116 protein-coding genes and 1 tRNA gene (2 of these 117 running past the window's edge) are annotated in these 114607 nt (G+C 48.9%); 46 read left to right on the plus strand and 71 right to left on the minus strand.

Annotation, left to right across the window (positions count from 1 at the left end; genetic code table 11):
• Positions 1-446, plus strand: partial view of an MFS transporter gene (locus tag LDL70_RS06875; protein ID WP_225687983.1) — the 3' end only. The gene continues 1021 nt to the left of window position 1, outside the view; 446 of the gene's 1467 nt are visible here — the last part of the coding sequence; its start codon lies beyond the left edge, outside the window; its stop codon occupies positions 444-446.
• A gap of 3 nt (positions 447-449) precedes the next feature.
• Positions 450-863, plus strand: coding sequence for a DoxX family protein (locus LDL70_RS06880; protein ID WP_151159148.1), 414 nt, complete (start codon positions 450-452; stop codon positions 861-863).
• A 64-nt stretch (positions 864-927) separates the two neighbouring features.
• Here the strand turns inward: LDL70_RS06880 and LDL70_RS06885 are convergent, their stop codons facing one another.
• Positions 928-1143: a hypothetical protein gene (locus LDL70_RS06885; protein ID WP_151159149.1), complete on the minus strand. Its 216-nt coding sequence runs from the start codon at positions 1141-1143 to the stop codon at positions 928-930.
• Between the two features lie 262 nt (positions 1144-1405).
• On the opposite strand from LDL70_RS06885, the gene LDL70_RS06890 reads away from it, so the two are divergent.
• Complete coding sequence (locus LDL70_RS06890; protein WP_139316367.1) at positions 1406-1723, plus strand: WYL domain-containing protein; 318 nt, start codon at positions 1406-1408, stop codon at positions 1721-1723.
• A gap of 61 nt (positions 1724-1784) precedes the next feature.
• On the opposite strand, the gene LDL70_RS06895 is transcribed toward LDL70_RS06890, so the two are convergent.
• The 3 genes from LDL70_RS06895 to cml form a co-directional block, all read right to left on the minus strand.
• The gene (locus LDL70_RS06895) at positions 1785-2480 is read right to left on the minus strand and encodes a glutathione S-transferase family protein (RefSeq protein WP_225687985.1); all 696 of its coding nucleotides are present in this window, start codon (positions 2478-2480) and stop codon (positions 1785-1787) included.
• 110 nt (positions 2481-2590) lie between these two features.
• Entirely contained in the window at positions 2591-2986 is a 396-nt protein-coding gene (locus LDL70_RS06900) for a cytochrome c family protein (RefSeq protein ID WP_225687987.1), read from the minus strand.
• A gap of 108 nt (positions 2987-3094) precedes the next feature.
• Positions 3095-4312: a CmlA/FloR family chloramphenicol efflux MFS transporter gene (gene cml / locus LDL70_RS06905; RefSeq protein WP_225687989.1), complete on the minus strand. Its 1218-nt coding sequence runs from the start codon at positions 4310-4312 to the stop codon at positions 3095-3097.
• Positions 4313-4623: 311 nt separating this feature from the next.
• Here cml and LDL70_RS06910 point away from each other — a divergent pair, with 311 nt between their 5' ends.
• The 6 genes from LDL70_RS06910 to LDL70_RS06935 all read left to right on the plus strand — a co-directional run bounded on the left by LDL70_RS06910 (position 4624) and on the right by LDL70_RS06935 (position 13544).
• On the plus strand, positions 4624-4869 hold the full coding sequence (locus tag LDL70_RS06910) for a hypothetical protein (protein ID WP_225687991.1): 246 nt from the start codon (positions 4624-4626) through the stop codon (positions 4867-4869).
• Between the two features lie 318 nt (positions 4870-5187).
• Positions 5188-5856: a protein-L-isoaspartate O-methyltransferase gene (locus tag LDL70_RS06915; RefSeq protein WP_022711750.1), complete on the plus strand. Its 669-nt coding sequence runs from the start codon at positions 5188-5190 to the stop codon at positions 5854-5856.
• A gap of 380 nt (positions 5857-6236) precedes the next feature.
• Positions 6237-7529: a TolC family outer membrane protein gene (locus tag LDL70_RS06920; protein ID WP_022711751.1), complete on the plus strand. Its 1293-nt coding sequence runs from the start codon at positions 6237-6239 to the stop codon at positions 7527-7529.
• A 306-nt stretch (positions 7530-7835) separates the two neighbouring features.
• Positions 7836-8714 (plus strand): PopZ family protein, encoded by an 879-nt coding sequence (locus LDL70_RS06925; protein WP_225687993.1) that lies wholly within the window; start codon positions 7836-7838, stop codon positions 8712-8714.
• Between the two features lie 276 nt (positions 8715-8990).
• Complete coding sequence (locus LDL70_RS06930; RefSeq protein WP_225688002.1) at positions 8991-11723, plus strand: valine--tRNA ligase; 2733 nt, start codon at positions 8991-8993, stop codon at positions 11721-11723.
• Between the two features lie 846 nt (positions 11724-12569).
• Positions 12570-13544 carry an OmpP1/FadL family transporter gene (locus tag LDL70_RS06935; protein ID WP_370637816.1) on the plus strand — a complete coding sequence of 325 codons (975 nt, stop codon included), beginning with the start codon at positions 12570-12572 and terminating at the stop codon, positions 13542-13544.
• Positions 13545-13626: 82 nt separating this feature from the next.
• Here the strand turns inward: LDL70_RS06935 and LDL70_RS06940 are convergent, their stop codons facing one another.
• Both LDL70_RS06940 and LDL70_RS06945 read right to left on the minus strand, forming a co-directional pair.
• Positions 13627-14496 (minus strand): NAD(P)-dependent oxidoreductase, encoded by an 870-nt coding sequence (locus LDL70_RS06940; RefSeq protein ID WP_225688006.1) that lies wholly within the window; start codon positions 14494-14496, stop codon positions 13627-13629.
• A gap of 65 nt (positions 14497-14561) precedes the next feature.
• Positions 14562-15491 (minus strand): LysR substrate-binding domain-containing protein, encoded by a 930-nt coding sequence (locus LDL70_RS06945; RefSeq protein WP_022711759.1) that lies wholly within the window; start codon positions 15489-15491, stop codon positions 14562-14564.
• A 177-nt stretch (positions 15492-15668) separates the two neighbouring features.
• On the opposite strand from LDL70_RS06945, the gene LDL70_RS06950 reads away from it, so the two are divergent.
• The 4 genes from LDL70_RS06950 to LDL70_RS06965 all read left to right on the plus strand — a co-directional run bounded on the left by LDL70_RS06950 (position 15669) and on the right by LDL70_RS06965 (position 20384).
• On the plus strand, positions 15669-18116 hold the full coding sequence (locus tag LDL70_RS06950) for an FAD-dependent oxidoreductase (RefSeq protein WP_225688008.1): 2448 nt from the start codon (positions 15669-15671) through the stop codon (positions 18114-18116).
• 39 nt (positions 18117-18155) lie between these two features.
• On the plus strand, positions 18156-18905 hold the full coding sequence (locus tag LDL70_RS06955; RefSeq protein WP_022711761.1) for an electron transfer flavoprotein subunit beta/FixA family protein: 750 nt from the start codon (positions 18156-18158) through the stop codon (positions 18903-18905).
• Between the two features lie 15 nt (positions 18906-18920).
• On the plus strand, positions 18921-19853 hold the full coding sequence (locus LDL70_RS06960) for an electron transfer flavoprotein subunit alpha/FixB family protein (protein WP_225688010.1): 933 nt from the start codon (positions 18921-18923) through the stop codon (positions 19851-19853).
• Between the two features lie 99 nt (positions 19854-19952).
• Positions 19953-20384, plus strand: coding sequence for a GFA family protein (locus LDL70_RS06965; protein WP_225688011.1), 432 nt, complete (start codon positions 19953-19955; stop codon positions 20382-20384).
• A 2-nt stretch (positions 20385-20386) separates the two neighbouring features.
• Here the strand turns inward: LDL70_RS06965 and LDL70_RS06970 are convergent, their stop codons facing one another.
• On the minus strand, positions 20387-20884 hold the full coding sequence (locus LDL70_RS06970) for a GNAT family N-acetyltransferase (protein ID WP_225688013.1): 498 nt from the start codon (positions 20882-20884) through the stop codon (positions 20387-20389).
• Positions 20885-21045: 161 nt separating this feature from the next.
• Here LDL70_RS06970 and LDL70_RS06975 point away from each other — a divergent pair, with 161 nt between their 5' ends.
• The 4 genes from LDL70_RS06975 to LDL70_RS06990 all read left to right on the plus strand — a co-directional run bounded on the left by LDL70_RS06975 (position 21046) and on the right by LDL70_RS06990 (position 24517).
• Positions 21046-22626 carry a sensor histidine kinase gene (locus tag LDL70_RS06975; protein ID WP_225688015.1) on the plus strand — a complete coding sequence of 527 codons (1581 nt, stop codon included), beginning with the start codon at positions 21046-21048 and terminating at the stop codon, positions 22624-22626.
• Complete coding sequence (locus tag LDL70_RS06980) at positions 22623-23228, plus strand: response regulator transcription factor (protein WP_225688017.1); 606 nt, start codon at positions 22623-22625, stop codon at positions 23226-23228. The genes LDL70_RS06975 and LDL70_RS06980 overlap by 4 nt, the downstream gene beginning before the upstream one ends.
• Positions 23229-23334: 106 nt before the next feature.
• A complete protein-coding gene (locus LDL70_RS06985; protein ID WP_225688019.1) occupies positions 23335-23763 on the plus strand; it encodes a heme-binding protein in 429 nt (142 codons plus the stop codon).
• Between the two features lie 157 nt (positions 23764-23920).
• On the plus strand, positions 23921-24517 hold the full coding sequence (locus tag LDL70_RS06990) for an ankyrin repeat domain-containing protein (RefSeq protein WP_225688022.1): 597 nt from the start codon (positions 23921-23923) through the stop codon (positions 24515-24517).
• A gap of 3 nt (positions 24518-24520) precedes the next feature.
• On the opposite strand, the gene LDL70_RS06995 is transcribed toward LDL70_RS06990, so the two are convergent.
• The 4 genes from LDL70_RS06995 to proV form a co-directional block, all read right to left on the minus strand.
• Entirely contained in the window at positions 24521-25165 is a 645-nt protein-coding gene (locus LDL70_RS06995) for a pentapeptide repeat-containing protein (RefSeq protein WP_225688024.1), read from the minus strand.
• Positions 25166-25425: 260 nt separating this feature from the next.
• Positions 25426-26292, minus strand: a complete 867-nt coding sequence (locus tag LDL70_RS07000) for a glycine betaine ABC transporter substrate-binding protein (RefSeq protein ID WP_075655156.1) — start codon at positions 26290-26292, stop codon at positions 25426-25428.
• A gap of 30 nt (positions 26293-26322) precedes the next feature.
• Positions 26323-27240: a proline/glycine betaine ABC transporter permease gene (locus LDL70_RS07005; RefSeq protein ID WP_225688026.1), complete on the minus strand. Its 918-nt coding sequence runs from the start codon at positions 27238-27240 to the stop codon at positions 26323-26325.
• A gap of 20 nt (positions 27241-27260) precedes the next feature.
• The gene (proV, locus tag LDL70_RS07010; RefSeq protein ID WP_028233844.1) at positions 27261-28466 is read right to left on the minus strand and encodes a glycine betaine/L-proline ABC transporter ATP-binding protein ProV; all 1206 of its coding nucleotides are present in this window, start codon (positions 28464-28466) and stop codon (positions 27261-27263) included.
• Positions 28467-28983: 517 nt separating this feature from the next.
• Between proV and LDL70_RS07015 the strand changes: the two genes are divergently transcribed.
• On the plus strand, positions 28984-29301 hold the full coding sequence (locus LDL70_RS07015) for a DUF982 domain-containing protein (protein WP_225688028.1): 318 nt from the start codon (positions 28984-28986) through the stop codon (positions 29299-29301).
• Between the two features lie 11 nt (positions 29302-29312).
• Here LDL70_RS07015 and LDL70_RS07020 read toward each other — a convergent pair whose 3' ends face one another.
• Positions 29313-30761, minus strand: a complete 1449-nt coding sequence (locus tag LDL70_RS07020; protein WP_225688030.1) for a GGDEF domain-containing protein — start codon at positions 30759-30761, stop codon at positions 29313-29315.
• A 398-nt stretch (positions 30762-31159) separates the two neighbouring features.
• Between LDL70_RS07020 and LDL70_RS07025 the strand changes: the two genes are divergently transcribed.
• Both LDL70_RS07025 and LDL70_RS07030 read left to right on the plus strand, forming a co-directional pair.
• Positions 31160-31768 carry a TetR/AcrR family transcriptional regulator gene (locus tag LDL70_RS07025; protein ID WP_225688032.1) on the plus strand — a complete coding sequence of 203 codons (609 nt, stop codon included), beginning with the start codon at positions 31160-31162 and terminating at the stop codon, positions 31766-31768.
• The gene (locus tag LDL70_RS07030) at positions 31765-32697 is read left to right on the plus strand and encodes a DMT family transporter (RefSeq protein WP_225688034.1); all 933 of its coding nucleotides are present in this window, start codon (positions 31765-31767) and stop codon (positions 32695-32697) included. The genes LDL70_RS07025 and LDL70_RS07030 overlap by 4 nt, the downstream gene beginning before the upstream one ends.
• A 5-nt stretch (positions 32698-32702) precedes the next feature.
• On the opposite strand, the gene LDL70_RS07035 is transcribed toward LDL70_RS07030, so the two are convergent.
• On the minus strand, positions 32703-33383 hold the full coding sequence (locus tag LDL70_RS07035; RefSeq protein ID WP_225688036.1) for a YafY family protein: 681 nt from the start codon (positions 33381-33383) through the stop codon (positions 32703-32705).
• Positions 33384-33463: 80 nt separating this feature from the next.
• Here LDL70_RS07035 and LDL70_RS07040 point away from each other — a divergent pair, with 80 nt between their 5' ends.
• Positions 33464-33787, plus strand: coding sequence for a hypothetical protein (locus LDL70_RS07040; protein WP_225688044.1), 324 nt, complete (start codon positions 33464-33466; stop codon positions 33785-33787).
• Positions 33788-33822: 35 nt separating this feature from the next.
• On the opposite strand, the gene LDL70_RS07045 is transcribed toward LDL70_RS07040, so the two are convergent.
• Genes LDL70_RS07045 through LDL70_RS07055 form a run of 3 tightly spaced genes read right to left on the minus strand, consistent with a single transcriptional unit; the run spans position 33823 to position 35666 of the window.
• Positions 33823-34041, minus strand: coding sequence for a DUF2283 domain-containing protein (locus tag LDL70_RS07045; RefSeq protein ID WP_225688046.1), 219 nt, complete (start codon positions 34039-34041; stop codon positions 33823-33825).
• A gap of 43 nt (positions 34042-34084) precedes the next feature.
• Positions 34085-34543 (minus strand): GFA family protein, encoded by a 459-nt coding sequence (locus tag LDL70_RS07050; RefSeq protein WP_225688048.1) that lies wholly within the window; start codon positions 34541-34543, stop codon positions 34085-34087.
• Between the two features lie 55 nt (positions 34544-34598).
• Entirely contained in the window at positions 34599-35666 is a 1068-nt protein-coding gene (locus LDL70_RS07055) for a D-alanine--D-alanine ligase family protein (RefSeq protein ID WP_225688443.1), read from the minus strand.
• 186 nt (positions 35667-35852) lie between these two features.
• Between LDL70_RS07055 and LDL70_RS07060 the strand changes: the two genes are divergently transcribed.
• The gene (locus LDL70_RS07060; RefSeq protein WP_022711782.1) at positions 35853-36206 is read left to right on the plus strand and encodes a cupin domain-containing protein; all 354 of its coding nucleotides are present in this window, start codon (positions 35853-35855) and stop codon (positions 36204-36206) included.
• Positions 36207-36346: 140 nt separating this feature from the next.
• Here LDL70_RS07060 and LDL70_RS07065 read toward each other — a convergent pair whose 3' ends face one another.
• The gene (locus tag LDL70_RS07065; protein ID WP_122095004.1) at positions 36347-37171 is read right to left on the minus strand and encodes a methyltransferase; all 825 of its coding nucleotides are present in this window, start codon (positions 37169-37171) and stop codon (positions 36347-36349) included.
• A gap of 113 nt (positions 37172-37284) precedes the next feature.
• Here LDL70_RS07065 and LDL70_RS07070 point away from each other — a divergent pair, with 113 nt between their 5' ends.
• Complete coding sequence (locus LDL70_RS07070) at positions 37285-37476, plus strand: CsbD family protein (protein WP_075655140.1); 192 nt, start codon at positions 37285-37287, stop codon at positions 37474-37476.
• Between the two features lie 75 nt (positions 37477-37551).
• Here LDL70_RS07070 and LDL70_RS07075 read toward each other — a convergent pair whose 3' ends face one another.
• Both LDL70_RS07075 and galE read right to left on the minus strand, forming a co-directional pair.
• Complete coding sequence (locus LDL70_RS07075) at positions 37552-38541, minus strand: bile acid:sodium symporter family protein (RefSeq protein WP_225688051.1); 990 nt, start codon at positions 38539-38541, stop codon at positions 37552-37554.
• Between the two features lie 146 nt (positions 38542-38687).
• A complete protein-coding gene (gene galE / locus LDL70_RS07080; RefSeq protein ID WP_022711787.1) occupies positions 38688-39698 on the minus strand; it encodes a UDP-glucose 4-epimerase GalE in 1011 nt (336 codons plus the stop codon).
• Positions 39699-39821: 123 nt separating this feature from the next.
• Between galE and mazG the strand changes: the two genes are divergently transcribed.
• The gene (gene mazG / locus LDL70_RS07085; protein WP_116089411.1) at positions 39822-40646 is read left to right on the plus strand and encodes a nucleoside triphosphate pyrophosphohydrolase; all 825 of its coding nucleotides are present in this window, start codon (positions 39822-39824) and stop codon (positions 40644-40646) included.
• A gap of 41 nt (positions 40647-40687) precedes the next feature.
• Here mazG and LDL70_RS07090 read toward each other — a convergent pair whose 3' ends face one another.
• Both LDL70_RS07090 and LDL70_RS07095 read right to left on the minus strand, forming a co-directional pair.
• The gene (locus LDL70_RS07090; protein ID WP_225688445.1) at positions 40688-41293 is read right to left on the minus strand and encodes a flavin reductase family protein; all 606 of its coding nucleotides are present in this window, start codon (positions 41291-41293) and stop codon (positions 40688-40690) included.
• Positions 41294-41328: 35 nt separating this feature from the next.
• A complete protein-coding gene (locus LDL70_RS07095; protein ID WP_022711790.1) occupies positions 41329-41922 on the minus strand; it encodes a nitroreductase in 594 nt (197 codons plus the stop codon).
• A gap of 371 nt (positions 41923-42293) precedes the next feature.
• Between LDL70_RS07095 and LDL70_RS07100 the strand changes: the two genes are divergently transcribed.
• Entirely contained in the window at positions 42294-43262 is a 969-nt protein-coding gene (locus LDL70_RS07100) for a hypothetical protein (protein ID WP_370637818.1), read from the plus strand.
• 150 nt (positions 43263-43412) lie between these two features.
• On the opposite strand, the gene LDL70_RS07105 is transcribed toward LDL70_RS07100, so the two are convergent.
• The 3 genes from LDL70_RS07105 to LDL70_RS07115 form a co-directional block, all read right to left on the minus strand.
• Positions 43413-44189, minus strand: a complete 777-nt coding sequence (locus tag LDL70_RS07105) for an amino acid ABC transporter ATP-binding protein (RefSeq protein WP_028233848.1) — start codon at positions 44187-44189, stop codon at positions 43413-43415.
• Positions 44189-44869 carry an amino acid ABC transporter permease gene (locus LDL70_RS07110; RefSeq protein WP_116089416.1) on the minus strand — a complete coding sequence of 227 codons (681 nt, stop codon included), beginning with the start codon at positions 44867-44869 and terminating at the stop codon, positions 44189-44191. The genes LDL70_RS07105 and LDL70_RS07110 overlap by 1 nt, the downstream gene beginning before the upstream one ends.
• 134 nt (positions 44870-45003) lie before the next feature.
• Positions 45004-45795: an amino acid ABC transporter substrate-binding protein gene (locus tag LDL70_RS07115; RefSeq protein WP_225688055.1), complete on the minus strand. Its 792-nt coding sequence runs from the start codon at positions 45793-45795 to the stop codon at positions 45004-45006.
• Between the two features lie 443 nt (positions 45796-46238).
• Here LDL70_RS07115 and LDL70_RS07120 point away from each other — a divergent pair, with 443 nt between their 5' ends.
• Complete coding sequence (locus LDL70_RS07120; RefSeq protein ID WP_075655130.1) at positions 46239-46673, plus strand: NUDIX domain-containing protein; 435 nt, start codon at positions 46239-46241, stop codon at positions 46671-46673.
• Positions 46674-46756: 83 nt separating this feature from the next.
• Positions 46757-47518 (plus strand): SIMPL domain-containing protein, encoded by a 762-nt coding sequence (locus LDL70_RS07125; RefSeq protein WP_022711796.1) that lies wholly within the window; start codon positions 46757-46759, stop codon positions 47516-47518.
• An 87-nt stretch (positions 47519-47605) separates the two neighbouring features.
• Here the strand turns inward: LDL70_RS07125 and LDL70_RS07130 are convergent, their stop codons facing one another.
• Both LDL70_RS07130 and LDL70_RS07135 read right to left on the minus strand, forming a co-directional pair.
• Positions 47606-47902: a putative quinol monooxygenase gene (locus LDL70_RS07130; protein ID WP_225688057.1), complete on the minus strand. Its 297-nt coding sequence runs from the start codon at positions 47900-47902 to the stop codon at positions 47606-47608.
• Positions 47903-48007: 105 nt separating this feature from the next.
• Positions 48008-48649, minus strand: a complete 642-nt coding sequence (locus LDL70_RS07135) for a hydrolase (protein WP_116089418.1) — start codon at positions 48647-48649, stop codon at positions 48008-48010.
• Between the two features lie 242 nt (positions 48650-48891).
• Between LDL70_RS07135 and LDL70_RS07140 the strand changes: the two genes are divergently transcribed.
• On the plus strand, positions 48892-49824 hold the full coding sequence (locus LDL70_RS07140; RefSeq protein WP_225688447.1) for a LysR substrate-binding domain-containing protein: 933 nt from the start codon (positions 48892-48894) through the stop codon (positions 49822-49824).
• Between the two features lie 7 nt (positions 49825-49831).
• Here the strand turns inward: LDL70_RS07140 and LDL70_RS07145 are convergent, their stop codons facing one another.
• The 3 genes from LDL70_RS07145 to LDL70_RS07155 all read right to left on the minus strand — a co-directional run bounded on the left by LDL70_RS07145 (position 49832) and on the right by LDL70_RS07155 (position 51745).
• A complete protein-coding gene (locus tag LDL70_RS07145; RefSeq protein WP_225688058.1) occupies positions 49832-50302 on the minus strand; it encodes a PliI family lysozyme inhibitor of I-type lysozyme in 471 nt (156 codons plus the stop codon).
• A gap of 79 nt (positions 50303-50381) precedes the next feature.
• Positions 50382-51206, minus strand: a complete 825-nt coding sequence (locus tag LDL70_RS07150; RefSeq protein WP_225688060.1) for an anti-sigma factor — start codon at positions 51204-51206, stop codon at positions 50382-50384.
• Positions 51203-51745: an RNA polymerase sigma factor gene (locus LDL70_RS07155; protein ID WP_022711802.1), complete on the minus strand. Its 543-nt coding sequence runs from the start codon at positions 51743-51745 to the stop codon at positions 51203-51205. Before LDL70_RS07155 ends, LDL70_RS07150 begins: the two co-directional genes overlap by 4 nt.
• A gap of 102 nt (positions 51746-51847) precedes the next feature.
• On the opposite strand from LDL70_RS07155, the gene LDL70_RS07160 reads away from it, so the two are divergent.
• The gene (locus LDL70_RS07160) at positions 51848-53293 is read left to right on the plus strand and encodes a S8 family serine peptidase (RefSeq protein ID WP_225688062.1); all 1446 of its coding nucleotides are present in this window, start codon (positions 51848-51850) and stop codon (positions 53291-53293) included.
• Between the two features lie 58 nt (positions 53294-53351).
• On the opposite strand, the gene LDL70_RS07165 is transcribed toward LDL70_RS07160, so the two are convergent.
• The 3 genes from LDL70_RS07165 to LDL70_RS07175 form a co-directional block, all read right to left on the minus strand.
• Complete coding sequence (locus LDL70_RS07165) at positions 53352-54536, minus strand: glycerate kinase (RefSeq protein ID WP_225688064.1); 1185 nt, start codon at positions 54534-54536, stop codon at positions 53352-53354.
• Positions 54537-54680: 144 nt separating this feature from the next.
• Entirely contained in the window at positions 54681-56171 is a 1491-nt protein-coding gene (locus tag LDL70_RS07170) for an SLC13 family permease (RefSeq protein ID WP_225688066.1), read from the minus strand.
• Positions 56172-56353: 182 nt separating this feature from the next.
• Entirely contained in the window at positions 56354-56599 is a 246-nt protein-coding gene (locus LDL70_RS07175) for a hypothetical protein (RefSeq protein ID WP_225688068.1), read from the minus strand.
• 387 nt (positions 56600-56986) lie between these two features.
• On the opposite strand from LDL70_RS07175, the gene LDL70_RS07180 reads away from it, so the two are divergent.
• Together LDL70_RS07180 and LDL70_RS07185 are read left to right on the plus strand one after the other, a co-directional pair.
• On the plus strand, positions 56987-57973 hold the full coding sequence (locus tag LDL70_RS07180; RefSeq protein ID WP_225688070.1) for a site-specific integrase: 987 nt from the start codon (positions 56987-56989) through the stop codon (positions 57971-57973).
• Between the two features lie 543 nt (positions 57974-58516).
• Positions 58517-59533 (plus strand): hypothetical protein, encoded by a 1017-nt coding sequence (locus LDL70_RS07185; RefSeq protein ID WP_225688072.1) that lies wholly within the window; start codon positions 58517-58519, stop codon positions 59531-59533.
• Between the two features lie 584 nt (positions 59534-60117).
• Here the strand turns inward: LDL70_RS07185 and LDL70_RS07190 are convergent.
• A complete protein-coding gene (locus LDL70_RS07190) occupies positions 60118-60678 on the minus strand; it encodes a recombinase family protein (protein WP_225688074.1) in 561 nt (186 codons plus the stop codon).
• A 229-nt stretch (positions 60679-60907) separates the two neighbouring features.
• Between LDL70_RS07190 and LDL70_RS07195 the strand changes: the two genes are divergently transcribed.
• Entirely contained in the window at positions 60908-61333 is a 426-nt protein-coding gene (locus LDL70_RS07195; RefSeq protein ID WP_225688076.1) for a hypothetical protein, read from the plus strand.
• 20 nt (positions 61334-61353) lie between these two features.
• Here LDL70_RS07195 and LDL70_RS07200 read toward each other — a convergent pair whose 3' ends face one another.
• Positions 61354-61848, minus strand: a complete 495-nt coding sequence (locus tag LDL70_RS07200; RefSeq protein WP_225688078.1) for a hypothetical protein — start codon at positions 61846-61848, stop codon at positions 61354-61356.
• 201 nt (positions 61849-62049) lie between these two features.
• Entirely contained in the window at positions 62050-63156 is a 1107-nt protein-coding gene (locus tag LDL70_RS07205) for a hypothetical protein (RefSeq protein WP_225688080.1), read from the minus strand.
• Between the two features lie 311 nt (positions 63157-63467).
• On the opposite strand from LDL70_RS07205, the gene LDL70_RS07210 reads away from it, so the two are divergent.
• Positions 63468-63544 (plus strand) — tRNA-Arg (locus tag LDL70_RS07210).
• A 105-nt stretch (positions 63545-63649) separates the two neighbouring features.
• On the opposite strand, the gene LDL70_RS07215 is transcribed toward LDL70_RS07210, so the two are convergent.
• Both LDL70_RS07215 and LDL70_RS07220 read right to left on the minus strand, forming a co-directional pair.
• The gene (locus LDL70_RS07215; RefSeq protein ID WP_225688082.1) at positions 63650-64372 is read right to left on the minus strand and encodes a hypothetical protein; all 723 of its coding nucleotides are present in this window, start codon (positions 64370-64372) and stop codon (positions 63650-63652) included.
• Between the two features lie 230 nt (positions 64373-64602).
• Positions 64603-65661, minus strand: a complete 1059-nt coding sequence (locus tag LDL70_RS07220) for a GNAT family N-acetyltransferase (protein ID WP_075655114.1) — start codon at positions 65659-65661, stop codon at positions 64603-64605.
• A 357-nt stretch (positions 65662-66018) separates the two neighbouring features.
• On the opposite strand from LDL70_RS07220, the gene LDL70_RS07225 reads away from it, so the two are divergent.
• Both LDL70_RS07225 and LDL70_RS07230 read left to right on the plus strand, forming a co-directional pair.
• Positions 66019-66411 (plus strand): GFA family protein, encoded by a 393-nt coding sequence (locus LDL70_RS07225; RefSeq protein ID WP_225688084.1) that lies wholly within the window; start codon positions 66019-66021, stop codon positions 66409-66411.
• A gap of 65 nt (positions 66412-66476) precedes the next feature.
• A complete protein-coding gene (locus LDL70_RS07230) occupies positions 66477-66923 on the plus strand; it encodes a pyridoxamine 5'-phosphate oxidase family protein (protein ID WP_225688086.1) in 447 nt (148 codons plus the stop codon).
• 11 nt (positions 66924-66934) lie between these two features.
• Here the strand turns inward: LDL70_RS07230 and LDL70_RS07235 are convergent, their stop codons facing one another.
• Together LDL70_RS07235 and LDL70_RS07240 are read right to left on the minus strand one after the other, a co-directional pair.
• A complete protein-coding gene (locus LDL70_RS07235) occupies positions 66935-67372 on the minus strand; it encodes a PACE efflux transporter (protein WP_225688088.1) in 438 nt (145 codons plus the stop codon).
• A 335-nt stretch (positions 67373-67707) separates the two neighbouring features.
• On the minus strand, positions 67708-68556 hold the full coding sequence (locus LDL70_RS07240; protein WP_022711822.1) for a mechanosensitive ion channel family protein: 849 nt from the start codon (positions 68554-68556) through the stop codon (positions 67708-67710).
• A 247-nt stretch (positions 68557-68803) separates the two neighbouring features.
• On the opposite strand from LDL70_RS07240, the gene LDL70_RS07245 reads away from it, so the two are divergent.
• Complete coding sequence (locus LDL70_RS07245) at positions 68804-70000, plus strand: winged helix-turn-helix domain-containing protein (protein WP_225688089.1); 1197 nt, start codon at positions 68804-68806, stop codon at positions 69998-70000.
• Between the two features lie 7 nt (positions 70001-70007).
• Here the strand turns inward: LDL70_RS07245 and LDL70_RS07250 are convergent, their stop codons facing one another.
• From LDL70_RS07250 to LDL70_RS07275, 6 genes are read right to left on the minus strand one after another with little or no spacing between them, the layout of a single operon-like run.
• A complete protein-coding gene (locus tag LDL70_RS07250; RefSeq protein WP_304651007.1) occupies positions 70008-70919 on the minus strand; it encodes a hydroxymethylglutaryl-CoA lyase in 912 nt (303 codons plus the stop codon).
• On the minus strand, positions 70894-72627 hold the full coding sequence (locus tag LDL70_RS07255) for an AMP-binding protein (RefSeq protein ID WP_370637788.1): 1734 nt from the start codon (positions 72625-72627) through the stop codon (positions 70894-70896). Before LDL70_RS07255 ends, LDL70_RS07250 begins: the two co-directional genes overlap by 26 nt.
• A 2-nt stretch (positions 72628-72629) precedes the next feature.
• Positions 72630-74648, minus strand: coding sequence for an acetyl/propionyl/methylcrotonyl-CoA carboxylase subunit alpha (locus LDL70_RS07260; protein ID WP_225688451.1), 2019 nt, complete (start codon positions 74646-74648; stop codon positions 72630-72632).
• Positions 74641-75444 carry an enoyl-CoA hydratase/isomerase family protein gene (locus tag LDL70_RS07265; RefSeq protein WP_255618311.1) on the minus strand — a complete coding sequence of 268 codons (804 nt, stop codon included), beginning with the start codon at positions 75442-75444 and terminating at the stop codon, positions 74641-74643. The genes LDL70_RS07260 and LDL70_RS07265 overlap by 8 nt, the downstream gene beginning before the upstream one ends.
• Positions 75445-75452: 8 nt before the next feature.
• Positions 75453-77063: a carboxyl transferase domain-containing protein gene (locus LDL70_RS07270; RefSeq protein WP_370637789.1), complete on the minus strand. Its 1611-nt coding sequence runs from the start codon at positions 77061-77063 to the stop codon at positions 75453-75455.
• Between the two features lie 7 nt (positions 77064-77070).
• Complete coding sequence (locus LDL70_RS07275; protein ID WP_304651008.1) at positions 77071-78240, minus strand: isovaleryl-CoA dehydrogenase; 1170 nt, start codon at positions 78238-78240, stop codon at positions 77071-77073.
• Between the two features lie 126 nt (positions 78241-78366).
• On the opposite strand from LDL70_RS07275, the gene LDL70_RS07280 reads away from it, so the two are divergent.
• The gene (locus LDL70_RS07280; protein WP_225688095.1) at positions 78367-79398 is read left to right on the plus strand and encodes an AraC family transcriptional regulator; all 1032 of its coding nucleotides are present in this window, start codon (positions 78367-78369) and stop codon (positions 79396-79398) included.
• Here LDL70_RS07280 and LDL70_RS07285 read toward each other — a convergent pair.
• Positions 79395-81392: an acetoacetate--CoA ligase gene (locus LDL70_RS07285; protein WP_225688097.1), complete on the minus strand. Its 1998-nt coding sequence runs from the start codon at positions 81390-81392 to the stop codon at positions 79395-79397. The two genes, LDL70_RS07280 and LDL70_RS07285, sit on opposite strands and share 4 nt — an antisense overlap.
• A gap of 355 nt (positions 81393-81747) precedes the next feature.
• On the opposite strand from LDL70_RS07285, the gene dcm reads away from it, so the two are divergent.
• The 7 genes from dcm to LDL70_RS07320 all read left to right on the plus strand — a co-directional run bounded on the left by dcm (position 81748) and on the right by LDL70_RS07320 (position 92474).
• On the plus strand, positions 81748-82989 hold the full coding sequence (dcm, locus tag LDL70_RS07290; RefSeq protein ID WP_225688099.1) for a DNA (cytosine-5-)-methyltransferase: 1242 nt from the start codon (positions 81748-81750) through the stop codon (positions 82987-82989).
• 66 nt (positions 82990-83055) lie between these two features.
• Entirely contained in the window at positions 83056-84618 is a 1563-nt protein-coding gene (locus LDL70_RS07295; protein WP_225688101.1) for an McrB family protein, read from the plus strand.
• A 22-nt stretch (positions 84619-84640) separates the two neighbouring features.
• Positions 84641-85891, plus strand: coding sequence for an LlaJI family restriction endonuclease (locus LDL70_RS07300; protein WP_225688103.1), 1251 nt, complete (start codon positions 84641-84643; stop codon positions 85889-85891).
• 263 nt (positions 85892-86154) lie between these two features.
• Entirely contained in the window at positions 86155-86874 is a 720-nt protein-coding gene (locus LDL70_RS07305) for a hypothetical protein (protein ID WP_225688105.1), read from the plus strand.
• Between the two features lie 64 nt (positions 86875-86938).
• Positions 86939-87358 (plus strand): very short patch repair endonuclease, encoded by a 420-nt coding sequence (locus LDL70_RS07310; protein ID WP_370637790.1) that lies wholly within the window; start codon positions 86939-86941, stop codon positions 87356-87358.
• A 213-nt stretch (positions 87359-87571) separates the two neighbouring features.
• Entirely contained in the window at positions 87572-90802 is a 3231-nt protein-coding gene (locus LDL70_RS07315) for an ATP-binding protein (RefSeq protein ID WP_225688109.1), read from the plus strand.
• Positions 90789-92474, plus strand: coding sequence for a response regulator receiver domain (locus LDL70_RS07320; RefSeq protein WP_225688111.1), 1686 nt, complete (start codon positions 90789-90791; stop codon positions 92472-92474). Before LDL70_RS07315 ends, LDL70_RS07320 begins: the two co-directional genes overlap by 14 nt.
• Before the next feature lies 1 nt (position 92475).
• Here the strand turns inward: LDL70_RS07320 and LDL70_RS07325 are convergent, their stop codons facing one another.
• The gene (locus LDL70_RS07325; RefSeq protein WP_225688457.1) at positions 92476-93531 is read right to left on the minus strand and encodes a DNA cytosine methyltransferase; all 1056 of its coding nucleotides are present in this window, start codon (positions 93529-93531) and stop codon (positions 92476-92478) included.
• Positions 93532-93712: 181 nt separating this feature from the next.
• On the opposite strand from LDL70_RS07325, the gene LDL70_RS07330 reads away from it, so the two are divergent.
• Positions 93713-94438: a UPF0489 family protein gene (locus LDL70_RS07330; RefSeq protein ID WP_225688113.1), complete on the plus strand. Its 726-nt coding sequence runs from the start codon at positions 93713-93715 to the stop codon at positions 94436-94438.
• Between the two features lie 91 nt (positions 94439-94529).
• Here the strand turns inward: LDL70_RS07330 and LDL70_RS07335 are convergent, their stop codons facing one another.
• From LDL70_RS07335 to LDL70_RS07420, 18 genes are all read right to left on the minus strand, one after another.
• Positions 94530-94754: a hypothetical protein gene (locus tag LDL70_RS07335; RefSeq protein WP_225688115.1), complete on the minus strand. Its 225-nt coding sequence runs from the start codon at positions 94752-94754 to the stop codon at positions 94530-94532.
• A 96-nt stretch (positions 94755-94850) separates the two neighbouring features.
• Positions 94851-95006 carry a hypothetical protein gene (locus tag LDL70_RS07340; protein WP_225688117.1) on the minus strand — a complete coding sequence of 52 codons (156 nt, stop codon included), beginning with the start codon at positions 95004-95006 and terminating at the stop codon, positions 94851-94853.
• A 105-nt stretch (positions 95007-95111) separates the two neighbouring features.
• A complete protein-coding gene (locus LDL70_RS07345; protein ID WP_225688119.1) occupies positions 95112-95834 on the minus strand; it encodes a glycoside hydrolase family 19 protein in 723 nt (240 codons plus the stop codon).
• A gap of 285 nt (positions 95835-96119) precedes the next feature.
• Positions 96120-97229 carry a hypothetical protein gene (locus LDL70_RS07350; protein ID WP_225688121.1) on the minus strand — a complete coding sequence of 370 codons (1110 nt, stop codon included), beginning with the start codon at positions 97227-97229 and terminating at the stop codon, positions 96120-96122.
• A complete protein-coding gene (locus LDL70_RS07355; RefSeq protein WP_225688123.1) occupies positions 97226-98323 on the minus strand; it encodes a hypothetical protein in 1098 nt (365 codons plus the stop codon). Before LDL70_RS07355 ends, LDL70_RS07350 begins: the two co-directional genes overlap by 4 nt.
• A 12-nt stretch (positions 98324-98335) precedes the next feature.
• A complete protein-coding gene (locus LDL70_RS07360) occupies positions 98336-100525 on the minus strand; it encodes a hypothetical protein (protein ID WP_225688125.1) in 2190 nt (729 codons plus the stop codon).
• Positions 100522-101346: a hypothetical protein gene (locus tag LDL70_RS07365; protein WP_225688128.1), complete on the minus strand. Its 825-nt coding sequence runs from the start codon at positions 101344-101346 to the stop codon at positions 100522-100524. Before LDL70_RS07365 ends, LDL70_RS07360 begins: the two co-directional genes overlap by 4 nt.
• On the minus strand, positions 101346-103280 hold the full coding sequence (locus LDL70_RS07370; RefSeq protein ID WP_225688130.1) for a tape measure protein: 1935 nt from the start codon (positions 103278-103280) through the stop codon (positions 101346-101348). The genes LDL70_RS07365 and LDL70_RS07370 overlap by 1 nt, the downstream gene beginning before the upstream one ends.
• Entirely contained in the window at positions 103273-103647 is a 375-nt protein-coding gene (locus LDL70_RS07375; protein ID WP_225688132.1) for a hypothetical protein, read from the minus strand. Before LDL70_RS07375 ends, LDL70_RS07370 begins: the two co-directional genes overlap by 8 nt.
• A complete protein-coding gene (locus LDL70_RS07380) occupies positions 103637-103897 on the minus strand; it encodes a hypothetical protein (RefSeq protein ID WP_225688134.1) in 261 nt (86 codons plus the stop codon). Before LDL70_RS07380 ends, LDL70_RS07375 begins: the two co-directional genes overlap by 11 nt.
• A gap of 119 nt (positions 103898-104016) precedes the next feature.
• Positions 104017-104403, minus strand: coding sequence for a hypothetical protein (locus tag LDL70_RS07385; protein WP_225688136.1), 387 nt, complete (start codon positions 104401-104403; stop codon positions 104017-104019).
• 116 nt (positions 104404-104519) lie between these two features.
• Positions 104520-106403 carry a hypothetical protein gene (locus tag LDL70_RS07390; RefSeq protein WP_225688138.1) on the minus strand — a complete coding sequence of 628 codons (1884 nt, stop codon included), beginning with the start codon at positions 106401-106403 and terminating at the stop codon, positions 104520-104522.
• A complete protein-coding gene (locus LDL70_RS07395; protein ID WP_225688140.1) occupies positions 106400-106903 on the minus strand; it encodes an ABC-three component system middle component 2 in 504 nt (167 codons plus the stop codon). The genes LDL70_RS07390 and LDL70_RS07395 overlap by 4 nt, the downstream gene beginning before the upstream one ends.
• Positions 106891-107895 (minus strand): ABC-three component system protein, encoded by a 1005-nt coding sequence (locus LDL70_RS07400; RefSeq protein WP_225688142.1) that lies wholly within the window; start codon positions 107893-107895, stop codon positions 106891-106893. Before LDL70_RS07400 ends, LDL70_RS07395 begins: the two co-directional genes overlap by 13 nt.
• Positions 107896-108236: 341 nt before the next feature.
• A complete protein-coding gene (locus LDL70_RS07405; RefSeq protein WP_225688144.1) occupies positions 108237-108707 on the minus strand; it encodes a hypothetical protein in 471 nt (156 codons plus the stop codon).
• 14 nt (positions 108708-108721) lie between these two features.
• Positions 108722-109138: a phage tail terminator-like protein gene (locus LDL70_RS07410; RefSeq protein WP_225688146.1), complete on the minus strand. Its 417-nt coding sequence runs from the start codon at positions 109136-109138 to the stop codon at positions 108722-108724.
• A complete protein-coding gene (locus tag LDL70_RS07415; protein WP_225688148.1) occupies positions 109135-109563 on the minus strand; it encodes an HK97 gp10 family phage protein in 429 nt (142 codons plus the stop codon). Before LDL70_RS07415 ends, LDL70_RS07410 begins: the two co-directional genes overlap by 4 nt.
• Positions 109563-110609, minus strand: a complete 1047-nt coding sequence (locus LDL70_RS07420) for a phage minor head protein (RefSeq protein WP_225688150.1) — start codon at positions 110607-110609, stop codon at positions 109563-109565. Before LDL70_RS07420 ends, LDL70_RS07415 begins: the two co-directional genes overlap by 1 nt.
• A gap of 67 nt (positions 110610-110676) precedes the next feature.
• On the opposite strand from LDL70_RS07420, the gene LDL70_RS07425 reads away from it, so the two are divergent.
• A complete protein-coding gene (locus LDL70_RS07425; RefSeq protein WP_225688152.1) occupies positions 110677-111048 on the plus strand; it encodes a hypothetical protein in 372 nt (123 codons plus the stop codon).
• Positions 111049-111066: 18 nt separating this feature from the next.
• Here the strand turns inward: LDL70_RS07425 and LDL70_RS07430 are convergent, their stop codons facing one another.
• The 6 genes in view from LDL70_RS07430 to LDL70_RS07455 are tightly spaced (at most 48 nt apart) and all read right to left on the minus strand, a layout consistent with a single transcriptional unit that may run on beyond the window.
• The gene (locus tag LDL70_RS07430; RefSeq protein WP_225688154.1) at positions 111067-111432 is read right to left on the minus strand and encodes a hypothetical protein; all 366 of its coding nucleotides are present in this window, start codon (positions 111430-111432) and stop codon (positions 111067-111069) included.
• A 1-nt stretch (position 111433) separates the two neighbouring features.
• Positions 111434-111922, minus strand: a complete 489-nt coding sequence (locus tag LDL70_RS07435; protein ID WP_225688156.1) for a DnaT-like ssDNA-binding protein — start codon at positions 111920-111922, stop codon at positions 111434-111436.
• A 5-nt stretch (positions 111923-111927) separates the two neighbouring features.
• Positions 111928-112185: a hypothetical protein gene (locus tag LDL70_RS07440; RefSeq protein WP_225688158.1), complete on the minus strand. Its 258-nt coding sequence runs from the start codon at positions 112183-112185 to the stop codon at positions 111928-111930.
• A 48-nt stretch (positions 112186-112233) separates the two neighbouring features.
• Positions 112234-113277: a major capsid protein gene (locus LDL70_RS07445; RefSeq protein WP_225688160.1), complete on the minus strand. Its 1044-nt coding sequence runs from the start codon at positions 113275-113277 to the stop codon at positions 112234-112236.
• Between the two features lie 12 nt (positions 113278-113289).
• A complete protein-coding gene (locus LDL70_RS07450) occupies positions 113290-113745 on the minus strand; it encodes a hypothetical protein (protein WP_225688162.1) in 456 nt (151 codons plus the stop codon).
• A 2-nt stretch (positions 113746-113747) separates the two neighbouring features.
• Positions 113748-114607: the 3' portion of a hypothetical protein gene (locus LDL70_RS07455; protein WP_225688164.1), read on the minus strand. The gene runs 253 nt beyond the window's last position; 860 of the gene's 1113 nt are visible here — the last part of the coding sequence; the start codon falls outside the window, past its right edge; it ends in the stop codon at positions 113748-113750.

Genomic DNA, 114607 nt, shown 5'->3' on the forward strand with positions numbered 1-114607 from the left:
GCTCACGTTGGCAAAAGAGCGGTGGTTTTCTGATTTTCTCAGGTCCCGTCATGGTACTGGCGGGGCTGATCCTGCTTGCCATTTTCATGCCGGTTCATGGTGGCGGAGACTGGAGATATTTGCTGCCTCTCTGCATCGGGCTGGTTCTGATCGGCTTTGGCATTGGTCTGGCATGGCCAGGTCTGGTCACGCGGGTTTATCAGAGTGCACCGGCAACTGAACAGGATCTTGCTTCAGGAGGCATGACCACAGTGCAATTATTCGCCATTGCATTCGGAACAGCCTGCGCCGGTATGATTGCCAATTTTGCCGGTATATCGGATGCGGGTGATATTGCCGGTGCGTCCAATGCCTCGCTATGGCTGGCGGGTCTTTTTGCAGCGGCTCCGGTTCTGGCTATATTTGTGGCGATGAAAGTCGTGCGCCTCACCGGAGGCAAAGGATAAGCCATGCCGGATATCATCGAAAAAATACTGGATTCCTATTGGTTTGATATTCTGGCGAGAGTTCTGCTCACACTGGTTTTCTGGACAAGCGGTCTGGCAAAATTATTCGACTTCACTGCCAATGCGGGGATTATGGATGATTTCGGTCTGCAACCGGGCTGGGCTTATAATCTCGTGACACTGATCCTGCAAATCGGTGCTTCGCTGATGATTATCTGTAACAAAGGCGTCTGGCTGGCAACCGGCGCACTGGCGGTCTTTACGGTGCTGACGATACCAGTTGCGCACCCGTTCTGGGCGAAGGAAGGAGAAGAGGCATTCCGCGATATGACTGTCGCTCTGGAACATGCCTCAGTTATTGGCGGCCTGGCAGTATTTGCCCTCTATTCCCGCTACAGAGCCCGCAATTGCTGGTGAGCAATATGCAACAAACAGTCACTCCTTTTAAGCGGAGTGACTGTATCTGAAATACCTGATGCAATCAGATATAGGCCGCAACCATATTGGTGAAGAACAGAATAATGCTGAAAATAACGATCAGGGAAATAACCCAGACACCGAAAGCTTTGATTTCTGCATATTGAGAGCCGGATTTTGCCTCAAGATATTTTCTTTCAGCAAAGGCTGCGATGACAACCGACAGCGGCAGCCCGATAAACAGAAGAGAAACAATGAGCGTGGTTGCCTTAAAAATCATCTCATACTCCTGATTTTCCATTTCTGTTTAATAACAAGAGCTTCAATCTATAGGCCTTTGCATCAATTGCAATAATGAATCATGATATCCGCCTATGTTGCTGAATATATTTCATATATTAAACATTCAATATTAGGCATTAATTATATTACTTATATTGATATTCGATTTTATTTGCGACTATAGTCTATATTCGTGTGGTTTTTATTGAAATTGTCCCCGACTTCTGTCATTGCACGCCCAAACGCGGGAGGGGTACCGCATGCTGGCATTTCCAATACTCTGCGACGCAATCCGGCAGAGAAGACAAGTTCGTTTTATTTATAAATCATTTCGTTGGATCATCGAGCCATATTTGCTCGGCTATTCCGCACAGGGAAATATGGTTCTGAATGGCTGGGTTATCGCGCATCGCAGCGAGGCCGGCTGGCAGCAGTTTCATGTTCCGCTGATCTCGAATGTGGCGCTGTCCCAAAAACGCTTTCTGCGGGCAAGGGCGGATTATAATCCCTATGATGAATCCGTTGCTCAGGTAGTCTGGCGTTTTGAGAGCTTCAACACCTCGATTGATACGGATTAAGATCAATTGAAACCATCTCCATACAGCGATCCTGCGTGACCGCTGTATGGGGCGATCTTCTTTATCCGGCTGCTCTGAGATCCTGCAGCCATGGCCCTGCATTGCGCGCTTCAACCTCATGCGCTTCATCGCGCCAGACCTCAGCGAGACTTGCAGCATACCAGTCCTGCATCACTGGCAGTTCACGCAAATGGGCAGCATAGGCTGCGGCTTTATCGCTGAGCCTGATACCATAGGTCTGGAAGCGGAAAGCAACCGGCGCAAAGAATGCATCAACAGCACTGAATTCAGCACCCGCCAGAAATGGTCCGCCAAAATCATCCAACCCTTCATTCCAGAGCTGGTCAATGCGGCTGATATCTTTCTGCAGGGCAGGTGTTGTCTGCGCACTGACATCAATCCGCAATCCGATATTATTGGTGCATATTGAGCGCAGAGAGTGAAAACCGGAATGCATTTCTGCTGTCGCACAACGTGCCCAGGCTCTGGCTTTCTTATCCTGCGGCCAGATTTGCGGATGATTATCCGCCAGATATTCGGTGATGCCGAGCGAATCCCAGACTGAGATAAAGCTGCCGTCAGCCTGCTTTTCCGAGAGGCAGGGAACCTGCCCTGTCGGAGACGGGTTTTTATCCCAGTCTGGGCTGCCAAAAGGGATCAGAATTTCTTCAAACGGAATGTCCAGCTGCTTCATCAGAAGCCATGGCCGGAGTGACCATGAGGAATAGTTTTTATTCGCAATATAGAGCGTGTACATGAAATATCCGTCCTGATGCTGATGCAACAGTCATTCCATGAAATTTCTGTCCGGTACAGAGGAACAGCACATATTTCCGCTATTCAGGACAAAAGAAACAGTTCCGTCAACTATGGCTTAGATGCAGCTTCCGCTTGCGCATTAAGATAGGCCAGCAAATCGTCAATCTGCCCCTCCCACAGCCCCCAGAAACGCATTGTTGTGCCGGGGATCATGGTTTTAGGCGCTGTCAGGAATTCTTTGAGTGTCGCATCATTCCAAATCAGACCGTTTTCACCGGCCTGTTTCATGGCGGCAGAATATTGAAAACCTTCAATCGTGCCTGCTTTGCGCCCCTGCAACTGCATCAGATGCGGCCCCATGCGATTAGCCGGCTGATTGAGAATATGGCAGAAGCGGCATTTCTGGTAAATTTTCTCGCCGTTCTTGATGTCGCCTTCTGCCAATGCTGTCGCCGGTGCCGACAGACAAAAAGCAAGAAGTGAAATTTTAAACAGGCGGAGCATGTCAGATACCAGTCAGTCTTTAATCCGTTTTCGCTGATCTACGCCGGATTACAGCCTGCCGCAATATGGCACCGGTCAACAAATGGTGCCGGTGCCATATCCTGATATTTATGCGCTGATGGTTTTTGTCAGCACCAGAGTAAGGAGTGCAGATGTAATGGTGAAAACAACCAGAGGCATAATTGTATTGCCGCCAAGCAGCACGACCACAAGTGTTCCGGCAATGCTGACGATCAGGCTTTCAATGCAGTAATAAATGGCCGTAGCCGTGCCTGCATAGTCACCGAAGCTCTTCAGCGCTCCGTTCGCTGTTACCGAGCAGGTGAGGGCAATGCCCGCCGCGACCACCCACATGGCGACCATGAAGGCTGGCACAGACAATTGCATAACTCCGCCGAAGAGCAACAACAGCCCGCCACCGCACATAATCAGAAGCATACCGCGTCTTAATGTGCCGCGCAGTCCCCACCATTGCGTATAAAATCCGGCAAAACGGGCGAAAACCACCATAACAATGGCGATACTGGCAAAACACAGGCTGAATGTGACCGAAGACAGACCAAGCCCGTTGACCAGCAAGAGCGGCGCAGTAGAGAAGAAAACAAAGAACGAGCCCATTGCGGCACTAAAGCCGGTTGTATAGGTCCAGAACGGCTTGCTTCCGAGTATGGAACGCAGCTTTCCCTGCGGTTTTGTCAGGCTTGGCACGCGGGTTTCCGGCCAGCGCCATGCGGCATGCAAACCCGCAAAAGCACCAAGCGCTGCCAGCACCCAGAAAATACTGCGCCAGCCAAACTGAATATCCAGCAAAGCGCCGAGCAGCGGTGCAAGTGCAGGTACAAAAGCCAGCATGGAGCTGAACAGGCTGTAGATGACCGCACTTTCCGCACGTTGCGCATAAACATCGCGCACCGTAGCAAAAGTTGCCACCAGCATTGCCGCAGCCCCTGCGGATTGCAGCAGACGCAATGCCAGAAAGGCCGGCGCAGAACCGGTGATTGCCAGTCCGGCAGAGGCACAGGTAAAGATCAGCGCGCCACCCAGCAAAACCGGTTTGCGCCCGATTTTATCCGAGAGCGGGCCGAAGATAAGCTGACCTGTACCCAGTACGCCCAGATAGAGGCTGAGTGTCAGCTGCACCATTTCAGGGCTGGTCTGCAGCGCTTCCGACATATGCGGAATAACGGGCAGATAAATATCCATTCCCATAGATGCCAGAAGATCAAACGGCGCCATGAGAACCAGTGCCGCTGCAAGACTAAAATTCCATTGCACCGGCAGAATGCCCTCTGCGGGTTGCAAAGACTTGTTTTTATAGAAAGACATATGTCGAATCCACGCTGTGAGGCGTGCATACAAAAGCAATCATGCAGCGGTGCTTAAGCGACCGGCAGAGCGTGGCTTCTGAATGTTACGCCGTAAATTTTCTTCAGATGATGAAATTTACGGCTGAGCGGGTTGCGGATTCGACTGTACTCATGATGCGCATTGTTTAGATATTTGTCAGCATATTGTCAAAGTACTGTCTCTGTTCTGCCTGAAACCAAGTATCAGTTTGCCGCTCCCGATCCCTGTATATAAATTGCACTTGCTTGATTACCTGCCGGATATGGCAGGCGAAAATGAGAGGGTTTGTAATGGCAAAGCTGATTATTGAAAAATATACCGAAGGTCAGCTCGGGAAGAAGACGAATGTTCCGCTTCCGCTGGTGCGGATAGCTGCACGTATTTTGCCGGATGCAGCGCTAAGCCAGCTAAAAGCAAAAGGGTTTGATCTTCCGGCAGTCTGTGCTGCCAGCCGTATCGGCCAGCCTTATGAGACGGTTCTGGATATTCGTGAAAAGCGCCAAAACAAAAAAGTCGTGATCTCTTTGCAGCACTGACGCACTATAATTTTACAAGATAAATTTCTGTATCTTGCCGCTGATAAACGCAAATGTGAGCGGTTTATCAGCCATGCGGCACTATGAGCGCGGTAGGAATGTCGGTCTTTGATTGACTGCGCGGTGTATTTTTGCCAAATCAGCGAAAATGATTTTCATGGAAGTGCAGGTTTCTGCCTGTATAATGCTTCTGTGTTTATTGCAGAATGTTGCAGCAAATTTTAAATCCCGATCAGGCATTGCTGCCGCGGTCAGGTAAGCTGCAATGTGAGATTGAGATTATTACGTGCGTCAAACGCACAGGAAAGGTTTAGGGCTATGACAGCCGATTTCCGCGAGCTTCGTGTTAATATGGTTGATACGCAGATCCGCACGACGGATGTGACGGATCTTGCTGTTCTGGATGCTTTTCTGGCAGTTCCGCGTGAAGAATTTGTACCGGCGCACCGTCGTGAGCTGGCCTATATTGATGAAGATCAGCTGCTGGCAGAAACACCGGAAGGCGCGCGCTATCTGATGGAACCATCACCGGCAGCCCGTCTGGTGCAGCTCGCATCGGTCAAAAAACAGGATGTGGTTCTCGATATCGGTTGCGGCACAGGCTATCTGGCAGCGGTTCTGTCGCAGCTTGCAAGCTCGGTGATCGCTCTTGAAAGCAATGCGGATTTCGCTGCCACGGCTTCGGAAAAACTGCAGGCATTGGGTTGCGACAATGTTGTGGTTGTCAGTGGTGAGCTGACTGCCGGCTACCCTAAAGAAGCCCCGTTTGATGTCATCATCATTGAAGGCGCGGTTGATTTTGTTCCTGAAGCTCTGCAGGCACAGCTTAGAGACGGCGGCCGTCTGGTTGCTATCGAAGGGCAGGGCAATATGGGCGTTGCGCATATTTATGTGAAAGAAGACGGTATCGTATCCCGTCGCGGCGTATTTAATGCTGCGGTGAAACTGCTGCCGGGCTTCCGTCATGCGGCCGAATTCGTATTCTGATACGCAATAAATTCTTTTCAGAAAGCCTGTCACGGATCTCCGCGGCAGGCTTTTTGTTTATTACCGATATTTAAGCTTAAAATCTCTGTGTAACCTGATATTGTCACACTCGTTGAAAACCACTATTTTTAGCTCGCCGCTTACAAAAGGGTAAAAATTGTGGCAGACCAGAAATTGTTGTTTTGGCAACAATAACAATTTGTTTATTAATGAATTAAGCTGATGGGTGGAAAATCCGATTTTTACCCGTTATTAGCAAATGCCCGAATGAGTTTGGGAAATTTGATTCGAATTGTATGGGGTAAACCGTGGTCAATTTACGCAAACAGGTTTTAGCTGTTGCACTATTAGCGAGCACGGTACTCGCACCGGCTCCTGTCATGGCGGAAACGCTGTTCGGAGCAATGCAAAAAGCATATCACAATAATGCTTCGCTCAATTCATCCCGCGCCGGTCTGCGCGCAGTTGATGAAGATGTGGCAATTGCCAAATCAGGCTACCGCCCGACATTGAGCGGCACATATAAATATGGCCGCAGCCGTAACGGCACGACTGATATGTATTCGACAACAGGCGAGGTCGGCATTCAGCTGAACCAGACACTGTTCGATGGTTTCCAAACAAAAAACAGCGTGGCGGCGGCCGAAAGTAACGTATACGCCCAGCGCGAAAATCTTCGCAATGACGAGCAGAACCGTCTGTTCGAAGCTGTTCAGGCCTATATGGATGTTTATCAGAACCGCCAGATCGCTTCTCTGCGCCAGAAAAATCTGGCCGCATTGAACGAACAGGTTCGTGCAGCCAAAGCCCGTCTGGATGTTGGTGAAGGCACCCGTACTGACGTAGCGCAGGCCGATGCGCAGCGCTCCGCTGCTGTTGCGCAGCTCAACGCTGCTCTTGCCAATGTTAAATCGGCAGAAGCAGTCTACCGTCAGGTAACCGGCTCTGCTCCGGATAAATTGCAGGCCGCCAAGCCTGCCGGTAAATCGCTGCCAAAGAGCATTGCTCAGGCCTATGCGATTGCTGAAGCCGGTCACCCTGGTGTTAAGGCAATGCAATTTGCCATGGATGCTGCCGGTCATAATGTGAAAGCTAAAGAAGGTGCATTGCTGCCGACTGTCGGCGTAACAGCTTCCGCTTCGCATTCATCGGTTTATTCCGGCCTGCCAATGGCAGGTAACGGCAATTCCGCTTCGATCGGTGTCGGCGTTACTGTTCCGATTTATTCGGGCGGCAAAACATCTGCAACTGTTCGTAAGTCGAAAGAACAGCTTGGTCAGGCGCGTATTCAGATTGATGTTGTGCAGGATCAGGTGCGTGCTGCCGTGGCCTCATCATGGTCGCAGCTTGAAGCCGCAAAAGCATCTCTCTCTGCTTATCGCGACGGTATCTCCGCAGCACGTCTTGCATTGGACGGCGTGATTGAGGAGCGCAATGTTGGTCAGCGTACAACTCTTGATGTTTTGAACGCCCAGAATGATCTGGTCGATGTTCAGATCCAGCAGGTTCAGGCTGAACGCGATGTTGTTGTGGCAAGCTATGCCGTGCTTTCATCGGTTGGCCGCCTTACAGCACGCCAGATCGGTCTGCAGGTTGCAGAATATAAGCCTGAACAGCATTATGATGCTGTGAAAGATAAGTGGATCGGTCTGCGTACGCCGGACGGCCGCTAATCAGGATTAGATTCAAGCTTTTAAAAAGCGGCGCATAATGCGCCGCTTTTTTATTTTCAGCTGACATTTCCGCGAGCGTTACGCGGCCACAATGACAGCAATAGTTAAAAATCACTTAAGAAATCTGTGTTTTACGCCGCAGCGGGGTCTGCAGGGATTCTCAAATCAGCATTGGTTCTGTACTTTAGAGCTAAGATTCGTTGAATTTTCAGACTGAAGAATTTTACGCATTATTCTGCCGGAGAAAACCTAAGGCTAAACAAGCCGTTTCCGCAGATAAGCGACAGCCAAAGGATGCTGCACGATATGGCTCAGACTTCCAGCGCAACACGTGAACCGTCCATGGAAGAAATTCTGGCTTCCATTCGCAGAATTATTGAAGACAGCGATGTCACAAAACAGGCAACAGCTGATCTGACATCAGCTCCGGCTGCAAAAGCACAGCCTGAAAACCGCGCTGAAACAGTTAAGATTTCAGAACCGCCTGCAGAAGAAAAACGCGGGGAGGTTGCCCAGTTTCCCCGTGCTGTTTCTTCGGAAACAGTACAAGCAAACAACCACGCTGTTTCTTCGGAAACAGCGCCAACTAGTAATGCTGCTGTTTCGTCAGAAATCACAGCTGCTGAAACTCAGCCAGCGCCTTCATTCACGCTGGATGCGATCTTGCGTGGCAGCATTCAGGAACAGGCATCACCAGCACAAAAGCAGGAACTGACACGGGCTGAAATGCATGAGCGCAATGTTGCTCATGTGCGTATTGCGACGGTCAATCCGCCGGCACCTCCGGTTGTTGTTGCTGCGGCCGAACAACCTAAGAGTGATGCCATAAAAATGTCAGAGGCACTTCTTATGCAGGTTGCAGAAAAGCGGGTTGTGTCGATGACCCAGCCAGCCGCAAAAGAAGAGGTTGCCCCTGTGTCTGAAAAAGCATTTGAAACCGCTCCGCAAACTGTATCCGCTCCTGTACAGGACAAGTCTCTGATTTCAGAAGCAGCGGAAAAGCAGGTTGCAGCATCTTTCGGCAGTCTCAGTCAGGCTCTTATCGAAGAGCAGAAGCGTCTGCTCAATGAGAAAATGGAAGCTATGCTGCGCCCGATGTTGCAGGAATGGCTTGATACCAATCTGCCGCCGCTTGTCGAACGACTGGTGCGTGAGGAAATCGAGCGTGTCGTCCGCCGCGGCTGACGGAAAGAATGCTCAATTGCGGATTTACAGCCCCTTTACCACTGTAAACGGGGCTGTTTTTATGTTTAAAGCCATCCTATATAGAATACGGAAATACCGTGATTTGCAGTGTGAGGCACGCAGTTTTCCTTGATTCTTTGTTTCAAACTTGCTTTGAAACATATCACTGAGACTTGTTTGTACCGGATAGGTGGTCGGATCTGCTGCTGTTAAGGCAGGATTGAACGATCACTGCTTTCGTTGCGCCTGCCTTCATATAAAGAGACAGAGTTTTTTATGTTAGAGAAAACCTACGATTCCGCGGCTACCGAGCCAAAAATTGCTGATATTTGGGAAAAAGCGCAGGCTTTTAAAGCCGGTGCAGGTTCCAAGCCGGGTGCGGATCCGTTTGCTGTGGTGATCCCGCCGCCGAATGTCACCGGTTCTCTGCATATGGGCCATGCCCTCAATAATACCATTCAGGATATTATGGTGCGCTTTGAGCGCATGCGCGGCAAAAACGTGCTGTGGCAGCCGGGCATGGATCATGCCGGCATTGCAACGCAGATGGTTGTTGAGCGCCAGCTGATGGAACGGCAGGAGCCGAACCGTCATGAGATGGGGCGTGAGAAATTCGTTGAGCGCATCTGGCAGTGGAAAGAAGAATCCGGCGGCCTGATTTTCAATCAGCTGCGTCGCCTTGGTGCGTCCTGTGACTGGTCGCGCGAACGCTTCACGATGGACGAAGGTCTGTCCAAAGCCGTTCTGGAAGTCTTCGTCACGCTCTACAAAGAAGGCCTGATTTATAAAGACAAACGTCTGGTCAATTGGGATCCGAAATTGCAGACAGCAATCTCGGATATCGAAGTTGAACAGCGTGAAATCAAAGGTCATTTGTGGCACTTCCGCTATCCGCTGGAAGGCGTGGCTTTTGATGCGGAAAATCCGGACACTTATATTGTTGTTGCAACAACCCGTCCTGAAACAATGTTGGGCGATAGCGGTATTGCGGTTAATCCGGAAGATCCGCGCTATCAGTCCCGTATCGGCAAAAATGCCGTACTGCCATTGGTTGGCCGTGCGCTGCCGATCGTTGGTGACGATTATGCTGATCCGGAATCCGGTTCCGGTGCGGTTAAAATTACGCCTGCGCATGACTTTAATGATGCGGAAGTCGGAAAACGTAATAACTTACGTAAAATCAACATCATGTCACCTGTTGCTACCATTTTGCTTCAGGACAATGAGGACTTTGCGGAAGGCCTGACACCATCTGCTGAGCTGGATGCGCTGATTGAACGCTTCCACGATCAGGATCGCTTCAAGGCGCGTAAAGCCATTGTTGAGATGATGGAAGAAGGTGGCTATCTCGAGAAAATCGAAGACCACACCCACATGGTGCCGCATGGCGACCGCGGCGGTGTGCCGATTGAACCATTGCTGACTGACCAGTGGTATGTAAATGCTGCGGAAATGGCCAAGCCGGCCATTGCGTCTGTTCGCGAAGGCCGCACAGCGATTGTACCGAAAACATGGGAAAAGACCTATTATGACTGGATGGAAAACATTCAGCCATGGTGTATTTCCCGCCAGTTGTGGTGGGGTCATCAGATCCCTGCATGGTATGGTCCGGATGGTACAATTTTCGTAGAAAAGAGCGAAGCAGAAGCTCTGACTGCGGCTCAGAAACATTATGGTGAACCGACATCGCTGACCCGCGATTGTGACGTGCTGGATACATGGTTTTCCTCAGCGCTGTGGCCTTTCTCGACCCTTGGCTGGCCGGATAAGACACCGGAACTCGACACCTATTATCAGACAGATGTGCTGGTAACAGGTTTTGACATCATCTTCTTCTGGGTTGCCCGTATGATGATGATGGGTCTGCACTTCATGAAAGAAGAGCCGTTCCACACCGTTTATGTTCACGCTCTGGTTCGTGACAAGAACGGCGCGAAAATGTCGAAGTCCAAAGGCAATGTTATCAATCCGCTTGATCTGATTGATGAATATGGTGCCGATGCGCTGCGTTTCTCGCTGGCAATCATGGCCGCGCAGGGACGCGACGTGAAGCTCGATCCGGCACGTATTGCCGGTTACCGCAACTTCGGCACCAAGCTGTGGAATGCGACACGCTTTGCGCAGATGAACGGTGTGAGCCGCCAGCCGGACTTCAAGCCGGAAGATGCGAAACTGGCGGTTAACCGCTGGATTCTGACCGAGCTGACACGCGCGACGAGAGCCATTACTGAGGGCATCACAACTTACCGCTATAATGATGCGGCAAGTTCTGCCTATCGTTTTGTCTGGAACCAGTTCTGTGACTGGTATCTGGAACTTCTCAAGCCGATTTTCATGGGCGATGATGAAGATGCAAAGCGTGAAGCGCAGGCCTGTGCAGCATATTGTCTGGATGAAATCTACAAGCTGCTGCATCCGTTCATGCCGTTTATGACGGAAGAACTTTGGAGCCTGACAGCCGGTGAGGGCCAGAGCCGCGATACGCTGCTTGCCCATGCACCATGGCCTGATTTGTCCTTCGAAGATGCATCCGCAGCTGATGATATCAACTGGCTGATCGAACTGGTCAGCGGTATCCGCTCCGTTCGCTCGGAAATGAATGTTCCGCCGTCAGCACAGGCACCGCTTGCGGTTCTTGAAGCCAATGAGCTGACCAAAGAACGTCTGGTGCATCATGATGCGGCGATCAAACGTCTGTCCCGTGTTGCTGATATCAGCCTGTCTGATGCAGCGCCAAAGGGCTCTGCACAGCTGGTTGTCGGCGAGGCGACCTATTGCATGCCGCTTGGCAGCCTGATTGATCTTGGTGCGGAAATGCTGCGTCTTGAAAAAGAAAGCGGCAAGCTCACAGCCGAAATGGAGAAAATTGACAAGAAGCTCTCAAATGAGAAATTCGTTGCCAATGCCAAGCCGGAAGTTGTGGAAGCAGACCGTGCCCGTTTCGCTGAATTGCAGGAAGCACAGGGCAAAATTGCAATTGCCATGCAGCGCCTGAAAGATGCCGAATAAACCGGACTTTTAGAGACGTCTAAAGAACAAAAGCGCCCTCAAATCACACTGATTTGAGGGCGCTTTCTTTTGATGCCTCATTCAAACAGTAACCGGCAAATCAGACTGCGGGTTAATCAGATTGATTCTGTGGTTTATTCATAAATTTTACAACCATTTGATTTATTTATGTTTATTGAGTTTTGAAGTGAAATTCTGTAATGCGAATGCAGCCTTTTTACAAACAATGATGCTGAAACTGATCTGCTGCATCACGTTTGAAATGCGCAGAACCGGTGGCGCGGTATAGGTTTCAAGAGGTGAAAAACGATTGTCTTTTTTGCGTGACATATTTGGCACAGCGCACATTTTGAAGGCAAAATCAGGTCAAAACTGACGTTTTGGATGTGAATTTATACGACAACTCACAAAAAAACTGAGTAAGACGATCAAAAATCGGATTTTCGGTCGACTCTGTGACGAACCGGTGGTTCGTTTTCAACTTTCTTGTACTTGCAGAACCCATTCGGCATGTTACGCTCACGTCAAAATTAAGTATAAAAATTGAGGGACAATATGCTTAAAACTGCCTTGAAATTATCTGCCGTGTCGCTGGCATTGTCGGGGGGAATTTTGACCGCGCATGCCGGTGGTCTGGAGCGCAGTTCTCAGGATTTCGATATTTTATTTGAAGAAGGCAATGTGGTGGAAACCGGTGCGACTTTTGTTGCGCCGCAGCGTAAGCTGAAGAACATTCGCGGCAGTGTTTTTCCTGCCAATCCTGTTCCAAATCAGAATTTCGGCAAACCTTTCGACACAGAAGTTGACGAAGGTAAGACCTATTGGGTTCCGAAGCTTTCGGCAAAAATCCAGCTGACTGATGAACTGGGCTGTGCGGTTCAGTATCGTGAACCATGGGGTATTGATACAGATTCAGGCATCAACAATGCCCGTATGTTCAGCGCTATTGAGCAGGAAATTTCTTCGCGCGATTATGGTCTGAACTGCGCTTATCGTTTCTCTGCCGGTGAAAAAGGCTTTTTCCGTATTCTCGGTGGCGTAAGCTATCAGGAGCTGAAAGGCCGGCAGACAAAAATCTCCGGCGTACCGCTGGATCCAAACAATCCAAGAAACCTGACTTTCGCAAATAGTACACTGGATGTTGACGACAGTGCATTTGGCTGGCGCTTGGGTGCAGCTTATGAAATTCCTGAAATCGCTCTGCGCGCCAGTTTGGTTTATCAGTCCAAGGTCAATTATGATCTGGATGGCACCGTTGGCGTGTCTCTGATCGGTGCGCCTCTGAGCTTTATTACACCGGTCAACGGTAGTGTAGCCACACCGCAATCTGTTGAATTCAAATTCCAGACCGGTATTGCTCCGGATTGGCTGGCGCTTGCTTCCATCAAATGGACAGACTGGAAGAGCATTACCAAAATCGGTTTCGAAAACAGCGGTACAGGGCCGTTCCTCGGCCGTTTCCCTGTAGGTGCCGAAGTAACGTCTCTTGATCTTTACTACAAAGACGGCTGGACCGTTATGGGTGGTATCGGTCACAAATTTAACGATAAGTGGTCGGGTGCGGCAACTGTTACCTGGGATCGTGGTACAACAACTGGTCTGACCTCACAGACCGATGTTTGGCTGCTGGGTCTCGGTGCGAATTACAAGGCAACACAACATTTGGAATTCCGCCTTGCAGGTGCTGTCGGTATCTTGACCTCCGGTACTCTGGATAACACAACAAGTGCCCCTAATGGTGGCAGCCCGACTGGTTCCAAGGCTGATTTTGGCACCGATGTTGTCGGCGGTATGACACTTTCGGCCAAATACCGTTTCTGATCGCATGATCGGATAAAGAAAAGGCGCTGCGATTGTGGTGATCGCAGCGCCTTTTTATATGTGAAAGCAGGATTTTAGCGGTTTATTTTTCAAGGCGCGCGAGCAGGGATGATGTATCCCAGCGACCGCCGCCAAGTTTCTGCACATCCTTGTAATATTGATCCACGAGGGCAGTCAGAGCGAGCGTGGCACCATTGCGATCCGCTTCTTCAAGGCAGATTTTCAGGTCTTTTCGCATCCAGTCAGCAGCAAAGCCGAATTCATATTCGCCTTTAATCATTGTCGGCGTGCGGTTTTCCATCTGCCATGAACCGGCAGCACCTTTGGACAGCACATCAATCACGGTCTGAATATCCAATCCGGCACATTTACCGAAATGAATGGCCTCAGCCAGTCCCTGAACAATACCGGCAATACAAATCTGGTTCATCATTTTGGCCAGCTGACCATTGCCAACAGCGCCCATCAAACCAACCGAACGGGCATAGGCAGAAATAACCGGCTTGGCTTTTTCAAAAACAGCTTCATCAGCGCCGCACATCACAGTGAGAACGCCATTCACAGCACCGGCCTGTCCGCCGGATACCGGCGCATCGATGAAATGGAAACCACGCTGGCGGGCTTCTTTGTCGAGTTCACGGGCAACCTCAGCAGAGGCTGTGGTATTGTCGATGAAGATAGTGTCTTTGCCCATGCTCTGAAATGCACCGTCTTCGCCAAGGGTGACTGAACGCAGATCATCGTCATTGCCGACACAGCAGAACACAAAATCCTGACCACGGGCAGCTTCGGCCGGTGTTGTAGCAAAACTGCCTTTAAACTCCTGCGCCCAGGCCTGTGCCTTAGCCGTGGTGCGGTTATAGACGGTTACTTCATGTTCGCCGCGTGTTTTGAGATGGCCAGCCATCGGATAGCCCATAACACCGAGGCCGATAAACGCAACTTTAGCCATAGTAACTCCCATTTAATCAATGCTCTAAAGATGTTGGATAAAGTAATTTCTAAAAGAGAAACCCGCTATGGATTGTTAAGCGGCAACTCCCGATGCATTTGCTCCAAAATCCAGTCACGGAATTTCTCAGTGCCGGACTTGATCTGGCGTGATGCCGGAGCCACCAGAAAAATGCTCTTTCCGGCTTTGTAGGAATTCTCCAGCGGTATAACCAGTTTGCCGCTTTCCAGATAGCTGCCAATCAGATGCCGCCAGCCGAGCGAAATACCCTGACCGTGAATTGCCGCCTGCATTGAAGCGAGATTATCGCTGAACACCACATCATGAGGCAGTTTGGCACTGGAAACACCCTGATATTCAAGCCACTCACGCCAGCCGATACGGGAGCGATGTTTTTCTTCAAAATGCAGCAGGCGGTGGTTAAGTAAATCGGCCGGCGCATGAATAGGACCATGAGCAGCCAGATATTCCGGACTGCACACACAGACCGTTTCTTCCAGACACAGCTGCCATGAACGCAAGCCCTGCCATTCGCCATTACCAAGACGGGCGGAGAGGTCGATATCCTCTTCGCCGAGATCAATATAATCTTTCGGGCTTTCCTCAATATGCAGCGCGATTTCCGGATAGCGGTTTTTGAAATCTGCAAGGCGCGGCAAGAGCCATAGCGAGATAAACACCGCCGAGAATGAGGCGCGCACAATATCCTTTTGGTATTTTCGCTGCAGGGACGAAATCACCATATGCAGATGATCAAAGGAGGCCTGCACTTCCTGATAGAGCCGCTGTCCTTCCGGCGTCAGTTCCAGCCGCGCACTCTCACGGCGAAACAGTTTCAATCCAGTCGATTCTTCAAGTAACCGTATGGTTTTGCTCACCGCTGGCTGGCTGACATTCAGCTCTTTGGCCGCAGCAGTGAAGCTTAAACGCCGTGCTGCCGCCTCAAAGGCAAACAGGTAATTGGCGGAAGGAATGAGATTACGGAGTCTGTGCATAATCTGAAGTTATACCTCGGACTATTTTTTTACAAGATCACAAAGCATCTGCCGCATCCTATTGTGAGATCAAAATCAGCCGTAATTTTGCGCGCTGAGAAAACATGAAAACAGTCTGAGATCATTGCACTAAGGAGAGGTGCACCGGTCTTTCATAAAAATAAATCGGGTGGAATTATGCAAACTTATGCGCGGGTTGTGGTTGTCGGCGGCGGTTGTGTCGGGGTTTCCGTTCTCTATGCACTGGCCAAACGCGGCTGGACAGATTGTGCGCTGCTGGAACGCACATCGCTGACAGCAGGCTCAACATGGCATGCGGCAGGGCTTATTCCCTCTTATGCGCGCAGCAATAATGTCGGCCGTATGATTGCGAAAACCATTGAGATTTATGAAGGACTGGAAGCCGAAACCGGTCAGAATGTTGGCTGGCATAAATGCGGTCAGCTGCGTATTGCCAATACGCGCGACCGGATGGATGAATATAAGAGCTATATGGATGTGGCCGAGGCGCAGGGCACCAATGCCCGTCTGGTTTCGCCAAAAGAGGCTATGGAACTCTGGCCGCTGCTGGAAAACAACAAGCATATGATCGGCGCACTCTATCATCCGGATGACGGACATATCGCACCGGCTGACGTGACCATGGCGATGGCCAAAGGTGCCCGTGATATGGGGCAGAAAATCTATCAGAATACGCAGGTCAACAGTTTTGAGCGCCTGCCAAACGGCGAGTGGAAAGTCTCAACCAATAACGGCGATATTATCTGCGAACATATTGTTTCCGCGACTGGCAATTATGCCCGCCAGACCGGCGCATTGCTCGGTATTGATATTCCGGCGATCCCGATCCTGCATCAATACTGGATCACCGATGCGGTACCGGAAATTATTGAGCGTAAAAAACAGGGTCTGCCGGAAATGCCGATCCTGCGTGATGAAGGCTTTGCCGGATACTTGCGCGAGGAGGGTGACGGATTGATGTTCGGCCCTTATGAGCGCACAGAGCATCTGAAACTCTTTGCCGTGGACGGTGTGCCGGAATGGTTCGGCGCTGATCTGGTGGAAGAGGATTTCGATGCGGTTGAATGGAACTGGGAAGTAGCCACAGATTATGTGCCTGCACTTGCCCGCACCGGCATTAAAGCCAATGTGCGCGGGCCATTCCAGATGACTGCTGATGAATTGCCGCTGGCGGGCCCAGCATGGGATCTGCCAAATGTATGGCTTGCGGAAGGTGTGCCGGGAGGCATTCTCTGGGGCGGCACACTGGGCTTCCATCTGGCCGAATGGATTATCGATGGTGCGCCGTCCAAAGATATGTCGGAACTCGACCCGCGTCGTTTCTCTAACTATGCCAACAAAACCTGGACGCGCCACAAGGTGCAGGAAACATGGGGCACACACGCGGATATTAAATTTCCGGGTCAGACCATGCCTGCATCCCGTCCGCAGAAAACCGCGCCTTCCTATGACCGCCTCACCGAAATGGGCGCTGTATGGGATGTGCTGAACGGCTGGGAAATGCCGCAATGGTTTGCGCCAAGCAAAGAGGAAGCTATTCCTGATCTGAGCTTCCGCCACACTCAGCGCGCGGCAAAATATATCCGTGAAGAAGTCACAGCGGTGCGTGAAGGCGTTGGCCTGATCGAAATGACACCGATGACCAAATTTGAGGTTTCGGGGCCGGGGGCTGAAAGCTGGCTGGACGGCATTCTCGCCAATAAGCTACCGAAGCTCGGACGTATCGGTCTTTGTCATCACCTGAATAAAAACGGCGGCGTGGTCAGTGAATATACGGTTATCCGCTTCAAACCGGATGCATTTTATCTGATCTCCACACCGCGTGGCGAACGGCTGAATTTTGATGAATTGTCAAAGATCCTGCCGGATGACCGCAGCGTTACACTGACCAATGTCACCATGGAACGCGGTGCTTTCACACTTGTGGGGCCAAAGGCGCGTGATGTTTTGCAAAAGATCACCGAGGTTGATCTGAGCAATGCGGCTTTCCCTTGGATGAGCATGCAGACCGGCACCATTGGTCTTGCCAGTGATGTGCGGATGCTGCGCGTAACATATGAAGGCGAGCTTGGCTGGGAACTCTATCATCCGATCGGTTATCAGCGTCATCTGCTGGATGAAATTCTGAAAGCCGGTGAGGAATTTGGCATCCGCATGGTCGGTCTGGCCGCATTGGAATGCTGCCGTCTCGATAAATCCTACCGCGCGATGTATCGCGATATGAATGCCGAACTGACGGCTCTGGAAAGCAGTCTCGACCGTTTCATCAAATTCGATAAAGGCGACTTTATCGGCCGCGATGCTCTCATCCGCCAGCGCGAAGAGGGGCTGAAGCGTCGTATTTGCACCATCACCATCGCCACAGATGGTGCCAGTGTGCAGATGAATGAGGGCGTTTATCACAATGGCAAACTGGTTGGTCGCATTACCTCCGGCGGTTATTCCTGCCATTTCAGCCATGATATCGCCCTTGCTCTGCTGCCGCCGGAATTAGGCAATCAGACCGGGCTGGAACTGGAAGTTCAGGTGCTGGGTGAATGGCGTAAGGCAAAAGTGGTTGAAGAGTCGCTCTACGACCCGACCAATTTGCGTTGCAAAATGTAGTTTTAGCAATCCAATAAATTGAATTTACAGGATAAAATCATGAAAGTTCTGGTCGCAGTTAAACGGGTTGTTGATTACAACGTTAAAATCCGCGTTAAGGCCGATGGCAGTGGTGTTGACCTTGCCAATGTTAAAATGGCGATGAACCCGTTTGATGAAATTGCCGTGGAGGAGGCGCTGCGCCTCAAAGAAGCGGGCAAGGTTTCGGAAGTGATTGTGGCTTCTGTTGGCCCTACCCAGGCGCAGGAAACGCTGCGCACAGCACTGGCAATGGGCGCTGATCGCGGCATTCTGGTGAAAGTTGATGATGCTGTTGAGCCGCTTGCTGTTGCTAAAATCCTGAAAAAACTGGTTGAGGAAGAACAACCGCAACTGGTGATTGTCGGCAAACAGGCGATTGATGATGATGCCAACCAGACCGGCCAGATGCTCTCGGCACTGCTGGGCTGGTCGCAGGCGACCTTTGCATCCGAACTGGAACTTGGTGAAGGCAAAGCCGGTGTGACCCGTGAGGTTGACGGTGGTTTACAGGCGATTGAAGTGAAACTGCCTGCAGTGGTGACTGTTGATCTGCGTCTCAACCAGCCGCGCTATGCATCGCTGCCAAATATCATGAAAGCCAAGAAAAAGCCGCTTGATGAGAAGAGCGCGGCAGAACTTGGTGTTGATACTGGATTGCGTCTCAAAGTTCTGAAAACCGAAGAACCGGAAAGCCGTCAGGCAGGTATTAAAGTGGCCAATGTGCAGGAACTGGTTGCGAAACTGAAAAATGAAGCCGGGCTGATTTGATAGGGAAATAAGATCATGGCAATTTTACTTTTAGCGGAACATGACAATCAGACCCTGTCAGAACAGACAGCAAAGGCGCTGACCGCAGCACTTACAATTGGCTGTGATGTGGATGTGCTGGTTGCAGGGCAGAATGCCAAATCTGCGGCTGATGCAGCAGCAAGCCTCAAAGGTGTACGCAAAGTGTTGCTGGCAGAAAATGCAGCACTGGAAAACCAGCTCGCAGAACCACTGGCTGATCTCATTCAGACATTGAGCGCGGATTATGATGTGATTATCGCTGCGGCCACAACAACAGGTAAAAATGTGCTCCCGCGTGTAGCCGCATTGCTTGATGTGATGCAGGTGTCGGACATTATCGAGGTAATCTCGGCGGATACATTCAAGCGCCCGATTTATGCCGGCAATGCCTTGCAAACCGTTCAGGCACTGGATGCGAAAAAGGTGATTACTGTGCGTACTGCCGGTTTTGTCGCGGCAGAAAAGGGCGGGACGGCTGCGGTTGAAAATATCGCTTATGCCAATGACCCGCAATTGTCGAAATTTGTTGAAGCAAAACTTTCCGGCGGAGACCGTCCGGAACTAACTTCGGCAAAGATCATTGTATCCGGTGGCCGTGCGCTTGGCTCCGCAGAGAAATTTCAGGAAGTCATGCTGCCGGTGGCGGATAAGCTCGGCGCTGCCGTTGGTGCAAGCCGCGCAGCAGTGGATGCCGGTTATGCGCCGAATGACTGGCAGGTCGGACAAACCGGTAAGGTGGTCGCGCCTGATCTTTACATCGCTGCCGGTATTTCCGGTGCTATCCAGCATCTGGCAGGGATGAAGGATTCCAAAGTAATCGTGGCAATCAATAAAGACGAAGAAGCACCGATCTTTCAGGTTGCCGACTACGGACTCGTTGGCGATCTGTTTGAAATCATTCCTGAACTGGAAAAAGCACTCGGCTAATTTTTCCATCAAAATTTATTGAAATGAAAAGGCATTCACCTGTTCAGGTGGATGCCTTTTTGCTTTAACCTGACATGAGATTTATGGGAGAACTGAGCGATGAGCGAGACAAATGAAACAGTCAACGGTGCCTGTCATTGCGGGACAGTGCGGTTTCGGGTGAAACTGTCCGACGGACTGAACACCGCGCGCCGTTGCACATGCTCCTATTGCCGGATGCGTGGAGCTGTAGCTGTCTCAGCGCAACTTGGCGGGTTGGAGATTATCAACGGCGAAGATGCGCTGACGCTCTATCAGTTCAATACCAAGGCGGCGAAACATTATTTCTGCTCAATTTGCGGGATTTATACCCATCATCAGCGCCGTTCCAATCCGCAGCAATATGGCATTAATGCCGCTTGTCTTGAGGGCGTCAGTCCGTTTGATTTTGATGAGGTTCTTGTCACCGATGGCATTAATCATCCGTCTGATGACAAATCAGCAAACAGGCCGCCCTATGTCGGTGTATTGAAATATATCCGCTGCGAATAATGCTACTGATCGTTGATAATCGCCCAGCGTTCATGGTCACGCCAGTCGCCATTGATAAACAAATAGCGCGGTGAAAAGCCTTCTTTGTGAAAGCCCGCACGTTCGACAAGGGCGAGGGAGCGTAGATTGTCCGGCTGGATATTAGCTTCAATCCGGTGCAGGCCGATTTCCCTGAAGCCATAAGCCACCGCCTGCTTCAGGCCTTCGGTCATTAATCCGCGACCGGCCAGATGCACCATGCTGTAATAGCTCAAATAGGCACTGCAAAACGCCTTCATGAATATCTGGCTGAAGGTGAAAACACCGGCAATCTTGCCGCTCTCCGTATCGCGCACAACAAGTGCCTGTGATGCGCTGCTTTGCAGATTGCCGAACCAGTCTTCAAAACCGGCGAGATCAGTAAAATTGCGCATCCATGGATGATGATGGTTGCGGCTCGCAAGATTGCCCGCGATCAGTTCGGTTGCATCTGTTCTTCTGACGGGTTGCAAATTAATCATTTCATCCTCCGGCCGGATGCGTTTTATGCCGTTTAGTACAGCGCGCTGACAAGCCCAAACCTGTATGAAGAAGAAGTTTTTCGGCCTGTGCATTGCGTGTTGCACTATATTATGTCAGCGATATTCAAGCGTAATTACAATATTGTGTATGGGGGAAGCGTTTGACGGGCAATAAGCAGATTTGGAAATCCTATCTGACAATATCGGTTATCTGGCTGATATTGCTATTGCTGTTTATTGCTTTCACTGCCCGCCAGAGCATTAATCAGGCGCGTGACGAGGTGAAGCAAACCGGCACAGCGCTGCATCGTGTTCTGTCGCAACGTGCTGCACAGCATGATGCTCACCTCACCAGTTTGAACGCACTGATCCTCTCTGCCAGTCCGGCGCCGGTGGATGCTTTGCGGCAGGTATCGCGCAATATTATCCGCTTTTACCCGCGCATCAGCGTAATCGATGTCATGCTGCTGAACCGCACCGGCTCCAAGGTTAATGCTGAGCCTGTGCTGATGGTTGATGAGACTGAGCATGATAATCTCGCCGTTGATTTTGCCGCGCAGGTCGCAGAACAAAAACCGGGCGAGGTGCGCACTTATCTGTCAGATAAGCTGGCAGACCGTTATTATCTGGGCAAAAAATCTGACAATGCCAATCCCGGTTATGCGATTTTCATGGCTATCAATCCGGCTCTGATGATTGAACCGAATGAGCGGCCGGATTGGGCAGATCTGACCCTGTCCATCAATGATAAGATTATTCTTGAACAACAATCCGGTCTGCAAACAGTGGCATCGCACTTTCTGGAGCAGCCGGTCTTTTCGCAGAAAATCGACAGTCAGAACCAGCCGCTTTTGCTGCGTCTCAGCCGTCCGATGGCGCTGTCAGATGTGATTGATCCGCTGCGCACAATATTATTCGCGGTTTTGTCATTAATTGCTTTGACCGGTGCTTATGCGCTCTGGCGTTTTCAAAAAGCGACCAGAGAGGCCGAGCAGAAAGCACAGTTGTCGGAACATGAAACGCGGCTTGCTCATGCGGCGCGGGTGAATTCTATGGGCGAGCTGGCCTCCGGCATCGCTCATGAACTGACACAACCGCTGACAGCCTTGCTGAGCCAAAGTCAGGCCGCATTACGCCTTGAAGCATCCGGTGAGCGTCCTGAATTATTAAAACAGGCTTTGGCGGCCAATGTGCGGGAAGCATCGCGTGCCGGTGAGATTTTACAGCGTATGCGCAATTATATGAGCAATCATGAACCACAGCGTAAATCTGTAGAAATAAACCAGATTATCCGCGATGTGGCGGAATTACTGCGCACGGATCTGGCGCAACGCAATATCAGCCTGCATCAGCAAACCGAGAAAATATCGCCGTTGATTACTGCTGATCCGGTTGAGATGGAGCAGGTGCTGTATAACCTGATCCGCAACGCTGCCGATAGTCTGAGCCAGAGCGAGATCAGCGATAAACGCATTACTGTGACAGCTGAAGCCAGAGACGGGCAGCTCGTTCTGAGTATTGCCGATAATGGCGGCGGCATTGCCGATGATATTCTGCCGCGTTTATTCGAGCCGTTTTTCACCACCCGTGAAGCGGGTATGGGGCTGGGGCTTTCGCTCTGCGCAACACTGATTGAGCGGATTGACGGGGAAATATCAGCAGAAAATGCACCATCCGGCGGTGCAATCTTTACAATTACCATTCCGATGGCTGAGCCTGAGCTTTCAAAGGCAGCAGAATGAAAAATCTCAAAATTTATCTGATTGATGATGATGAAGCCGTGCGCGAGGCATTGTCGCTGCTGTTGCAGACCTATGGCATGCATGTGGAGACATTTCGTGATCCGGCGACATTTCTGGCGCATGTTGATCCGCAAAAGCCCGGTTGCCTGCTACTCGATTTGCGTATGCCGATGATAAGCGGCTTGCAGTTGCAGCAAAAACTGCTGGAACGCGGGATCGACTGGCCAGCCATCATGATTACCGGTCACGGGGACATCAATGCCTGCCGCCGCGCATTCAAGGCAGGTATTCTCGACTTTCTGTCCAAGCCCGTGGATGAGCAGGTTTTGCTGGAGGCACTGGAGACAGCTTCTCAGGAGCTGGATAAAATTCTGGAACGGGCGGAAGCGCAAAAACTGATTGCCAGACTGACTGACCGCGAGCATGAGATTTTCGATCTGATCTGCAAAGGTTTCGGCAGCAAAGAGATTGCTGCTGCACTGAATATTTCCGTGCGCACCATTGATGCACATCGCGCCAATATTGCCGAAAAGCTGGAAACCAGTTCGGTGGTGGATTTTGTGCGGCTGCAATTATCCGGCAGCAGTGCAGGGCATCCGTAATTCTACCTAGAGCTTTCAGCGGTATCGCGGATTCACGCAAAATGAGTGTTTCACTAGATTGAGTGTCAGAAAGCCGGTTGCTTTCATCAACACTCAGGAGACGATCATGAAACGCATTTTGTTTGCCGGTGCTGCGGCACTTGTACTGACCTCAGCTGCTTCCGCGCAGGTTTTGCAGGAAAAGAACATGCCGCTCAATCTTGCGGTAAACATTGCCAATGAAACAATCGCTGCCTGCTCTGCCAAAGGCTATAATGTAGCCGTAGCTGTTACACCAGCGGCAGCGACCGCCAAGGCTTTCACCTCGGCCTCTTCGCGCACTCCAACCGGTGTCATGGCTGAAAATATCCAGAAAAATCCGGCAGCGGCAGAACTGGCTAACATTCCGGGCTTCCTCGTACTGGCTGGTGGTGTGCCGGTTAAAGTTGGCGATGCAACCATCGGCGCAATCGGCGTCGGCGGCGCACCGGGCGGCCATCTGGACGAAGCCTGTGCAGTTGAAGCACTCGATAAGGTCAAAGACCAGCTTAAATAATTGATCCGGACCGCCGCACTGTTGTCTCAGTGTGGCGGTTCACGCATGATGTATTTTCAATGAGGAGAGAGACATGACAAATTTATTGTCCCTGCGGAATATTTTCAGAAGCACTCTGCTTATTGCCGGTTTTATTTTGACAATCACAGGAGTTGCCATGTCCGCCTCAGCCAGCAAAGAACGCAAATTACTGGATGCTGCTGCCACCGGTGATGTCGCAACCATTCAGAGCCTGCTGAATGATGGTGTGAAAGCCGATACACGCAACGACCACCGCCAGACTGCTCTGCTGGTTGCAACCCATAATAATCAGGTTGAAGCGGCTAAAGTTCTGATTAATTCCGGTGCCGATGTGAATGCCAAAGACATGATACAGGACAGCCCGTATCTCTATGCCGGAGCACGCGGCCATCTGGAAATTCTGAAAATGACGCTCTCGCATGGTGCCGATCTGAAAAGCACCAATCGCTTTGGCGGTACGGCACTTATTCCGGCATCCGAGCGCGGTCATGTGGAAACGGTACGCACGCTGATTGAGGCCGGTGTTGATGTCGATCACGTCAATCGTCTCGGCTGGACAGCGCTGATTGAAGCCGTAATCCTGAGCGATGGCGGGCCTGCTCACGTAGAAATTGTAAAGCTTTTGAAAGCCGCCGGTGCCGATCTTTCTATCCCTGATAATGAAGGTGTAACAGCACTTCAGCATGCTAAAAAGCGCGGCTTTGCTGAAATTGTTGCTGTGCTTGAGAAATAGTCTTTACAGAACCAGCAGACCGATGCCACTGAGAATATCCGTTGCCTGACTTTTTGAGATGATGGCACCTTTGAGCACAGCGGCATCGTGAAATGTCAGGCTGCCCAGATCGCAACCACGCAGATCAGCGCCCTTGAATTTGCTCAGCCGTAAAGTGGCGCCGCGCATCCGGCAATCGTGAAAGACCGTATCGCGGAAATCACATTCTCTGAGATCAGCTTCGCTGAAATCCATATTTGTCAGAGTTTTATTGCGAAATGACGCGCGCGGCAGAAAAGCTGCAATCAGCAAACATTCTTCAAAATCAGTGCCGATCAGGCTGCAATCAGTGAAATCCGCACCGGTAAGTTTGGAGCGTGAATATTTCACGCCATTGAGATTGGATCGGCTCCAGAATGTATTGGAGAGATCGCAATCGTAAAATTGTGCGCTATTGCCATCAATATTGGACAGGTTCGCACCACTGAGACGGCATTTATTGAATTGCGTTTCAGTAAGGATTGCGGCTTTGAAATTACAATTTGTAAATATGCATTCTGTGAAAACACAGTCAGATAAATCCTGACCGGATAAATCAGCCCCGTCACATATTAAGCCGCTGAAATTGCGGGTGCCGTCACTCATTTGCTGTAAGAATGCGACTGGCACAGGGCTGTTCTCAGCGTTTGCGGTTCAGGACAACATAGGCAACGCAACCGGCCAGACCGAAAGCGATAATACCCTGAATAAGAAATACCCACTGTATCATACTCATAACATCACCTTTTCATTGCAGGAAAAATATGATCTGCGCAGTGCTTTATCACTCCCCCGTGGTGATGTCAGCATTTTTAAACAGGAATATTATAAGCAAAAATTGAAAAACGGCGACGCTTGCGCACCGCCGCTTTATGCTCTTCAGGCTGAAATTATTCAGCCAGCCATTCTTTGATACGATCAGGATTGTCGGCAATATATTTATCAACGGCCTTATCGTATGATGTTTCCTGCGCCTCAAACATCGCTTTTTCGAGGTCTTCCAGCGGGATATTCATCTTTTCCAGCAGAGAGGCGACCTTCGGATTATCTTCCTTAAAGCCTTTGCGGGCGAGGGCATTCACATGTTCTGCGGCACCAAGCGCACCTTCAGGGTCTTCCAGATAGCGCAGCTTATATTTGCCGAACATCCAGTGCGGGCTCCACGCGGTCGCCACAAACCAGCCGTCCGAGCGGGTTGCACGGTCAACAGTGGTCAGCATCGCTGCCTCACTGGAAATCTGCAATTTGTAATTCAGGCCATATTTCTTGATCGCTTCTTCTGAAAGGCGGGTCAGACCGGCACCCGGATCAATACCCTGAATCTGACCTTTCAGCTTCTCGTGAATATCGGCTTTCTTCAGGTCTTCAATCGACTTGATATCGCTCTCGGGCACGGAGGCGGGCACAACCCAGCCAAGTTTTGCACCTTCATAGAGCGGGCCCAGATCTTCAACCTTGCCTTCAACACGCTTGTAATAATCCGCATGTGTTGCAGGCAGCCAAGCCATCATCATCGCATCAAGATCACCACGGCTCACGCCCTGATAAAGCGGTGCAACATCTGTCTGCACCAGTTCAACTTTCTGATCCAGATTATCCTGAATAAGTTTAGCCGCGAGTTTGGTTACAAACTCGGCATCGGACCAGGGTGCCCAGCCAAGTTTGACCACTTTGGCATCGCCTGCAGCCAATGCTGAAGTTGCCATGGTTCCCGCCAGCAATGCCGCCAGGCTTAGACGTGTCAGTTTCCCGAACATATCTTCTCCTTTAAGGTTTCTATAGGTGAATTAAGCTTCCTGCTTGCGCAGGGATGTTGTTTTCTTGGTTCCGGTTTCCGCTTCCGGCTGTTTGCGCAGCGCTGCAAAGCGCTTAAACAGGCCTGGTTGCGGTTTCCCGAAACTCTGAGTGATCCGGTCAAGCACAACGGCCAGAATGACCACGGCAAGTCCACCCTCAAAACCGGTGCCGACATCAAGACGCTGAATACCGGTGAGCACTGTATTCCCCAGACCACCCGCACCGATCATCGAGGCAATCACCACCATCGACAGCGACAGCATAATGGTCTGGTTGATACCAGCCATAATGGAGGGCAGGGCATTGGGAAGCTGCACTTTGAACAGCAGCTGTTTTGCCGTGCAGCCGAAGGCCAGACCGGCTTCAACGAACTCTCCATGCACCTGCCGGATACCGAGATTGGTAAGGCGCACAACCGGCGGCATGGCAAAAATCACAGTCGCGATTGTACCGGGCACGGCGCCAAGACCAAAGAACATGGCCGCCGGAATGAGATACACAAAGGCAGGCATAGTCTGCATCAGGTCGAGCACAGGGCGGATGAAAGATGCCAGCAACTCGCTGCGCGCCATGGCAATACCCAGCGGAATACCAATGACAATGGCAATGATTGTTGCGGCCAACACCAGTGACAGGCTCTCCATCGTGCCCGACCACAGTCCCATATGATGGACGAGTGCCAGTGCGAGAGCAGTGAAGATTGCAAACTTCCAGCCGACACGCCACAGCGACAGCAATGTCAGAATGGCAATACCGGCAACAGCCGGAGTTGCCAGCAATCCGCCCTGAATACCGCCGGTAACAAAGCCGATAACCGCAGCAATCATATCCAGCGCCGGTGTGAAATGGTCGAGAATGTAATTCACAGTGATATCGGCACCTTTGCCGATACTAAAATTCATATCCATTTATATCCGTCCGTTTCAGCTCAACCGGCGCGGTCGAGCGTTTCCAGAAGTGCCGATTTGGAAATCGCACCGACATATCTGTTTTTTTCATCAACAACCGGAACCGGCCAGCGGCTTTCAGCAACGCGGCCAAGCACGTTGGAAAGCGGTTCGCTTGCTTCAATAGGAGTGATATCGCTTAAGAACGCTTCCCTGTACGGATGCGGGGATTTGGCTTTGACCTTCTCAATCAGGCCGTCCTGACTGATCATGCCGTGATAGCTGCGGTCACGGCCGACAATAACGGCAACGTCACGCCCCGTAGTTTCCATCTGCTCCAATGCGGAAGCGGCAGAAACACCCTGACGATCAAAGATCGTCAGCAAGGTTTTCCTCGCCACATCACCGGCAGAAAACACATGAGACACATCCACATTCTTGAAGAAGGAGCGCACATAATCATTTGCTGGCGCGGAAACAATCTCATCCGGTGTGCCGACCTGTACGACCTTGCCGTGCTGCATGATGCAGATGCGGTCGCCGATGCGCATGGCTTCGTCCAGATCGTGGCTCACGAAGATAATCGTGCGGCTGTTCTCCGATTGCAGGCGGATCAGCTCATCCTGCATTTCCGTGCGGATGAGGGGATCAAGCGCGGAAAACGCCTCATCCATCAGCAGGATTGTCGGCTCATTGGCCAGAGCGCGGGCAAGGCCGACACGCTGTTTCATACCACCGGAAAGCTGGTCGGGCATGCTCTGGGCATAGGGCTCCAGACCGACGGCCGTGAGCGCTTGCATTGCGCGCTCATGGCGCTCGGCCTCAGCCATGCCGGCAACTTCAAGGCCGAAGGCAGCATTGTTGAGAACAGTACGGTTTGGCAGCAATGCGAAAGACTGGAAAACCATGCTCATATCACGGCGGCGCAGATCGATCAGCTCGCCTTTGGACATTTTGGTAATGTCACGCCCATCAACGGCAATGGTGCCGGAGGTCGGCTCAATCAGCCGGTTCAGCAGGCGCAGAAGTGTGGATTTGCCGGAGCCGGACAATCCCATAATGACGAAGATCTCGCCATCCATAATTTCAAAGCTCGCACCGTCAACGCCGATAGTGCAGCCCGTATCCTTGTGGATCTCTGTTTTGCTTTTTCCGGAACGCAATTGGCTCATTGCTTTTTCCGGCTTTTCACCAAAGACTTTAAAAACATCTTTTAAAGATAGTTTTACAGACTTTGGCTCATTCATACTCTCATTAATTGTATAAACAGCCATATAATAAGTTAACCCTGCCATAATGGCAGACCTATTCTCCTTTTTTATTTAAATAAGAGAAATATCTGCGAAATTAATGCAAAGATTATGCTTTAAATTTCATTTAGAAATTGCAGATAAATCTAAACTGATATTCAACAATATATAGAAATATCGAAAAAAGTCCACCCGACATATGGGAATTGCTGCAAAACCCTATGTTTTCAGGGCGCAGCGCATAATCAGAAAAAGGTAGCGCAGCTATAAAACAAGCCCCCATGAGCCTATGAAACTGCATTTGATGCAGAGGAGATTCTCACCATATCCATGATACAAAAGCAGATGAAAAATCTGCAATATTGATTGAGTATGAAGTAAAAGATCAAAAATTTCGCAAAACAGATGAAATTTTTATTGTTAAATATTCAATATTAAATTTTATAAATATACGCTTTAATATTTGAAAAAATGAAGTATCATCATGCATATCGCAATCTTCGATGGATAATACATGGAGAAAGACTGGAACTTCTTTATTATTGTCGAGCCGGTGCAAGGGCAGATATTTAAAATATCCTGCTGGACCGATTTGTCTGTGTTTTTGCTGTGCCACTGGCCGGTAAAATACGGAACATCCTATACTGTGGCAGTATGTACCCTGTCACAGAATTATTACAAGAAATCCAATATTGAACTCATCATTAAACATTTCATTGCTGCACTCAATGAAGCAAAAATTCCCTATTACTTCAAAACAGACAAGCATATAGCTGATGCAATAGTACCGGCAATCCCGACAGGTATATCAGCCACCGCCATTAGCGAGTAAACCTCCACTCATCAAGACAGAGGAATAGCAACTTCCGTGCGGTTTCTGCCGTTTTGTTTAGCCTGATACAGTGCCTGATCTGCGGTTTTAATCAAATGGCTGAAGTCAGGATGACCATTGAATGTGGAAACACCAATCGACAGCGTAATATTTTGCGACCCGCCATCCGGCAGTGAGAATTGCTGACCGGCAATTTTCAGTCGTAGTTTTTCAGCCGTTTCCAAAGCAGTCTTTGCACTTGCTTCAATCAGCACCACAAGAAACTCTTCGCCGCCATAACGGAAGACAAAATCGCTGGCACGGGAATGCGTGAAAATGCTTTCTGCCACCTGCTGGAGAATATGATCCCCGCCACCATGGCCGTAAGTGTCATTGATACGTTTGAAATTATCGATATCGACCATCATGACACTCAGATCCATCCGGTTTTGTGAAGCCATTTTAACCTCACGCGACAGAATGGAAGGCAGAAAACGCCTGTTCAAGGTGCGTGTCAGCGGATCGCGACCGGTTTCCATCGCAGCGGCGGCCTGAAAGAGTTCTGCCAGCAGAAACTTGATCTCTCCGGTTTTATTCTTAAAGGATTCAATCAGTTCTGTTAGATTTTGATCCGCATCGGCACTGGCAATGGCCGGCAGCAAAACGGTGTCGATATATTTCATATCTGCACGAATATTTTCCAGAACCGGCGAACCATGAAAAATCATATCGCCTTTATGATGCAGCCACAGGCCAAAATCAGAACTGGAGAGCAGGGGCAGCACAGCTTCGCGTCTGTTACCATAGAGACTGAACAGAACCGACTGGCTCCACTCCATGAGGCTGGCACGCTGGATTTCACGTTCCAGTGTCACATCCTGACTGAGTGCGAAAGCGCGATAGGCTTCATCCGTTTGTGCATCGCTTTTGGTATTGCTGACAAAAGCCTGACTCATAAACTCAATAGCAATATTAATGGCATTGCCGACATAATCGGCCATGACAGCAAAGTCACCAAGACTGATTGTCTGACTTTGCAGCTGACAAACAATCTCATTTTTCAGCAGGCGCGCGCCCTGCATAACCACATGAATAGGCACCTGAATACGCGCATGAACCTCGCCGATCTTGCGCTGTTCAGCCACAAAAACCGCAACATCCATGGTTCGCTCAACAAAAAGGCGGCGCAGCCAGCCGCGCATCGAATGCTGCAAACGGTCGTGAACCACATCCTGAGAGAGAAACGGACTTGCATCCGGATTTTGCAGCAGCCTGTCGTAGAAAACACCAACCAGACGGTCTTTATCCGCCTCAATCAGACAGGCAAGCTGCTTTGCAAGATTATCAGGCAGACTATGAATGAGCTGAACCCATTCGCTCTCGGAAGGCGTCAGGCAGATATGAGGATTACGGATATCATCACCGGACATCTCTGTAGGCAGAGCAGGGACATTCATAACCGTCATAGCTTCATCACTCATATGCTGGAGCGCGTATTAAAAATCCGAAACTTTTGATCTGTTTCCGGCTTTAAGAATGCGCATAATTTCAAAAACCAAAGCAATTCCAATAAGTTCCCCTAACTGAAAATGCCTTAAACTCTGTTAAAGAGCATGCCCGATAATGGTATCAAACCGTTCATTCCGGCAGATGCAAATCTCCCTGCAACGCGCAGATTGCACGCTGTTTGCTGTCAGTCAGAGATCATAATTATACCGGCTTAAGCCCCGCCAAGTGTTCTCATTATTATGTCTTGTTGATGAATGATACGCTTAAATAGCTGTTTTTAAATGAATACTCCGTTCACAAATATATTACCGCTTGTCTGATGAAAATTAATTATGTAGACTGACCTACCTAATGATTGAAAAGAGAAATTATGTCTGCCTCTGCAAAGCCATCCAAAGCTCAATCTGTGCGTGATCGTCTGCTCGATGCGGCGGGTATCCTGTTTTATAATTACGGGATCAACGCAACCGGCATTGATATGATTACCGCAAAAGCAGGCGTGGCCAAAATGAGCCTGTATAATAATTTCGCATCAAAATCAGAGCTGGTCGCCGCCTTTATTGAGCTGAGGCATCAGGAGTGGCTTGATTTATATGCTGTGCGTTTAGCACCTGCCGCCAGCCCGAAAGAGCGGGTTATGGCCGTGTTTGATGCCTACAGAGACCATGCTGAATATGATTATGAGAACGGTTTTCGCGGCTGTGGCTTGTTGAATGCCGCGGCTGAACTCACCGTAGGCGATAAGGGCAGGGAGGCTGTGCGTCGCCATAAGGAAGAAGTAGAGCATTTCCTTATTCAGCATCTGCAGGAATGGCGCACTCAAACAGGTGAAGCATTGACAGCGGAGCAGGTGGAAATGACCGCAGAACATCTGGCATTTCTGCTGGAAGGCTCATTCTCCCGCGCCGGTCTTGAAGGCGATAGTAAGCGTGTTCAACATGCAAGACGTCTTGCAGAAAGTATTTTGGCCGGTTTATGAGCAATGTATCAGTTATCAAAACGGATAGTGCAGGGCTTGGCATTGTCTGCGTTTTAATCGCGTCCTTTCTGTGGGGCACAACCGGCACTGCTGCAACTTTTGCACCCGAAGTCGGGCCCATGGCCATCGGCGCGGTTGCCATGGGAGTAGGCGGGCTTTTGCAAGCCCTGCTCGCTTTGCGGGCATTGAAACGCGATTACAGCAAGTTACAGCAACAATGGCTTCTCGTCTTGTTCGGCGCGGTTTCTGTGGCTGTCTATCCGCTGGCCTTTTATTCGTCGATGTATCTGGCGGGTGTCACAGTCGGCACGGTTGTCACAATCGGTTCCGCACCTTTATTTTCCGCGCTGATTGAATGGGTGATTGATCGTAAAACCCTGAGCAAGCAATGGATACTCGGCGCGGCTCTCGGGCTTTCCGGCATTGTTCTGCTTTGCTTTTTCGGTGGCGGCGACCATCAATCAACATCTGTTACATTTTCTGCGGGAGCGACTGCGGCAGGCGTATTGCTGGGACTTGTTGGCGGACTGACCTATGCCCTTTATGCATGGGCAGCACACCGGCTGATGTGTAAAGGCATTTCCTCAAAAGCAGCGATGGGGTCAATTTTCGGAGCAGGTGGCCTGTTGCTGATGCCGGTATTGCTGCTGACCGGCGGGGCATTACTGACCTCATGGAATAATGCACTTGTCGGCGCCTATATGGCCGTCATACCGATGTTTACCGGCTATGTCTTATTTGGCTATGCGCTGGCGCGTATTTCCGTCAGTACCGCAACAACAATAACACTAACAGAGCCTGTGATTGCCGCTTTGCTGGCTGTTGTGATCGTTGGTGAAAATCTGTCGCTGCTCGGATGGCTTGGCGCTTTGCTGGTAATATCCTGTCTTGTTATTCTCTCTGCTCCGAAGAAAGAGCAGGCGCGGTAAATTCGTCAGGCAAGCGTTTTGAGATAGTCTTCAAAACGCTTGCCTTTTTCATCCCGGAATACTCTGCCTGCAAGCTGAATGGCTTCAATACGATCAGCGCGCAGATTACGGAAATCCATGCGGTTCTCACACCAGACAGTCAGAAGCCAGACTTGCTCAAACATCGTGAGGCCAAGCGGGCGAACGCTTCGCTGACTGCGTTTATTCTCCAAATCGCAATAGGTAATATTTAATACGGCTTTATCGCGTAAAGCAGTGCGCAGGACTGTAAGATGTCCGGATGCCTTGTCACTCTCAGAACTTTGTCTTGCAACAGCACGTAATGGCAGGCGCGTATAGGCTTCACCTTTATCGCAACCAATAGCAGCACTGATTTTGGCCGAGACACGTCGGGCAGCCGCAGCCAGTGCTTCATCACCGCGGGAAGCGATCAGGCGGGTTCCGAGCATCAAAGCATCCAGTTCATCAGGATCGAAATGAAGAGGGGGCAGAAAATACCCCTTTTCCAGCTGATAGCCAATGCCGGCCTCACCGCGCAAGGGCGCTCCCTTAGCCTGCAAAGTCACCATATCGCGATAGATTGTGCGAACTGAAACCTGCAGTTCCTGTGCCAGCATTTCTGCTGAAACCGGCTCTGTTCGGCCACGCAAATGATCGAGGAGAGCAAAAAGGCGAAGTGTACGCATGGAGTGTCTATACAGCATCCTGACAGAAACTGTCAGGAGAATTATTGTATGCAACGCTCCTCAAACAAGGAGTTAATGCAATGCAATCAGTTAAAAACCAGACATCCCCTCAGGCAAAAATATCCGGTCTCGAATTAGGGCGTTTTCGTCTTAAAAACGGTGTCAATGAAGCGGATATGCACACTGCCTATGAATTGATGATTGCAAGCCATTTGTCCAAACAGAATGGCTGGTGCAACCAGCATCTGGTAAAGCTGGGCGATGGTGCTTTTCTTGATATTGCTTTTGCGCTGACTGAGGATCATGCAAAGGCAATTTGTGCAAGCTGGCGCAATCAACCGGTCTGCGATGCTTTTCTGGCACTGATTGAGCCTGAGAGTATGGAGTTCGGAACAATTCTATAAAACTTTTCCGGTTTCAACGATTTCCGGTGAACAGATCAGGATTGCGATAATGCAAGCAAATATGCAGGTAATTTCTTACTGGCCTGCAATATCTCAATCCCGGTCAACCGCCCGTCGCTATTGAAATCCAGATTGATTTCCCCGTCCGTTTCGCGCGGATCACAGCAATAGGTAAAGCCGAAGGCAGTTTCGTCTTCATCTGATTTGAACTGAATATAAACGGCATCAGCGGCCGCATCGTAAGTCAACTTCATGATCGCATCCTGATGGGATAAAATTTCAGACAAACGGGCAGTTTCACTCCATTTGCCGTGCAAATTCACCCATCAGCTTTTCATAGTCTTCTAAAGGCGGAAAAGCTTCATAATGATAAAGTGCCGGTGTCTGTGCCCAGGACAGCTTCTCCTTTGTCATGGTCTCCACGAAAGGTACAAACCAGCTATGGTCATCAAACAGCGATGGCCGGACATTGACGAAAGCATCAACGCCTTCAATGCGCGTGAACATCCATGTCATGCAATAGGCGCAGAAATAATGATGCTGTTGCGGGCCATGCAAACCACCGATCACCGGCTTACCATCCGTAACTTTAAAGCCGGAAGAGGGGATCATCGCCGTCAACGAAAACGCGCTGCTGCTCATTGTCTGACAGCCTGTGCAATGACAGGCCGCCGTCATAATCGGTGCTGCGCTGACCTCAATTCTGACTTTTCCGCAGCGGCATTGCCCGCTGAAAGGGAGTTGCGGTGTTTTCATCACTGATATCCTTATAAAACAGGCATTTCATTGATTTTATAAGTCATATTCTTCATCAACTGCCGCGTTTCAGACCATGAGCTATGAGCCGGTCGAGAATCTGAGCATAGCTGATGCCACTCACAGCCATTACTTTCGAATACATACTGATATCGGTAAAGCCCGGAATCGTATTAATTTCGTTGAGTATGATACGCATATCATCCGTCACAAAGAAATCCACGCGCGCCATTGCATCGCAGCCGGTAGCACGGAATGCTTTTTTCGCCATCTCACGGATCTGCGTTTCAACAGATGCGGGCAAGTCGGCCGGTACTTTTAAAGCTGCACCGTTCTCATCCGTATATTTCGCATCATAACTATAAAAACCATGGCTTTCAGCCGGTGTGATTTCGCCGCAACGGGAAACGAACAGCGTACCGTCAGCATCCTCAAGCACAGCACATTCAATCTCGCGGCCACGGATAAATTCTTCTGCGAGAAGCTTATTGTCGTGCAGGAAACCTTCATCCAGCGCCAGCCTGTAATCTGCCGGCGTTGCAACCTTATTGACGCCCACGGATGAGCCTTGCCGTGCAGGCTTCACGAAAAAGGGCAGGCCGAGCGCATTTTCAACCTCTGCAAATTCCGGTACATTTCCCGAATGGAGCGTCACAGCATGGGCAACAGGAACTGCAGCCTCTCTGTTTACACGCTTGGTCATGTCCTTATCGAGCGCAACGGCAGAACCGAGAATACCACAGCCGATCAGCGGAACGCAGGCAACTTCAGCCAATCCCTGTACCGCACCGTCTTCGCCATGAAGACCGTGCAAAACAGGAAATAAAGCATCAATTTTAGGCAATTCATGAAGCCCTTTATGTGCATCAATGCCGATAATCCGCCCGTAACCGCCGGAAACAAGACAAATTTCAGTACCGGAGGAGGGCTTCGCCAATTGTCCCTGCTCATAGGCGCTGAGCAACCATTGTCCTTCACGGGTCACAAAAACCGGTACGGCCTCGTATTTATCAGCATCCAGCGCCTGCATCACATTGGTAGCAGAAAGCACAGAAACATCATGCTCCGGCGAGCGGCCGCCAAACAGCACAGCAATACGTAATTTACTTTGTTTTCCGGTCATAACACCATCCATAATATCAATATTTTCAATAAGATGCGGGAGATAATGAATATCATTTTTCAACCGGATCATTTTCCGGAAATCCGGCCATATTTAGTTTCAAAGATGTACAATCTTGGAAGCCGCGGCTTTTGAGTTTTTATGGTAAATAAAGACTGCATTCAGAATGAGGTTGAGGTGAACCACATGCAAAAACAAGCAGCAATTCTCGAGCGTACAGAATGGGCTGAAAAGCCTGATGTCTGGCACGGAGAGTTTGAAGGAAAGCGTTTTGGTACGAATGTATCAGTGATGTTTTATACGACCGAGCATATCGGGCGCGGACCAAGGCTGCATAAACATCCTTATGATGAGATCTTTATCATACGTCAGGGCCGCGCTTTGTTCACAGTCGGTGACCGGCAGTTTGAGGCTGTAGCGGGACAGATCATCTTCGGACCAGCCAACATTCCGCATAAATATGTCAATCTCGGCCCGCATAGTCTGGAGATGACGGATATTCATGTCACCGACAAGTTCGAACAGGAAAATCTGGACTAATCCGAGACGGTCAGGCGGCTCACTGCCAATTGGTCAAAGCCATATGCTTAAATCACATAAGATAGATTATGGAACTAAATGCGATATAGAAGAACGGCAGATGTTATATCTGCCGTCCTGTAATCCTTGGATTTTAAGGCTTAAACCTTACGGGCAATATACAAATGGCCAGGAACCGGCTTGCCTTGTTCGCTTCGCACAGTGATATCCGTCACACGCAGCATTTTAATGCCATGGCTCAGCAGCAGCTTTTCAACATAATCCCGTTTATGCGCAAAACGCTGATGCGGCCCGACAGTATAATCACGGCCGGCAAAATCCTTGTCAGCCAGCGTTTCGCTTGAAAATGCGAAAATACCGTTGCGGTTCAAATTCAACGGGATTTTTGAGAAAAACGACTCCAGCTCACCCATATATGGCAGCACATCCGTAGCGATAATAATGTCCCATGCCGGTGCGGTTGTCTGGTCAAGGAAATTCACAACTTCGCCGACATAGAGCGCATTATAATCGCCTTTTTCATCCGCAATCGCGATCATGTTTTCAGCGATATCAACGCCGGTGCGATGCTCGGTCATTTCGAACAAGGCATCCGCACCAAGACCGGTGCCACAGCCCAGATCGAGCATACGGGCATAATGTGCATCAGGATCAATTTCTTCCAGCTGGTCGGCCAGCTGCAGCGGCACATCATAACCCAGCTCGTCTACGAGGATCGTGTCAAACATCTCTGCATGCTGATCGAACAAAGTGGCGACATAGGCCGGAGGCGCGCTCACAGGCACAGCGCCTCGTCCCATACTGGCCAGTCTTACAGCAGCGCCGCCATGGTCTGCCGGATCAATCTCCAGCGCCTTTTGATAGGCTTTTGCAGCACCGTCAAAATCACCGGATTTTTCCAGTTTCAGTGCTTCATTATAGGCTTGTTCCAGCGCGTCTTCATCAAATATCGGCGTCTCAGACATGTTTTATAACTTTCTGTATTTAGGAATACGCTGCACAAATACCGGAACTGTTGCGCTGCTTATACGTTGATCCGGTGAAGTCATTTCACATCACACCCTCAAGGGAGATTATCATGAACAGCACAACAGATAAAATCAAAGGCCTTGCTAACGAAGCCGCCGGTAATGTCAAGCAGGCAGTTGGCAAGGCTACCGGTTCTGCAAAATTAGAGGCTGAAGGCCGTGCACAGGAACTGAAAGGTGAAGCCCAGCAGGCCAAAGGCAAAGCTAAAGATACAATCAAAAAATTCGTCGATAAGGCTTAATGGCTACGCATAAATTATCAATATATATCATAAACTTAAAGAGAAGAGGGTGATGCACCCTCTTCTCTTGTACTGTCAAAGTCCCTGCTCTGCCTGACTGCTTTCAAGCGCATCCGCCTGTGCCGCATATCTTCTGGCAAGCACAGCACAAGCCATCAGCTGTATCTGATGAAAAATCATTAATGGCAGTACAATTCCGCCCACCATCGCAGCCGGAAAGATCACGCTGGCCATTGGTGCGCCGCTGGCAAGGCTCTTTTTAGACCCGCAGAAAATGATTGTAATCCGGTCTGCACGCGAGAAGCCAAGCATTTTAGCAATGAAGCCGGTAAACCACAGAATGAAGGCCAGCAGACCGATATTCACGGCAATCATAATTGCCAGATCATGACCGGAAACTTCCGTCCACAATCCCTGTACCATCGCTTCACTGAAAGCGAGATAAACGACCATCACGATAGAACCGCGATCGACAAGCCCCAGCGCTTTATTATGGCGGCGTATAAAATGTCCGATCCACGGCTGCAAAATCTGTCCGGCAACAAAAGGAACCAGCAATTGCAGCAGGATGGACTCTAATGCATCAAGCGAAATGCCCGCCTCACCCTGTGTTGTGAACAGCAATCCGACCAGCAGCGGCGTCAGAAACATGCCGAGAATATTGGATGCGGAAGCAGAAACAATCGCGGCCGGTACATTGCCTTTGGCGATGGAGGTGAACGCGATGGATGACTGAACAGTAGATGGCAGAACGCAGAGAAACAGAATTCCCGCATAAAATGCCGAATTAGCGAAACCCGGAATAGCCCAGCCAAGTGAAAGCCCGATCAGCGGGAATATAACAAAAGTGACCGCCAATACGACGAGATGTAGCCGCCAGTGCACAATGCCCTGCACAACGGCTTGCTGCGATAATCTTGCCCCATGCAAGAAGAACAGCAATCCGATTGCAAATTTTGTCGCCAGCCCGAACCAGTAAGCAGCCTCACCTTTGACGGGTAAGAGCGAAGCGACCAGAATAGCCAGAATGAGAGTCGAGATAAATTTATCGGGAAGAAAACGCATATATCCAAACTCATTTCCGTATTCTGAATCTAATGTAATCAATTAAAATAATGACATATATCATTATAATTAAATGATTTTACGGCAGATATAATTGTTGCTTTGCACCATCAGAGTGATGCAAAGCAAATATCTTTCAGGCAATTTTAATCCGCATATCCGTTGGGATTTTTTGACTGCCAGTTCCACATATCGGCGCACATTTCACGCAGAGTTTTCTTGGCACTCCAGCCAAGCAGTTCTTTGGCATGAGCAGGGTCCGCATAGCAAGATGCAACATCGCCGGGACGGCGCGGTGCAATTTCATAGCGGATCTGCTGGTTGGAAACATGCTCAAAGGCTTTGATAACATCGAGCACGCTATAGCCCTCACCTGTGCCGAGATTGATAGCCATGCATTTTGGCTCATCCAGCTTTGCAAGCGCTCTGAGATGCCCTTCGGCAAGATCGGTCACATGGATATAATCACGAACACCGGTACCGTCCGGTGTCGGATAATCATTACCCCAAATGCTCAGTTTTTCGCGGCGGCCGGTGGCAACCTGCGCAATAATCGGCATCAGATTATTCGGAATACCCTTCGGATCCTCGCCGATCAGCCCGCTTTCATGTGCGCCGACAGGATTGAAATAGCGCAGAATGGCAATGCTCCATTCAGGATCACTATTATAGAGATCGCGCAGCATTTCCTCGATCATCAGCTTGGTGCGGCCATAAGGGTTGGTCGCGGATAGCGGATGGTTTTCATCCAGCGGCAGATGCTGCGGATCACCATAAACAGTGGCTGAGGAAGAAAAGACCAGCTTTTTCACGCCGGTACTGCGCATGGCCTGCAGCAGGCGCAAAGTGCCGAGCATATTGCAGTCATAATAATAAAGCGGCTTCTGGGTCGATTCACCGACAGCTTTCAAACCGGCAAAATGGATCACCGATGTACACTGATAGGTCTGAATGACTTTCTGGAGAAACTCGCGGTCACGGATATCGCCGGTTTCGCGCTTCGGCATTCTTCCGGTGATCTGCTCAATACGCTGAAAAACTTCCGGATGGCTGTTGTCGAAATTATCAACCACGACCACATCATGGCCGGTTTCAAGCAGGCGAACGCAAGTATGCGAGCCAATATAGCCGGCACCGCCGGTTACCAGAATTGTCATTCGTCTCTCGTTGATTTGTTTACAGACGGTTTTCTTGTGCCCAATTTTATGGCACCAGTAGGTTTAAATTGCCATATCATAAACCGGAATTATTTCCGGTCGCTGTTGAGACAGGAACCAGACATGCAGCCTTCCCGCGATATTCAGACCCTTTTAGACATTATGGTGGCGCTGCGTGATCCTGAAACCGGCTGCCCGTGGGATGTGGAGCAGGATTTCAGCACTATTGCGCCTTACACGCTTGAAGAAGCCTATGAAGTCATTGATGCCATTGAGCGCGATGATATGGACGACCTGCGTGAAGAGCTTGGTGATCTGCTGCTGCAAGTAGTGTTCCATTCCCGTATTTCCGAAGAAAAAGGCGGTTTTGATTTTGGTCATGTTGTGGAAGCAGTGACCAACAAAATGATCCGTCGCCATCCGCATGTCTTTGGCGATGACGAGGCGCGCTCGGCTGGTATGGCCAAAGGGTCATGGAACCGCATCAAACAGATTGAAAAAGATGAGCGCATTGCCCGCCGCACCGCGCTTGGTCTTGAAACCACTGAGAAAAAAGGCTTTCTCGATGACGTGCCCACTTATCTGCCTTCATTGGTCAGCGCGCTGAAATATCAGCAGAAAGCTGCGCGCGTCGGTTTTGACTGGGCGGAAGCAGCACCTATTCTGGATAAGGTTGCGGAAGAAACGCAGGAACTGCGTCAGGCGATGGACAATCAGGACAAGGCCAATATTGCGGAAGAATATGGTGATCTGCTGTTCGCCATGGTCAATCTCGGGCGCCATCTTGAACTGGAGCCGGAAATGGCGCTGCGCGCAGCCAATGAGAAATTCAAACGCCGCTTTCACTTCATTGAAGACGAACTGAACAGTGACAGTCATTCGCTGGAAGCTGCCACTCTCGATGAGATGGAAGCACTCTGGAATAAAGCGAAACAGGCCGGAAAGTAAGATTTACAATTCTCCGGCCTGCCCCCAGATTATGGAACAGATTATTCGCCCCATTTGGGGCGGAACATCTGATAAACCGTGTCGGTTGTGGCGAAATCCATATAGCCAAGACGGGTTACCGGTCTGGATTTGCTGATATCAATCAGACCATCGGTGAGAATAGCCTCATCAATATGCACACCGACCACCTCGCCGATCACCATATAGGAATCCGTCAGCTGGCCATCCCTGCCCTGTAACTGCCGAATATCCACGGCAACGCATTCCAGCGATGCATAGGCCTCCGCTACACGCGGCGCAGCAATTTGCTCACAGGCAGCAGCAGTCAGGCCTGCATAGTCGAACTCGCTGGCACCGCGCGGCGCATTGACGGATGTTGCATTCATCTGTTTTGCCAGATGTTCACCGACCATATTGGCCGTAAATTCCCGTGTTTCCTCAATGAAAGCCACACTGTCCTTGTAGCCTGACGAACTGAACATCAGCAAAGGCGGCGTATCGCAGACAATGTTGAAAAAGGAATAGGGGGCGAGGTTCAAAGCCCCCTCTTTCGAGCGCGTGCCGATCCAGCCGATCGGACGCGGCGCAACAATGGCCTTAAGCGGATTATGCGGCAGGCCATGGCCGTTTTGCGGTTCATAAAACATCAAATTACTCTGCTTTTCCGTTCCGGCAAGCCGGTTCAGCCCTGATATGGCCCGCTATAATCCGAAACAATTGCCTGCAACTCAGGACGCGGACGATCCGGCGCCGGAGCTTTAGGCGTACCCAAATGCACAAAACCGGCTACTTTTTCATGGGGCGCAACTCCGAGCAGGCGTTTGCCCTCCTCATCATCGGAATACCAGTTGGTAATCCAGTTGCTGCCATAGCCCAGTGCATTGGCAGCATTGCAAAGCTGCATCGCCGCAGCACCAGATGACAAGAACTGCTCCCATTCAGGAATACGGTCTGTATCACGCGGGCTGCAGATAATACCGATAACAAGCGGCGCACGGGAAAAGCGTTTCAGCTCTTTCTCACGGTGGCTGTCGTTAAATTCTTCATTCTGCTGCTGTGCGCGCTGTGCTGCACGCTCTGCCAGCATTTCACCAATCTGGATGCGGGCATCGCCGCGATAAATAATAAAGCGCCACGGATTGAGCTTACCGTGATCCGGCACGCGGGAGGCAATGGTCAGGATCTGCGCCAGTTCATCAGCCGATGGTGCAGGCTCAATCAGGCCGACAATCGGTGTGGAGCTGCGGGTTTTCAAAAAATCAATGAGATCTGACACGTTACTTCCTGCCTGTTCTGTTCGATTCCGTCATTATGACCGTCTTTATTGCCAATTCTGCTCTGCAATGACAGAGCGCATATGCAGTAATATGTGTTTATAATGCAAACGGGCGATATTTTGCTGGGCGCAGCCTTGAAAATGCCTTTACACTGCGGTCAAACAATAAAGACTTGAGACTTGGAAATTCAAATGAGTACCGGCTTATGAAATTCAGCCCTGTTCTGCACGCCAGAAACTTATCAGCCAAGAACACACGGCGTGTAAAGCAATGCCGCTATCTCTGCGCTTTTGCATTGGTTTCGACGGGTCTGATGATCGGTGGTTCAGCGTCAGCTCAGGAACTGCCTCAACCGCAGGACGGTTTTTCCATGCGCGTTGTGCCGGGCGCACAATTCGACAAGCTGCAACTACCTAAAATTTCAGTGCCTGAAGGCGGAACACCGGACAACACACCGCCGACCGGTGCAATTATGTCGCCGGCAACTCCGGCAGCAGGCATCACACCTTACGCTGATCCGCGCAGCCTGCAGAACTCACCGCTGGCCAATCAGAATGAGTTGCTGCTGGAAGCACAGCTGACAGCGGACGGTCCTGCTCTGAGCCAGGGGCTGGTATGGCGTGTATTCTCGCCGGAACCGGATGGTGAAGACAAGCTGCCGTTGATTGCAACAGCAACAGGCGGCACTGCCAGCTTTTCACTGCCGGAAGGCAGCTATCTCGTGCATGTCAGCTTTGGCCGCGCCGGAGCCACCAAGCGCATTACTGTGCGCAATGCCAGTCGCCATGAAAAACTGATCCTTGATGCAGGCGGTCTGAAACTCAGTGCCAAACTGCCGGACGGTAAGGAAATTTCTGACAAGTTCCTGCGCTTCTCGATTTATGAAAATGACGATGAAGGCAATGAGCGCTCGCTGATCGTACCGAATATCAAACCGGATACGGTAGTGCGCCTCAATAGCGGCACCTATCACGTGGTTTCCAATTACGGCAATGCCAATGCCGTAATCCGCGCTGAAATTGTGGTCAGCGCCGGTAAGCTGACGGAGGCAACTGTTGAGCATAATGCGGCGGAAGTCACCCTGAAATTGCTGCGTGATGTCGGTGGGGAAGCGCTTGCCGATACATCATGGAATATCGTCAATACCAATGGTGATATCGTCTATGAAAGTGTCAGCGCCTATGCATCGCTGGTGCTTGCATCCGGTGATTATATCGCTGTGGCCAAAAACAAAGACCGTCTCTATCAGCGTGAATTTACAGTAGAATCCGGTAAAAACGAAGATGTCGACGTGTTTGCCAAAGCCGAGAATGAAGTCGACAGCGATCAGGTTGATTAAAACATTTCCCAAAAATGGAAAATGCTCTGAAGTATCATTGTCATTTCCAAACTAATTTCACACAGCAGTAAAAAACCTGCAATCATCTGATTGCAGGTTTTTCTATTTATAACAATGTGTTGTCTATATTTATTAATGCAAAAAATTCAATCAAATACCCGCGCCCTGACTGAAACCCTGACCTTCATGGGTCAGCGTATTCACGAAACGGCGGGTACGATCTTCTTTCGGTGAGCGGAAGATTGCCTGCGCGGTGCCGCGCTCAACAATCACACCATTATCGATAAACAGCACATCCTCGGCAATTCTCGATGCCAGCCGCAGATCATGGGTCACCATAATCATTGTGGTGCCTTCTTTGGCCAACTGCGCCAGCACATCCACCACTTCACCGGACAATTCCGGATCAAGCGCTGAAGTCGGCTCGTCGCAGAGCAGAATTTTAGGCGACGGAGCCAATGCACGGGCAATCGCCACACGCTGTTGCTGACCACCGGAGAGGGTTGCAGGCCATGCATCAGCCTTTTGCGACAGGCCGACCTTTTCGAGCAATTGTTTTGCCCGTTCCCTCGCCTTTTCCTTTGGCCATTTCTGAACCGTAATCAGACCTTCAGTGATGTTCTCGGTGACTGTGCGATGCGGAAACAGCTGAAAATTCTGAAAGACCATGCCGGAATGACGGCGGATCAGGTGGATTTCTTTCTGGCTGACTTTGCGTTCAGGAGAAAAACTCAGCCTGTCACCCGCAATTTCAATATCACCGGAAGTCGGTACTTCCAGCAGATTGAGACAGCGCAGCAGCGTGCTTTTACCGGCACCGGACGGCCCGATAAAGGCTGTCACACTGCCCTCGGCAATCGACAGGGATATATTGTCGAGCACGGTATGGTCGCCGAATTTTTTTACGATATTTTTGAGTTCGATCATCATGAACGGACCTCCAGAAAGCCGCCATAACGCTTCAGACGTGCTTCCAGACGGGTTTGCAGATAAGACAACACAGAGCTGAGTGCCAGATAAAGCAGCGCGGCTTCCACATAAAGGATCAGCGGCTCATAGGTAACCGCAACGATACGCTGCGCCACCTGAAACATTTCAGGCACGGTAATTGCGGCGGCCAGAGATGTGTCTTTAACCAGAGAAATAAAGCTGTTGGACAGTGGCGGCACGGCATTGGGCGCAGCTTGCGGCAGGATCGTGCGGCGCATCGCCTGCCCCCAGCTCATGCCTGTTGCATAGGCTGCTTCCCACTGCCCTTTCGGCACAGCGACAATCACGCCGCGGAAAATTTCAGAGGAATAAGCACCGATGCTTAAAGTAAAGCCGATCAGCGCTGCCGGAAATGCATCCAGCGTAATACCGACACTCGGCAATCCGTAAAAGATCAGGAACAGCTGCACCAGCAGCGGTGTGCCGCGGATCAGCCAGACATAAAAATTGACGATTGCTGCAACGGGACGAGGCGCGAACAATCGGGTCAGAGCCACAAAAAGACCGAGTGTTGTGCCGAACAGAAATGACAATAATGTCAGCGGAATAGTGAAAACCAGAGCTGCCCACAACAGCGGCCCCAAAGATTCAAGCATAAGCGATAAAACGTCAGACATTGAATGCGTCCCCGTCATAATTGTTTCCCCTCAGACGGAATTGCTGAGGCTGAAAATGGTTCCTGCCCCCGTTGCCTGCGCAACGGAAAACCGGCGATAATATATCGCCGGTATCAAAGTTCCGGGAGGATAACTTATTTAGAGACGTCTGCGCCGAAATATTTTTCGGAGATTTTGGCATAAGTGCCATCGGTTTTGATCTGCTCAAGCGCTTTGTTGACTTCGGCAAGCAGATCTTCCTCGCCTTTGCGCAGCAACACGCCGGAACGATCAGCATTTTCAAGCTCGGCAGCAACTTCCAGCGGCACATCAGGTTTCTGTTTTTTGAAGTCGAGGAAGGACAGGCTGGCATTCACGGTTGCTTCCGCACGGCCGCTCAGCACCAGCTGAACCGACTGGTCAAAACCGTCATTGGCAACAATTTCCGCACCATATTCACGGGCAATTTTACCATAGTTGCTGCTCAACGATTGTGCGGCTTTGCGGCCCTTCAGGTCTTCAAATTTCTTGATATCCGTATTGCCGGTTTTCACAATCAGCACAGCTTTTGAAGCAATATAAGGCTCGGAGAAATTATATTTCTTCTGGCGCTCCGGCGTAATGCCGACCTGATTGATAACCGCATCATAACGGTTTGCATCGAGACCGGCGATCAGGCCGTCCCATTTGCCTTCAAGGAATTTGGCTTCAACGCCGAGACGCTTGGCAATTTCCTGACCGATTTCCACGTCAAAACCGACCAGCTTGCCGTCTTTATCATGATAGGTAAACGGCGCGTAAGTGCCCTCTGTACCGATCTTGAGAACGCCTTCCGCTTTGATGCGATCCAGAGCAGCATCAGCGAAAGACTGGCTGGTCATAACGCCCGAAGCCAGAACAGCTGACTGCAACACACCAACTGCAAGAATAGACTTAAACCAGCTCATATACCTTGTCCTTTTAAACGCAACCTTTTCACTGAAAAGGTTATTCTCATCTTATAAAAGCTTTCCGGGCGGAGCTGCTGTGGTGCAGTCCGTGTTGCGAATAAGATGTCACGGCCACTCAAACCATCACAGATATAATTCCACGTCCTGCAATTTATTATGCAAAAATAAATTCCTAATTTTGTCCTATTGTAGAATTTTATACCAATCAAAATCTTCAGGCTGACAGAATGAAAAAACACATTCTACAGAAACGCTTATTCTGCCCACTGATTTTCTGAATAATGCATGAACCGCTGTTTTGTTGCCTGATAGACGAAGATTTTTGCTCAAATCAGACTATATTGCAGAAAATCATTCATCCAGGCTTCATATTTGCGTCGCTATAAGAAGCTGTCGCTTGTCTGAAGTTCCTTTTAACACTGCCCTCAGGAATTTTTCTCATGTCCGCAGAAACTACCCCGACAAACCGTATCCGCATTGCAGCTGCAATTCTGATGGCACCGGACAACCGGATTTTGCTGGTACGCAAAGCGGGTACAACCGCATTCATGCAGGCAGGCGGTAAGATTGAAAACGGAGAAACGCCGGTCGCAGCATTGCAGCGTGAGCTTAGTGAAGAACTGGGACTGACGGTCAATCAGGATCAGGCGCATTATCTCGGGGCCTTCTCGGCACCGGCTGCAAATGAACCGGGCTATACGGTTGAGGCTGAGGTCTTTCGCATTGCCCTCACCCAGCCGGTCGCCAAGGCCGCAGAAATTGAAGAAATTGTCTGGGTTGATCCGCTGCAAAAAGTGGAACTGCCGCTGGCACCTTTGACGGAGAATTATTTGCTGCCGCTATGCAAGGAATTTATGCCTGTCGCAAAACTATAATCAGATTGCCTGCTTTTAGCCTAAAAACATCCGTAATTCATTGAAATATAGCAGTTAAACCGATTTCATTATCAGGAGAAACTATGACACACCGTAAAACAGCCGCCCTTTTCGCTTCAGCATTTCTTGCGGTTTCTTTTGCCAGTGCGCTTTCGCAACCGGCCTTTGCACAGGAGAAAAATGTGTCAGAAAAACAGCAGGCATTCATTGTCATCACCGGTGAAGGTGAAGCTCAGGCCGCTCCGGATATGGCTATTCTCGACCTGACCGTCTTGCGGGAAGCTAAAACCGCCCGTGAAGCGATGACCGACAACAATAAGGCAATGTCTCAGGTACTGGCTGCGATGAAAGAAGCCGGTATTGAAGACCGTGATCTGCAAACCTCCGGTGTCAATATTCAGCCGACCTACACTTATCCGAGCGATAAAAACGGCCTGAAAGCACCAAAAATCATCGGCTATAACGTAACCAACGGTCTGACCGTGCGTGTGCGTGATCTCGATAAAGTCGGCGATCTGCTAGATAAATCCATTGATCTCGGCGTCAACCAGAGCGGCGGCCTGCGTTTCGTCAATGATGATCCGTCAAAAGTGCTGATGGATGCCCGTAAAAAAGCCATGGAAAATGCCATGGAAAAGGCAAAAGTTCTGACCGAAACTGCCGGTGCAAAACTCGGTCGCGTGCTTGAAATCACCGAATATGGCAATAATCCGCGCCCGATGCCGATGGCACGCACCAAAATGGTCGCAATGGCTCAGGAAGCAATGGCTGATTCAGTACCGGTTTCAGCCGGTGAAAACAGCTACAATGTGAATGTGACCGTAAAGTTCGAAATCACACAATAAGCGAACCGGCCATATAATAATCAGAACCCTGCCCTTGCGGCAGGGTTTTTTATTATGCGCGGGCTTGTACGGGAAAATCGCGCCGTGTCATTCCAAGCGGTCAAGGAAATAGGCGAATTCTGTATTTTCGACATTTTGCGCCCCGTTTTCATGGAAAAACTGAATATGCGGCCCTTCATTATGATGTTTGTGCTGATGTTCCTGAGACGCCCAGTGCTCTATGAAAACAAAGCGGGACGGGTCGGTACGATCAATGAATAGATCATAGCTGATATTCCCCTCTTCTTTGCGTGACTGATCGACAATCGCCTTAAGATCGCGCCGTAATGTTCCTTCTTTACCCGCCTTGGCGCGCAGGCTGACAACAACGAAGAGATCGCCCATAAACATGCTCCTCTCATTTGAAATCCTTGCCTGTTCAATCCGGACAGAGCATTTCCAATGGTTCAGAATAAACCGGAAATGTTCTGCCCGCATTGGAAGCAAAGCTTACTCGGCTTTGTCGTAGGAGAACTGAATACCGGCGGTACCGCCGGTCTGGATGAACAGATCCATAAATTGCGGAACTGTTTCCTTGCGCTGCCAGTCACGCTGCAATTCGCAGAACAGCTGAACCACGCTGATCATCTTGCCGCCCGCCTGTTCAATGCGCCGCAATGCAGCTTCATGCGCCTGTACCGAAGTACCGCCCACAGCATCAGCCACGACATAGACTTCATAGCCTTCAGCTAGCGCATCAATCGCCGGAAATGTCAGACAGGCCTCAGTCCAGAGCGCTGTCATAATCAGTTTTTTGCGTCCGGCCTGCTCTACGGCTTTACGGAATTCAACATCCTCCCATGAATTGATTGTGGTGCGGTCAATCGTCGGAATCCCTTCAAGGGCTTTGCGGACTTGCGGAATAGGAGGCTTATTGAGACCGGTTTTTACATTCACGGTTGAGTGAATAATCGGCAAATCATAAACGCGTGCAGCTCTGGATGCGCCAACGATATGATTGATAAGCAATTGTCTGTCCATGGAGGCAATGGAGTTCACCTGCACAGGCTGGTAATCAATAATGATAAAGGCTGAGTTTTTAGGGCTGAGCAGCCGGTCTTTTACAGGATCACGAATGGGTTCGCTTGTCATTGCATAGTCTCCTCGAACACAGGGAAAACAATTCCACAACGTTCCGAACCGAAAGCATCAAAACCTCAGCCGAAACGCAATTCTGATTTAATTTCAAGCAGATAAGATGATAGTTACTTGCGGGTGACGAAATTTACCGACCGTTGTTTTTTGAAAAAACAACAACGCGGTGAAATAGTAACATCGGCGCCTTTATTAGAAAAGATTTGAATACTGAAACGCAGCATTCTATATTTGCAACGATGCAGAACCTGAACGACTTGTTCTATTTTGTCCAAGTGGTCACGCACGGCGGCTATGCTGCTGCGGCACGGATAACGGGCGTGCAAAAATCGACCTTAAGCAGGCACATCACCAATCTGGAAGAGTTTTTGCAGGCAACGCTGATCTACCGGTCAAGCCGCCGTTTTGCACTCACTGAGGTCGGGGCTGAATATTACCGCCAATGTCTTGTTGTGCTCGAAAATATTGAGGCTGCACAGCGGATCATCGACCGCAATTACGAGGAGCCAAACGGCACCATCCGCATTGTCTGCCCCGTCGGGCCGCTCAATTATAAAATCAGCGATTTGATTACAGAATTCATGCAGCACTTTCCCAAGGTTGATGTGCATCTCAAATGCATGAACAGAAATGTAGATGTGATCGGCGAAGGATATGATCTCGTTATTCGCGAGGACAATAACGGATATCAGGAGAATAATGCGCTTGTGACCCGTGTGATTGGTGCAAATCCGCAATATCTCGTCGCCGGCAAGGATTTATTCAGCAATGCGTCTCCGCCGGCAGAACCGAAAGATCTCGCAGGATTTCCGACCCTTGCTTTTGGCTTTCCCAAAATTGAACGTGCTGTCAGCGCCGGCCGTCCTCACTATGAATGGTCATTCCGTGATGAACGCGGTCGTGCGCAGCGCATCAGACATGTGCCGCGACTGATAACAGACAGCCATGAAACATTGCGCAATGCAGTGATACGCGGTCTGGGTATCGCACAATTACCGCTCTGGATTGTTAGCGGGGATATAAAAACAGGACAGCTGATACAGTTGTTTCCCGATTACCGACTTAATGAGCCGGTAATTCATGCTGTATATCCCTCAACCAAAGCGCAGGCACCCAATATCCGTGCTCTTGTTGGTTATCTGTCAGAGTCACTGAGCCTGAGCCGGCAATAAAAACCGTTTATGGTTTCTTCAGGTTCTGTTGCTGTTGGCTATAGGCACGTTTGGCTTCAATCAGCAGGTCTTTCTTGGTGTCACTTGCAAAATTCAGCACCCGCTCAACCGTGCTATCACCGAGTTTCAGCACATCCACATCCAGATAATTGCCGGAACCTGCGGTTAGTTTGGCGATAATCATCTCGGGATTACCGTCGCCGGTAATATCCGCAAAACTGACACGCGGCTCGCCCTTGTCACCAAAAACAGAGCCGTCGCGTGCAAAAATTCCGCCGCCAAGATAGTCAATCAGCCCGTCATCTTTATAGAGCGCAACCGTGTAACTGCCGATAGATGCAGGTTCCAGATCACCTTCTGAAATCACTGCAATCCGTTTATCCGGCAGTGGCATCATCACCGCATTTCTGGCGGATGCAGGCGCAACCAGCAGTGTTGAGACCAGAGCTGCGGCTAAAATCTGCTTTGAATATTGCATTGTTTTTTCCTGACATCTTTGAAAAATCTTTAAACAATTTCCCAAAGATGCCCGCACAATAAGACTTTCCTGTGATGCATCACTGCTTGAGTGCCGCCCTTTCCTCTTCCGCTGACAGCGGCGCACCGGCCTGAATGGACTGCAAATAAATATCGACAGTTTCCTGTGCTGAGGCAGGGATATAATTTTGCGTATCCTGCTGTGAAGCCAGAGCAAAACGCAATTTCCAATCTTCCTGTTCAAGACAAGACACAGCCACATAGCCGGACTGCCCCGCGCTGTTCAGACGAAACTCACGGCAGAGATGATTTTCCCCGTCACGGAAGCTGGCAATCACCTGCATTGAGGCATTCTGCTCAGCCAGATTGACAGTCTCGCCGGAAGCCACTTTATGCAATTGCGCCTGCACGGCAGATGCTGTGAGCGAAGCAAGACCTGCGCCTTCAGGCTGCGCATTTTGCAGGCCGCTTTGCCCCATGAAATAACCGCTGAAACCGGTAACCGCAGCCAGCAAAACAGCTGCAGCGGCTGCCGACCAGTTGGCTGCAAAAAGCGGTTTGCGCGGCTTTGCACGAAACGGAACAATGACATTCTCGTGCTCTGCATCCGCTGAAACCGGCTCTGCCACTTCAGCAGTTTTCTGCTGTTTTTCCTGCTCATGGCGTGCAACCATGCCCTGCACAGCAGCCATTAATGCCTCCGGCACAGGCTCATCCAGCATCGGCCGCAAAGCGTCCTGTGCAGCCGCGCGGGTTTCCATAAACAGCGCCACGCGCGCGATCAGCGCATCGTCATGCTCCATAGCGGCTTCAATACGCGCCGTTGTCTCTTCATCCAGCTCGCCATCGGCAAAGGCCATCAGCTCTTCATCGCTGAAATCTTTATGCGGTTGGGATTGTGTCATTGATTACCGCCTTTCACAGGGGATAAACGCATGGGATCCTTGTCTATTCCCGTTCGTTCAGCAAGATTTTTCCGCGCTCTCGCCAGCCTGCTCATCACAGTACCTATCGGTATCTCAAGCAGCTCCGCAGTCTCCTTGTATGAAAGCTCTTCCACACAGACCATAAGCAGCACCTCGCGCTGCTCGTCAGGCAAATGCCCGATTGCTTCCGACACATTTTGCAGGGTCATACGGGCAATAGCCGCATCTTCACCTGATGGTGTACTGATATCTTCATGATTGGCAATATCATCGCTGATACCGGCAGTTTTCTGCCTGCGTAATGTATCAATCCAGATATTGCGCAGGATGCGGAACATCCATGCATCAAAGCGTGTGCCGGGCTGAAAACTGTGTTCTGCGGCCAGTGCTTTTTCACAGGCGGCCTGCACCAGATCGTCCGCTAACTCGCGGGAGCGGCACAAAGCGATAGCAAAACGGCGTAAATTCGGTAAAAAACCTATTAAACGCTGTGAAAAACTTAGTCCGTCATCTGTCATAAGAGGATTCTGTCCGAAAAATCGAATAAAACACCGAGCCATACGTTCTGCATTTGGGCAATCTTACGATAAAGCCCATCAACAGAAAACTGGAACAGATCAATGTTAAATTGTCTATACAGGCATACCGGCAGGCTTCTCCGCTCTGCCAGTCTTTTATTTGTTGCGACGGGTATTGTAACAACCGCTCCGTCGCTGATGCTTTCCGCTGAGTTCTCTGTCGTCAGTGCCGCTTATGCAGATGATGATGACGGTGATGGTGGCAGCAGTGATGATGACGGAGGATCCGGTAATAGCGGGCGCTCCGGCAGTGACGGCGGCAAACGCTTTCGCGGGCCGCAGACGCTGATGGACTATCTGGACAACCGCCGCCAGATACAGGCGCCCAGAACCCGCAGCACGGTAAAGAAACGTCAACAGGCAGCACCTGTTTACGAGCCCCGCAGACTTGTGGCACTCGGTCTCAGCGATGAGAATATTGCACAATTACAGCAACAGGGTTTCTCTGTGGCTGACAGAGTGGAAATGCGCCTGACAGGAGCACAGCTCACGCGCCTGCAAATACCGACAAAAATGTCATTGCAAACTGCACGCCAGCGGGTATCCGCGCTCGTGCCGGATGCGGTGGTTGATTTCAACCATTATTACCAACCGGAACAGACAACCGCCTCGAAAACGGAAGCAAAACCGGCTCCCGCAGCCTGCAACGGCACAGACTGCACGCTGATGCGTGATCTGATCGGCTGGAATGAGCCGAAAGCCGGTGCCGCAACCTGCACCACACTGCCAAAGATCGGCCTGATTGATACGGCAGTTAATCCGGATCATGAATCGCTCAAACAGGCGCGTCTGGAAATCATCCGCCTCAGTGATGATGAGCTACCGCAATCAGGCACGCAGCATGGTACAGCCGTTGCGGCTCTGCTTGTCGGCACTGAAAACAGCCGTGCACCGGGCTTGCTTCCGCAGGCAGAACTAATTGCAGTGGATGTGTTTCACGGCACCAAAGGCGATAATAACCGTGCCACAACCTATGACCTGATCCGCGCAATTGATCTTCTGGCGGAAAAACAGGTGCCACTCATCAATATGAGCCTTTCAGGACCGGATAATTTATTGCTGCAAAAGGCCGTAGAGGCGGCGGCACAACGTAAAATAACACTGGTTGCAGCTGCGGGCAATGAAGGCCCTCATGCCAAACCGGTTTATCCTGCCGCCTATCAGAATGTGATTGCGGTAACCGCGGTTGACCGCAACGGCAATCCTTACAGGCGCGCTGTGCGCGGCGAGCATATTGATCTGGCTGCACCGGGTGTGGGTGTCTGGACGGCAGCCTCCATATCCGGCGCACGGCAAAAGACCGGCACATCTTTTGCAGCACCATTTGTCACTGCCGCAGCAGCAAGGCTGAAAGCTGAAAAGCCCGATCTGGATAACCGGCAAATTGCGGAAGAACTGAGCCGTCAGGCCAAAGATATGGGAAAACCCGGTCATGACCCTGTCTTCGGCTGGGGGCTGATTAATGCGCAGGCTCTTTGCACCAGCTAATAAAAATTAAGCCCTGCAATGGATATTGCAGGGCTTATAATTAAGGCGCTTGTTTTGTTCAGGCGGCCATCCGATGGTTCATCATCATACCGATCATCACCATACGTACGGCATCTTCCGAGGCATGTGCCAATAATTTAGGGGCGGCATCAATCGCATCCTCCAGTGAGCAGGGGCGGCTCAGGATAGATGCGAAAGCATCAATACCGTGATCGAGATTGAGGCGTACGCCCTTCCCGATTGTACCCGCCAGCGCGATCACCGGAGTACCGCGTTTTTTGGCGCGTAAGGCCACCTCTGCAGGGACTTTGCCGAATGGTGTCTGCCCGTCCAGACTGCCTTCAGCTGTAATCACCAGATCAGCATCCGTCAGATAACGATCAAGATCGAGATATTGCATAACGATCTCATAGCGCGGATGCAGCTTGCCGCAGAGCAGACCCAGCACCGCAGCACCCAAGCCGCCGGAAGCCCCTGCCCCTTGCGCCGCGCCAACATCTATACCGGTCGCCAGACCGATGTGATGCGCATAATTTTCCATAGCATGGGCCAGTATTTCCACCTGCTCCGGCGTAGCGCCTTTCTGCGGGCCAAAAACACGAGCCACGCCACGCTCTCCCAGCAACATATTATGCCAGTTCACAGCCGCATCAATCTGCACAGTTTCAAGACGCGGATCGCGATTGCTGATATCAATTGCGGCAAGTTTGCCAAGAGCAGCGCCACCGGCATCCAGCACGAGCCCTGCACTGTCGAGCAGTTTAATACCGAGCGCCTGCGCCATACCTGCGCCGCCGTCATTAATACCGCTGTCACCGCAGCCCAGCAGAATGCGCTCGGCACCGGCATCCAGTGCAGCTTTGACCAGTTCACCGACACCATAACTGGTGGTCAGGCACGGGTTGCGCTGGTCACGGGGCACGAGGCTCAGCCCTGCGGCCGAGGCCATTTCCAGAACGGCCGTGCGCTTGGCGCCACCATTGGCACCGCGTGTGCCCAGAAATCCGAAATGTGCTTTCACCGGCAGACCGACAGGGCCCGTTACCATTACCTCATGCAATGTACCTTGCGTGGCATTAATCAGCGCTTTGGTAAAACCTTCGCCACCGTCTGCCATCGGCGCTTTAATAATATGTGCATCCGGCACAGCCCGTCGAATGCCTTTCTCAATCGCATCTGCAGCTTCGTCCGCGGACAGGCTTTCTTTGAAACCTGATGGGGCAACCAGAACAGTGATAGACATTGTGACAGTTTCCTTTGCAAATTGTGACAATTGAATTGCAAGGGAAGAACGGGGGCTGACGCGGTTTATTCCGCAAAATTTTATTTATTTTCAAAAAACATAAAAAAAGCCCCGATTTTTATCGGGGCTATGTAACTCTTTGAATTATTTCAGGCTCATCCCTTGTATCGGCCATATCAGCAAGGCGAATATCATCAACAAGGCAATGAATGGCACGATCAACCAGAGTGCCAGCCGCAGCAAGTCCCGCTGGTTGAAAGGTTGCGGATCAGCTGTGCCGAACAATGTGACAGGCTTTGCGGAAACCAGCAGTGTCTGGCAAAATCCGCTGGCCAGTGTAACCACCAGAATAAGCGGCGTGACTGCAATTCCGAGACCGGCCAGCGGCAGACAAAGCGCAGGTATCAGCACAATAGCGCGGGCAGTTCGGGAATTGATGACAATATGCGCCAAGGTCGCCGTGATCGCAGCAAAACCGATAATGAGCGCCGGATAACCGGCCAGTCCGGCACCAAAAGCATTCAGCATCCGCTGTGCGATCAGTTCCGCAGTACCGGTGGTAAGCAGCGCCTCGCCGATTACCAGAGTACCGGCTAAAAATAGCAGCAGGTTCCACTCCACCAGTTTCAGTGCTTTTTTAAAGGAAACCGGTGAGAGCTTTTCAGATGTCACCAGCAATGCGGCAATCAAGGCAATCAATGGCATATCAATGCCGTGTAATGCCGTAGTGGCAAACATCACCACTGTTGCGCCGGTAATCAGCAACAGCATTTTCTGCTGGCGTGTCAGTGTTGTTTCGTCCTGCTTATCCGTCCATTGCAGCAGCGATTGCTTGCGCTCTTCAGCATTCAAAAACAGGCGCAGAATAAGCTCGCAGGCAATCAGACTGATAAGCAGTGAGAATGGCGCAGCAAAAGCAATCCAGCTGAGAAAATCCATTTCACGACCACCGGTTCGGCTGATGAAATCCGCAGCTACCAGATGTGCGCCTGCACCGGTGAGTGACGCACCGGCAGACAGCAAAATAATCGTGGGGAACAACAAGGCCAAAGCGCGGGTGAAACCGGCACTGAATGCCGTACCGGCAATTGCCATATAGACAGGCAGCAAAATTGCTGCACGTGCGGAGGTGGAAGGAATGATGAAGGCCGTCATGAAGACAAATAATGTCAGCAGATAAAATAGTGACCGGACGGATTTCAGCCTTGTCAGATTACGCAGCAGCAACTTCTCAATCAGACCCGAGGCCTGCAAGACAGCAGCAAGAATGAAGGCCGCCAGCATCAGCCAGATTATGTCTTTGCCAAGCGCCGCATAGACAGCCTCATTACTTACGGTTCCGGTAACAGCCAGTGCTATTGCCCCACTGAGCGCCACAGGTGTTTCCGGCAGATCCAGTATCACCCAGCAAACAAGCGTGACGACGAAAACCGCAACGGACACCCGCATTGGCATGGTCAGCCCGTCAATTGCTCCAAAAATCAAAAGAGCCGAAAAACCAAGGATCAGTGCCGCAATGATTTGCTTCACTTGTTTCAGCGGCATTGCAGTCACTGGCACGACAGCTTTTGATGAATTGTCAGCCAGTTTAGCCGGTGTAAGTCTTGTAATATTATGAAGTGATTGTTCTGCCATTAGCCTGAGCCCTTATATATTTCTTGTCAGGGCTAACGGCTGAGGCATGAGATTATTCCGTTTTATTTCAAAATCGCACCGGTGCAGAATCACAAGCACCGTAAAAACACAGCAATAAGCGCGGCTTATCGGCTCCAACTATATCAAAGCCTGCCCGATCTCCACCCTTTGAGAAAAAGCAATCACACATCCGCTTGCATAAATGCGGCACGATGAAAAAGATCCGACAGGGATAAGGCGGTGCGCTGTAAATCAATGATAGTAACCGCAAAGTTACGCACATAATCTGCAATCAATTCGGCCATACCCCATTGATACGAAAGATCGCTTGGGTTAGAACGGCTTTGCTTTATATCAAAAGCGACTGCGCACCCGTAGCTCAGCTGGATAGAGTGCTGCCCTCTGAAGAGTCCGAGGGTCGCGATCAAGCTCTAAAACCTTTCTATTATTTCAATACTTTAAACAAGGTGACCACGCTTTTATAGCGTCACAATTGTATTCAGGCGCATCTCCGCAACTCAGGTAGACAAGCGCAGTTACTGTCCTTGTTAAGTGCCAATATACGAGAAAGAGCTGCCCTGAAAATCAGGATGAGGCAATTTTAAAAACCTTGGTTCCCTCGATGTTCCGACGTGTTTTTCAGTCATAAAACGGGTCAATCGGCACAACCTCGCCACTCTCCATGGCACCTATGTTTCCGGTCGTGTGACCATGATGCAAAGCCGGATGATATCGTCAAGCTCAGCCTTCGGTTTTATCCTTGGCACCTATAAAGGGGCATCCTACAGACTATAGAACTACCGGATGGAGTTTCTATGGCTACAATTCGTAAATTACGTGGACGCTGGCAGGCACAGGTTCGCCGTAAGGGCCTCAAACCGCGAGCCAAGAGTTTTGATACCAAAGCCGACGCTGAGAAGTGGGCGCGTAATCTCGAAACAGAATTGGATCGTGGCGGTGGCTTCATCGATACGCGCCTTGCCGAGAAAATGACACTCCGGGAATTGCTTGAGCGCTATCTTACAGAGATTACGCCGCAAAAACGCAGTGCTCAAACTGAGACTTATCGCATTCGCGTCCTAATGAAACATGAAATCGCGTATCGCACGCTTGCCATGCTTAGCCCTACTGACATAGCGCTCTATCGCGATAAAAGATTGAAGGTTGTTGCTACGTCTACAATACTTAAAGAGCTGAACACGCTAGCGCACGCCATCGACATTGGTCGTAAAGAATGGGGTGTTCATCTTATGCAAAATCCATGCCGGATGATCAGGCGACCATCACCGCCACGAGGACGTGAGAGACGACTAGAGGAAGGTGAAGAGCAAAAGCTATTAGAAGCCGCTGATACTGCTCGCAATCCTTATATGCGCTCACTCATTATCATCGCACTTGAAACAGCTATGCGCCAAGGCGAAATTCTTTCACTTGAATGGCAGGACATCGATTTTAATCGCCGGATAGCTCATTTGGATATGACCAAGAACGGTGAAAGCCGTGACATACCACTATCACAGCTTGCTTTACGAACGCTCATAGAGCTTCAAGAAGGCAGCATTGATCAGCGTGTATTTCCATTAACAAAATCAGCCGTAGGACAGGCGTGGGAGCATCTTCGTGATCGCGCCGATATGATCGACTTCCGGTTTCACGATCTGCGTCACGAGGCAATCTCGCGACTTTTAGAGAAGGGTTTGAATGTCATCGAGACTGCAACCATTTCCGGACACAAGGAACTGCGCATGTTGCAACGCTACAGCCATTTGCGTGCAGTCGATCTGGTTGATCGTTTAGGGTAGATCAATCTACTCTCATGAATTTTCAAACGATCATAGGAATTCACGAAGTCCTAGAAAAATCCGGATTTATTTTAGGGGATGGTTTCTGGCGCCGTAGCAGTCCGGAAACGTAACCACCGCTCCTGAGCTGCAACTTATCTTTCCATTATGTAAACTTCGATGCAGAAAAGTAGCTCAAGAGCACGCTGAGGCTTTATAAACTGGCACGGTTACAGCTCATGAGCTTCTTATATGGAATAAGAAAAATGTTGTCGCTATCTTGTCCGTAAGTTTACAGAAATGCGCCGATCAGAGCATTTTCGTGCTCATAGGGTAGATTAATCTATGCCCTCATGCATGACCGGACGATGAAACGTATTGAGAGTGCTGAAAACAGCTTCTCAGTCCTGTTGAAGCCGTCAAATAATTTTGGCTTGCCACCGCTTCAATCATAGCATTGCAAAAACCTCCGTCATCCCTTTTCATTTTCGCTATAGGCTAAACGTTAGTGCTCAACTGACAATTAACCCGTTTTAGCGCACCGCTTGGTGTGATGGAGAAGTTATGTCTAAATTTCACTTGGAAGAGTTCGAACGCCTTATGGATTCGACAAAAGCGTGCAAGCTGATCATGCCGGATGTGCTGGCAAGAGAAAGAGAGGTGGCGCGCAAAAAATTTTACGAATACCAGTTCATGTCCCCGCTTGCAGCCACACAACACTTTGCAGAGCTTTATAGTCAAAAAGCAAAAGCCTTTGCCCGAATGCACCAAGATATCGAAGCTGCTGAGAAGGTTCGTGGGATGGGGCGAAATCTTTTTGGTAAGCCAAGTGCCTCATTGACCGAGTTCTGGAATACACGTCTGAAAGCCGATCAAATGGGGGTGCCCTATGGTCTAATCATTGAATTTGGTTTTCATTTCGCAGGTCGTCGCAAATGGCGAGCTGCTCCCAGACCCGGACAGTTGTTTGGAAGTAAGAATTCAGGCGAAACCTGGCTTGAAATGTTTAAGAGCTACGCCGAGGAACACTTTACTCAGTTCACCCGGGAGCTAGCTGATCTCCCTCAGTATAGAAGCGAAAACTATCGTGGTTTGCAATCCCAAGACGACTTCCGGGAGTTTATCCGTGAGGCAATTGCTCGTCCCGGCAAACAGTGGGATCGTAAGATTATCCAAAACTGTATTGAGCGCCGATACTTGCCGCTGTCTGAAACACTTTACATGGTGCCGAAGGATTTGCGTAAGACTACCATTGAAAGCTTGCGATCTAGTATCCGCAGGGCAGAACCCACTCCAGCTCCGATTGAAAAACTGCTGTCTATTAGTTTAGTGCCCAGCTGCTGTGGTATTCCCTCGGCTTTGGATCACACAACGCCGGAGTGCTCTAACTGTCCCTTTGCTGAACTCTGCACCTCGATGTGCGAGACTGTGGGCGAACGTATGGTAAAGCGCTACGGTAGCCTTTCACCTCTTAAAGATAGCCGGGACGAAAAGCGAAAAGAAGGGCAGCGCCGCCGAACCGCGAGACACAGAGCTAAACAAGCAGAACTGAAGAAACTTCCCGGAAGTGTGTCAGGATAAGCCGGAGCGTGTTTGTGTAACGGTTAGCCTATATCTCTTCTTATTCTTAAATATATAAACTATAGGCTTACCGTTACACTTTCTCTCTTTTATCTCCGGATCCTAAAAACTACTCCGGCGTTAAAAAACGTATAGGTACTCGCCACCTTACAAACAAACGAATTAACATTCCGGATTTTAAAACAACTTTCCGGATCACGAGAAACCTTCGTAACAGCTTACCAGCAAATAAACTCTTCCGGACAACAAAACCCTCGCGGACCTCAGCAAGCGCGCCGGTGACTCTCTATGACTCAACCAAAGGCGCTCTCGGTCGCAATCTTATCCTTTCTATCCATGAGAGCCACCCCGGAATGAATAGAGTGGTTTCAGTCCAGCGCTTCAAGCGAGTTAGCACATCTCATAGAGCAAGCATTTCTATTATGCTGGTGCGCTGGTCGTTTAATATTGTTGGCTCAAACTACACATTGACCGAAAACGCCATAGAGAGTCACCTGCACGCGCTGCCTTCCGGACAGCACTTCTATCAAGCCGCACAAAGGAATGAGTCAGCAAGCCGCTACGAGTCAAATAACAGTATCCTGTTACGCAACATCCTTCAGTGCTCTAACTAACGTGCGTGGATGCAAATTATAGCGCTTGGCGAGCGCCTCCACAGAAGCAGAACCATCCTTAAGAGCAATATGTGCACTCCGGAGCTGTGTAGCCGTCATAGCAGGTTTGCGCTCGATCTTTTGCCCTCGTGCACGTGCAGCTTCCATTCCGGCTTTGGTGCGCTCACTGATCAATGACCGTTCAAACTCTGCCATCGCAGCAAGCAGATGAAACAGCAACCGTCCACCGGATGAGGACGTATCGATGGCTTCACTTAAGGAATGAAACTCCACCTCGCGCTCACCCAATTCAGATATCAGCCGAACCAGATCAACCAATGACCGTCCAAGACGATCTAACCGCCATACAACCAGCATATCTCCGGTTTGTAACGCCTTAAGTGCCTTGCTGAGGCCATCCCGTTCAAATTCAGCACCGGATACGCCCTGATCGGTATAAACCTTTGTGCACCCTGCGGCCTTCAATGCACTGAGCTGTAGATCAAGGTTTTGGTCGCTGGTCGAAACACGGGCATATCCTATTTTCTTCATCTTACTCATTCCGGATAACTAGCAATAAATATTCAGCTATTCCGAGATGAAGCTACCCGTTCCCCTCTTGACGAAAAGGAACCCTTTCGTGCGGCATGGGTTTAGTTGTTGACCGTTTAAGCCTGCCTATAAAAATCAAGGACTTCCGGTCATTAGAAAATAGCTATTCAAGCACTAGGAGAAGGGTTCCCTTTTGTGCGGTGATTATAGTGCACCTGTCGGAGAGCCAATGCGTATTAATAAGCAAAAAACAAACGGTCGTTTGCATCTAACCTATAAAAAATACTTATCAAAGGCAACCTTGGCTTTCGCAGCACTACTCGGCAGCACACCAGCATTTGCAGATGGGTTAGATACGGCATTTTATCTTGCCTCTCAGCACTACGCGGTGCTGAAAAGAGCATCCATTGCATGTGATAAACCGATACAGGAGCATGTCGATTATAAATCCAGAATGCTCTCAGTCCTCAGTGGACTGCCCAATGTTGATATCCTCAGCGCAAGCCAAGGCATCGAACAAGCATATCAGACTGATGCTCATTTAGGTGGTTTGGATTGCACAGATGCTCTTTTACAGCGCTATAAGCAGGTTATTGACAGAGGTGTAGATCGTGATCTTGAGTTTCTCGCGGATGAAGTTCGTAAAAAACAGTGATAAATTGGTAGATTAATCCATCAGCAAATATGTTTATTGGCGTTCAACCATGCTTCTAAAGCAATCAAAACGGCTGGCTGTAGACGGTCATCACGATCTAATGCCCTCCCTAAAGAAGGATTCAGTTTTTTAAAGCCCATCTCATGCATGACATCACCCTTGCGCAAATGACGTTTTGCAATGATTGCTAGTATTCGTGACTTTGCCCATGGCGATAATCTGCGGTCAATCGCAATTGGGGGAATGGTGCTACTAGTTGTGACGGGATGAGGCGTAGTTATACCATATTGAGCATGTAGCCAATTCTCGAACTCTCTACGTTCATTGGCGCTTGCCTTTTGCCATGCATTTTTAAGCTCAAGAAGTCGTGTTCTCGAGGTTTTTAAACCGCACGCAATCGCTGCTTCCGTGATAGTTCTGTATTTTCCGTCGATATAATCAACATAGTGAGCTGGATAATCCTTTAGCAAACGCTCTTCATAATAAGCTTTATCGCGTTTTGGCTGCTTGGCCATTTTAGGTCTCGTTCAACAAAGTTTATGAAATTATCAGAATACTTTTTGACGCTTGATCAGTTATTATTTAACATGATAAAGTCTATGGTAGGATATCAACACACATTCGTGAACGAATTAAAGTGGGTATGGGGTTCGACAGATTCTGAGATGCACAAATTGATCGAAAATTATCAATGATAAAAACTAAGAAATCTTAATTTAAGGTTTCATTTTCTTAATTATATCAATTAAACTTGATAGATCATCGATTGAAGATCCAGCATTAATTATTTTAGTATTGTCTTCCCAATTTGTAGCAGCATCAGCGTTCCAATTCTTAAAGGCTTCTTTAACTTCATCCCACGCAGCAGCAGCTCCGTAAGTCTCAATATACAATTGACCAAATTTGATTGCATGAATTCTATCGGCAGTCCGTAGCCCTTCCTTCATATAATTATTTGATAATACGAATGAGTATCTTGATATAACGCCAATTAATCCGGCCACAACGGCACCCCTGACAGTATAATAAGTCAAAACCTGCCAAGTTATTGTCTCTATAATATCCTTTAGTGATTTATATGTAATATAAGAGATAAATAAAACTCCTAAAATTAAAACAAATCCACCGATTCCAGACCAAACATAGGATACAAGTCTAAATTCTTTTTCTTTAGACTCTAATTTAGATATAGTTTCATTGACAAACGCACCAGAATTAATCTGTAGTCTCAGTTTGTTTTCTTCATTATATCTAGATTTCTCAGTTTCAAAATCAACTAGACTTTTATCTAATTCCTCTTGTTTAATACGAATATCGTTATACTTATTTTGGTGTTCTAAATCTATTTCTCTCTGTCTATGAAAATGAATTCGCTCATTTTCTTCCGCTCTCAACTGAACTTCTTGATAGCGCGCCTCCAACTCTTTTTCTCTTTCGGCAAGGCTCCTGCGCATTTCATCAGTATTACGAGCTAAGTTTTTTTCACGTGATGAATATTCAAGAGCCATTTCATGACGCTGTTTTTCAAGACCTTTTTCTCGCTCTGAAAGTGCCCGCATCATTTCATTGCGTTGTTTTTCAAGTTCTTTTTCTCGCCCTGAAATTTCCCTCATCATTTCATTGCGCTGCTTTTCATAGCCTTTAGACCTAGATGAAAGTTCAAGCGCCATTTCTGCACTCTGCATTTCTAATCTATCTTGTGTTTCAATTAGTTTTTTTCGTAATTGTAAAGATTCTTCATCTAAGTTTCTAAAATATAACTCTTCTTCACTAAGTTGATTTTTATTTTTAGAATTATTTTTGTTTATATAATCTTGCGTCATTACAATTTCTCATCAGATTCTATGTGCAATTAAGTTATCTTTAACTAATATACGGCGCCAGAACCTTAAATTGAGTTGAGATTGATTGCAATAAAGAATCACTTATAAATATATACTACTAACCTTAAAAACAAACATCGGATCTTATTTTATAAAACGTCGGCACAGCGCACATAGCAGAATTCGTAGCTGCGGTCTCTGCCAACGCAGATTTTACACATATTCCATAATAATTTATCCCTTGCCCCATTGATGCGGGGCAAGGCTTCAGTTAGAAGCTTTGATATCCTAGGGACCATGTTCCCGACTGCGCACCCGTAGCTCAGCTGGATAGAGTGCTGCCCTCCGAAGGCAGAGGTCACAGGTTCGAATCCTGTCGGGTGCGCCATAAAAATCAATCGCATGAATAAAATGTTGTTTAATCCGGCTTACTGCATAGATGAACATCACCTCCGTTTCGCACACGGACTTCCGTTATCAAATCTCTGCATTTTCAGCTGGATGACTCAGGCACGAGTGCAATTTTAAGTCCCTGCTCCTGAAGATAATCAAGCACCGCATAAAACATGATTAGAACGCCAAATAGCTCCAATGTTTCTTCCATCGTCGAAACAATGAGATAGGACGGGGTGAAAAAGGTTTCATCGGCCAGAACAGCGCCGATCCCTTCGAAAATCAAGGCGCCGGTCACAAAAACAGCACCGGCTATAAAGAACAATATTGTTGTGCGTCGTGGCAGTGTAATCAGCCACCGGATGTAAATCAGAGCAATGATAAGCACGACAAAAACAGCCGGAATGATCCACGAAAAAAGTGCCTGTGTTGTACCGGGAACTACATAACCATCTATCCGCCACAAACCATGCATATCGGTTGCCTCATCAAGCGACATATAAAAGAATATCACTGCCAAACCCCACCATGCGATTGCAGAGCGTGATCGTAATCGCTGAACCCATGCGGCCAGCGCCAAGCTACAAGCTGTCACAAATAGCTGGATCACGGAAAACCAGGTTGGTATGTTCATTTCCCGGTTGAGGTCGAACATATGGCCAAAGCGGTTAATCGGGTCCATCGCCACCCCACAGGCTTTGGTATACCAGCACACCATAACAACAGAATGAAAAAATATAAGAATGGCAATTGCACTCGCCAATATGAGTGCAATAAAAGACGGCCGGATATTGAAGTACTGATGTTCCTGAGTTTGTTGCATCGTCTTCCCCCGAAAAATGCATCCTCATATATACATTTTACAGCAACAATAGATTTGCTTCAACTGAAGCTATGCAACTGACTTTTACTTCTTCATCTGCCCATAATTTGGCACGATTTCTCCCGCTGGCTATACAGTCATCCTCCGCATTGTCTCATCAGCCCCCATGCCCGTTGTTGGCTCCAATCAGGTGCTTTGACGCATCTTTCGATGCGTCAAAGTTTCAGGTTTTAGCTGGCTTCCGTTTCGCGTTTGCGTCTGAGCAAAGCGTGAAAATCCGGATCACCGCTCAATGACTGGAGTGCCCAGAATCTTTCAAGCCATTCAGCCTCTCCCTCCCAATCACTCTCGATCAGCAGGCGGATATTCTTAAGCGCATTCTCCCTGTCCCCTGAGAGCGCATGCGCGCCGGCAGCGTGGAAATGACACCAGTTGATCTCCTGACTTGCCTTTTCAAAATGCAAAGCAAGATTCAGACAGGTTTCATAGGTCAAATCACCGATATTTTCAGCAGGAAGGCTGCAACTATAGGCCATATGGTGATCAAGCTCTGTCAGTCCGACAGCTTTACCAATGGCCAGCGATCCTTTGTTCGAAGCATGACTGTGCCATTCTATACCGTGAATGCCCCGTCGGATGCATTCCGCAAGAGTTGCAGAAGACACTGCGCGTCCCAGCCCCATACGCCGGAAAGCAGGATCTGTGTCCACACCAATTTCGCAGCGCGTGCCAGAAACACTATCCGTCAGGCAATGGCTGACCATTGCCCCCTGATGTAAAGCACAGAAGCCGACTGCATTTTCAAAGAAGGCATCCGCAGAACCCCATCCTTCCGCCTTCTCCTCCAGCAACTCAATGTTTTCCGGATTACGGCTAAAGAGTTCTTGATTAATCGGAACGATTTCAAACTCTGCTGATGGCAGATAGGGTTCCGGCAGCGCATTGCCTGCAACATATCCCATACGGATACGGGGATGCGGCACGACAAACTGATTGCCCCAGATTTTGGTGAAATGCGGAAACCAGCATTCCTCGGCAAACAGATAAGCCCAATCCGGAATGATATCCCTGATATCATTCGCAGTTTGTTGCGAAATATCCGGATTTCCGGCCAGAAAATACCCGTCTCCATTGATGACAATGACAAGCTTAGGGTTTACCGGACTGTCCGCCCAGACTTCCCCGTCGATTGATCCGTCCAGAACGGAAGCGATAGTGACATGAATTGAAGAAAGTTCAGCCAGAATGGCCTGAGCGGCCGGATAGGCCTTTTGCTCTAATTTTTGCATATAAAAGCGATCCTATGGATGCGATGCCATGCATTCGCACCATGAGTGATACCAGTCGGAACTGAAAATTTGTTCCGTGTACAGCCGGCTTACGCCCGCCGGCATCCGGCGAAAAAGTAACTGTCATCCTGATACCCCGCTTTTATCTCAAACATACTGCAATCACGTTGCAGAACAATCAGATATGGCTGACAGAAGTGATGCACAAGAGATATTTGCGCTCCACTTTGAGACCCCTTCAAGTCTCGACAAATACCTGACAAAAACCCACAATCACAACGCTCAGGCCAACGCTGTTCTTGCTTTTAACAGAGCTTAAACGGAATAATGACTTGCCTATCTCAAAGGAGAAAAACCATGGAGACGTTTACAGGCGGGTGTCTTTGCGGAAATCTGCGGTTTTCCGCTACAGGAAAGCCCTATCGGGTTGGTATTTGCCACTGTCTGGATTGTCGCAAACATCACGGCGCTCTTTTCCATGCATCAGCAATATTCCCGCAGGAGGCTGTCACTATCAGCGGTGATACCCGCAGCTATGCAGAACGTTATTTTTGTCCGCAATGCGGCTCTACGGTCTTCGGACGATCGGATGACGAAATTGAAATAAATCTGGGCTCACTTGATGAGCCGAACCAATTCATACCAACCTATGAATTATGGACTATTCGCCGTGAAGCATGGCTTCCGCCCTTCCCGCTACAGAGGACATATGAGCGAAACCGCACTTCCACGCGCCGTCAGGAAGAATAAAATCTGAGCCGTAAACTTCCGGATGTGCTATATTGAATTATACCCGCACATTCACGGAGGTCACGATGTTAATCCATGACATGCCCCGTCCGGAAGTTGAGGAAATGCTGCGCCATGTAGGCATCGGCTATCTGGCCTGTTCGGTTGAAGACAAGCCCTATGTAGTGCCGCTCCGTTTCATACACAGCAACGGTTATCTCTATTCCCTGACTTCCGAGGGGAAGAAAATGGAGCTCATGAGAGCCAACCGCAATGTATGCGTCAGCTTCTCAGATGTTCATGGCTCCAATAACTGGCGCTGTCTGGTTATTTCCGGTCATTTTGAGGAAATACCCAAATCCCTGAGCAAAGACAGCCTGTATTATCACGCACATGAGCTGCTGGCAGCCGGTGCGAACTGGTGGGAACCCGCTTATGTCAAAACCATTTTGCGGGGTGAGGAACGGCCGTTAGAACCTTTATATTTCAGAATATCAGTTCTTGATACGACCGGTCATCAAGCCCAGCCCTGAGAATGGCTGAATTATTCAGCGGCAACCATTGCCTGCGGCAGCGTAAAGATCATGTCAAAAATATACGTAAAAACAAACGTATAAATCAGGAAGAACAGCAAGAGCACAGCTTCCATCTGAAAGGCTTTCCAGAAGCCGACAGAATACCAGACCATATAAATCGGAATGATAATCACGAACAGGCCGAACTCAAATATGAAAGCATGGGCAATACGTACCCAGACACTGCGTCCGGTTGACTGACGGCGTGCCTCCCATTTCTCAAACATGAGATTAAATGTGTAATTCCACGTCACAGCGATGAGAGAAACGGCAACAGCAACCGGCAGAGAGCCCTGCGCGTTGCCGCCGCTCAAAAACATTAGCAGCAAAGTTGAAGCGGCAATCGCAATAAGTTCAAAAGTACCGACATAGACAATACGCCGCTTAAGCGGTTTAAGCACGAACATAGACAGCTCCTGAGCAGAATATGTCGCATTCACTGCGCCCACTCTGCTCGTTCTGGATTCTCGGATGCGCATGCCACAAAGCGTTAAATGTATCCGTTTAACGGGGACACATCCTGAAAATCTGACTTGTGAGCCGGCACGCCCCGGCACTCATAAAAACGGGAAAAAATCAGCAGATCGCGGTTTTCCATCTGCGAAATTCAGAAATAAGAGCCTCAACCGGATATGTCAACAGATGAGCCGTTACTAATCAGATCAAGCTAAATTGAATAGAGTAATGTGCGGACAGAATTTTGATCGCCCGCACATCCTTCAAACACGCATAAACAACAGAATTAACTCGTCACCTCGGAACGATGATAAGTGACCTGCGGATAAGGAATGTTAATGCCCTCATCGCTGAATGCGGATTTTACCCGTTCCGTTGTCGTATTGCTGACCGTGAAATAATTCGGCGCCTCAATCCAGTAACGGCAACTGATGACCACAGAACTGTCTGCCAGCTGGGAGACAAAATAAATCGGTTCCGGTGTTTTCAGCACGCCTTTTTGTTCAGAAATAATGGTTTTGAGAATAGTGAAGGCTTTTTGCACATCATCCTCATAACCAATCCCGACTTTAAAATCATGCATACGGGCTTTGTGGCGGGTGAAATTGGTAACCGGCGTATTCCAGAGAACCGAATTGGGTGCCATGACGAACAACCCGTCATAGGTTTTCAGCTCTGTCGAAAACAGCCCGATTTCCTGAACAGTACCGGCAATCGCGCCCGCATTAATATATTCACCGACTTTGAAAGGGCGCAAAACCAGCAGCATAATACCGGCAGCAATATTCTGTAATGTGCCTTGCAATGCCAGGCCGATAGCCAGACCAACAGCACCCAATGCGGCGAGAATTGAAGCAGTCTGGATACCAAACTGTCCCAGCACCATCACCAGAACGACAACCAGAATGCCATAGCGAACAGATGCGCTGAAAAACACAACGAGCGTCTGGTCGAAGCCTTTGAATTTGGAAAGGGATTGCCGCGTCCAACGCTGCAAAATCCCTGCGATAATCCAGCCAACGCTGAGAATGATAATCGCGCCGATTGTTGAAAGCGAATAACTTAAAACGAGATTGGAAATCTGGATGGCAAGGGCATTGGTATTTTGAATAAATTCAGCTGTCTGTTCCTGCATGTGTCATCTTCAGTTTAATGTTTGATAGCAGCGAAAATGGTGAAATAGCTCTTTATCCGTCAATAATTTAATGCACCAGAGGTTTAAGACAAGAGAATATCGCGGAAATCACTGCGAGTACGGGCACATAATTTGTTTCAGCCTGAAATTCTGAAATGCTGAATATATTTCGCGGAAAAAGACATCATGGAATAACTGCACATGTCATGTTAAAAATTGCGAATATCTTCCATGAGCAGGATCACCAATGCCTGACGCATTATTAAACAACCGTGATGCGCGCCGTCTTTTTCTTCACCGGCATCAGCTTTTATGTCGAGAAACCGGATCAGGCAAAGGTGCGGATTTGTCCGGTGTTTTAACAGATCTCGGCTTTGTGCAGGTCGACAGCGTGAACACACTTGCGCGGGCGCATGATTTTATTCTGTGGTCGCGCCGCAGCCGCTATCAGCCCGAAGCACTCAACAAGCTGATTGCCTCTGAGCGCAATGCATTTGAACATTGGACCCATGATGCTGCAATCATTCCCATGCAGTTTTTTCCGATGTGGCGCTTGAAATTTGCCCGTGACGAAGCCCGTATGAAGCAAAGATGGTCAAGCTGGCGACGGGACGGCTGGGCTTCGCAGTTTGATGAAATATTGGACCATGTTGAAAAGCACGGACCAACCACCTCCTCCGATGTCCGTGGCGACACGCCTGCCTCATCCGGTGGCTGGTGGAACTGGCATCCTTCAAAAACCGCTCTGGAATTTTTGTGGCGTTCAGGGCGGCTGGCGATTAGTCACCGCGAAGGTTTTCGCAAGTTTTACGATCTGACGGAGCGGGTCATACCGGAACCGTTTCAACGCTCGCAAATGCATGAAACTGAGATAATTGACTGGGCAATGTCCGCATCAATGGATCGTCTTGGCTTTGCAACGCATGGTGAACTTGCTGCATTCTTTGACATTGCAACACGCGAAGAGGCAAAACAATGGTGCATTGAAGCCAAAGCTGCAGGTCGTCTCGTCGAGCTTGATGTTGAAATGGCCGACGGCTCTCTGCGGCGTTGCTACTCCACAGAGACACTTCTGAATTCCGTATCTGACTTGCCGGAACCATCATCACGTGTGCGGATATTATCGCCTTTTGACCCTGCCCTGCGTGATCGGGCACGGGCTGAAAAACTGTTCGGGTTCTATTATCGTATCGAAATATTTGTGCCAGCACCGAAACGCCAATATGGCTATTATGTATTTCCGGTCATGCAGGGAGACAGGCTTATTGGCCGTATTGATGCTAAGCGGGAAGATAAAAAGCTCGTCATTACTGCATTCTGGCCGGAACAAAATATCAAAACGGGTAAAAACCGCATTGCAGCCTTACAGGCCGAGCTGGAACGCATCGCATCATTTCTGAAGCTGACGGAACTATCTTACATGCCGGACTGGTTGCGGAATTAGCACTGCATCACGCCGTTCCTGCAGAAGATTGACGGCTGATTGCCCGTGCAACCCGTGAGGATGGCGAGCGGCCAAGCTGAGTACTGATCCAGTCTGCACAATCCACCAGCTGTTTCAGGTCGATACCGGTTTCCACACCCGTCCGGTTAAACAGCCAGACCAGATCTTCAGTTGCCACATTGCCCGTAGCGCCTGCCGCATAGGGACAGCCGCCCAGTCCTGCGACCGAGGCATCAAAAGTTCTTACGCCCGAGGCATAAGCAGCCACGACATTAGCCACGCCCATGCCATAAGTATCGTGAAAATGTCCGGCAAGCGCGGTAACTGGAACCTGCGCACCAACAGTTTCGATCAGCCGCTTAACACCATCCGGCACGCCGACACCAATTGTGTCACCCAGACTGATTTCATAACAGCCCATATCGATCATTTCTTTGGAGATGCGCGCGACCACTTGCGGGTCAATATCTCCCTCATAGGGACAGCCCAGCACACAGGAGACATAGCCGCGTATTTTTAGTCCCATTTTCAGAGCCTGTTCTGTTACCGGCGCGAAACGCTCCAGTGATTGCGCGATACTGGCATTGATATTCTTCCGGCTGAAAGACTCCGAAGCCGCAGCAAAAATAGCAACCTCTTTTGCGCCTGAGGCCACCGCCGCCTCGAAACCTTGCAGATTAGGTGTAAGCACCGAATAGGAAATACCTTCATGGATTTTCAGTCCCTGCATAACCGCCGTCTGATCTGCCATTTGCGGCACCCATTTCGGAGATACAAAAGCCGTCACCTCAATATTGCGCAAACCGGCTGCAACCAGACGTTTGATCAGTTCAAGCTTGATACCTGTATCAATGATCTGCTTTTCATTTTGCAGACCGTCGCGCGGGCTAACTTCAACAATTCTGACACGCTCTCCCATTATGATCTCCCGTAAGCTTACGCTGTTCTGCTTTCCTCAAACCCAATTCTTGCATCATCCGCTCGCGAATAATGTATTTTTGAATCTTACCCGTCACCGTCATCGGAAACTGATCAACGAATTTAACATGATGCGGGATTTTATAATAAGCGATCTGCCCCTCGCAGAAGGCGCGGACATCCTCTGCCGTCAGTTCGGCATCGGAGCGCAGAATAATCCATGCGCACACCACCTCACCATATTTATGGTCAGGAACACCCACAATCTGCACATCCCTGATTGCAGGATGGCGAAACAGAAATTCCTCAACCTCACGGGGATAAATATTCTCGCCGCCACGGATAATAATATCCTTTATCCGCCCGACAATATTGCAATAGCCCTCATCATCAATGGTTGCGAGGTCGCCACTATGCATCCAGCCATCCTGATCCACGGCCTCATCAGTCTGGCGCTGATCGTCCCAATAGCCATGCATAACCAGATAACCGCGCGTACAGAGTTCTCCCGATACCCCGCGCGGCACAATCGTCCCGCTGCTATCAATGATCTTCACTTCGCAATGCGGCTGAACCCTGCCAACGGTTGAAACACGGCGCTCAAGACTGTCATCAACACTGCTTTGAAACGACACCGGCGATGTCTCTGTCATACCATAGGCGATTGTGATCTGCTTCATATGCAGATGCTCGATCACACGCTTCATCACCTCAACCGGACAGGGACTGCCAGCCATAATACCGGTGCGCAGGCTTGAAACATCGAATTTTGCAAAGTCAGGATGATCGAGGATGTTGATGAACATGGTCGGCACACCATATAATGCGCAGCAATGCTCATTCTGCACGGCCTTCAGCACGGCTAAAGGTTCAAAAGACTCCGCCGGATAGACAATCGTCGCGCCATGTGTGAGGCATCCGAGATTACCCATCACCATCCCGAAACAATGATAGAGCGGCACGGGAATGCACAGCCTGTCGCGGCTTTGCAGGCGGATTGCATCGCCGACAAACCGTCCATTATTGAGAATATTGCGATGCGTGAGTGTCGCCCCTTTCGGCGAACCGGTTGTGCCTGAGGTAAACTGAATATTGATGGGATCATACGCATTCAAACCCGCAGCAATCTGCTGCAATGTGTCCAGTTCTGCCACTTCCGGCGCAACAAGCAGATCGTCGAAATTAATCATGCCGGATGTTTTGTCTGTGCCGAGGCGTATAACCCATCGCAATTGCGGGAAACGCTCAATCCGCAGATTATACGGGTCTGAAACAGGGATTTCCGGCGCTAATTCGCAGAGCATCGCAATGTAGTCGCTGCTTTTAAAACGAGGAGACAGGATAATCGCCCTGCACGCCACCTTGCTGAGTGCAAAAGCAAGTTCGGTCAGGCGGTAGGCCGGATTGATATTAACGAGGATCAGTCCTGCTTTTGCCGTGGCAAATTGCGTTAAAACCCATTCGGCATTATTGGGTGACAGGATCGCTACCCGATCGCCTTTTGTCAGGCCAAGGCGCAACAAGCCGCAGGCCAGAGCATCCACTTTTTGACGGAGCTCGGCATAGGTCAGCCGTATATTCTGATGCACTGAGATCAAGGCATCAACATCCGGATATCGCAAACAGGTTTCATCGAAAAACTGGCCGATTGTGGCTTCTATCAGCGGATATTCCGTCGCGCCTTTCACCAAGCTCAATTTTTCTGTCACTTTCATTCCTCCTGTGAGGTCAGCGAAAGCTGCTCCTTTGCTTCTCCGTCTGTTAGCTCAAAATCCGCCAGTTCTGTTCCTTCATTAACCTGATCGCTCACGGAACAACGGAAGGCTTTCACATAGCCCGCACTTGGTGCGGTTATTTTGAATTCCATTTTCATGGCCTCAACGATCAGAAGCGGCGTGCCTTTGGCAACCTGCTGCCCCTGCTCCACCAGCAAGGCGGTAATACTGCCGGGCATGGGTGCCACGAGCCCGTCATGGGCAGTTGCGTGTTCCGGCGACACATCAAGCGGATCGAGCCATTCCGGCTTCCAGCTTTGTCCGTCTATGAAAAGGTGGATTAAATTGCCTGATCTGACTGCCGTAAATGTTTTACGCAGCCCATCAATCTCGGCAGTGATGCGGTTGCCTTTGTCTTGGCGGCCGGAAGCAACAACATCAAGTGAGCCCGTCTGCAACCGGTATCCTGTGCCCAGATAGGTCACAGTGACAGTGTACTGTGCCGTACCATAGCGAAAATTCAGATCACGCCTGGCCTGTATATTGAGCCGGAAACTGTCGCGCCGCTGTAGTAAAGAGGTGAGCGGAACCTCATCGGCCTCATGCAGCAATTGCGCCAGTGCCGCTAACAGAAACACTTCAGCGGGCGGTTCCTGCGCTTCAGGAAAGAGCGCCGCAATTTCTCGTTCAATCAAGCCCGTATCAAGATCAGCCTGCCCAAAGGAACGGCAAGTCACGAGACGCGACAGAAACTCAATATTGCTGGCAATGCCCGCAATCTGCATATCGGCCAGTGCACGTTCCATGCGCCGCAGGGCTTTGTCACGCGTTTCATCCCAGACAATCAACTTGGCGATCATCGGATCATAAAACCGGCTGATCGCATCTCCCTCCTCAACACCTGCATCAATACGCACATGAGCGTTTTGCTCAGGCAGATGAAAATGCACGAGCTTGCCCGTTGACGGCAGAAATCCGGCTGACGGATCTTCCGCATAGATACGCGCCTCTATGGCATGGCCGGAGTGGGACAAATCCTCCTGCGCAACCGGCAGCGGCTCACCACTCGCAACGCGCAACTGCCATTCCACAAGATCAAGGCCGGTTATCATTTCCGTCACCGGATGTTCCACCTGAAGGCGGGTATTCATCTCCATGAAATAAAACTGGCCGTCAGGCGCAACAATAAATTCGACCGTTCCCGCACCCGTATAATGCACTGCACGTGCGGCATTTGTAGCGGCCTCGCCCATGATGCGGCGTTGCTGTTCGGAGAAATGCGGTGCCGGCGCTTCCTCAACGATCTTCTGGTGTCTGCGCTGCACCGAGCAATCCCGCTCGAACAGCGAAACATAATTGCCGTGACTGTCGCCAAAAACCTGAATTTCAATATGGCGCGGGCGGGTAATATAGCGCTCGATTAGCACATGATCGTCGCCGAAAGCCGATTGCGCCTCACGTTGGCAGGCAAACAGGCTCTGTGTAAAATCCTCAGGCCTTTCAACAAGCCGCATACCTTTGCCGCCGCCACCTGCAGATGCTTTGATGAGGACAGGATAGCCGATTGCATCGGCCTCCCGCTGTAGCTTTTCAGGTGTTTGTTCTTCTCCGTGATAACCGGGGATCAGCGGAATGCCCGCCGCACCCATCAGCTTTTTCGCCTGTGACTTCAAACCCATGACGCGTATGGCTTCAACCGGCGGACCAATAAAGACAATTCCGGCCTGCTCACAGGCAAGGCAAAAAGCTTCATTTTCCGAAAGAAAGCCATAGCCGGGGTGAATGGCCTGTGCGCCGGTGGCTTGCGCCGCAGCAATGATTTTTGCCCCGTCGAGATAGGATTCTTTTGGTGGCGCAGCGCCGATATAAACGGCCTCATCCGCCATCCGCACATGCCGCGCCTGCGCATCGGCATCTGAAAACACAGCAACCGTGCGGATACCCATGCGGCGGGCGGTTTTGATGATGCGGCAGGCAATTTCGCCGCGATTGGCAATCAGAATTTTGTCAAACATCATCTGATCCTGTCCGGTTTATCCATGCCGGTACCCGCTTATCGAGAAAGGCGCTCAGGCCTTCACGGGCTTCCGCATTCATACGCAGAGCAGCAATATTATGCGCGGTTTCCTGCGCCAATGCATCGCCCATCATCTTGCCTGCAACATTGCGGATCAGTCGTTTTGCGGCGGCCTGTGCCTGCGGGCCGCCTTTCAGCAGAGCCGATATCAGATCATCAATCGCAGCATCGAGCGTCTCCGCTTCCGTCACTTCATGCACAAGACCGATTTGCAGGGCTTTTGCAGCATCAATGCGCTCCGCAGTCAGAAAATACCGTGAAGCCTGCCGCACACCGATAGCGCGCAGCACATAGGGGCTGATAACTGCCGGAATAATGCCGAGCCGCACCTCGGATGTGGCAAAACTTGCCTGCGTTGAAGCAACACAAATATCACAGGCAGAGGCGAGCCCCATGCCGCCGCCCAATGCTGCACCATGCACACGGGCGATTGTCGGCTTGGGCATCTCAGCCAGTATGCGGAACATCTGCGCCAGCTTTTCCGCATCGGCAAGATTGGCATCAAAACCGGCCTCACCCGCAGCTTTCATCCAGTTGAGATCACCGCCTGCGGAAAAGCTTTTGCCGCGACCGGCCAAGATCACAATACGAGTCTCGTCATCCGCACCAAGCTGTGTAAAGACCTGTGTCAGTTCGGCAATGAGCGCTGCGTCAAATGCATTATGCCGTTGCGGACGGTTTATCCAGATGGTTGCCACGGAGCCGTCGCGGGTAATTTCCAAGGCCTCATACATGATTTGCCTCACATTCTGAAAAGACCGAATTTGGTTTCTTTCACCGGAGCATTCAGCGCAGCAGCCAGTGACAGGCCGAGAACGCGGCGGCTTTGGGCGGGGTCAATAATCCCGTCATCCCAAAGGCGGGCTGTTGCATAATAGGGATTGCCCTGCGTTTCATATTGCTCGCGGATCGGCGCCTGAAACGCTTCTTCAGCCGCAAGGCTCCAGCTTTCTCCGCGCGCTTCCAAGGCATCACGCCGCACACGGGCAAGCACGCTTGCGGCCTGCTCACCACCCATTACTGAAATGCGGCTATTTGGCCATGTCCACAAAAAACGCGGTGAATAAGCTCTGCCGCACATGCCGTAATTACCGGCACCAAAAGAACCGCCGATCAGCATTGTAATTTTAGGCACCTGAGCCGTTGCCACAGCCGTCACCATCTTTGCGCCGTCTTTGGCAATACCGTTATTCTCGTATTTTCGCCCAACAATAAAACCGGCAATATTTTGCAGGAAAACCAACGGAATATGCCGCTGCGCGCAAAGCTCGATAAAATGCGCACCTTTCTGCGCGGATTCACCGAACAGAATACCATTATTGGCAATGAGACCGACCGTTGCGCCATAGAGTTGCGCAAAACCGGTCACAAGCGTCGCGCCATACCGCGCCTTGAACTCGTCAAAGCGTGAGCCGTCAACCAGTCGTGCGATCACCTCGCGGACATCATAAGGATGGCGCGGATTTGCAGGAATAATGCCGTAGAGTTCTTCAGGCGGGTAGAGCGGTTCCTCACCGCCATTGAGCAGATCAGGTTTTGTCGTGATATTCAGATTGGCAATAATACGGCGAGCGATTGCCAGCGCATGAGCATCATTTTCCGCAAGATAATCGGCCACACCGGACTGGCTTGTATGCACATCAGCACCACCCAGTTCTTCCGCTGTGACCACTTCACCGGTTGCTGCTTTGACCAGTGGCGGCCCGCCCAAAAAGATGGTGCCCTGATTGCGCACGATAATCGTTTCATCCGACATTGCAGGCACATAAGCACCGCCCGCCGTGCAGGAGCCCATCACCACCGCAATCTGCGCAATGCCTTTTGCCGACATATTCGCCTGATTATAAAAAATCCGGCCGAAATGCTCACGATCGGCAAACACCTCATCTTGCCTCGGCAGATAAGCGCCACCGGAATCCACCAGATAGATGCAGGGTAGATAGTTCTGCTCGGCAATTTCCTGCGCACGCAGATGTTTTTTGACTGTGAGCGGATAATATGTTCCGCCTTTAACTGTCGCATCATTGGCGATAATCATACATTGTGTGCCTGAAACGCAGCCTATACCGGCCACAAGACCGGCACTCGGCGCATCATTGTCATAAAGACCATTTGCGGCAAGCTGTCCGATTTCCAGAAAAGCCGTACCGACATCAAGCAGCAGATCAATACGCTCACGCGCCAGCAATTTGCCCCGCGCCTTGTGCCGTGCCGATGCAGCCTCCCCGCCTCCGGCACAGGCAATCTGACTGCGGTCACGCAGTTCTTCCACCAGAGAGCGCATGGCAGCGTGATTAACGGTAAATTCATCACCATGCACATTGAGAGCGGTTTTCAGAACACTCATATCCATGCCCCGATTATCTGGTTTCAGCCATTAATTCCCGCCCGATCAGCATCCGGCGGATTTCTGAAGTCCCTGCACCGATTTCGTATAATTTGGCATCGCGCCACAGCCGTGCCGCGGCATAATCATTCGTATAGCCGCAACCGCCGAGTGTCTGGATTGTCTCTCCGGCCATCCATGTTGCTTTTTCCGCAGCATAGAGAATGGCGCTTGCCGCATCTTTGCGCAGGGTTCTGGAGTGATCATTGCGATCGCATACCGCACCGACAGCATAGACATAGGCACGCACGGCCTGCCATGTGGAATACATATCGGCCAACTTGCCCTGCATGAGCTGGAAATCACCGATCGGCTGGCCGAATTGCTTGCGCTCATGCATATAAGGCAGCGTGATATCCATACACGCGGCCATAATGCCAAGTGGTCCACCACTCAAAACCACACGTTCATAATCAAGCCCCGACATCAGAACTTTAACGCCATTGCCCTCGCCGCCGAGCACATTTTCCGTAGGCACAAGGCAATTGTCGAAGAATAGAGGATATGTGTTGGAGCCGCGCATACCAAGCTTATCAAGATGGGCACCATGGCTGAAACCGGCCATACCCTTCTCGACAAGAAAAGCAGTGATACCCTCCGCCCCTTTGCCGGCGCCGGTTCTGGCATAAACAACCAGCACATCCGCATCACCGCCATTGGTAATCCACATTTTCGAGCCGTTGAGGCTATAATGGTCTGTCTGCTTCTGCGCCTGCAATTTCATTGAAACAACATCAGAGCCCGCATCCGGCTCTGACATAGCCAAAGCACCGACATGCTCCCCTGAAATCAGCTTTGGCAAATATCTGGCCTTTTGCGCTGCATTGCCGTTGCGGCGGATTTGATTGACGCAAAGATTGGAATGGGCACTGTAAGACAGGCCGACAGAGGCGGAGGCGCGCGAAATCTCTTCCATCGCCACAATATGCGCCAGATAGCCCATGCCGGTGCCGTCATCTTCTTCCGGTACGGTGAGGCCAAGCAATCCCATCTCCCCGAACTTCTTCCACAGATCGGCAGGAAATTGATTGCTGCTGTCGATATATGCCGCGCGGGGTGCAATTTCCGCCTCAGCGAATGCACGTACACTATCCCGCAGCTGGGCGATTTCCTCTCCCAAAAGGAAGTCAAGGCTTGGTGTCATCAACAACAGTCCTCCCAAACCGTTTTGCAGTTTGCCTATGTTGTACCATAAGCCGGTATCTGACTGGCCAGACAGGTTGCAAAATCGGCCATTTACCTACAAACTACGACTATGACGGATCAAATTTTGGCCTCACCTCACACAGGAAAAGCAGCTGCGGTCATCCCTGCGGCCTTTGTCCGTTGTATTTTGCAGGCCTACGTAAAATATGGGGCAGATCCTGCCGCAGCATTGGAAAAGGCACAAATTCCGCCAGAAAGCCTTGCCGATGAGAACGGACGCGTTACACCGGATCAGTTTGAAGACCTGAACTGGGAGGCAATGCAGGAGCTTGATGATGAAGCTCTGGGCTGGTTTTCCCGCAAATTACCGTGGGGCACCTATGGTATGCTTTGCCGCGCCTCCCTTGGTGCCGCAACGCTTGGCATTGCCCTCCATCGCTGGAAGCGCCATCATCGCCTGCTCACGGATGATGTACTGCTCAATCTGGATATTGCCGATGGCATTGCCTCGATCAGTATCACTGAGATGCGGAATCTGGGAGCTTATCGCGAGTTCTGCCTCGTGACATTGCTGCGCTATGTTTTAGGCTTTGCCTGCTGGGCAATTGACAAGAGAATACCGCTTACAACCGCCGAGTTTCCCTATGCGGAACCACAACATGTCGATATTTATCCCAAGCTGTTCTCACCAAAGCTAAAGTTTTCAGCCTCAAACGCACGTATTCAATTCAATGCAGTGTTTTTAGAACGCCCGCTGCAACGGGATGAGGCAGCAATTAACAGCATGCTCAAACGCGCTCTGCCGCTCACTGTTCTGCCCTATAAAAGCGAACATCAGCTGACAAGTCAGGTACGGCGCTTGTTGCGCATGGCGAAAAACGGCCTGCCTGTGGCCGAGGATGTGGCCAGTGTCTTCAACCTGTCAGTACGTAGTTTGCACCGCCATCTCAGTGCGGAAGGAACATCTTTGCGCGCACTGAAAGAACAAGTGCAGACGGAACGTGCCAAAGAGCTGCTCACGCGTTCAGCCCATCCGATCAAACGCGTGGCCTTCCTTGCCGGTTTCAGCAATGAAAAAAGTTTCTCCCGTGCATTCCGCTCCCGCACGAATGAAACACCAAGCGCTTTCAGAAAAAAGTCCCAGACAGGGTACTAAATCTGCAATTCCGGCAGGTTTGCATAAAAAGCTAATGCCTCAGGATTGGCCAACGCCTCCTTGTTGTTAATCGGGCGGTCGTGGATAACATCGCGCACCGCGATTTCAGCGATTTTTCCTGATTTCGTGCGTGGAATATCAGCAATTGCGATAATTTTTGCCGGTACATGGCGCGGCGAAGCACCGCTGCGGATGCGTTGTTTGATTTGTTCCCGCAAGGCATCATCAAGCTCAATCCCCGCGGCAAGACGCACGAACAGCACAATACGCACATCATCTGCAAAATTCTGGCCGATGCAGATTGCTTCGGCAATTTCCGGCATTTGCTCGACCTGATTATAAATCTCGGCGGTGCCGATCCGCACACCACCCGGATTGAGCGTGGCATCAGAACGCCCGTGGATGATGATGCCGCCATGTTCCGTGAGTTCGGCAAAATCACCGTGACACCAAACATTTGCAAAACGGTCGAAATAAGCCGAGCGATATTTCTCACCAGTCGGATCATTCCAGAAACCTGTTGGCTGGCAGGGAAAAGGCTTGGTACAGACAAGCTCGCCTTTGCCATGCATCAACGGCGTGCCGTCCGTGTCCCAAACGGCAACGGCCATACCAAGACCTGCCCCCTGAATTTCACCGCTCCACACCGGCAGAACCGGCACACCCAACACAAAACAAGATACGATATCTGTACCGCCGGAGATGGAAGCAAGGTGGATATCCTGCTTAACAGACTGATAGATATAGGAGAAATTCTCCGGTGAAAGTGGTGATCCGGTAGAAAACACAGCACGCAGATGCGGCAGAAGATGGCTGGTCGCAGGCTCGAGCCCGCTTTTGCGCAAAACATCAATATATTTAGCGGAAGTACCGAAATGGGTCATGTTTTCGGCCTGCGCATAGTCAAACAGCACATTGCCATCGGGATAAAACGGCGATCCGTCATAGAGCAGCAAGGTCGCGCCTGCAGCCAGCCCCGAGACCAACCAGTTCCACATCATCCAGCCACAGGTCGTGAAATAGAACAGCCGGTCGCCTGGTTTAATATCCGCATGCAAGTGGTGTTCTTTGGCATGTTGCAGCAAGGTGCCGCCAGCAGAATGCACAATGCATTTCGGTATGCCGGTTGTGCCCGATGAGAAGAGAATAAACAACGGATGGGCAAAAGGAAGTTGATTGAACTGCAATTCTGATGGTGCGAATTGTTCCGCAGCCTGATCGAAAGTCAGACATTTTACCGGTGTACCATTTTGAATCTCACGGGAAACGTCTTCAGCAGTGCCCAGATAATCAACGATCAGCACCGCTTGCAGGGACGGCAATTGCGGCACAATCTGTTCTAATTTTTCACCGGTTGGCTGCGCCTTGCCATTATACCAATAGCCATCGCAAGTGATAAACAGCTTAGGCAATATTTGACCAAAACGATCCAGCACACCTTGTACACCAAAATCAGGTGAACAGGACGACCAGACTGCACCAATGGAAGCACAGGCCAGCATAGCGGCAATGCTTTGCGGCATATTGGGCAGCATGGCCGCCACGCGGTCACCGGCCTGCACACCTTGCGCCAACATGAACTGCTGTAATTGCGAGACCACATCCCGCAGCTGATCGCAGGACAGGCGTGAACGGACACGATCCTCACCACGAAATACCAGAGCATCATCACTGCCGGTTTTTTGCAGCAGGTTTTCAGCAAAATTCAGTTTCGCATCGGGAAAGAACCGCGCGGCCAGCATATTGTCGGCATTAATCAGAATGCGAGCGCCTTTATGGCCAATAATACCGCACTCATCCCATATCAGAGGCCAGAACACTTCCGGTCGCTCAACAGACCAGTCATGCATTTGCTGATAGGTCTCAAGAGGTAAACCGCTGATACTCCGGGCTTTTACGGCAAAAGCAGTCAGATTTGCCTCAGCAATCTTTTGTGCCGATGGCTGCCATAAAGGCTCGGAACCAGCTCCGTTCGAATTAACACCTGTGTTCATCCGGCTCTCCTCCCCAACGCATTATCGCTGTTTTTGAGAAGAAGACAAAGTCTTGATTGGACTTTCTCAAATGATGGCAGGTGCCTTATTTAGACAAAGTTTGATCACAAAAAGTCGGTAATTAAGGTATCGCCCGAAGCAGACTTTTTTATGCCGATCAATGCTTTAAGTCATGGTGTGGCAGTTTTTGCACTCTTAAAATATCAATGACTTACAAGAAGCGGTGCCACACCTAAAAAGAGACAATCCGGATAAAAAATCTGCTCATAACAGATAAATTACCGCCCCCATACTTATCCTGTTATTGACCCGGCGATACACGTAATCTACGGTACCCTGCATAGCGGAGCGATTCATGTCTGCATCAATCATTATCAGAACAAAACGTGAAGAACTACAATTAACGCAAAAAGAATTGGCTGTTCGTCTGGGCCTTGAAGAGAACGGGGAAAGAACCGTTCGCGGATGGGAAAACGGTGAACATGCCCCGAATACACATATGCTTTTGGAAATTAAAAATTTGACCAGTTCGCCGCGCTTTCCATCCCCTGAGAATCCGACTTTTAAATTCATCGATTTGTTTGCAGGCATCGGAGGCATCCGTCTGCCGTTTCAGGAACTCGGCGGTGAATGCGTCTTCACATCTGAGTGGGATAAATTTGCGCAGAAGACCTATCAGGCAAACTTCGGCGAGAAACCAAGCGGAGATATCACCCAGATCCCTGCCCGCGATATTCCTGAACATGATGTGCTGCTGGCCGGCTTTCCGTGTCAGGCGTTTTCACAGGCAGGCTTAAGACAGGGCTTTTCTGATACCCGCGGAACCATGTTCTTTGAAATCCAGCGTATCCTTGCTGCGCGCCGGCCGGCAGCCTTCCTGCTTGAAAATGTGAAGCAGTTACGTGGTCACGACAAAGGACGTACACTTAAAACCATTCTGGATATCCTCAACGGCCGCACAGTGCCTGATTTACCCGATGATATTCCGATGTCCGAGGAAGCCCGTGCAAGTCTCTCACAGAGCTTGAACTACGAAGTCAGCTATGAGGTATTACGGGCTGCGGACTTTGGTGTACCGCAAAATCGTGAGCGCGTTTATATCGTCGGCTTCAACCGCGACAAATTTCCGGATATCAACCTGAAAGATTTCTTCAGCAGCCTTAAGAAACCAGGCACTGCCAAGCTTGGGACTGTTCTGGAGAACAACAAAAACGTAGATCCTAAATATACGATCTCTGACCGCCTCTATGCCGGCCACATAAGGCGCAAAGAAGAGCACAAAGCCAAAGGCAATGGTTTCGGATACAGCCTCTTCACTAAGGAGAGCCCGTACTGCAACACGATCAGTGCGCGTTATTACAAGGACGGCAGTGAGATCCTGATTGATCAGTCTGATATCGGGCAAAACCCAAGGAAACTGACACCAAAGGAATGTCTGCGTATTCAGGGCTTCCCAGAGAACTATGATTTAAGTGCTGTCTCTGACGTACAACTTTACAAACAATTCGGAAATTCTGTGTCAGTACCGGTAATCAGGGCTATTGCTAAAAGTATAACCCAATTAGTTTCTAACTCACAACCAGGCCAATTTGATTAGTAACAGAATCAATCCTTCATGCTATAAAGTATGCATTGCGATGTAAGGCACTAAGGATTGTAATGAATGCCAATTAATTTTTTCGATCTAGATGCAATTCGGCCAGACATTACATTATCAGATGAGAATTTGACTGACTTTAAAATTCCACAGATAATAAAGAATAAACTCGAAACAAAACTTGGTGAAGATTACAAGTTCAATGACTACACTTTTTCCAAAAAAATAAAGGGGAATAATACAGCATTATTCCCAAGTCAGTATGTTAATTATGCACGTATTTACAAGCCATACGCAGAATCACTTTATACTTACATAAAACTTTATGAAAAAATAAGAAACGACATCATAAAGGAAGCAAATGAAACAAATCAAAATATAGATGAATTATATGAAATAATATCAAATAATAATTCACTATCATCTCACTTCGCTAACGATAAGGATATACTTTTATTTTCAAATCTATTTTCGGGAAAAAATAACTCAATAACAAAATCCGCATTTAATATTAAGTCTGGAAAATTAATTGCTAGATCGACTGAGGACGTATTTTCTTCAGGAGTACTATCTGCAATAAATACACCAAATAATAATGCACAATATTTTGGTGTATTTATATTTGATATATGTGAAGCGGGTGATTTATACGAATTTATATCCGATGAAATTCACTACTCATCCAATACAAGCCCGGCCTCGGTGCGGGGAAAAAATATTTTATATTACGGCGCTCCGGGCACAGGTAAGAGCTACCAGATAGATCAGAACACAAAGGACCAGGAAACAGTCCGCACTGTATTCCATCCTGACACACAGAATAGTGATTTTGTGGGAACCCTAAAGCCCGCGAATGACAACGGAACTCTATCCTACCGGTTCTCACCTGGGCCATTTGCTAAAGCCTTAGCGAAAGCAAAACTGAACCCAGATAAACATATATACTTAATAATTGAGGAACTTAATAGGGCACCTGCTGCGGCAGTTTTTGGTGAAATATTTTTATTGTTAGATCGGAAATCCGACGGAAGCAGCTCCTACGAGATAGACTTTCCTTCAGAGGAATTTCAAAACTGGTACAAAGAAAAGACTGGCGACAACGCAGAGAAATTTGGCCTACCTGAGAATCTTTCCATTTACGCAACAATGAACTCAGCAGATCAAGGCGTATTTCCACTCGACACCGCATTTAGACGCCGATGGCTTTCTGAATATATAGCGATTACTCCATCTAAAGCTCCGAATGGCATTATAAAAATTCAAAGAGAAGGTGGAGAGAAATATTATAAGTGGAGTAACTTCCTCGCGCATCTAAACGACTACTTGATAAAACAACTTAAAATCGATGAAGACCGGCTTATTGGCCATAGGTTCATGTCTGATTACGAACTTAAAAAAGAAAAGCTGTCAGGAAAGCTGCTAATATATCTCTGGGATGATTTACTTCGTCATCACAAACGAGACGTTTTATTCAACTCAGCTTATCAAACATACGGAAGTCTGCACGAGGCGAATGAATACACACAACAAATATTCTCAAAAGACTTTCTTGATGAATTAGGTCCAGAACTTCAAACTACAAGTTCTGATTCAGATGAGGAAAATGCATTAGAGATATCAAACTCATGATTTTTCAACCAGTCATGATAATATGAAGTTAAAAATTTTGCATCCGCAAATATTTAAAGATCGTCATTCCGCCGATGAACTTAAGAAAAAGCATTGGCGGCTGTACGATTATCTTGTCCGGTACGGAGCTATATCTCCTGATCGGAAGCGAGTTCAATTCACGGGTCTGGTAACACTCGGAGCAAATGAAACTTACTGTTTTGTGCCGAGAAAGTCACTTCCTGTCAGCGGGGCAACGATCTCGCAAGAAATTCAATGCGCTCAGCTGACGATGAATGTGCTTAAAAAATTCGGCACCAGTGCACAAAGAGCAGCCATCCATTACAGCGAAGGTGAATCCGGTATTATTGCGCCGGTTATATCCGAACTTGCGCGTGATTACCGCGAGCACGGTATATATAGCGAGCGCCTTAAGGTGCATGGGATTAATGCTGGAAAAACAAACTGGCCCGCAACCATAGCTAAAGAGCTGCCCTACCCGAGCGGTAATACAGCAGTGTATATAGACTTCCGCACAACAAAGCCCCTGCGCTCAGAGGATAATTTTCTCGCTACAATTCAATCCGTAATTATAGCGGAAATATACGACAAACACTTTTGGTGGCTTAAGGAAGAGTTCGGGAATACAAAGCGCCCCTCACCGCAACGAGTACGTTGGCATAGGGATCAATGGCCACAGCTATTGCGAAAATTCATGCGCGGCCTCTATTCCGCACGATCCATTCACCTCGCCAAACTGCTGATTGAATACCTTAAAGCAGAGAATGATAATCCTGAAGGATCCTTTTTCTGCGGATTACGCGATTTCCATACAGTATGGGAACATATGCTGGCCAAAACGCTGGCCGGCGCGGAACCTTTATGGAATACTAAGTTACCAAAGCCACATTATATAACCACTACTGGAGTGGCTTATGAGGCTTCTGGAATGCGTACGGATATCGTATTGCGCCATGCTGATCGGCTTATAGTGGTCGATGCAAAATACTATGCAGGCACCAGCACTCAAAATTCACCTGGTATTCCGGATATTATTAAGCAAATTGCTTACAAAACGGCCATAGAAACCATTGAGCCCGACGTACCTGTTGAAACATGCTTCGTTTTCCCAACGCAAGAAAACCATCACAGCACTTACGACCGGATAGAATTTCTTTCATCAGGGAAGAAAACTGTACCTGATTTTCCACCTGTTCACTGTTACTACCTAAGCATCAATACGGTTATGGAAAATTATCTGAAAAACAAAACAATCAAACTTTTAAAAGCATAAAGCTCGAGGTTGGTATGCGGGTAATCGTATCTTTGTTCGGAAATAACAATGTTGCATGGAATGACTGCCTCAGGGACAGCAAAATCCTTACAATTATAGATCCTGCGATGTTTCCATATTGGGAAAAAAAAGATCGGAACGGATTTATTGACTACGCTATTAAGTTTGTAAAATCGAGCCGAGGCAATACGGTTCCCCGTAGTACGGCATCAAGGTGGTATAACTTCTCAGAATGTGCCTCGAACACAAACGGTGACCTGTGGTTGCATCGCGAAGAAGATAAGCTCTGGTGGACCATTACAAAAAATGAAGATTATTACATCCTCAATGAACCTGCACGTCCACCCCATATAACCGGGCCGTTTATATCAATTAATAAAGCTTCGCAGAAATGGTCTGACAGAAGCAAAAAAGGTGTACCGTTACGATTATCGTCATTACCTTCTCTCGTTGTCAGATCAATTACAAATCAAAGCACACAAATCAGCCCTGATAGAGAGGTCGCTGAATTTATAATTGCACTCATCAATGACCATGATGTCAGCCCATGGACATCCAAGCCTAAATGGACCTCAGACGCTAAACAATCGAAGAAAAATCCTGTTACGCATTTTTCACCAGAACAAATTGCGGCATACAGAATGGCTAGTACAGCATTTGAAACAGTCAAGAAGGCAGACGGAAGAACGATTGAATCTACCGCAAAGATCAAAAACATTATCGATTTCACTGAGGAGGAACTACGTAAACACGTAGAGGATCTCATCTCTGATCAAGAAGGCATATGTGCTCTAACAGAGCTACCACTTCAATTTGATACTGATCTGGATGACCCTGAGCTCAGTGCTTCTCTGGATAGAATTGACAGCAATGGCCATTATGAAAAAGGCAATTTGCAGATTGTTTGTAAATTTGCGAACAGATGGAAAGGCGCTGACGATAACAGTGGTTTCTTGCGGTTAATGGGTCTGATAAAACCATAACAGAATTTAAAGGTCGCCGACACATATGACCGACGTGCACAGCCCTGCAATACGCAGCAAAAACATGGCTGCGATCAAGGGCAAAGATACAAAGCCCGAAATGAAGATCCGGAAGATGCTGCACGCGGCCGGCTTCCGGTATCGTCTTCATGTTAAAGATCTTCCCGGAAAGCCGGATCTCGTTTTACCCAAATACAAAGCGGTAATCTTCGTGCATGGCTGCTTTTGGCACATGCACGATTGTGATCAATTCAAATTACCAAAATCCAATCAGGAGTTCTGGATTAATAAACTCAGCCGAAATAAGAAAAATGACGAACTGCATCAAACCGCACTCATCTCGGCCGGTTGGCGTGTCTGTACTATTTGGGAATGCAGCTTAAAAGGACCTGCTAAACTATCAGACAACCAAATTTATAACACTATAGTGGATTGGCTATATGCTGCTTCCAATGAAGTAAATATATCAGGAAAATGTAAATAACAAAATTTCAATATCAAAATCATTCTATATCTCAACTACCTTTTATTAAATATCTCGACGTTCAGAAACTCCGCGAAGTTCATCAACATCATTTTTGACAATTTTAGAATGAAAAAACTCACAATATTTGTAAGATTTATATTTTGTGAATAATGTTTGATAAACAGCAGACGGATTCGCGTAACCCGCATTTCGCCTTAAGAGGATTTTATTGTGGCTAAGTTTAGCATTCGGGCCAGAACAATTGATTTATTAGGCCGGCAGCAAATTGCCAGCATATCAACGGCAATTAGTGAATTATTTAAAAACGCGCACGACGCATATGCTGATAATGCTGAGGTAGATTATTTTCGTGACGACGGGTTATTTATACTCAGGGATGACGGCCTAGGGATGACCCGTGAAGCGTTTGAGGAAAGATGGCTCACTATCGGAACCGACAGCAAAGTAGGATCCAAAGCTGGCCTTTCCAGTCCTCCTGCGGATCCGAATAAATCAGCGCGACCTCTTTTAGGTGAAAAAGGTATCGGCCGATTAGCTATTGCAGTGATTGGACGTCAAGTTTTAGTTCTAACCAGAGCTAAAGTTGACGGACAATCTCAACCATATATCACTGCTGCATACATTCATTGGGGATTATTTGAGCTCCCTGGTATTGATCTAGATGAATTAACAATTCCTGTAGAAGTTTTTGACATCGGTAAAATACCTAACGGCCATGACGTTAAAGCTATGGTTTCTCAAGCTAAGAATAGCCTTGAAGAATTAGCCAGAATGATAAATGTCGAAGCGCTTCAAGATATAATAAACACGGCTATAAAATCCGACCAGACAATTGAGCCAGAAACTTTGCTTTACGAAGCAAAACGCACAGAGCTCGGGTCATACCAAACCAATAACACAATCAGCTTTAAATCTATTCAAGCACTGATTAATCAGGCAAAATTAGTACAAAAAAATATTGATCCAAATGCCCTTCAGGTAATATTGAATTATTCCAAGCCATTAGAATCCCGTATATCTGCTGATAATCTGAATTCTATTCTACAAGAAATGGATAATTTCACAGTAGATCCAGAAAATATTTACACATATTTATCAGGATCCACCTTCAAAGATGATGAAACAGGAACTCATTTTTTCATTCTACCAGCAGATAGTATTATTCAAGATGATATTGATACACGGGAGGAATCCGACGTGCCAACTCGTTTTGAACGAAATCTGATTGGCTTCACTAATACTATGACACCTAATATCTCTCCCCCTAACATTGCTGTTAAATTTAGAGACTATATTGACGAAGGTGCGCCTATTGAGCGCCTAGGGGATCAGATATTCTTTACGCCTGAAGAATTTTTGTCTGTTGACCATCAGTTCCATGGCCATTTCGATGAATATGGTCAATTTCAAGGAACTATAAGTATTTATCAAAAAAAACCGGTTGATTATGTATTAAATGGACCAAATACTAACGGACGCAAGACTCTATGCGGACCATTTAGTGTTTCAATTGCAGTTATCCAACCAGATACAAAACATACACGTGTAGACCATGCAATACATGCTAGTATAAAAACTAAAATGAATCGGCACGGAGGACTATATATATATAAGGATGGTATACGTGTACAACCTTATGGCGGATCGGATTATGATTTTCTCGCCATTGAAAGAAGAAGAACTAAAAAAGCATCTACACATTATTATTCATTCCGCAACATGATGGGAGCAATTACTCTTAATCAATTTGACAACAATCGTTTAGTTGAGAAAGCTGGTCGTGAAGGCTTCCGAGAAGACAAAGCTTATCGGCAATTCAGAAGTATACTAATAAATTTCTTTACAAATACTGCCACTGATTTTTTCAATGAAGGTGGAAAGTATTCTGAGGAATGGTCGGAAGTTAAAAACGAATTAACCAGACTTGATGCTGTACGAAAAAAATATCAAAAGCAATCAAAAGGCAAGAAGGATAGCTTTGAAAAGCATTTAGATACGTTTTTTGATAGGTGTGATAATGATGAGTTTAACTCTGAAGTTAAAGCCCTACATTCAAATTTTGTTGATATATTAAATCGTGAAGCGACTAGTGATCGAACTGTTGAGCAAAAAAGTCATACAGTTAGCCTGATCGAAGCTAACTTCAAGTCAGAGCTAAAACAAATAAGAAATAAAGCTCAAATTAAAAAACCTTCAGGCGTAGGGTTGAGTAAAGAACAGCTAAATAAATGGCTCTCCTATCAAAATCAATTTGCACAACTAAAAACCCATCTATTCCAAGATGTCGAAGATCAATTTGAGAAAATGATTACGTCTTATGCTCACTCAGGCGTTATAAATCTGAGTGTATCAGAGAGATTAGACTCAACAATTAAGGGCTTAGGTGAGCGTGCATCACAAAGCATTCACACTCTAAAAAAACAAACCGAAGAAACCTTAACACAACTTAACTCATCAGTCCGAGAAAAAACGAAAAAAAGTTTTCGTACTATGAGCTCAACAGTTGAAGAAATTATGGGCGAATTGCAGCGCCTCGGAAATGACCTCCCAGCTGAGTTTGATTATACTTCACAAAGAAACAACTTTGAAGAGCGCGTAAATGATACATATCAATCAGAGGAAGATCAGCTGAATGCATTATATCAGCAATTAGAGTCTGTACTCTCATTTACCTATCAGCAAAGCGTAAATCTGGTCGATGTAACAGAAGCCTTAGAAGAAGAGAATATTGCTCTGCGAGAGCGTCAAGATGTAGATTTAGAGCTTACCCAAATAGGTATGGCGCTCAACACCATCAATCATGAGTTTGGTAAAACTGCTGCTAGCTTAAGAGACGGAATTCGCCGTTTAAGCTCTTGGGCAAATGCCAATCCGAATCTTGAGCAAGTGTACAATGATCTACGTGTCAGTTTTGAACACCTTGACAATTATTTAAATCTTTTCACGCCACTAGACCGTCGTTTAGAACGTAAAAAAGTACTTTTTTATGGATCTGAAATATATCAATACTTAACAGATGTTTTTCAACAGACGATACAAAATAAAAACATAAAACTGCATGCAAGTGATGATTTTAAGAACAAAGAATTTGTAGGCTATAGATCTGATTACTACCCTGTATTCATCAATCTTGTCGACAATGCACTCTATTGGGCAACTCAATCAAACAACAATGAGAGACAAGTCGAATTAATCCTTGATGATGGTGATATTTGTATACGAGATACAGGGCCTGGTGTCAGTCATAAAGATATATATAATATATTTGAGATGAATTTCAGTCGAAAACCAGGAGGAAGAGGCTTAGGACTACACATAACCAAACAAATACTACATCGCTTAGGTCACGACTTAATGGTTGACGAGCCAAAAATTAACAATGGTGCAACCTTCCGTATAACTCTTGGTATGAATAAGAAGAAGCAAAATGGCATTTTCTAATGATCAATTGGCTGCGGCCCACGCGTTCGCTCAAACAATGATTGTTTTTGATGATCAACCTAGTGATGGAAAAATTAATTTTTCCAATGTAGAAAAATTAAGTAAACCCAGCCGTGGAAATCAGACTAGCTCTACTTTACCAGTGAGCGAGGATACAGAAAGTGCACCTCTGCCATCTCATCCGCTCAACGCTAGAGCACTAGTACAAGCAGCAATTAAGTCGGGAATAATCTGCTCGGTTGTCAATCCGACTGGCGACGAAGACAATGTTGTTGAAGGAGTCGTTATGGCTGCTCGCAGAGCAGACATAATATCTCTTGATTGGAATATTCAATCTTCATCAGGGCCAAGTGATAATGGAAAACTAGCTACTGAAATAATTGCGCGTATATTGGAGAAGGATTTAGAAATCGGTTCCAGATTACGCCTTATCGCCATATATAGTGGTGAAGTAAGTAGTGAAAAGATCTATAATTCAATCAAAACCGCATTAGCAAAAAAAAGTTTTATTTTTACGTATTCACTTGACGACAATGCTCTTACATACAAAAAAAATGTAAGAATTGTATTCAAAAAAAAGAAAACAAACTCTCGAGAAGATGGATTGGGTGTAAGTGAGGAGAACCTACCAAAGGAATTACTTGAAGAGTTTTCTAAACTCTCATCTGGCCTGCTGACGAATGTAGCACTAGCAACCATTGCTCAATTGAGAGACACAACTCATCATATATTGAGTAAATTTACGTCTGATATGGACGCACCATATTTCCATCACCACTCAAAATTGAAGGGCAACGAAAGCTCAAAAGACTACGCGGTATCTATCATACTTAGCGCTTTAAAAGCTGAGATAGAAAAATCAAAAGTTACAGAAACATATACATCCGAAGAAGCAATAAAAAATAGAATTGATCTCTATAAATCAAATAATTCAACATTTAAATTTACTTACGAGAGCAAAAAAGGGCAAAAAGTATTTAATTTAAGAAAAGAAGATATATATGATATTGTCATTAAAGGCTACGATGGCTGGTCCGAAGAAAGCAGAAAAGAAGCAAAATCAATAAAAGATAACACTAATAATAGCATTCCATCGAAAGGAGATGTAGAAAAAAATCTTACCAATACGTTCCATGACAACTCAACTGATGCAAGTAATTCCATGAAAAAATTCATGCTTATTACCAGCACCCAATCAACTGAGTTAAGTGAAATCCATAAAAAAACTCCTCCTAGATTAGGCTTAGGATCGGTATTGCAAAATTCCGACAGTGAATATTATCTTTGTTTGCAAGCTACATGTGACACTGTGCGTGGAGATGGATATTTTTTCTTTATTCCACTTGATATTGCTGAAAAAAATGCAGTTGCTCAAATCATTACTCCCAATGTAACATCTGATTCAGATGACAATCTTATTGAGTTAGTTATCCCTAAGAGATGCTATACAAAATCTTTATCAATTCCGTTTGGAGCAATAACCAAAGAAAAGCCTTATATTGACGTGATTTATAATCAAAGTTCTAAAAAATACTTGATCAAGGCAGAGGATGGTAAAGAATATCGGTGGCTTGCAAATTTGAAGTATAAGAAAGCCCTTCAACTTGCACAGCTTGTAAGTCATGAACTGGCTCGTGTTGGTTATGATCAATTTGAGCCCTTTCGTGAATAGTTTATTCTTGGGAAATAAGCACCGATTTAATTTGAAGTGCATGCCGCCTGATAAATTCAGGCGGCAATGCATTACCAATCATTAATGCAACACGACCTCGTCCTTTTGACAGGTCGAATTTATAGTATGCAGGGAAACTTTGAAACAATGCTGCCTCCCTCAAAGTAATTGCTCTGTTTTCCGCAGGATGCAAATAACGCCCTTTGGATGGATTATCACAACCACTCGTCATTGTTGGAGCAACCCGATCCCACCACATTCGTCCATACACATCACGAAATCCTGTTTTTTTGTCTTTATGACACTTTAAAACAAGATGCTCAGGTAACGAACCTCGAGAGCCACCATCGACAGGTATGCTTTCAATAATTTGCTGTACATTATCAGCACGAATGGGAATGTGATCATGAAGCGGATCTCCGGAAGAGCCAACCGGAGCTAATGCTGCTCTTGTCAAACACGAACGAACTGTCGCATGTACCGTCTTTTGGGCTGCTTCGACCTGCCCAAATCTTGTGGCCATCATTATCATTCTACGACGCCGCTGAGGCACACCATAATCAGCTGCATCTTCGATTTGAACTGTCCTTCGTCCGACCTTATAACCAAGAGTTGACAGACGTCGCAAAAAAACAACCATGCGCGCGTCATATGCCAAAGCCGGAACATTTTCCATCATCACAGCTTTTGGCAGCAGTCCCTCTACAAGCCGTAAAAACTCAAACATCAATTCATTACGATCATCATTAAAGGACAGTGCTTTTTTTCTTGTTCTTAGCGTTGAAAAGCCCTGACATGGGGGACATCCCGCCAGCAAATCAAGCTCACCACGTTTAAGATTTAGCTGCTTACGTAATTCTGCAACCCCAAGTTTTCGAATATCACGTTTGTAGCTTATTACGTCCGGATGATTAAGCAGATAACTTTTATGCGGGATCTCCTCCAGTTCAACTGAAGCCAAGACTTTGAACCCAGCTTGCTTAAGACCCAGTGTCAGCCCGCCGGCTCCACAAAAAAGATCAATAGCTGTCGGTTTTTTCCCGCGATTTTCCGCCACCAAAGCAGGTTCCTTTAAAGTCCGAATTATTACTACGCATAAACAGATGTGCTTAACGCGCTTTACATATGCAAAGCACTATATGGCTTTAACTAAGAATTGTTTAGCATAAAGGATCGTTGTAAACACATTTTCAGTTTAACAAAACCATCCAACTCTTTGAAAAATATTGCGGTGAAAAATGACGATAAAATGGATACAGCATGTTCCGTTCAAAGGTTACAACAATTCCGGCTCATCAAACCAAAATTTTCTATATCAATCCGACAACATTTTTGTAATGGACAATCACAGGGCTGCTCTTTGGTGCTGGGCACAACTCACAGACCTCTCCCAACCACACCAACTTTTACACATAGACCGGCATTACGATACTCTAACCGGTCAATTAGATGAGTGGATACAACGCCTTCCTGACATTAAAGGAAGCATCGACGATTATTTAGGTGCCAATTATCGAATTAATGACATCTCATGCCCTGTTATCCGATGGGATAACTATCTCTCGATTCACATTGAACAATTTGGTGTTCACCTGACTGACTTCATTTCAGCAACACATAATGAGGGAGACAAACCAAAATATAAAAACATAACCGAAAAAATGCCTTGGGCAATTCCTGATAATTTAGAATACTGGCTAGAAAACAATCCAAATAAACTGATTGTAAACATTGATCTTGATTATTTTTATGCGACAAAGGATGAAACGTGCATCCAAATGTTTAGCGACGAATATATTAGCAATATTTTCGAAACTATAAATCGACTGAACGAGAAAGACAAAATATCTGTCATAACACTTTGTCTAACTCCGGATTCCTATACACCAGGATGGAAAGAAACTGAAGCGATGGCTACCAAGGTACTTTCTATCCTTGGCAAGCAATTTAGTTTATCCGCATAAAAGATCAGTCTGCAAAATTCAGATCCAAACATAAGGCCTGATTGTTTTCTGTCTGCTTATATATCTTTGCAAATAAACACCGCTATCATTTTCATCTGCCGAAAACTAAATGGAACAACGGTGTGATTTTTGCTGCTACAAACCCACCTACACCAATCATAAGCATCAGCATCCAGCGGGCACCCTTCGCCTGAGTGAGTAGCTGATGCATTTCTGTGACCTTTGCGTCCAGATCATCAATCTTGCGCTCAAGCTGCTCAACCTTCCCCTCCATACGGATAACTCTGTCTCTCGTGTCCTGTGTCGGCGTTGCCATCACCAGCACCCCGCTTTTTTCCCATAGGCATTATGACCCGCAACGCCTTTGCCTGCGCTCTGATCATTTACAGCCAAATAGACCGCCGTCTCCGGCTTAACTCTGATCTTCTGCCAGCCCGCGCAATTGCTCGCACTGGTCGCGCATCCCGCCAAGCTCAATACACAGAGCAATGCCATCCATATTGTCGATTGTCTCATTAATCCCTGCCCTGTTCTGGATTGCCTGTGTCACAGCTTGGGCGGCTTTCATTGCCGCCCGTTGCTTGCCGTCATGAATTCCGAGTGCATAAAAAAAAGAGGCCTGAAACTGCCCCTCCGATTACCGCGCCAATGATGTGTTGAAGTGTCAGCCTCATCAGAGAGCCTCAATCAGTTTAGCGATCTTGGCTTTGACCGGCGGCATGGAATAAATTGCATAGCCCGCAATACCGCCGACAATGACCACGGAAGCCAATTGTACGCGCCAATCCAGCAAACCAAGCGCAGGTAAAGCCGCAGCCGTCAGCCACGTCCAGAAGCGTTTGGACTTACCGACTGGCTCGGTGTTTTCTGGTACCGGCAGAACCTCGTTGGCCGGCGCTTCGATAACCTGTTCAACGCCATACCCCTCAGCAAGTAACAGCTTGTCATACGCACGGGCATAGCCTGCAATCAGATCGGCCTTATCCATCAGGTTGACGATGCGTCGAGCACTACGGAAGTCAGACTTTTGCAAAGTGATGTAATCGGACAGTTTCTTACCCGTGAACCAGCCCTCTTGCATACCAATGATGAGGATTGGCGCAGCGTATTCCGGCTTCAACAGAAGCTTAGGATTACCCACGAAGTCAACACCAAGCGCCTTTCCAGCCTTCACGTAGTTCTCCCGCCATGTGATCTGAACATATCCGCGCCCGATATAAGGCCAGTATTTCTTTGAACGAATATACCGGTCACCGCCTTTCTCATTGATCGGCTTCATAGTATGCGCGGTTTCATGGTACGCAGTCGCCAGCACATAGGCCATTTGATTGCGCAATAGTCCATGCTCTCGCCCCGCCTCAATCAAGAGACGAGTATCGCCAAGATTCATATTCATGGAGCTTCCTTTGGATAATAAAAAACCGCCTCAAGGGGCGGCTATTTGGGAAATTTGCCTTCCAGGCACATACATCCTATGGGAAGGCTTCATCGTTAATCTTTATGGGGTGAAGCTATGAAACAGTATGCCGGTCTAATCACAATTATCGTGCTTTGCGTCGGCGCTATTGCATATGCTCTTTTCAGCCGAATGCTGTAAAAAGACTGCCTGCTTGGCTTCAGTCCGAATACTGAAGCCAAGCAGGGGCGCCACGACAGTTGACCTGGCTTTATCCACTTATGCTTATTCCTGCCGACCATTTATCTGGCCACTGTTTTCGACAATATCCACATTGGCTATACTGTCGATTGCAGCACCGCCTATACCGCCCGACGAGCCAACCAACCCATTCCCGTTATTGCCGTTTATGCCAGCGTCCCCATTGGCTCCTGAGTTTCCCCACATGCCGCCATGACCGCCATTTCCACCGCGGCCGGCATTCATTCCTCCGGCGTTACCCGAGGCACCGATACCTGACGCCAAGTTAAAACCTTGCCCAGTCCCGCCTGCACCACCGGTGCCACCGTCAGTATAAACATTCTGGTTTTGCTCGAATGTACGATAGATCTTAAAGAATGAGGTTCCGCTCACCCCACCATCCGGAGTTCCTCTGTAATATCTCGCTCCGTTTATGTCATAAAACATTGTACTAAAACTCTGATTATCCCACCTTAAAAGCTCTTGCCCACCCCAGCTAATAATAACGCGACTGAAGTTATTAACCCAGGTCCATCCGTAACCATTGCCGCGAAGATCCCCCTCCGTTGGTTCTCTGACAGTAACATTCTGAGCATAGGTACCGCCGCCGCCCTTCCCGCCTTGTCCGCCCGAGCCACCGCCGCCACGAATAATCCCCTTATTAATCAACTGAAGATTGTTGCCGTTTCTTCCTTTAAAATTGGCATGAAGAGCAATCCCGCCGTTACCTGCGCTGGCTACAGGCCATTTACCGCCACTTCCCGATATGAAGGCTCCGGCCTCAATCTCAAGTGTCAGTTTACCGCCGAACGATCCGGCTTGCCCTGATGTTGCATCTGTAATGGCTAATGCCGCTGCTCCCGACATGCTGCCAAAATCAACACCACTGATAATAAGCCTTTTAGCCTTGTCACTTGCCCAGTCATCGGGCGTGAAAAAGCTCTTAATCAGGGTGTTATATTGCGTGGCGCTTGTGACTTTAACAACGAGCTCATTGGCCTTGCCATAGAAATCACTGAACATGATCTTCCCTGATGGTTTTTCAGCTAAGGCTCGGACAGCAGGATCATTTAATGAAAAATGCGCGTTAGAAGCACGCCCTAATTCTGCATTAATCATCGCTGCCGTCATCATACCGGAAAGAGGTAGTGTCATGATACATTGGCTCCGATGTCCCCACTTGCCATGAGGTCTCCGTCGATTCTCACAATTCCTGTGAACTGAGGATTTGCGCTCTTCGCATAATCACTGAGCAGCTGGTCAATTTCCTGTTTGGTGTAATAAGTGTTCAAGTCTTCCGGCTGTACAGCGGTTTCCGCTAACTCGCCTTGTTCTGTTGTGGCCGCACCAACATCAGCAGCCGTCAGATGAACTTCGGCCTCGCTGTGACCGTTTACGCTTTTTACGCCGCTACCAGTATTCTCTCTGGCTTTTTCAGCCCAGTGCCGAGCTGAGAACCCTTGATGCTCACCATCATCCACCAGCTCATCAACCGGCGCTTGAGCCCATTCACGAGCAAAGACTACCTGCTGATCCGCCAGCATCTGCGAGGCTTCTGCATCCGCTGCATGTTGTGCTGCAGACAGGTCGCTTGCAGCTGCATTATTCTCAGCTTTTTCTGCTCCGGTCTGAGCTGCAAGTGCTGCCGGAGTAACATCACCAACAGGTCCTGGCACGAGAACCAAATTCAGAACAAGTTCCGGACTTTCCCCTGTTATCGTAGCTGATGGGGTATCACCTGCTGCAACAGTACCGATAGACAATTGTACCGGAGCCCCGTCTTTGCCTTGAGTTCCCGTAAGATAGATCGGCGAGCTCCAGCCATTCGCAATTTTCTCATAAACAGCTGCACGTTGATCCCCGGTATCGATGACCAGAACACGAAACCCTGTGACAGCACCGCTATGTTTATTCAGACCGTCCGGCGTTAATTCCGTTGCATCCCAGCCAATCGCTGCACCATAAGCGCCCGCATCCAGCTCCTGAGCAGTACCGATACCAACATAACGCCATTCCCGCCCTGAGCCTTGGAAAGAGGCTGCGATATGATAAGCGCCGCCACGTACATGAAAGCTTGCCAATCCCTCGCTATCGGCCTGAAACGGATTCCCAAGACCAATGGCGCCTTCCCGATCCTCGTACAGTACGGCCAAAGCACCGGTCGCTTCATCCCGTACAGTTACAAATGCACGGGGAATAACATTGCCCTGCAAATCAGTGATGGTTGAATGCCACTTTGCAAATGCCATAGCTCAATCCCGTCAGTTCACACGTGGCCCGCGAATATCGCCCTGACCACCGTCGAAAATAATAAATGAATGTCCGTTGATTGCCTTGCCACAGTCTGCAAAGGGGTTACCGCCACCACCTGTCTGTCCTGCAGCGCCACCGGGATATCCTATGGAGGGCATTCCCGGTTGCTCTGAACTTGCTGCAAGATTGCTCAGCATCTGCGATCCGGCGAGATACCCTTGCCCGCCGCCACCGCCGTAGCGGAAACCGCCACCGGCAGTTTGCACAAGGCCGCCGCCACCGCCGCTCCAGATCTGATGATTATCCTTTAAGCGCACGGGATAACGTGTGTAGAGAGCATCGCCACCGGTTTCAGCTTGAATATCAGGGTTTATGAAAGCACCATTACCGCCTTTACCCTGAATGCGGCCTTTAACCTGCAAGGTCAGTTTGCATCCGGATGGCCAGCTACCAACATCAAATGCCGGCTGGTAAACACTCTGCGAGCCAACAATGACACCAGCAGAAACAATACAGACGATATCATCATTAGCAGTCGGCGACGGATACAGCTGATCATAAGCCACGCGCCAATTAAAGTTCAGCGTATTACTGTCTATAATGATCGTGCGGTTATCCAGATCTTCACTTGAGAATTCAACAAAGCGCATTTCGTCTGCGGTTATGTCAAAGCCTGTATCAGTCGGTAGAAGCCGTGTGATCTGGATCGGTACCGCCTCCTGATCACCCGCAGCATTTTGAAGCGGACGTGCAAACAACCGGTAGCCGCGACCAAGAACCGGCGGCTGAATATCAGGATCGAGAAAAGTGCTAAACCGGAACTGCCGTGGCGGATCCACAAACCGGCCGAGCATGATTTCATTCACACGCTGAGCAATCGGCCGGCCGAAGCGTGGTACCCATGACGAATAGATTGTTTTGATTGCTGCGCCGCCATAATCATCCTCTGCCTCTAAGTTCACATCAAACTGCATTGAGTGATAAGATGTAGGCTCAGACGCCTTACTCAGCGGACTGGTGATACCGAAATATGTACTGACCTGAGACAAGCGGCGCTGTGGCTGCTCAGTAATCTGAAGCGAACCTTTGAGAATACTGCTGTCATCAAACACGGCAGCATCCGTTTCAATCTTGCGCAAAACCGCGAGACGAATTGTCCGGCTGACATCATCCCACCATACAGATAAAGCCGCCTGCTCGATAAGTTCAGAGACCAGCTTATCAACGGCAGTCGGTTCAGCAATAATTCGGATATAGAGCCGGCGCAGGAACGCACCGGTCTCCGCTTTCCAGTTATCAAGCCGGATATATTCAGCCGGCACGCCTGCATAATTCACGAACAAATCACGAATGATATCTGCCGGATCCTGACCATTGTAGCGGATACAGACCTGAACACGATCTTGCGCCTTGTGCTCGATAGCCTGAGTGCCTTCCTGCCCTCGGGTCAGTACGAGTGTGTCTCCTGAACGGGTGAAATAACAGATCTCCTTACCCGCGATATTCACCACACCCGATTGCGGATATTCCAGATCACCGATACCGGCAGGTGCAATAACGGCCGTCGTAGCACTCGCTGTGATACCCGATACAATAAACCCGCGGGAAACCACCGGTGCTTTTGCTCTGCCGCCGTCAGCCATTTTCAAAGCGTCTTTAGCGACGATCTTATACCGGCCATCAAGTGATGCACTTTGAAAGCTCTCCATCACAAAGTGACGTATTTCCATCTGTTCAAGAGACTGTCCAAGCTCCCCGCGGATCAGCCGGATTGCCCGTCCGCGCAGATAAGGATGGCGGGCGCGAAACTTCCCCCAGAATGTCCCTTTCTCAAAAGGATCATAGCTACGCTCCTGCACATATTTATCGAAGCCTTTCCCCGTATCCGGATACAGGAAATCACTCATCGTGACATCCAAAGACGCTCTCGTACCAAGATTCTCGCCAAGCGAAACTGTTGCTGGCATGAAGGAGATATCCTCAATACAGGCCGCCGTATAATCGATACCACTCTCGGGCAGGTAACTTGTACCTATAGCGAACCGTAGCGTCACAGGCTCATTCACAAAACGCGGCCGCGCCTTGCATGTCGCCTTGGTGTTAAAGCATTTCTCGCCGACTGCTGCATTACAAGCGCCCTCACCGAAACGCAGAGCGCAGTAGTCCAGATCGATCTCTATGAAGGTCAGTCGTTTCATACGGCTATCGCTCTTATTTGCAGGGAGAAATTCACAATGAGCTCATTCTCAAACCGTTCTGTGACGGGTTGGATATCGCTTTCCAGCCAGCCAAACCCGCAATCACGGGGAAACTCCTGGGGAAGCCACGCAAAGAAAAAAGGCTTCACCATGGAAGCCTTTGCAAATTCGTCCAGATGCTGCCTGAACCACTTGTAGCTGATATATTCGAACTCGAAACTCAGGGATTTTGATTGTCCCGTAACAATGCGCCCGAGATAATCACCGCTCTCGGCCTGTCCGGTCACCACCTCAGTGTCATATGCATATGGCAGTGCTGTTAAACCTTGTGCCATACCATGCTGCATGACAGTCAACCGGCCGGCATAAAGCACACCAATTCGCGGCGGCGAAAATGCTGGTTTAATCCGGACAGCCACCTCTAATGCAATGACCGGTTCAAAGCGCAAAATAGCAGGGCTGTCATCCGGCAGAATAGTTTCGGTGAACACCACTCGCCACTCGTCCGGAATATCTGCAGATCGAACCTCAACAGAAACTGTTGCACCACTGCTGCCAAGGTTGTGACGACCAATGCCGATATAATCCACGGGAACGGTTGATTGGACACTCACATACAGCGACTGTTCGGTTGTTGCCGTTGAACGCCATTGCTGAGCGGTTGAAGGATTGGCCAGATTAATCGCGGGAAAGTACTGATCCTCAATGTCTGCCCGGATATTGCTCCTCTGCACCAGATTATGCCAACCGATCAGCGGTTTATTCGCTCCACCGCTTTCCAGCTGTGTAAGAGCAATATTTTGAGAAATAACAACTGACATTAGGCAGTCCTGATAATGAGCTGATGATTGTCGCTGCCCATCTCGTCGATCTTCTCAATGAGATCCGCAACCGTCTGCTTAGTGAACACTTCGCCATGCATTTTGAGCTCAATGGCTTGCTGCCTATTTTGCTGTTTTTCCGGTGGTGCCGCACTTGCCTGCGGTGAAGAAGCCGATCCGCCTCCGCCACCTCCGGATGAGGACTTTGATCCTGATCGGATTGCCGCCACAAGGGACATGCCCTTTGCCAGAACCGCCGCAACGGCAGCAAACTTACCCCAGAACGGAATTGTCGGATCAGCCAGAGCCTGAGAGGCTGCAAGATAAGCATTAATAAGCGCAGAAGCTGCAGAAAAGACTTTCTGAGCCTTTAGCATGCCCGCATTACCGCTATCCTGCATCGAGGACATGGCTCCGAAGAAATCAGAAGCCGCATCCAGAGCACCGGTATATTGCTGCACACGGATTTCATTCAGTTTAGCCTGATGATCAGCCTCAAGCCGTTCCCGCCAGAACAGATATTCCTGCTCTGTCAGCTTCTTGTTTTCCAGATGCCATTGCAGAGTTTCAAGGTCACGCAAGTAGGCCGCTGCCCGCGCTTCTTCTTCCGTGCGCAAACCATCCTGTAAAGCTTCAAGCCGGTGTTGCATTTCACGGGCGATTTTCTCTGCGGCGCGATCCGCGCGGGAGCGCCCTCCCTTGCCGCCTTTGCCTTTATCACCGGATGCACCCAGTGCCCCGCCTGCCGGCTCTTTGGCATCACCTTCAAGTTCAGCATTCAGGTCTTTGATCTTACTGACGGCTTCATCAGCAGACTTCCAGACTTTCTCCAGCCCTGTGCTAAGTGCACCAACATAATCCTCAGCTAATGCGTCATCCCAGATTGATTTCGCATCTGCGATGATATCCTTCTGAGTATCCGTCACGTTTTTCTTGAAACCTGACAAATCCAGTCCATCAAACAACGTGAACCTTTTGCCGCCGATTTCAATCCAAAGGCTTTCGGCCTCAAATTGCTCAATCAGAGCATTCCATGCCTTTGCACCGATCGCCGAGAACATGGCGGGCAGGTTTTCCCAGTATTTTACGATAATGTTATAGCCGGCAACAAACGCGCCGATGATTTTGTTCACGCTGTCTTTGGCAGCATCGATCACATCAAAACCGAATATCTGAGCCAGTTCATCGCGGAACAGATATGACGCTGTAATTGCAACTCCGATTGCACCGATCAGCAGTCCGAACGGATTGGCCAGCATGGCCGCACCAACTGCTTTAAAAGCTCCGACTACTGATGTCAGCAGAACATATGATAGCTGGGCAAAGGCCATAGATAGCAAACCGGTGCCGGCAATTATCAGTGCACTTGAACTATCAAAATCACCAGTGAGAGAACTAAGAGCCCCTGAGATGACAGTATATGCATTGCCAATAATGATCTGTGCTGCAACAAAGACCTGAGCAATTTTATTGGCATAACCGGCAACCTCATAGCCCATGTCATACAGAGCCTGCCCGAGCGCTCCGGAAGCACCGGTCGCCTGATCAACTGTCCCGATGATCACGGTAAACGCATTGCCCCAGGCCGTTCCCACATCGCCAAGCGTGGCCGGCATCTTCTCAGCTTCTTCACGCAGTTCAACAACTCGTTTTGTCAGCGCATTATAAAGAACATCACCGGTGATCTTGCCATCAGCGCCAAGCTGACGGAGCTGCAGTGTTGAAACGCCGAGTTCATCAGCCAAAGCCTGAGTGACACGCCCGCCTTTCGCCAAAACAGTATTCAGATTATTGCCCTGCAGTTTACCAAGCGCCATGGCTCGGGACAGTGCTTCCTGAACAGATGCCGCGGTCTCTGCCTTTGCTCCGGATACAACCAGAGCGTTATTTAAAGCCTCTGTATAATCAAGTGCCTGTGCGGTTGACTTACCCAATTTCTTTCAACACACCGGCATTCACAATGAAGCTTTCAGTCGTCGTATTGATATCCGAATAGGTATTCTTGGCCACAGACTGCAAGCGCTCCATAACAGCGCTCGCCTTCTCAGCACTCCCAACGGTAAGAGCCAGCCGGCTTGTCATATCTGACCAGCCGTCCGCTGCGTTTTTAAAAACCATAAGTCCCAGAGTGACACCCAAAGCACCAAGCGCTCCTTTTAGCAGTCCAAGTCCGCTTGTAAGCCCTGCAGCGCTTTTCTCCGCCTTTCCGGATGATGACGACAGATTATCCAGATCTGAAACTGCCTGCCTGGCACCGTCAACAGAAACAGAGATACCAAGAGAGGCAATATCACCGGCCATGAGATTTATTTCCCTGTTTTTGACGAGCTTCAGCACGCGCAGAATTCGCCGCAATCTCTTCTTCAAGAGTTTTGCGGAACATGGCGTCCATAGCGATGATGATTGAACATTCTTCAGGCGTAACCGGTGTACCGGTAATCCGAGCCCAACTATCGATGTCCGGATAGCTTATCGGCTGCTTTGTACTCGCCCGCACATTAGAGAGCTGCCAGAACCAGCCCCACAAATGATGACCTGCTTCAGGTATCACGACATTCTTGTTTTTATCAGCAGCGAAAAACCGTTCATTGCGCTGCCGCCGTGTTTCACCGGTTTCATCCAGCGTATCGTACCGGATAAAGGTCGAGACGGCTTCAACAAGCCCCGCCTCTAGCTCCCGGTAAAATTTTCAATGTCATTCACCTGTTTGTTGACCTGATCAAAGATCCAATCAACTGAGAGAACATCCAGAATATTTTCCCGTGTGAACTCCGGCACACCCTGCCCGTCGCGGAACTCCTGTCCGTTCCAATTCCATGACTGAAAACATGCAGCGATACGATCAATGATCTGCACCTCACCATCACTGGCTTTCAGTGACTTTCCCTTACGCTGCCGTTCATAATTGGCATCGATCTGCCGGCGGATGACGCTTTTCACACTATCTGATGCCGAAGACACAAGTGTGAACCAGATTTTCAGCCCCGTACCATTCACAGGGTGCAACAGCTCATAATCGAATGAGCTCTCATATTTTACGATATTTGAAATCGCCATTATGACCTCCAATAAAAAAGCCCCGCGTGAGCGAGGCTGTGTTTGAAACAAAAGGCGACCTGAGCCGCCTTCTTTTATGCTGTGATAAATCTCTCCCGGAGAACTGATCGATGTCACTATGTACCATTTCCAGGCGGAAAGAGGCCAAAGCGCCCTGCCATAGGATCTGATGTGAACACCTGAGTATGCCCTAATTTTTCGATACCCGCTGGCGGATCAATGTTCTCAATAACAATAAACTCTGCAAAAGAAGAAAGGCTAGCTAAATGCTCAAAAAAGAAGTCACGTAGAGAAGTATTGCGAAGGTCTTGTTCGTCGGCAGCCAAAGGACCTTCCTTTGATCTGATAGGATCACGGTAAGTTAGCAGAGGCGTATCAAGTATTAGAAAGCCTGGATGCGGCAGACCTCTTTCATGGCAAAAGATTAGCAACGCTACCTTGAAGGCTGCGTGCGTTATAGCACGCACACCTTTACCGTTATCTCGTCTATGTTTACCATCAATGCGTAGATCATAGGTAACATCATCAAAGGTTACATGACGCTTTCCAGGAAACTGCCATTCACCCAAAACGTCACTAACTGTCTGAGCGAAGTCATGAGCTACGGTGCCTGATACACCAAGGCGTGGTTTATCAGATTTAGAGGCAGGCTTGATACTTGCTAGCTCAGCTCGTCTATCGAGCAAAGCCTGCCTCTGAGCCAAGAGACCTATCCCTCGCTTAACGTGATCACGAACTCCTGTAAGTTCAGTAAGAAGCCGCTGTTTTTCTCGCGCTTCTGGCGACAATCGACGAATTTCCTCGTCCGCCAGATCCAGTTCGATGCTTTGTGCAAAAAATTCCGTAGTTAGTAATTCTCGCTCTATTTTTAATGACTGAATTGTCTCTTCCAACGAGGCTCGCTGTTTGACGATCTTCTCAATTTCCATGACAGAGGCAATACGAATTTTTTCGACATCTGCTATGCCGTGATCGTGGAGCTGTGCAGTTGGCACTGCGCCACACAAAGGGCAATCTTTATCGCCCCCCAAAAGCAATAGAAACCCGGCCTCCTCAACTGCCTCCAGTCGCCGTACATCTGACGTGTAAACCTCGTCGAGTTGAGCAAAACGAGACAGATTAACGGTAACCTCAGTTAGTCGCTGCTGAATCGTCGCCATTATTTGAGCTGCATCTCTCTTACGATCAAGCTGTGCTCTTATGTTATCTTGGGAGAGTTGCACCTCTTCCTGTACCACTAGAAATGTCCCACTCAGCGTTTGATCCTGCTCAGCTAACCCCTCAATATCAGGAAAATCAGCTGCGATATTTTCGTCAATGCTAGCGATCATCTCATCGAGGACCTCCAACTTTGCATTCGTCTGAGTTTTGAATACAGTCTTATTCACGACAGGAACGACAGCGCTATCGTCAACCCCCGTCAACAACAGCTTGAACGCACTACGCTCAGCTGTCATGGTTGTATATTGTCCTGCCTCTATAGGAGACGTTTCACTCTGGATAGTAGTTTCATCGACTAAACAAAAACGGATAACATCGCGAAAGCTCAAACTTCGCTTCTTTCCATTGGCGTCCACAGCAATGTACTTATTGCCAAAGCCAAGATCATTGAGAAGAAATTGCGAGACATTGTCATTGTTAGAATGATCATGACGCGCCGAAAGTGCACGAACATTCTGGTCCATCATAAGTGACGATACATGCCCATTGTGGAGCTCGAAAGCACCTCCAGCGAGTGCCCTCGTTAGCGTAACATCGCCATGAGTGGGCAGGGTCAAGGAAAGCCAGGCACGATCGTAACCATCGCGCTCGCTGATCTCAGGAATCGGCCGAGAACTGCCGAGCATGAAATCCAGTACCTTGACCATAAAGGATTTGCCAGTGTTGGAAGCACCAAATATCAAATTCAGGCCATGGTCGAAATCAACATCGGCTAATGGTCGATGTGGCCCAGTAAATGAAAGGCCCTTAATGGACATAAAATGATTGGAAGTGGTCATGACGTAGACCTTTCCAATCCACCCTCACCATGGAATTCAACTGCCCACCGCCCAATTTTTTGTTCGATAAGATCTGTGAGCTGTTCACTTGTAAAGTTTTTCAACTGGGCTGTTAACCATTCCGCTCTGATTTTAAGCTCCAAAGCATAGGGGGTGTGCATAGTCTCGACCAGCGCAGAAGCATCATCAGACGCATAATAAGCAATACCATTATCACCGGCTACAGCATTGATCATATGTAGACGCCGCATCAGGTGAACGCCCTCCTCAACAACGCGACGACGTACCAGTAATTCGCCTGTTCGCTGAGGTAAGTCCGGATGAAGGCTCTTTGGGCCTCCAACATCAGCAGTGTGTACCACAAGGTGGTCAAACCATGTCAACTCAGTGAGATCGAAACTTTTAGGAAACGCAGCATTCAAAAAAACTAATGCGCGTACCCCCGTTTCCAGTGCACTATTGAAAAGCGGTGTAGATTGAGTTGTCTCTACAACTTCCATTTCAGCTGTCCTTCATTAATAAAGTGATGACAAATGCCCTGTTTGACGGGGGTTCGGGCATATTTTGCAAGCGGCCCCGCTGGTTGTGTATTACCGGCTTGAGTCATCACCGCATTGATGCGCGAAAGTGTGTCCTCATGTTTGGAAATGTGCGTCTCATAGATACCGTGTAGAATTTCATTTCGGAGATCTTCGGTATCCTTCACAGTAGTGTTGTCACGGTAAAATCGAGTAAATGCATCGGCATCGAAATACCTCTCACGCTGTATATTCAAATGCGGCCCATGCATTTTATGCGCGCCGGCAACGGCAAAATCGGCAAAGATACAGCCTTCTCGTTCGCTGTATGCATCTAGTAATCCTTGGATGTAAGGCAGTTCCACAGTCTGAATATCAGCCGGAGTGATACCGACCGGTGCCGGACCCGGATCCGCACCAAACCAGTGATATAGCACCGACTTGGCGGCTTCATCAGCAAGCATGATGTCAACAGAAATTGGATCAATACAAGAAAAATCCCATGCTAAAATAAACGCCTTTAATTCATCATCCAGGGGGATATACTTCTTCTCGACAATTGAATTAGCGCAATATTTATCCCACTCCGCGATCATTTTTTCTTTGAACGCTAATGGTTTAAAAATAAGAGACTTCAGGTTTCGATTTATTCCACGTGGCGCAACGAAAAAGAATTTATCAGGCGCCGTAAATTCACCTTTGAAGCTATAATACAGAACTTTTCCAAGCTCTGAGATACCAGCCTCAGTGGGGAGAGTACGGGCGTATTGCTTACACTGATAATTATGCCAAGCCCCTTCATGCCGTTGTGATGACAAAAAGCCAACTACGTCTCGCCCCATATCCCCTGTACCAGTAAAGCGTTCGACTTTGATATATTCGGCCTTTTTTAGCGCCCACTGCCGAACAAATTCCTCTAATTGGTCATCATCCAGAGCAAGTAATTGTCGCCGATAATCGTAATTATTTCCCATGGCATATCTTATATTGCTTAAATACCATTCGTCCAACTCCACCAAACATGGCCAAATTTAACGTCACCCATAGGATTGAACGATATATATCGAAAATATTATTAAGTTCGAATCGCCTTCCTACTTGATTTATTCTTGCGACAGCAGACATCATCCTGTCCACCATCATTTAACAACATGCAAAATCGAAACTATAAATGCATATCCTACAAAACATTTCTCAAAACAAAGTTAACCTTTATATCGCCGACGGCCCTATGATCCTCCGTATTTTGTACTTTCCTTCCGATCTTTTACGATTGTTGCGCTCTCATACATAAATCAACACGTGTCTTCCCAGATCACGCCGCCGGAATAGTAAGCTGCTCCTGATTAAGCGCCAATGTGAACACATTGAGAATGAAATCTTCAACACCGCCGTTAGGTGTTGAAGGTCCCGCTACCAAGCCACGGTTGAAATGCGTGGTGCCCGTACCTGCCGGCGTCAGCTTATCATTGTGGACGATCTTGAACGCATAATTGAAGTTCGTCTTCGCTGCCGCCCGCATGGCCAGCTGCCCCTGATCTGTCGGTACATAAGAGCACTCAATCGCCGGATCACCGGCATTGATGATACCCTTTGCTTTCTGGGTCACTGTCGTATCCATGGTGTCATAGTTCAGGATATTCACCTGTGAGCCGGTTTCACCGATATTGCCGACCTTTGCGACCTCAACCCAGTCATCAATGGCTTCAAAATCAGTTAGCGCGAGATCATTCGGAGCGATTGTCGCGCTGATATAGAACTTTGTACCCATGTTGGTATTTGCCATGGTGAAGTCTCCTGTTAGGCAAAAGAAAAATAAGGGATTGTTACCGGAACTATGAGCCTGTCCGGTTCCTGCATGTCATTACCGACCGTCGGCGATGCACTGACATGGATTGAAACATTGTCTCTGGTGATGACCGAACCGCGTGCAAACGCTTGTGTGATCCGGCCTGCAATCTCACGGGCTTTAATGCCGCCGCTCCCGCTCACATCACAGATGAGAACCTGAAATAGTCCGAGATAATGGTTTTCAGCATCGAGTGCGAGAAAAGGAGATCTCGTCGTATTCGGCAGAACTGACGGTCGCAGATACGTGACGCCGGCTTTTGGCTTATAGTCTGTACCAGGCCATGCAATATCGACCTTATGTGGTGCGAAACTGACCGTTCTCAGTTGTTCAAGCAGAGCTTCATAAATGATCAGATCAACATTCATGCGCCACTCTGCTTTCTGACTTCATCTGATGCCCGCGCTACATGAACCGGCCAGTTCTGAGCTGCCAGTCTCACCATGCCGCGCCCTTGCCGGCCGTTCGTGCCGTATTCAACATGTGCCCCGTAATTTGCGGTAAAGCTCGCCCAGATCGTGTTACCGATTTCCGCTCCGGCAATTGCCAGAGTGTATTGCGGGTTCAATTCATATTGTTTTGGCTTACTGCCGGCGGGTAACGGCCTGTCAGGAGGTCTTGCACCGTCAAGGGACACCACAACGCTTGCCCGCAGAAATCCTGTGTCCACCGGCACACGATCGATCATATCCTCAATGACAAATTGTGCGGCAGTCCGAAATACAGCCAGCATCCGGCGCTGTGTCTGCATCACGAATGCATCCACCTGTGCAGCAAAGTTCTGTTGAACCATTAGTCGATGTTTTTCAGAAAGTTCAGCCTGATGAACTGTGTGCACCGGCATCGGATAACCTGACCGGCAGACGCACCCAGACTGGTATCACCCGGATACATCATCTGAGAACCATCCGGTAAAGTGAAAGGAGTATTGAGCCCCTGCACCTCAACTCCGCCCATGAGGCGATGATCATGTCTCACACGCTCATCCGAAGCTGTTTTCCATACGCGGGTAACATCTTGCTCAGTGTATCCGGTGCTCTCAAGTCCCTGCCTGAACGCTTCATGATTAGCAGCATTCAATGCAGACAGCGTTTCCGTACGGGCGATCGTATCACCACGCTGACGCAATAAACTGTCCTCATATCGGGCGAGCATCCGTACGATTGTATCAGCCGGTAGTTTTTCACCGGTTTGAATTGCTTTTAGCACAGTGCGGTCAAAGCGCTTATCCCGTCGTGCTCTCGTCAGATAGTTCTGCAATGAAGCAGGATCACCGGAGAGCAGTTCCAGACGGGCATTCCGGACATACTGTGACTGCGCCTCAGTCAGGCCAAGTATCCCGCCTTCGCGCCTGCCTGTCGCCCGGTTGATACGCCCAACAACATCGAGAGCTGTTGTTTTCGGGTTATTACCTGCCTCTATACCCGCGATCAGTGCATTACGAACTGCATTGCGCATATCATCGGCAACTGAAGGGATTAAACCTGCTGACTGGCCGGATAGCCAACGCTCAGCACCGATGTGACGCACATCAAAACGGATCACCAGCACATTGCCGTCCGGATCACGAAACTTCGGCAAACCGGATAATGCGGCAATTCCTCCGCCCTCAAAAGTATCTGCTATCGCTTTATCCAATGGCCGGAAAACAGCCAGATCAATGTGCAAAGCTTCCATTGCACCGCTAATATCGCTCTTTTCCAGTCGTTCAACAATCCGGCGCATCTGCACATTGGATTTAATATCAGTAATAGCAGCCATGAATGCTGAACGGATCAACGGTTCGAAATTAGCAATCAGCAGTTCAAAGCGATCACGTTGACTTAAACGTCTGAGCATTTAGTAATCATCCACGTATGTTAGTGTCCAAACAAACATTTAAGCGACAAAACAATGGGAGGTGTTCATGAGCGTACGGATGTACGACGATATCGTCAGTTCAACTAATAGAGCAGTACAAATTTTCAATATATTGATTGGGTTAGCGTATAATCGCCAAACCATTACTTATAAAAAACTTGCTGAAATAATGAACTTTGATGGTGCAGGAGTATTTTCACATCCACTCGATCACATACTGCACTGGTGCAAAGATTCTAAATTGCCATCGTTAACTGTACTGGTAGTGAACTCAAAAAGCGGGCTTCCAGGATCTGGCTTTTCCACGCATGAAGATCTGCATGCCCAGAGAGAGAAGGTTTATGCGGAGAATTGGTATCGCATCATTCCGCCAACTATGGATGAACTGAATGCAGCTTATCAAAAGCGTAAAACTTAATGCGTTCATCCTGAAATATTATCCCCTTACTTGCAGTTCATAATAAACCACAACGCCTGCCGGATTAAGCGGCGACACGCGAATGACTGTGAACTCGGAACCACCGACAATCAGCTTATCAGCAACTGTCGGCTCAACTTCCAGACCTCCTGCTGCCACGTAGATCTTACGGTCATTCGCTTCAATCAGTGTGCCTTGCAGTTCATATGCACTGTATTCCAGCACAACGAGCTTACACGGATAGTCCGCCTCTGTTCGCTCAGGCTTCCAGGGCTCTGGATTATCCGGTTTATCTTCCGTACGCCGGATTACTCCGGTCTGACCAAAGCGGGCTATCAGGCGGTCTGCAGTAGCCCTGCCGGCAGCATAATTAAAACCAACCATCTCAGCCTACCGATTGGATGCCGAAGCAAGCAGTATGCGGATTGCGCAGATATGGTGTGAGCATACCATCTACAACCGAAATCAACGGAGTTAGTGCTGCAGCCACATCAGTTCCCTGAACGCCGGCAAATTGTGTTTCCAATGCCCCGACCTTCTCACGCACAACGATTGAAGAAGCAGAACCGATAGTGTTTAGGCTGTCCGGATTACGGGCTTCTGTTAAAGCCGCAAAAAATGAAGCATGAATGACCGGCAGCGGTACCGCACTTGCAGACACCGGAACGCCACGCAGAGATGCTCCTGTGCGCGGCCATGCCCGTTCCTGATCAAACGCAGCTAACGTACCGATAAACCGGTCACCATAAAGTGCATCAACATACTGACTGCCCCGCTGACGCAAGACTGCCGGCGCGAATGATCCGGCCGGCAGCGTATAACCATTATCAGTCAGCCATTGTGTGAACTGATCATCCGTCCCGTAACCGGCCATGTGCGTTATTCCGCCAGCTTAGCGTCAATGAGTTCCTGAAGCTTTTCGTTACTGACGTTACGGGCATATTCGATGCCGAGTTCATCAGCCTGCTTCTTCAGTTCGTCACGGTTGATAACTTCGGTCTTACCCGCAGTATCACCTTCGATGATCTGGTACCGGCCTTCCCAGCCTTTTGGCTCGGACTGAACTGTGAGTTCGGTACCCACTTCGATTTCACCGGATTTGCCGTAAATACCGGCGCCTGTAATACGAATTTTCATAAATGCTCTCCTGAACAGAGACGCCCTGCCCGAAGACAGGGCAACCGGTTAATTGACAACAGTGGAGTAGAACACACCGGATTTGCCGTTATAATCCGCACGGATTTCCATCCCCATCGCGCCCATGATGAGGAACTGGTAATTGTCGGTCGGATTAAGCCGTGTCATGGCTGTCGTATTCACAGCCATACCAACCAGTGGCCGGATATATTCCGCACTTGGTACAAAACCAAAGAACGCATTGCCTTTAAGCTCATGCGTCACTGCGATCTTATTGATACGGCGGTTGGTCAGCAGATAGGACAGCAATGTGCCGCCCTTAAAGCCTGTCGATCCGGAATAAGACTTATCAAAGTTACGGCCGATCTCCGGTGAGATATACAGATTGACCTTTGCAGTGATCAGGTTGGCATCCAGCATCGCACCGAGGGTCTGGGTGATAAAGGTATCAACTTCATCAGAACCGGCTGTGGTCAGATCGATCCCCGCGCCGCCGGCACCGGTACCCAGATTGATCGCTTTGGAATACGGGCTGGTACGAATGCCAGTGGCTTTATAGCCTTTGACAGAGATATTCGTATCACCGTCCAGTGCATAGAGCGCCATGTCACGACGGATCTTAGCTGTATGCGCTTCCTGATCATCCGACAGTGCGTCAAAGTTTTCAGACTGCAGCGTATTCCACTCCCGCCATTCACGGCCATAAGCGGTCGAGAAGATCGGCACCGGTGAGCCGCGATAGTCGTAGACGACTTTATCCATCGCAGTCGGAACCTGACCGGAAAGCGAGCGCACCACAGCACCGGCATCCGAGGAAACACGGTTCATATGTACCAGCTTGCCAATATTCACGGCCTTTGCCAAAGGCATAAGATCCGCCATATAGGCCTGACCTTCATCGTTGCGCATGACACGACGGGTAATACCGTCCAGATCCAGCCAGGCATCACGCGGCAAGATAGAGGCAGCATTTTGAACTGCAGCCATTGCAGTTTCGGTCTGATGAAACCACTCACGGTTTGCAGTAACTTCATTCCACCAGGTTGCATGTTCCTTAGAGTTAGCAACCAGCTCTTTATCAAAGTAACGCATTACCGGTTCTCCTTATTCTGCAGCCGTCAGATAGCCCTTAGCCGCGCGTACGCGAACAAGCTGAGCTGAACCGGTTGTGTTGTTGAAAGTCTCATCAGAGAATGCGACCACCATCTTCGAGCCAGCGGCAGCAATCGTAAGCGCACCATCCGCACCGGGCGAAAGAGCTGTTCCCTTTGAGAGATTAATACCGGCAGCTACACGGGCATTGAAGAACTGCTGATCCAGCATTTCCATGCCAATAGTTACATCACCTGCAGCATATGCCTCATCCACACCGCCCAGTGTCAGGTAATTATCCTGAGCGATATAGACTTTGCCTGTGGCAGAGGCACCGGCCGGAACGAATTTACCGTCAGTCAGAATGAGAACAGACCCTGGCAGAATTGCTACTGAGGCCGGTGCTTCTGTCACCTGTGGCGTGGTCTGAGTAACAGGACCCGCAAAAATCTTATTATAGCGTGCCATGATCAATTACCCTCCGGAAGCTGATAGGCAGGTTTGCCGTTATCGGGCTTGTAGGTACTGTTGAGTGCAGCTGCGTGAGCCGGTGCTGCCTTAGGTGCCAGCTCTTTGAGCGCATTGAGCGTCAGCTCATTGGCCACCGCTTCAGTCAGCAGGTTGGCCTTTACGACCTTTTCCACCAGACCGGCTTTTTCTGCGTCATTTTGAGCTTTCTGATTGGCCTGCATATCTGCAAGATTATCAGTCAGAGGTTTGACCGCAGATGCGACGGCCTCTGAGATAGTGTTGCCGATCGTGCTGAAACTTTCCGAAAGGGTATTCACCTTAGCGGACAGCTCTTCAAACTGTTCTTTCGATACAGTCATGTCTGTTTCCTTTCTGTTTGCAGAGGTTTCCCGACCCGTGCCGAAAGCCTCGATTAATGCGGATTTCAAACGCTCCAGCAGTGGTGCCCGCTGACGCTTCTCCAGTGCGCGGACTGCAGAATCCAATGCCCAGTCGAGATCACGCTCTGCTTCATCAAGTGCGGAGTTAATGACTTCGATGTCTTCCGGATCACCGCTTGAATTAACCAGCATTCCCACACCTTGTTCAGGCGTGGCCGCCCCATCCTGATCCAGCAGGATAGCGTCATGGTCGAACTGGATATTGCGGGCGATGTTCTTATAAGAAACGTCACCGTTAGCGGCCTCCATCATGCAGTAGAGGCCGGTTGAGGTATGGATGGGATCACCTTTGTCAATTGCGGACAGTACAGCCCTGCCGCCCTCGCTGCGATTTGCCATTTCAACGTCAATAATCTTATCAAGCAGGACGCGGCCGTTCTCACGCCGGACATTCTCGTTCCATGCGCCTATCCAGCCGA

The sequence above is a fragment of the Pseudochrobactrum sp. XF203 genome, from assembly GCF_020341615.1.
GTDB classification, from domain to species: domain Bacteria; phylum Pseudomonadota; class Alphaproteobacteria; order Rhizobiales; family Rhizobiaceae; genus Pseudochrobactrum; species Pseudochrobactrum saccharolyticum.

Coding starts and splice junctions, on each gene's coding strand:
- LDL70_RS06880 (WP_151159148.1), top strand. CDS start 450: ATGCCGGATATCATCGAAAAAATACTGGATTCCTATTGGTTTGATATT.
- LDL70_RS06885 (WP_151159149.1), bottom strand. CDS start 1,143: ATGATTTTTAAGGCAACCACGCTCATTGTTTCTCTTCTGTTTATCGGG.
- LDL70_RS06890 (WP_139316367.1), top strand. CDS start 1,406: ATGCTGGCATTTCCAATACTCTGCGACGCAATCCGGCAGAGAAGACAA.
- LDL70_RS06895 (WP_225687985.1), bottom strand. CDS start 2,480: ATGTACACGCTCTATATTGCGAATAAAAACTATTCCTCATGGTCACTC.
- LDL70_RS06900 (WP_225687987.1), bottom strand. CDS start 2,986: ATGCTCCGCCTGTTTAAAATTTCACTTCTTGCTTTTTGTCTGTCGGCA.
- cml (WP_225687989.1), bottom strand. CDS start 4,312: ATGTCTTTCTATAAAAACAAGTCTTTGCAACCCGCAGAGGGCATTCTG.
- LDL70_RS06910 (WP_225687991.1), top strand. CDS start 4,624: ATGGCAAAGCTGATTATTGAAAAATATACCGAAGGTCAGCTCGGGAAG.
- LDL70_RS06915 (WP_022711750.1), top strand. CDS start 5,188: ATGACAGCCGATTTCCGCGAGCTTCGTGTTAATATGGTTGATACGCAG.
- LDL70_RS06920 (WP_022711751.1), top strand. CDS start 6,237: ATGGCGGAAACGCTGTTCGGAGCAATGCAAAAAGCATATCACAATAAT.
- LDL70_RS06925 (WP_225687993.1), top strand. CDS start 7,836: ATGGCTCAGACTTCCAGCGCAACACGTGAACCGTCCATGGAAGAAATT.
- LDL70_RS06930 (WP_225688002.1), top strand. CDS start 8,991: ATGTTAGAGAAAACCTACGATTCCGCGGCTACCGAGCCAAAAATTGCT.
- LDL70_RS06940 (WP_225688006.1), bottom strand. CDS start 14,496: ATGGCTAAAGTTGCGTTTATCGGCCTCGGTGTTATGGGCTATCCGATG.
- LDL70_RS06945 (WP_022711759.1), bottom strand. CDS start 15,491: ATGCACAGACTCCGTAATCTCATTCCTTCCGCCAATTACCTGTTTGCC.
- LDL70_RS06950 (WP_225688008.1), top strand. CDS start 15,669: ATGCAAACTTATGCGCGGGTTGTGGTTGTCGGCGGCGGTTGTGTCGGG.
- LDL70_RS06955 (WP_022711761.1), top strand. CDS start 18,156: ATGAAAGTTCTGGTCGCAGTTAAACGGGTTGTTGATTACAACGTTAAA.
- LDL70_RS06960 (WP_225688010.1), top strand. CDS start 18,921: ATGGCAATTTTACTTTTAGCGGAACATGACAATCAGACCCTGTCAGAA.
- LDL70_RS06965 (WP_225688011.1), top strand. CDS start 19,953: ATGAGCGAGACAAATGAAACAGTCAACGGTGCCTGTCATTGCGGGACA.
- LDL70_RS06970 (WP_225688013.1), bottom strand. CDS start 20,884: ATGATTAATTTGCAACCCGTCAGAAGAACAGATGCAACCGAACTGATC.
- LDL70_RS06980 (WP_225688017.1), top strand. CDS start 22,623: ATGAAAAATCTCAAAATTTATCTGATTGATGATGATGAAGCCGTGCGC.
- LDL70_RS06985 (WP_225688019.1), top strand. CDS start 23,335: ATGAAACGCATTTTGTTTGCCGGTGCTGCGGCACTTGTACTGACCTCA.
- LDL70_RS06990 (WP_225688022.1), top strand. CDS start 23,921: ATGTCCGCCTCAGCCAGCAAAGAACGCAAATTACTGGATGCTGCTGCC.
- LDL70_RS07000 (WP_075655156.1), bottom strand. CDS start 26,292: ATGTTCGGGAAACTGACACGTCTAAGCCTGGCGGCATTGCTGGCGGGA.
- LDL70_RS07005 (WP_225688026.1), bottom strand. CDS start 27,240: ATGGATATGAATTTTAGTATCGGCAAAGGTGCCGATATCACTGTGAAT.
- proV (WP_028233844.1), bottom strand. CDS start 28,466: ATGAATGAGCCAAAGTCTGTAAAACTATCTTTAAAAGATGTTTTTAAA.
- LDL70_RS07015 (WP_225688028.1), top strand. CDS start 28,984: ATGGAGAAAGACTGGAACTTCTTTATTATTGTCGAGCCGGTGCAAGGG.
- LDL70_RS07020 (WP_225688030.1), bottom strand. CDS start 30,761: ATGAGTGATGAAGCTATGACGGTTATGAATGTCCCTGCTCTGCCTACA.
- LDL70_RS07025 (WP_225688032.1), top strand. CDS start 31,160: ATGTCTGCCTCTGCAAAGCCATCCAAAGCTCAATCTGTGCGTGATCGT.
- LDL70_RS07030 (WP_225688034.1), top strand. CDS start 31,765: ATGAGCAATGTATCAGTTATCAAAACGGATAGTGCAGGGCTTGGCATT.
- LDL70_RS07035 (WP_225688036.1), bottom strand. CDS start 33,383: ATGCGTACACTTCGCCTTTTTGCTCTCCTCGATCATTTGCGTGGCCGA.
- LDL70_RS07040 (WP_225688044.1), top strand. CDS start 33,464: ATGCAATCAGTTAAAAACCAGACATCCCCTCAGGCAAAAATATCCGGT.
- LDL70_RS07045 (WP_225688046.1), bottom strand. CDS start 34,041: ATGAAGTTGACTTACGATGCGGCCGCTGATGCCGTTTATATTCAGTTC.
- LDL70_RS07050 (WP_225688048.1), bottom strand. CDS start 34,543: ATGAAAACACCGCAACTCCCTTTCAGCGGGCAATGCCGCTGCGGAAAA.
- LDL70_RS07055 (WP_225688443.1), bottom strand. CDS start 35,666: ATGACCGGAAAACAAAGTAAATTACGTATTGCTGTGCTGTTTGGCGGC.
- LDL70_RS07060 (WP_022711782.1), top strand. CDS start 35,853: ATGCAAAAACAAGCAGCAATTCTCGAGCGTACAGAATGGGCTGAAAAG.
- LDL70_RS07065 (WP_122095004.1), bottom strand. CDS start 37,171: ATGTCTGAGACGCCGATATTTGATGAAGACGCGCTGGAACAAGCCTAT.
- LDL70_RS07070 (WP_075655140.1), top strand. CDS start 37,285: ATGAACAGCACAACAGATAAAATCAAAGGCCTTGCTAACGAAGCCGCC.
- LDL70_RS07075 (WP_225688051.1), bottom strand. CDS start 38,541: ATGCGTTTTCTTCCCGATAAATTTATCTCGACTCTCATTCTGGCTATT.
- galE (WP_022711787.1), bottom strand. CDS start 39,698: ATGACAATTCTGGTAACCGGCGGTGCCGGCTATATTGGCTCGCATACT.
- mazG (WP_116089411.1), top strand. CDS start 39,822: ATGCAGCCTTCCCGCGATATTCAGACCCTTTTAGACATTATGGTGGCG.
- LDL70_RS07090 (WP_225688445.1), bottom strand. CDS start 41,293: ATGTTTTATGAACCGCAAAACGGCCATGGCCTGCCGCATAATCCGCTT.
- LDL70_RS07100 (WP_370637818.1), top strand. CDS start 42,294: ATGCGCGTTGTGCCGGGCGCACAATTCGACAAGCTGCAACTACCTAAA.
- LDL70_RS07105 (WP_028233848.1), bottom strand. CDS start 44,189: ATGATCGAACTCAAAAATATCGTAAAAAAATTCGGCGACCATACCGTG.
- LDL70_RS07110 (WP_116089416.1), bottom strand. CDS start 44,869: ATGTCTGACGTTTTATCGCTTATGCTTGAATCTTTGGGGCCGCTGTTG.
- LDL70_RS07115 (WP_225688055.1), bottom strand. CDS start 45,795: ATGAGCTGGTTTAAGTCTATTCTTGCAGTTGGTGTGTTGCAGTCAGCT.
- LDL70_RS07120 (WP_075655130.1), top strand. CDS start 46,239: ATGTCCGCAGAAACTACCCCGACAAACCGTATCCGCATTGCAGCTGCA.
- LDL70_RS07125 (WP_022711796.1), top strand. CDS start 46,757: ATGACACACCGTAAAACAGCCGCCCTTTTCGCTTCAGCATTTCTTGCG.
- LDL70_RS07130 (WP_225688057.1), bottom strand. CDS start 47,902: ATGGGCGATCTCTTCGTTGTTGTCAGCCTGCGCGCCAAGGCGGGTAAA.
- LDL70_RS07135 (WP_116089418.1), bottom strand. CDS start 48,649: ATGACAAGCGAACCCATTCGTGATCCTGTAAAAGACCGGCTGCTCAGC.
- LDL70_RS07140 (WP_225688447.1), top strand. CDS start 48,892: ATGCAGAACCTGAACGACTTGTTCTATTTTGTCCAAGTGGTCACGCAC.
- LDL70_RS07145 (WP_225688058.1), bottom strand. CDS start 50,302: ATGCAATATTCAAAGCAGATTTTAGCCGCAGCTCTGGTCTCAACACTG.
- LDL70_RS07150 (WP_225688060.1), bottom strand. CDS start 51,206: ATGACACAATCCCAACCGCATAAAGATTTCAGCGATGAAGAGCTGATG.
- LDL70_RS07155 (WP_022711802.1), bottom strand. CDS start 51,745: ATGACAGATGACGGACTAAGTTTTTCACAGCGTTTAATAGGTTTTTTA.
- LDL70_RS07160 (WP_225688062.1), top strand. CDS start 51,848: ATGTTAAATTGTCTATACAGGCATACCGGCAGGCTTCTCCGCTCTGCC.
- LDL70_RS07165 (WP_225688064.1), bottom strand. CDS start 54,536: ATGTCTATCACTGTTCTGGTTGCCCCATCAGGTTTCAAAGAAAGCCTG.
- LDL70_RS07170 (WP_225688066.1), bottom strand. CDS start 56,171: ATGGCAGAACAATCACTTCATAATATTACAAGACTTACACCGGCTAAA.
- LDL70_RS07180 (WP_225688070.1), top strand. CDS start 56,987: ATGGCTACAATTCGTAAATTACGTGGACGCTGGCAGGCACAGGTTCGC.
- LDL70_RS07185 (WP_225688072.1), top strand. CDS start 58,517: ATGTCTAAATTTCACTTGGAAGAGTTCGAACGCCTTATGGATTCGACA.
- LDL70_RS07190 (WP_225688074.1), bottom strand. CDS start 60,678: ATGAAGAAAATAGGATATGCCCGTGTTTCGACCAGCGACCAAAACCTT.
- LDL70_RS07195 (WP_225688076.1), top strand. CDS start 60,908: ATGCGTATTAATAAGCAAAAAACAAACGGTCGTTTGCATCTAACCTAT.
- LDL70_RS07200 (WP_225688078.1), bottom strand. CDS start 61,848: ATGGCCAAGCAGCCAAAACGCGATAAAGCTTATTATGAAGAGCGTTTG.
- LDL70_RS07205 (WP_225688080.1), bottom strand. CDS start 63,156: ATGACGCAAGATTATATAAACAAAAATAATTCTAAAAATAAAAATCAA.
- LDL70_RS07215 (WP_225688082.1), bottom strand. CDS start 64,372: ATGCAACAAACTCAGGAACATCAGTACTTCAATATCCGGCCGTCTTTT.
- LDL70_RS07220 (WP_075655114.1), bottom strand. CDS start 65,661: ATGCAAAAATTAGAGCAAAAGGCCTATCCGGCCGCTCAGGCCATTCTG.
- LDL70_RS07225 (WP_225688084.1), top strand. CDS start 66,019: ATGGAGACGTTTACAGGCGGGTGTCTTTGCGGAAATCTGCGGTTTTCC.
- LDL70_RS07230 (WP_225688086.1), top strand. CDS start 66,477: ATGTTAATCCATGACATGCCCCGTCCGGAAGTTGAGGAAATGCTGCGC.
- LDL70_RS07235 (WP_225688088.1), bottom strand. CDS start 67,372: ATGTTCGTGCTTAAACCGCTTAAGCGGCGTATTGTCTATGTCGGTACT.
- LDL70_RS07240 (WP_022711822.1), bottom strand. CDS start 68,556: ATGCAGGAACAGACAGCTGAATTTATTCAAAATACCAATGCCCTTGCC.
- LDL70_RS07245 (WP_225688089.1), top strand. CDS start 68,804: ATGCCTGACGCATTATTAAACAACCGTGATGCGCGCCGTCTTTTTCTT.
- LDL70_RS07250 (WP_304651007.1), bottom strand. CDS start 70,919: ATGGGAGAGCGTGTCAGAATTGTTGAAGTTAGCCCGCGCGACGGTCTG.
- LDL70_RS07260 (WP_225688451.1), bottom strand. CDS start 74,648: ATGTTTGACAAAATTCTGATTGCCAATCGCGGCGAAATTGCCTGCCGC.
- LDL70_RS07265 (WP_255618311.1), bottom strand. CDS start 75,444: ATGTATGAGGCCTTGGAAATTACCCGCGACGGCTCCGTGGCAACCATC.
- LDL70_RS07270 (WP_370637789.1), bottom strand. CDS start 77,063: ATGGATATGAGTGTTCTGAAAACCGCTCTCAATGTGCATGGTGATGAA.
- LDL70_RS07275 (WP_304651008.1), bottom strand. CDS start 78,240: ATGACACCAAGCCTTGACTTCCTTTTGGGAGAGGAAATCGCCCAGCTG.
- LDL70_RS07285 (WP_225688097.1), bottom strand. CDS start 81,392: ATGAACACAGGTGTTAATTCGAACGGAGCTGGTTCCGAGCCTTTATGG.
- dcm (WP_225688099.1), top strand. CDS start 81,748: ATGTCTGCATCAATCATTATCAGAACAAAACGTGAAGAACTACAATTA.
- LDL70_RS07295 (WP_225688101.1), top strand. CDS start 83,056: ATGCCAATTAATTTTTTCGATCTAGATGCAATTCGGCCAGACATTACA.
- LDL70_RS07300 (WP_225688103.1), top strand. CDS start 84,641: ATGAAGTTAAAAATTTTGCATCCGCAAATATTTAAAGATCGTCATTCC.
- LDL70_RS07310 (WP_370637790.1), top strand. CDS start 86,939: ATGGCTGCGATCAAGGGCAAAGATACAAAGCCCGAAATGAAGATCCGG.
- LDL70_RS07320 (WP_225688111.1), top strand. CDS start 90,789: ATGGCATTTTCTAATGATCAATTGGCTGCGGCCCACGCGTTCGCTCAA.
- LDL70_RS07330 (WP_225688113.1), top strand. CDS start 93,713: ATGACGATAAAATGGATACAGCATGTTCCGTTCAAAGGTTACAACAAT.
- LDL70_RS07335 (WP_225688115.1), bottom strand. CDS start 94,754: ATGGCAACGCCGACACAGGACACGAGAGACAGAGTTATCCGTATGGAG.
- LDL70_RS07340 (WP_225688117.1), bottom strand. CDS start 95,006: ATGAAAGCCGCCCAAGCTGTGACACAGGCAATCCAGAACAGGGCAGGG.
- LDL70_RS07345 (WP_225688119.1), bottom strand. CDS start 95,834: ATGAATATGAATCTTGGCGATACTCGTCTCTTGATTGAGGCGGGGCGA.
- LDL70_RS07350 (WP_225688121.1), bottom strand. CDS start 97,229: ATGACACTACCTCTTTCCGGTATGATGACGGCAGCGATGATTAATGCA.
- LDL70_RS07355 (WP_225688123.1), bottom strand. CDS start 98,323: ATGGCATTTGCAAAGTGGCATTCAACCATCACTGATTTGCAGGGCAAT.
- LDL70_RS07360 (WP_225688125.1), bottom strand. CDS start 100,525: ATGAAACGACTGACCTTCATAGAGATCGATCTGGACTACTGCGCTCTG.
- LDL70_RS07365 (WP_225688128.1), bottom strand. CDS start 101,346: ATGTCAGTTGTTATTTCTCAAAATATTGCTCTTACACAGCTGGAAAGC.
- LDL70_RS07375 (WP_225688132.1), bottom strand. CDS start 103,647: ATGGCCGGTGATATTGCCTCTCTTGGTATCTCTGTTTCTGTTGACGGT.
- LDL70_RS07385 (WP_225688136.1), bottom strand. CDS start 104,403: ATGGCGATTTCAAATATCGTAAAATATGAGAGCTCATTCGATTATGAG.
- LDL70_RS07390 (WP_225688138.1), bottom strand. CDS start 106,403: ATGACCACTTCCAATCATTTTATGTCCATTAAGGGCCTTTCATTTACT.
- LDL70_RS07395 (WP_225688140.1), bottom strand. CDS start 106,903: ATGGAAGTTGTAGAGACAACTCAATCTACACCGCTTTTCAATAGTGCA.
- LDL70_RS07400 (WP_225688142.1), bottom strand. CDS start 107,895: ATGGGAAATAATTACGATTATCGGCGACAATTACTTGCTCTGGATGAT.
- LDL70_RS07405 (WP_225688144.1), bottom strand. CDS start 108,707: ATGGCAAATACCAACATGGGTACAAAGTTCTATATCAGCGCGACAATC.
- LDL70_RS07410 (WP_225688146.1), bottom strand. CDS start 109,138: ATGAATGTTGATCTGATCATTTATGAAGCTCTGCTTGAACAACTGAGA.
- LDL70_RS07415 (WP_225688148.1), bottom strand. CDS start 109,563: ATGGTTCAACAGAACTTTGCTGCACAGGTGGATGCATTCGTGATGCAG.
- LDL70_RS07420 (WP_225688150.1), bottom strand. CDS start 110,609: ATGCTCAGACGTTTAAGTCAACGTGATCGCTTTGAACTGCTGATTGCT.
- LDL70_RS07425 (WP_225688152.1), top strand. CDS start 110,677: ATGAGCGTACGGATGTACGACGATATCGTCAGTTCAACTAATAGAGCA.
- LDL70_RS07430 (WP_225688154.1), bottom strand. CDS start 111,432: ATGGTTGGTTTTAATTATGCTGCCGGCAGGGCTACTGCAGACCGCCTG.
- LDL70_RS07435 (WP_225688156.1), bottom strand. CDS start 111,922: ATGGCCGGTTACGGGACGGATGATCAGTTCACACAATGGCTGACTGAT.
- LDL70_RS07440 (WP_225688158.1), bottom strand. CDS start 112,185: ATGAAAATTCGTATTACAGGCGCCGGTATTTACGGCAAATCCGGTGAA.
- LDL70_RS07445 (WP_225688160.1), bottom strand. CDS start 113,277: ATGCGTTACTTTGATAAAGAGCTGGTTGCTAACTCTAAGGAACATGCA.
- LDL70_RS07450 (WP_225688162.1), bottom strand. CDS start 113,745: ATGGCACGCTATAATAAGATTTTTGCGGGTCCTGTTACTCAGACCACG.